The organism is Streptococcus cristatus (assembly GCF_008369405.1).
In the GTDB taxonomy this organism is placed as follows: domain Bacteria; phylum Bacillota; class Bacilli; order Lactobacillales; family Streptococcaceae; genus Streptococcus; species Streptococcus cristatus_G.
In genome coordinates this window covers 1-115,343 of record NZ_VSJJ01000005.1, presented here as the reverse complement: position 1 = coordinate 115,343, position 115,343 = coordinate 1, and the positions used below count along the sequence as shown (strand labels likewise).

Sequence of the window (115,343 nt, the reverse complement as noted above, 5' to 3'; positions counted from 1 at the left end):
AATGACCACACCGTCGTATTGGTCAGCATCAGCCTTGATCTTTTGGTAGAGGTCGAGCATGTGCTGGGGAGTGATGTGAGGACTGGGAACGTTGAAGAAATCAACCACTGTCACTTCAATACCCTCTAAGGGAACAGCCACATGGTTCATGGGATTGTCTTGGCTGCTATTGACGGCGCCACTTCCATCAGCCTGCATGGAAATGGTTCCACCAGTATGTAAAACTAAAATCTGCTTATTCATAGATGTGCTTCTCCGCGAATTGTGTTATAATTTATTGTATCATAAAAGGAAAGAATGAGAAAATCAATGGAAATAAAAGCCGTCTTTTTTGATATAGATGGAACCTTGATTAATGACAGTCGAACCGTCTTGAAATCGACAGAAGCTGCCATTAATAGTTTGCAAGAACAAGGGATTTTGGTCGGTTTAGCGACAGGCCGCGGCCCCTTCTTTGTCAAGCCTTTTATGGACAAGCTGGATTTAGACTTTGCTGTCACCTACAATGGTCAGTATATTTTTTCAAAGGACAGGGTTGTTTCTGCCACACCGATTGATAAGCAGAGCCTGCGTGATTTGATTGCCTATGCCAAGGAACACCGAAAAGAAATTTCCTTGGGGACAGAACAGGCCATGCAAGGTTCAAAAATCATGACCTTTGGTATGAGTTCTTTTTCACAGTGGGCTACCCAGTTTATTCCTAGGAAGATGACTCGGACGGTAAGCCATGGTTTTAACAAGATTGTAAGTAAGGCCCTTCCTCAGCATGAAGAAGATCTGCTGAAATTGATTCAAGAGCCTATCTATCAAGTTCTGATTTTGGCGGATCCAGCTGAGAGTGCAAAGATTGAAGCGGATTTCCCGCATTTAAAATTTACTCGTTCGAGTCCTTATGCAGCGGACATCATCAATCAAGGGATGTCCAAGCTGGAGGGGATTCGTCTAGTCGGTCAAGAATACGGCTTTGATATCCATCAGGTCATGGCCTTCGGAGATTCAGACAATGACTTGGAAATGCTGTCGGGAGTTGGCTTGTCTATTGCCATGGGAAATGGCACCAGCTCTGTCAAGGAAGTAGCCAAGCATACGACGAGCAGCAACAGTCAGGATGGGATTCATCGTGCGCTGGAACATTTCGGTATTTTGGCCAGTGAGAAAGTCTTTGTGTCTCGCGATCACCACTTCAATAAGGTCAAGACTTTCCATGGTGTCATGGATGAGTCTACGCAGGAAGAACCCATCGCTTGGACACCAGAAGAAGCACGGCACCGCGCTGACTTTAAGCTGGAAGAGGTAGTTGAATTTCTCAGAGCTGCCAGCTCTTCAGAGGAAGAATTTGATCAGTCGATGGCTAGAATGCACGAGGCTTTAGATAAGGCTGCTGCCAAGGTTCGTAGCAAGAGCAAGGCAGAAATTTCCTTAGTTGGGCAAGTCGATGCCCTGATCGACATGCTCTACTTTACTTATGGTAGCTTTGTCTTGATGGGAGTCGATCCCGAGCGGATTTTCGATATTGTCCATCAGGCTAATATGGGGAAAATTTTTCCAGATGGAAAAGCGCATTTTGATCCAGTGACCCATAAAATCCTCAAACCAGATGACTGGGAAGAGAAATATGCGCCAGAACCAGCGATCGAACGGGAGTTGGAGCGACAGATTCAGGCTTATCAGCGCAATGTGGAAAAGGCGCAAAAAGAAACAAAAGACGAAGAGTAACGACTCTTCATCAGCAGAATTTTTATTTTACGGAGGTACCTCATGTTATCAAGAGTTGAAAAATTTGAAGCTGCATTAGCTCAGACGGAATGTGATGCTGTTCTAGTGACAAATCTGAAGAATATTTACTATCTGACCGGCTTTAGCGGAACAGAAGCGACGGTTTTCATCAGTAAAAAGCGCCGAATTTTCCTGACGGATGCGCGCTATACCCTGATTGCTAAAGGAGTGGTTCAGGGCTTTGACATTGTGGAAACGCGCGATGCGATTGGGGAAATTGCCAAAATCGTTGCGGACGACAAGCTGGAAAAAATTGGCTTTGATGACGAGATTTCCTATGCTTACTTTAAAATGCTGGAAAGTGTTTTTGCTACTCATGAACTGGTGCCGATGACAGGTTTTATTGAAAAGCTGCGCATGATTAAGGATGAACAAGAAATCGCGACCATTCGCAAGGCCTGCCAGATTTCGGATCAAGCCTTCTTGGATGTGCTGGACTTTATCAAGCCTGGTGAGACGACGGAGTTGGCTGTCATGAACTTTTTGGACGCTTGCATGCGCCAGCTAGGTGCTTCAGGTGCCTCCTTTGACTTTATCATCGCTTCGGGCTACCGCTCTGCTATGCCACATGGCGTGGCTAGTGACAAGGTCATTCGAAATGGTGAAACCTTGACCATGGACTTTGGCTGCTACTACAATCACTATGTCAGCGATATGACGCGGACTGTTCATGTGGGGCAGGTGACAGATGAAGAGCGGGAAATTTATGATATTGTCCTGCGCAGCAATCAAGCCTTGATAGAAGCGGCTAAAGCTGGACTCAGCTGTATTGATTTTGACCGGATTCCTCGTCAAATTATCAACGATGCAGGCTACGGACCTTACTTCAGCCACGGGATTGGTCACGGAATTGGTCTGGATATCCATGAGATTCCTTACTTTGGCAAATCAGAAGAGCCAATCAAGGCTGGCATGGTCTTGACTGATGAGCCGGGCATCTATCTGGATGGCAAATACGGCGTTCGGATCGAAGATGATCTTCTGATTACAGAGACTGGTTGTGAGGTCTTGACCCTCGCTCCAAAAGAATTGATTGTGATTTGAGAATTATCAAGCTTTATGGTAGAATAAAGAGTAAATTATTTATTAAAGAGGTAAAAAACAAATGATTGAAGCAAGCAAGCTGAGAGCTGGAATGACTTTTGAAACTGCAGATGGTAAATTGATCCGCGTGTTGGAAGCAAGCCACCACAAACCAGGTAAGGGAAATACCATCATGCGTATGAAATTGCGTGATGTTCGTACTGGTTCTACATTTGAGACTAGCTACCGTCCAGAAGAAAAATTTGAACAAGCTATCATCGAAACAGTACCAGCACAATACTTGTACCAAATGGATGGCACTGCTTATTTCATGAATACTGAGACTTATGACCAATACGAAATCCCAGTAGTCAACGTAGAAGAAGAATTGAAATACATCCTTGAAAACTCAGACGTGAAAATCCAATTCTACGGATCAGAAGTGATCGGTGTGACAGTACCTACAACTGTTGAATTGGTGGTAACAGAAACACAACCATCTATCAAGGGTGCTACTGTAACAGGTTCTGGTAAGCCAGCAACTCTTGAAACAGGTCTTGTTGTCAACGTGCCAGACTTCATCGAAGTTGGACAAAAACTGGTCATCAATACAGCAGAAGGAACTTACGTTTCTCGTGCGTAGTTTCAATCTTTCATATAGAAAGGAATTCTTATGGCAAACGAACAATTAGGCGAAATCGTTATTGCGCCACGAGTCTTGGAAAAAATTATTGCCATTGCTACGGCTAAGGTAGAGGGCGTTCATTCTTTTGCAAATAAAAGCATGTCAGACAGCCTCTCTATGCGTACGCTTGGACGTGGTGTTGCGCTTCATACGGATGAAAGTGGCGACATAACAGTGGATATCTACCTATATCTGGAGTATGGTATCAGTGTACCAACAGTTGCAGTTGCAATCCAAAAAGCAGTCAAGAGTGCTGTAAGCGATATGGCTGAAGTAGAGCTGTCTGCTGTCAATATCCATGTGGCAGGCATTGTTCCAGAAAAATCACCAAAACCAGATTTGAAAGATCTATTTGATGAGGATTTCCTCAATGACTGATGTTTTGTTAGAATCTAGAAGAGAGCTACGTCAGCGGGCTTTTCAGGCTTTGATGAGTCTGGAGTATGAAGGGGATGCCATTGAATCTTGCCGCTTTGCCTATACCTACGATAAGGACGAAGAGGAGACAGATGCTGAGGTCAGTATCCCAGCCTTTCTACTCAACTTGGTCACAGGAGTACTCCAGTCCAAGGAAGAATTGGATAAAAAAATTGCCCAGCACTTAAAAGCAGGCTGGACAGTTGAGCGTCTGACCTTGGTAGAAAAGAATATCCTGCGATTAGGCATCTTTGAAATCACAGAGTTTGATACTCCTGAGCGAGTAGCTGTCAATGAAGCCATTGAACTCTCCAAGCAATTCTCAGATGAAAAATCAAGTAAGTTTATCAATGGTATTTTAAGCCAATTTATAACAGAAGAAAAAGACTGAGACGACTGTCTCAGTTTTTTTGTTTTTTGATAGTCGCAGTTGCTGATAATGCTTAAAAAGTTTCTATTATGGCAATCTAGACCTCGGTTGGTCACTTTTCCTATAGATTCATGGGAATCTAGGTTTTGGTCGATCACTTTTCCTATAGAATAATGGCAACCTAGGCCTCGGCTGTTCACTTTTCCTATAGAATCATGGTAATCTAGGCCTCGCCTGCTCACTTTTCCTATAGATTTATGGCAATCTAGGTCTCGGCTGTTCACTTTTCCTATAGATTCACGGTAACTTAGGTCTCGGCTGGTTACTTTTCCTATAGATTCATGGTAACTTAGGCCTCGGTCGTCTACTTTTCCTGTAGATTCATAGCAACCTAGACCTCGAACGCTCTTTTCATATCTGTTTATAGGCCAAATCGCTTTCGTTTCTTACGATTTTTACGAGGTCTTTTAGAGATGAGGAATGGTCTAGTCAGTCTAAGTAAGAAAAGAAAGAGATAATAGAACATCTCCTAAAGAGCAATTCTTTAGAAGAGAGTTTTTGAGGGGGATCTTTGGATTTAATAACTATTTGAATACGGCTATATGGGGAAATTTAAATTGCTAGTAAACTTGATAATGTTGAAAAAGTTTCTGTCTGTTTTTGTATAGTATTTCTACATAAAAACTTTGTGGACTAAATAATAATTGATATAATAGGAAACAGGAAGTATCTAATAGATTGTATTGTTAAAAGCTTTAAGGTACTTGAAAAATTTCAAGAAGAGAAAGAGCTTAGAGCAGGAGAATACATGGATTATTTGCAGATTACAGGAGGAATAAGTATGACGATTGTTTTGATTTCAGTTATTATTGCATTTCTATATCATAAAATCGCAGAACATTTTAAGAATAGTTATATTGATTGTATTCTATTTCTATTATTGATTTTGTCTCATTTTATATGGGATTACTATTTCTTACCAATTGACATAGTAATAGCCCTCAGTGGAGCACATTTACTATCAAATTTCTTTGAAAAGGTAAGAAGTAAACAATGAAACTGATTTAGAGAGAATCACAATAAAATGAAAGGTAAAAAGTTGGGTATTTAAAATGAAACATTTTTTTGCAGGTCTTGGTTCAATAAACTTTGCTAGTTATCTAATTGCTATAGGTGTAGGATTAGCACCTCTCTTTCACATTTTTATAATCGGTTCGGAAGTAGGTTTTGGGAAAATAGTATTGTCTATAATAGCTATATTTTTAATCATTGTTTTAACAATTGCTCGAATTTATAGAAGATTTTTCTGTATAGATTAGTTCGATTTTCTTTAAAGTTTGGGGAAATCTTATCTTTCTAAAAAACGGACAGTGCTATTGCAATGCAGGTGATAGCCCAAGGAAAGCGGTAGTGATTCTAACACCAAAAAGTAATCAGGGATTGAACTACATTAAAAAAACTTTAAAAGAAAAGCTTTATGAAAGAAAAGCTTTTTTTGATGAGTCTAAAGAAATATTTAGTTTCATTAACTTAAACAACAAAGAGAGAGCTGGTGAATTTCGTATGAAACTAATCTGAAATCATACATAAAGCTTTGGAATAAAAAATGATCTATGAAAACCTTTACATTTCGATAGATAATCTGTATAATAGGTACAGAAAACGTTTGCATACGTATTTTCTATAGGAAAAAATAAAGGAGTTTTTTTATTTATGAAAAGAAACTATCATCTACAGTCTAGGACCAGTGAAAAGCGTCATTATTTTGGGATTCGTCGCTTAAAAGTCGGAGTAGCATCTGTCGTGATTGCATCTGGCTTCCTCTTTGGAGGTGCCCAGTTAGCAAAAGCGGATGAGACAAAGGCTACGACTAGCCCAGCAACGGAAGCAGTATCAGTTGCTAATTCAGAAGCTTTGCCTAAGCCAGCAGATGAAGCAAAAACCGAGGAAGTGGATAGTCCAGCGCAAAAAGAAAGCGAACAAAAAGGAGAGATCGAGAAAAGCGCCCAGCCTGAAGCAGTAGTAAGTCAAGCTGCCCAACCGACAAAGGTGGCAGACTCTAGTGCGACTCCAGAAGCAGCTGGGAAAGAAGCAAAGGAAACAGCTGCTTCTGACGAGAAAGAAAAGCCAGCGTCAACTAGCCAGTCGGAGACATCGACAAAGGATGCTATCGCAGATGGCCATATGCGTTTCCATTTCAAAAATCTACCATCCGAGAATCTGGGTAGCTTAGGCTTATGGACTTGGGATGATGTTGAAACTCCTTCTGGTCAAAAGGGAGGTTGGCCGACTGGTGCGACTAGTTTTGCGACAGCTAAAAAAGATGATTATGGCTATTACCTTGATGTCAAGATGGCAGAGAAAAGAAGCAAGGTTAGTCTCTTAATCAACAATACGGCAGGTCAAAATATTACGGGAGACAAGACAGTTGAGTTACTGAGCCCTCAGATGAATGAAGTTTGGTTTGACAAAGACTACAATCCTCATACATCCGAGCCTTTGAAAGAAGGAATGCTTCGGATCAATTATTATCGTACAGATGGTCAGTATGATAAGAAATCCCTCTGGCTCTGGGGAGATGTGCAACATCCAGGTCAAAATTGGCCTGATGGCGTGGACTTTGAAAAGACTGGGAAATACGGTCGCTATGTAGATGTTCCTCTGAAAGAGGCTGCAAAGATGGTTGGTTTCCTGCTTTTAGATGAAAGCAAGTCAGGAGATGATGTGAAGATTCAAAAACAGGATTATAATTTCGCAAATTTGGGTAAAACTAGCCAGATTTTCTTGCGTGATGTGGATCCAACGGTTTATACCAACCCTTACTTTGTCAATGATATCCGCATGACAGGAGCCCAGCATGTTAGCCTGACAGAGATTGAGGCGACTTTCTCTACCTTGGAAAACGCTAAAAAAGAAGATATTCTGAAAAACCTAAAAATTACCAACAAAGATGGTGGAGAAGTCACTGTTAAAGATGTGGTTCTGGATTCTAAGAATAAAAGCGCAAAGTTAATCGGTGATTTTAACCAAGCTCAGTCACCTTACCTTATCAAATATGGCAATGACCAATTTAAAACTAGCATGAACTGGCAGTTGAAGGACAGCCTTTACAAGTATGATGGTGATTTGGGCGCGCGTGTTTCTCAAGCGGGCAAACAAGTGGATCTGACCTTCTGGTCACCAAGTGCGGACCAAGTCGATTTGGTGGTCTATGACAAGAAAGATCAGAACAAGGTCCTTGGGCGCATAGCTATGCAGAAGGGTGAGTCTGGTACATGGACTAGCAGCTTGACGCCTGAGAGCGGGCTAGGTCTTTCTGACTATCGTGGATATTTCTATCATTATGAAATTAGCCGTGGCGGCAAAAAAGTCCTTGTGCTGGATCCTTATGCTAAGTCTTTGGCAGCTTGGAATAGTGAAGATGCGGACAAGGGGGATGCTTACAAGATTGCTAAGGCGGCCTTTGTAGATCCAAGTGAATATGGACCGAAAGACTTAACCTATGCTACTATTCCAAACTTCAAGAAGCGGGAAGATGCCTTGATTTATGAGGCGCATGTTCGTGATTTCACTTCAGATCCAGCTATTTCAAAGGATTTAAAATCTCAATTTGGGACCTTCTCATCTTTCATTGAGAAATTGGATTATTTGAAAGACTTGGGAGTGACGCATGTTCAGCTCTTGCCAGTTCTGAGCTATTACTTTGTCAATGAGCTAAAAAATGCTGAGCGCATGGACAAGTACGCTTCCAGCAACAGCAACTATAACTGGGGCTATGACCCGCAAAACTACTTCTCGCTGACAGGTATGTACTCCAGTGCACCGACAGATCCAGCCAAGCGCATTGAGGAATTTAAAAATCTTGTTAACGAAATTCATAAGCATGGCATGGGCGTTATCATGGACGTGGTCTATAATCACACAGCCAAGACCTCTATCTTTGAGGACTTGGAGCCCAATTACTACCACTTTATGGATGCGGATGGCACACCGAGATCCAGCTTTGGTGGCGGCCGCTTGGGGACTACCCACTATATGAGCAGAAGGGTCTTGGTGGATTCGATCAAGTATCTGACAGAGCAGTACAAGGTAGATGGTTTCCGCTTTGATATGATGGGAGACCACGATGCAGAGTCCATCCAAAAAGCCTTTGAAGAAGCTAAAAAGCTCAATCCAAATCTCATTATGCTGGGTGAGGGCTGGAAGACTTATGCAGGTGATGAAAATAAAGCTGTCCAGCCTGCTGATCAGACTTGGATGAAGTCAACAGACACAGTAGCTGTCTTCTCAGATGACATTCGCAACACCTTGAAATCGGGTTATCCAAATGAGGGAACGCCAGCCTTTATCACTGGTGGTAAACGCAATGTAGAAGATGTCTTCAAGAATATCAAGGCACAACCAACCAATTTTGAGGCGGATAGCCCAGGGGATGTGATTCAATACATCGCAGCTCATGATAATCTGACCCTCTTTGATATTATTGCCCAGTCGATTAAGAAAGACCCAGCAGTCGCTGCCAATAATCAAGAGATTCATCGTCGTATGCGTCTAGGAAATCTGATGATGCTGACCTCGCAAGGGACCCCATTTATCCACTCTGGACAAGAATACGGTCGGACCAAGCAATTCCGTGATCCTGCCTATAAATATCCTGTTTCCGAAGACAAGGTTCCAAATAAAGCGCATTTGTTGACCAATGAGGACGGCACGCCGTTTGAATACCCATATTTCATTCATGATTCCTATGATTCAAGCGACGCGGTCAATCATTTTGACTGGACCAAGGCGACTGATGCGGAGAAATTCCCTGAAAATGCCAAGAGCCGTGCTTATATGAAGGGCTTGATTAGTCTGCGGAAATCAACGGACGCCTTCACTCGCAGTTCCAAAGCAGAAGTGGATCAAAATGTAACCCTCATTACCCAGCCTGGCAAGGATGGCGTTGAGAAAGAAGACCTGGTCCTTGGCTACCAAGTGGTTGCTTCGAATGGAGATATTTATGCAGTCTTTGTCAATGCGGATAAAAAGGAGCGAAACTTCAACTTTGGTGAAACCTACAAGCATCTAGCAGGTGCAGAGGTTGTGGCTGATGGCAATAGCGCAGGAGTTTCTGCTATTTCAAATCCAGCAGGTGTCACCAGAAACAGCAATGGCTTGACTCTAGCTCCGCTGACAGCTACAATTTTGCGGATTAAAAAGGCGAGTCCAGCTCAAGAAGAAAAACCTCAAAATGCAAGTAAAGATATCCAGCAAAATCCGTCTCAAGGCAGTGTTAAGGAGCTTCAAAAAGAACAAAGCCCTAGCTTGTCGAATAAGCTTGTTCAAGTTCCATCTACATCTCCATCGTCAGAGAGTCAAAAACCACTTGCTGCAGAGCCACAGCAGGACAAAGTAAGTCCTAGTGAGACTGTTTCGACAGAAAAAGTCTTGCCGAAAACTGGCACAGAAACTTCTCTGCTTGCACTTTTAGGTGCTTCTCTTGCCTTCTTTGCTGGCTTGATCGCTTTTAGAAAGAAGCAATAAAATAGAAGAGAATACTCTCCTCTAGCAGTTGTAGCAATCCATATTTCTCAGCCATGATAGATAAAAATGAGAGTGGGACAGAAATCGGTAATTCTTTAGAATTCGATTTCGTCGTCCCACCTCCGCACAGTTGAGTAGGGCTGTAAAAGCTGATAAAATCAGCCTAGTAGAGCCCACTCAACCACTGCGTCTTGCTCGACAATCCAAAGACAATTGAGGAGTCTGGGACAAAAGTCCGACCTCAAATATAAAAAGCGAACAAAACTAGTTTTCTGGTAATCAGAATTCTGCTTTGTTCGCTTTTCGCATTTAATTATAGATTTGAAGGGCTTAATAATTAAGATTTTTAAAAATTGAAATCTTTTTGTCCCAAACTCCATTTTCTTATTTAGTAGGGGTTGAATGAAAATTACACACTCTTGCCTGGCAAGAGGTTCACTGGCAGGAAGTAGCCAGTCGTTGTGACTTCTTGCTTGTCAATTTTTTGTAGCAGTAAATCGACCAGAAGTTTGGCAATTTCTTTCAGTGGCTGTTTAATAGTCGCTAGTTGAGGATAATAGTTCTCCACAAAGTAGGTGCCGTCGTAGCCGATGATTTTTAGATCTTCAGGAATCTGGATGTCTAGCTCCTGAGCGACCTTCATGACTAAAATGGCTGTCAAATCATCTGAAGCGAAGATGGCATCTGGCTTCTTGTGGGTCAAAATGTGCTTGATTTCCATTTCCTTTCGGACTGGAGAAAAGTCGCTAGACACATTGATAATAGGAGCGTCTGGTAGGACAGAGGCAAAGCCAGCATGGCGCAGGCCGGTCGGCGAGTTGGAATTGTCATTGCCAGTAATCATAATGATGTTTTGAGCGCCAGCCTTGACCAAGGTCTGAGCCGCCAGCACCCCGCCGCCATAGTTGTCTGAGGAGACAACAGGGATATCCGGCGAAAGATTGCGGTCAAAGGCAATGATTGGTGCGGTCACGCGATTGTAGTCCTCGATGCCTAGATTGTGGCTGCCAGAAATGATGCCGTCCACCTGATTGGCTTCCAGCATCTCAAGGTATTCACGCTCCTTGTCAGAGTCATGCTCACTATTACAGATGATGGTTTTATAGCCCTGTTTAAAGAGCTCATGCTCCAACTTGCCAATCAATTCTGCGTAAAAGACATTGCTGATATTAGGGAAAATAAGTCCAATTAGCTTGGCTGATTTTCCTTGGAGACTCCGCGCCAGATTGTTGGGTTTGTAGGCTAATTCCCGCATGGCTGCTTCAACTTTAGAAATCGTTTTGTCAGACAAGTAGCCTTTTCTGTTGATGACGCGGGAAACAGTTGTGGGGCTGACTCCTGCTAGTTTTGCTACATCAGTTAGCTTTGCGACCATATTCTAATTCATAGTAAGTACCGGTTGGATTGCCCTTGGTAATAGCAATGCCTGTCTGGTCTTCTCTCGGGAAGACACGGCCGGAAAATACTTTTTCTCCTTTATTGATGAAAATTTCAAAAATCGATTTATCGATGAAGATAGTAGCACTTGTTGCTTCTTTGTCAATATTGCAGCTTCGGCTGGTTCCGAAGTCCAGTGCGAATGGCTCGCCCGTCTGACTACGGTCAACAGTCACTTGTCCTGCCTTGAGGTCAAAGTTGATGTGTAGGCCCTTGCCATCCTTGTCTGCAAAGAGGACGATTTCGTGTTCGGTGTCTGCAGCGAGATTCAGCTCTAGTTCGTAGCTGTTCTTGCTTTCTGCCAAAGCAGTAAAAGGCTGAGCCTCTGCTCGCAAGTCCTTGATTGCTGGGACTGGGTATTGGTAGAGCTTACCGTCTTTCAGGGTTAATTCCTTGACGAGGGATAAGGCCCCTTGATGGTCGAAGCGATCAGATGGGTATTCCACATCAGGCAAGCCTAGCCAGCTGACAGCCAGTGCGCGACCGTCAGGTGCGTTGAAGGCTTGGGTGGCGTAGCAGTCGAAGCCGTAGTCCAGGTTTTGGATAGGGCTAGGATCAGTCATACCAGCTTTGTTTGTGTCAAACGATTGACCTATTTTATACATATTTGGATAAATGTTGCCATAATCCAGTACGTCCTTAGACAAGCCTTGAGGGCAATAGAGCAGGACTGGTTGGTCTTTGATAAAGACTAGATTAGGACACTCCATCATGTAGGCCGTCTTGTCATTAGCAAAGTCTAAATCACCGACGACTTCCCAGTTGGTATAGTCATTATTGATAGCCTTGTAAAGCTTGACATAGCCTTGCTTATCCAGATTTTGCCCGCCGACAATGGCATAGAATTGCCCTTTGTGGTTGAAAATCTGCGGATCACGAAAGTGGTCGGTCGCTTCAGCAGGCTGCTCAATCAAGACCTTGTCAATTTTTTCAAGATTGCCCGATTTATCCAACAGGGCACCGATTTGATAAGGATGGCGTACCCAATTCTCATCACGAACATTACCAGTGTAGAAGAGAAAGAGCTTGTCGTCAAACTGCATGGCAGAGCCAGAGTAGGCACCGTGGCTGTCCAGAGCAGTATCTGGCAGCACTCGAAGACCAGTTTCGGTGAAGTGGACTAAGTCATCGCTTTCCATCTGAACCCAGCACTTGAGACCGTGAGCTGCTCCGAAAGGAAAGTTTTGATAAAACACCACCCACTTGCCGTCAAAGTAAGAAAAGCCATTGGGGTCATTGAGCAGACCAGTTTGAGGCTCCACGTGATAGCTGGCCCGCCAAGGAGATTTAGCCATGTTTTCTTTGATCTGCTGCATCTCTTCCTGAGTCCAGTCTTCATAACGTTTGTAGCGTTTTTCAGTCGTCCAAGCCAATCTTTTGTCCTCCAAATCATATTATTTCTTATTACTATAGTAAACGTTTCCTGCTTAAAAATCAACCTTTAACTGTGAAAAAATATTTTTTCTGTAAAACGCTTGACATATTTTTGAATCATGGTAAAATAATATTCGTAAAGGTGATAAAATCGCTTTCAAAAAGTTTTACAATATTTTTATAAGGAGATTTTTGCAAATGAATAATACTGAAATTGCAAAAAAGGTCATCGAAGCCTTGGGTGGACGTGAGAACGTTAACAGTGTAGCCCACTGTGCGACTCGTCTGCGCGTCATGGTTAAAGATGAAGGTAAAATCGACAAAAATACTGTCGAGAACCTAGAAAAAGTTCAGGGAGCTTTCTTTAACTCAGGCCAATATCAAATCATTTTTGGTACTGGTACGGTTAATAAGATTTATGACGAAGTTGTAGCCTTAGGTTTACCAACTTCATCAAAAGATGACATGAAAGCTGAAGCTGCTAAGCAAGGGAACTGGTTCCAACGTGCCATCCGTACTTTCGGTGACGTATTTGTGCCAATTCTTCCAGCTATTGTTGCGACAGGTCTTTTCATGGGAGTTCGCGGAGCAATTGCTCAGGATCAAGTTTTATCTTTATTTGGTACCACAGCGGATGCTTTCAAATCGACTGACTTCTACACTTATACAGTAGTATTAACTGATACAGCCTTCGCTTTCTTCCCAGCTTTGATTTGCTGGTCAGCTTTTAGAGTCTTTGGCGGGAACCCAATCATTGGTTTGGTTCTTGGTCTAATGATGGTTAACTCAGCGCTTCCAAATGCTTGGGATGTAGCTGGTCAGGCTACTAAATTTGCTGTTGATCCTTCTAAGGATATTTTAGACAAAATTGCTAATATGGATGTTCTTGGAAGTTTGAAATTCACTAGCGAAGTTACAGCAACAAAAGCTCATCCAATTTACTTCTTTGGTTTTATTCCAGTAGTTGGCTACCAAAACTCTGTGCTTCCTGCCTTCTTTGTAGGTTTGTTTGGTGCGAAATTTGAAAAATGGCTGCACAAGAAAATTCCAGATGTCTTGGACCTTCTTCTTGTTCCATTCCTTACTTTCCTTGTAATGTCCATTTTGGGACTCTTTGTGATTGGTCCAGTCTTCCACATTGTTGAGTCATATGTTTTGAATGGTACAGAGTTCCTTCTTAGCCTTCCGTTTGGTCTTGCTGGTTTGATTATCGGTGCAGTTCATCAATTGATTGTCGTAACCGGTGTTCACCACATCTTCAACTTACTGGAATCTCAGTTGGTATCTCAAACTGGGAAAGATCCATTTAATGCGATTATCACTGCTGCTATGACAGCTCAGGCTGGTGCGACTTTGGCTGTAGCTGTGAAGACAAAATCTAAAAAACTCAAGGCTCTTGCATTCCCAGCAGCACTTTCTGCAGGATTGGGTATTACTGAGCCAGCTATCTTCGGTGTTAACTTGCGCTTTGTTAAACCGTTTGTGATTGGACTAGGTGCTGGTGCTGTTGGTGGTTGGTTAGCTTCTATTATGGGGCTTGCAGGTACAAGTTTCGGTATCACAATTATTCCAGGTACACTCCTTTACCTGAATGGTCAATTGTTGCAATATATCTTTATGGTTGTTCTGACAACTGGTTTGAGTTTTGTTCTGACTTATATGTTCGGATACAAAGACGAAGAAACTGCTGAAGAAAAAGCTGAAACTGAAAAATTAGTCGAAGAAGAAACAACTGGCAATGTTCCGGCAGCTCTTCAAGATGAAACTATTGTTGCTCCTATCGTTGGTCAAGCAGTTGCTTTAGCTGATGTTAATGATCCAGTCTTTGCAAGTGGTGCAATGGGTCAAGGGATTGCGATCAAACCAACTGAAGGTGTTGTTTACGCCCCAGCTGATGCAGAAGTGACGATTGCTTTTGCGACAGGCCATGCCTATGGTTTGAAGACAGCTAATGGTGCTGAAATCCTTATCCACGTTGGTATTGACACAGTGTCTATGAATGGCGAAGGCTTTGATCAAAAAGTTTCTCAAGGCTCTAAAGTTAAAGCTGGCGATGTTCTTGGAACTTTTGATTCAGCTAAAATCGCAGCAGCTGGTCTGGATGATACGACCATGATCATCGTGACCAATACAGCTGACTACGCTTCTGTAACGCCAGTTGCGACAGGTACAGTAGCCAAAGGCGATGCGATTATTGAAGTAAAAGCTTAATCATAGCTAGAGAAAGTCAACAAAGGAAAGAGGCTGGGACAAAAGTCCTAGCCTCTCAATTTTCTTTGGATTGTCGAGCAAGACGCAGTGGTTGAGTGGACTCTACTAGGCTGGTTTCATCAGCTTTTACAACCCTACTCAACTGTGCGGAGGTGGGACGACGAAATCGAATTCTAACGAATGACCGATTTCTGTCCCACTCTCTTTTTACTTGAGTGCTAAGATTTACAGAGGAAAATCTAAAATATAGAGCCATTTCCAATATGGAAATATGCTATAATGGAATACAAAGAATACAAGAGGTGTTTGAAATGACAAAATTGTACGGAAGTTTAGAAGCTGGTGGAACGAAATTTATCTGTGCTGTGGGCGATGAAAATTTTAATGTTGTAGAAAAGACACAATTTCCTACGACTACACCGATTGAGACACTGGATAAAACAATTGAGTTCTTCTCTCGTTTTGACAATCTAGCTGGTCTGGCAGTCGGCTCTTTCGGTCCTATTGATATTGATCCTAATTCAAAAACATATGGCTACATCACAACAACTCCAAAACCACATTGGGCAAATGTAGACATTGTGGGAGCGCTTCGTCGTGCTTTGAATGTGCCAATCTACTTTACGACAGATGTCAACAGTTCTGCCTATGGTGAAGTTGTAGCCCGTAACAATGCTGGTGGTCGCGTTGAAAATCTGGTTTATTATACGATTGGAACAGGGATTGGCGCTGGTGCTATCCAACGTGGTGAATTTGTCGGGGGGACAGGTCACCCAGAAATGGGTCACTACTATGTAGCTAAGCACCCGATGGATGAGGAAAAAGGCTTTAATGGCGTTTGTCCTTTCCACAAGGGCTGTTTGGAAGGTTTAGCGGCTGGTCCTAGCTTAGAGGCGCGGACAGGTGTGCGTGGTGAAAACATCGAACTCAATAGTACTGTCTGGGATATTCAGGCTTACTATATTGCGCAGGCAGCTATTCAAGCGACGGTGACTTTCCGTCCAGATGTCATTGTCTTCGGTGGTGGTGTGATGGCGCAGCAGCACATGTTGGACCGTGTTCGTGAGAAATTCACTGTCCTACTCAATGGTTATCTGCCAGTGCCAGATGTGCGTGACTACATTGTCACACCGGCTGTCGCAGGAAATGGCTCAGCCACACTAGGAAATTTTGTCCTCGCAAAAGATATTAGCGAACGCTATGCAAAATAAGTAAAGAAGGCGTTGAGAGTGTTCAAATAAACTAAGGAGGCTGAGATAGGGAATCCAGCCTCTTCCATTTGAGGTGAAAGATGCAAAAAGCAATTGTGAAAGATCCTTTCTTTTTACAGCAAAAGTCAGTCCCTGCCACGAAAGCTGATCTATTCTTGGCTCAGGATTTGCAGGATACTTTGTTGGCTCATAGAGAGTCTTGTGTCGGACTTGCAGCGAATATGATTGGTTCCCAAAAGCAAGTGATTATTTTTATGTATGGCATGCTGCCCATGGTCATGTTTAATCCGGTTCTCCTTCAAAAATCAGGGGCTTATGAAACGGAAGAAGGCTGTCTGTCCTTGACAGGCAGTCGGTCGACCATTCGTTATCAGAAAATCACGGTCGAATATCTGGATCAGAATTGGCTGAAAAGGACCATCACGTTAGAGGATTTTCCAGCGCAAATCTGCCAGCACGAATTGGACCATTTGGAAGGTATCCTCATATAGGAAATGTATCTGGAAAGGATGGGAATAGAATGAAAGTATACCAGCGCGATGGAGCAGGATTTTATGCCATGGGCTTTGTCTTACTCTTTGCTATCTTTTTTATCATGACTTCTGTATCTATGAATGATGCCTCTCCTGAGTCAACAGGTCAAAATAGTAGCAATCAACTGGTTCATAGGAGTCCTATCAGCAAGGAAGACCAAAGAAGCAGGCAAACTACTGAAGAAAGTAACAATATCTTAAATCCGCTTTATTGGGGGATGGGAATAGCCGCTATTGTTATGCTTGTTCTAGGCTATATTTCGAATCATAAACCACCGATTTTAGAGATGGATGAGATAGGAATAAGGCTGAGAGGCTTATCTGCTAAAAGAGAGAAGTATTTCTTGTGGCAGGAGATTGAGCAAATTGAATACGATACCTATCGATCTAGTCGAATTTTATATTTTTATCCTAAAAATCAAGAAGAGAGTGCTGTCCCTTTAGACTTGGCTGATGTGAAAAATACTAGCTTCAATGAACTTCATCAAGAAATTTCCCAACTTGCTCCGCATATCAAGTGGCTCTTTCCATAGAAATATTATTATGGAGTAGAGATTTGATCTGCTTGGTCATTCTAGCGATTGCAAAGATGTATTTATATATTGGTAATTTCGAACGCTATTTACCAGTTTAGCCAAGTATGATAAAATAGAAAAGTCACAGCATTAAGAAATTAAGGAGACAATGATGAAAAAAGTATTTAAATACACAGCCTTGCTTGTGGCAGGTCTGAGTTTAACAGCCTGTGCCTTGCTTCCAAGTCCAAATAAAAAACATTCTGGTAAGCCAAGTCAGGAGAAGACTGTCAAAAAATCAGCCAGCAATGGGCAGGTTGATATCCAGATTAAAGAAGGTCAGTTTATTATGCCAAGCAACGGATCAGCTGATGCAAAATACTTGGCCTTGTCTTTGGAAATTAAGAATAAAACAAATGATAAAATCATGATTTCCTCCTCAGATATTGCTTTTTATGATTCAGAGGGTGAAAAAATCCAGCCAGTCGGAGTCTATGATGACAAAGAAAACTTCAAAACACTGAGCTATGAAGATTTAGCGGAAGGAAAAACTCTTTCTGGTAATCTGGTCTTTAAGGTTGAAGATGGCAAGAAATATGAACTTCACTATGAGAAGAAAACCTATAGCTCGGATGAAAAAGTAGAAGCTATCAAACTAAAGGTTGATCCTGCGAAATATCCTAATCACGTTGACGAATCAAAGAAATTAGCTTCTGATTACCTCAATGCTGTTTTCTTGGGAGGAGAAGCAAAGACAAAATCTTCTAAAGACAAAGGCGATTTGGTCTTAGGTGGCGATTTGGAGCAAGATAAAAAAGATTATAGAGCAGCTTTTGCAGCAGATTTCACACGTAAATTGCATGATTATCCCTTTAGTGATGATGAAATCAATGCTTTCATTGATGCCTATGTGAAAAGTAATGCTAAACGCTCAGAAATTGATTACACAGTAGCCCAGTACATGCCAAATTCAATCGTTATCAAGATCAAACCGAGAACGGTCAGCCTAAATAAGACCATGTATACCTACCGTCAAGATTTTTATGATAAGCATCGTTCTGAATATGGAAGTCTGAGTGACGTCTACAAAGCTACCGATAAGAGCTATGCCAATGACATGATGGCTGGAATGGATTCACGTCCTCTTCTTACGCCAGAACGCGATTATCAGTTGAAATTCGTCAAAACAGATGGCAAATGGGTTCTAGAGCGTGATTATTCTTATGAATCCATCGTTAGAGCTTTTGAAGGCGATATATCCTAATAGCAAAATGAGAGGGCGGATGCTTCATTCTGCTCTCTATTTTTGTTTCCTAGTCTAGCTTTGTGCTATACTGGAGGATAGATATGTAGAGTAAAGGAGCCTGCCATGAAACAATTCTATGATAAATTAGTAAAAACGCGTCATTATCTCCATCAGCATCCAGAGCTGTCTGGCCAAGAGTATGAAACGACAGCCTTTCTAAGCCGTTATTTGCAAGACTTAGGAATTAAAATTTTGGCTTCTGGCTTAGAGACGGGCTTGATTGCTGAAATCGGTCAAGGAGAACCAGTTATCGCTTTAAGGGCAGATATTGATGCCCTGCCCATTTTAGAGAAGACAGGTCTGCCTTACGCTAGCCAAAATCCTGGTGTTATGCATGCCTGCGGTCATGATTTTCATCAGACTAGTCTTTTGGGAGCGGCGGAGTTGCTCAAGGCTATGGAAGAAGATTTACAGGGAAGTATTCGATTGATTTTTCAGCCAGCTGAGGAAACCTCTCAGGGGGCCAGTCAAGTTCTGACTACTGGCTTGCTGGATGATGTGGTTGCGATTATCGGTTTTCATAATATGCCCCAGTTAAAAGCTGGGCAAATAGCCTTGAAGCAGGGAGCCATGATGGCAGGCGTGGAAAAGTTTAGGGTGACTGTTGAGGGAGTCAGCAGCCATGCGGCTCGGCCAGATTTGGGAGTAGATACGGTGCTGACTCTGACCAGCATGATTCAAAATCTCCAAGCTCTGGTTTCTCGGACTGTCTCGCCCTTTGAGCCAGTTGTTTTGTCTGTGACCCACATTGAGGCTGGGGCGACTTGGAATGTCCTGCCACAAAATGGCTTTTTTGAAGGCACGATTCGTTGTTTTAGTCCTGAGTTGCAAAAGCGTTTGAAGGCAGATTTTATCCGTATTGTGGAGCATACGGCGGAGAATTTCGGTGCTAAGGTCACGATTGTCTGGGATCAGACTCCGCCAGTGACCTATAATGATCCAGAATTAGCCGAGCTTATTTTTGAAAACTCTCAGAATATCGGGGAGCTACTGCCTGCCCAGCCATCTTCAGCTGGCGAAGACTTTGCCTTTTATCAAGAAAGAATCCCTGGTGTCTTTGCTTTTATCGGCTCAAATGGTGCAGCAGATGCGCCTGACCTTCACCATGATAGCATGACGATTGACGATGCAGCCTTTCAGGTCTCTGTGCCTTACTATGTCGAAAACGCCCTCTTTCTCCTCAAGCACTATAAGAAATAACTATAGTCTTCCATAAAAAATAAGAACTAGGCAAGCTTCTCTTCTTTTGTTATCATAGAAAAACAAGATTTCGATATTTTCAAATAGTTTGAATAATCGAATCAGTGATAAAGAAAATCTATCACCTTGATAAAAAATATATAATGGTCAGAATTTTCGACTTTTGGTATGATAGAAACATGCTCTTTAGGAGGAGATAGAGATATGAATATTAAAAAGATATTGAAATACACTGCCACTGCTGTGGTAGGAAGTCTTGCAGTTGGGCTGCTTGTAGCCTGCTCGTCTTCTGCAAGTAAAGATAGTACTACAAAGAAAAAGACGATTGAAGTCGGAACGGTTGGAACAACTAAGCCTTTCTCTTATGAGGATAAAGATGGAAAACTAACCGGTTACGAAATTGAAGTGCTTCGTGAAATCTTTAAAGGTTCAGAAAAGTACGAAGTCAACTTCAACAAAACCAAATGGGCTTCTGTTTTCTCTGGCTTGGACAGCGACCGCTACCAAATCGGTGCCAATAACATCAGTTATTCAGAAGACCGTGCTGGTAAATACCTCTATACCAACCCTTACGCTAAAAACCCAACCGTCTTGGTGGTTCGTAAAGGAGTGAATATCAAGTCGCTGGACGATATCGGAGGCAAGTCTACTGAGGTTGTTCAAGGTACTTCAACAGCTAAGCAGTTGGAAAAGTACAATGAAGAGCACAGTTCAACCCCAACAACTATCAACTATACAGATGGTACAATCCAGCAAATCTTGGCTAATTTGAACGATGGCCGTTCAGACTACAAGATCTTTGAGCGTATCACGGTAGATACCATCATCAAAGACCAAGGTTTAGATAATGTCGAAGTGATTGAACTTCCAAGCGACCAACAACCGTATGTCTATCCGATTCTTGCTTCAGGACAAGAAGAACTTCAAAGCTTCATGAACAAGCGGATCAAGGAACTCTACGAGGATGGCACACTTGAAAAATTATCAAAAGAATTCTTTGGTGGCACTTATTTGCCAGATGCCAAGGATATCAAGTAAGTTCTGATTTTCTTTGCCCAAAACAATCGGAAATAACTTACAACCCTTTCACTAGAAAAAAATATATTTTATAAGGAGATTATCTCATGAAATTGAAAAAATGGTTTGGTGCAACAGCACTCTTAGCTGTAGCAGCATTTGGTTTGGCAGCTTGCTCGTCTTCAACATCTAAAGACGCTAAGTCAGCAGACAGTGCAACAGTCACTGTAAAAGTCGGCGTGATGAGCCTTAGCGATACAGAAGAAGCACGTTGGAACAAGGTTCAGGAAATTCTTGACAAGGAAAAAGCAGGTGTTAAATTGGACTTTACCCAATTTACAGACTACTCTCAGCCTAACCAAGCAGTTCGTGACGGAGATGTAGATATCAATGCCTTCCAGCACTACTACTACCTGGAAAACTGGAATAAAGAAAACAATGCTGATTTGGTTTCTGTAGCAGATACTTATATCGCACCAATCCGTCTTTACTCTGGTACTAAAGATGGCAAAAACAAATATACTGATGTAAAAGACATTCCAGAAAACGGAAGTATTGCCGTACCAAATGACCCAACAAACGAAAGTCGTGCTTTGAACCTTCTTCAAGCAGCTGGTTTGATTAAGTTGGACGTGGATTCAACTAAACTTGCGACTGTTGCCAACATCAAAGAAAACAAGAAAAACTTGAAAATTTCTGAATTGGATGCTTCTCAAACAGCAGCTTCTCTTACTTCTGTAGATGCAGCAGTTGTCAACAATACCTTCGTTCGTGAAGCTGGTATTGACTACAAGAGCGCTCTTTACAAAGAAAAGACAGATGAAAATTCTAAACTTTGGTACAACTTGATTGCTGCTAAGAAAGATTGGGAAAAATCTGACAAGGCAGATGCCATCAAGAAAATCATCAAGGCTTATCATACTGACGAAGTTAAAAAAGTCATCGAAGAGTCTTCAGATGGTATGGATCAACCAGTTTGGTAAGATTTTATAGAAAATAATTGAAGATAGAAAGGGCGGGGAATGGATTTCTCCAGCCCTTTATCTGCTATTAGTTAGAGTTTTTATCAGCGGAGATGACTTAGCAATATTAAAACGCAGAGTCACAGACTTACACGACAGCAAGTCTTTGTTCTTTTGTGAATCATAGCAGATCATCTTTAAACAGATGCGATTAGTAGGAGTTACACATGCCTTTCTCAACTGAGAGTGAACAAATTAAAAAGTTTGAAAATGATGAGGTGGCCCAACACTATTTTGAAGTGTTGCGGACCTTGATTTCTAAAAAATCTATCTTTGCCCAGCAAATTGGGCTCAAGGAGGTAGCTACATATCTGGGAGAAATTTTCACTGCTGCGGGTGCTAAAGTGATGATTGATGACAGCTACACGGCTCCCTTTGTATTGGCAGAGTTTCAGTCAGACAATCCTGAGGCCAAGACCATCATTTTCTACAACCACTATGATACGGTACCAGCCGACAATGACCAGCCTTGGACCAACGATCCCTTTACTCTGTCTGTCCACTACGGTGTTATGTATGGCCGCGGAGTCGATGATGACAAGGGACACATTACGGCGCGTTTGACAGCGGTGCGTAAGTATATCCGAGAGCACGGTTCGCTGCCAGTCAATATCATTTTCATGATGGAGGGAGCAGAGGAGTCGGCTTCAACAGACTTGGATAAATATCTGGCCAAGCATAAGAAACATTTGCGGGGAGCAGATTTGCTGGTCTGGGAGCAGGGCACGCGTAATAATCTAGGCCAGCTTGAAATTTCTGGTGGAAATAAGGGCATTGTCACCTTTGATATGTCTGTTCGTAGTGCAGAAGTCGATATCCATTCTAGCTATGGCGGTATCATTAATTCAGCTTCTTGGTACTTGATGGATGCCATTTCTAGCCTGCGTAGTGCTGACGGTCGGATTTTGGTGGAGGGCATCTATGAGCAAGTACAGGAGCCCAATGAGCGAGAGTTGGCTTTGATTGCCCAGTACGCTCTGAAGACACCAGAAGAGTTGAAGGAAATTTACGGCCTCCAGCTTCCAGTCTTGAAAGAGGACAGGCAGGAATTTCTACGTCGCTTCTATTTTGAGCCAGCCATTAACATTGAAGGCTTCGGTTCGGGCTATCAGGGGCAAGGAGTTAAAACCATCCTCCCAGCATATGCATCTGCCAAGATGGAAGTGCGCTTGGTGCCAGGCTTAGAGCCTCATGATGTCTTAGACAAGATTCGCAAGCAACTGGACAAAAATGGCTATGATAGGGTAGAATTAACTTATACATTGGGAGAAATGAGCTATCGTAGCGATATGAGTGCTCCTTCTATCCTGAATGTGATTGAACTGGCTAAGGATTTTTATCCAGAGGGCATCTCAGTGCTTCCGACATCGGCAGGAACAGGCCCCATGCATACAGTCTTTGAGGCTTTAGAAGTTCCGATGGCTGCCTTTGGCTTGGGAAATGCTAACAGTCGAGATCATGGTGGCGATGAAAATGTCAAGATTGCCGATTATTATACCCATATTGAATTAATCAAGGAGTTAATCAGAAGTTATGAGCAATGAAATTATCAAATTAGACCGTATTGATGTCACTTTCACGCAGAAAAATCGTGTCATCAAGGCGGTTGAAGATGTGACCATTCACATCAATCAGGGAGATATTTACGGTATCGTGGGTTATTCTGGTGCCGGAAAGTCAACTTTAGTGCGGGTTATTAACCTCCTGCAGAAGCCATCTGGTGGTCGCATCACTGTGGATGGGACAGTCCTATACGACAAGGGGACATTCCAGCTGAACGCGGCTCAACTGCGGGAAAAGCGCAAGGATATTGGCATGATTTTCCAGCATTTCAATCTGATGGCCCAGATGACGGCTAAGGAAAATGTCGCATTTGCCTTGAAGCACTCTTCCCTATCTGCTGCTGAAAAAGAGGAGAAGGTTCGCAAACTTTTAGAACTGGTTGGTCTGGAAGATCGAGCGGATAATTATCCGTCTCAGCTGTCTGGCGGTCAGAAACAACGTGTGGCGATTGCTAGAGCCTTGGCTAATGATCCGAAAATCTTGATTTCAGATGAAGCGACTTCGGCATTGGATCCTAAAACAACCAAGCAAATTTTGGCCTTGCTTCAGGATTTGAATCAAAAGTTGGGGCTGACGATTGTACTGATCACGCACGAAATGCAGATTGTCAAAGATATTGCTAATCGTGTAGCTGTTATGCAGAATGGGAAATTGATCGAGGAAGGCTCGGTTTTGGATATCTTTACCAATCCACAGAACGAATTGACCCAAGACTTTATCACAACGGCAACAGGTATCACTGAAGCGATGGTTAAAATCAATCAACAAAAGATTGTGCAAGATCTGCCAGCGGATTCTGTCTTGGCGCATTTGAAGTATGCTGGTACGGTGACAGATACAGCCATTATCAACGATATCTACAAGCAGTATCAAGTTTCAGCTAATATTTTACATGCCAACATTGAGATTTTAGACCATGTGCCAGTCGGGGAGATGGTGGTTATTTTGTCAGGAAATGCAGAAAATCTTGCGGCAGCTCAGAGCGATTTGCAAGCTGCTGGCGTAGAATTAAAGGTGCTTAAGGGAGGAATTTAGATTGGTAGACTTGATTAAAACATTTTTGCCCAATGTCTATAAGATGGGCTGGGCTGGTCAGGCTGGCTGGGGAACAGCGATTTATCTGACCCTTTATATGACGATTGTTTCTTTCCTGATCGGTGGCATTCTAGGCTTGATCGCTGGACTTTTCCTAGTATTGACAGCGCCAGGTGGTATTTTAGAAAATAAAACAGCCTTTTTCATCTTGGATAAGGTCACGTCCATCTTTCGGGCGATTCCCTTTATCATCCTCCTAGCTTTGATCAATCCCTTCACACGGATGATTGTGGGAACAGGAATTGGGCCAACAGCGGCTTTAGTACCGCTATCTTTGGCAGTCTTTCCTTTCTTTGCCCGTCAGGTGCAGGTAGTTCTATCAGAATTAGACCGTGGTGTGATTGAAGCAGCGCAGGCAGTTGGAGCTAACTCATGGGATATCATCGGTGTTTACTTGCGTGAAGGCTTACCAGACTTGATTCGGGTGACAACAGTGACCCTAATCTCGCTAGTTGGGGAAACAGCCATGGCAGGAGCGATCGGTGCAGGCGGCCTTGGAAACGTAGCAATTGCCTACGGTTATCAACGTTTCAACCAAGACGTGACCATTTTAGCGACTGTTTTGCTCTTGCTTCTTATCTTCTTTATCCAGTTTCTGGGAGATTTCCTAACTAGAAAGATCAGTCATCGCTAGACGAGAGTAGGACAGAAATCGGTAATTCGTTAGAATTCGATTTCGTTGTCCCACCTCCGCATAGTTGAGTAGGGCTGTAAAAGCTGATGAAATCAGCGTAATAGAGCCCACTCAACTACTGCGTCTTGCTCGACAAACCAAAGACAATTGAGAGGCTAGGACTTTTGTCCCAGCCTCCTTTTGTCGGCTATCATCCTTTGAAAAGTCTGAAAATTTAATTTACATTCTATTTTCATAATGCTATAATAAATAAAGATAAGTATGGAAAAATAGCATAATAAATTACTTCTTGCTAGCACTGGATTTTGCCTGTACTGAGGGAAGCAAGCATATCAAGGACGCTAGATCTGGAAACCTTGCTAAAATCTCATTTTGCAGGAAGGATGGCAAGGCATGAAATGAGCCTTTTCACTTATCAAGGATATAGCTATCAATAGTTTTATGAAGTTTTGACTTCAGAATTAGAAAGGAATCGATGATGACATCGTTAACACTTAAAGAGTTGAAATGGACGGGAGTCTTTGCTCTGCTCTACTTTCTCTGTGTCGGACTAGGAGTACTAGTAGGCCACTTTTTTGACAATGCTGGCAATATGCTTTATGCTCCAGTCTTTGCTGCAGTTTTTGGCGGAAGCGTTTATATGTTGCTGCAAAGTAAGATTAAGAAATTTGGAGCGATCAGCTTAGTAGGCCTAATAATGGGAGGTTTCTTCCTCCTGTCTGGTCATTTTATGATTGCTGGTTTGCCGGGGTTGGTGTTCGGTCTCTTGGCGGACACGATTGCAGGCTTGGGCAAATACGAAAATAAATTCTGGAATCTGCTTTCCTTTGTTTGTTTCTCTTTTGTCAATTCGGGGCCTATTATCCTCATGTGGCTAGCGCGTCAAGCTTATATTGATAGCTTGGTAGCGCGTGGTAAGACAGCAGAATACATCAATCGGATTTTGCTGCCGTTGGATTTTCCGACCATCGCTAGTTTTATCGTGATGGTAGTGGCAGGTGCTTTAATCGGTGGCCTGCTGGGTCAATATCTAGTAAAGAAACGCAGTGAAAAAGCTGATTTTCAGTCATAAAAAAGTTAAGCAAGATGAAAGCTGCCGGACTTTACTATCTTAGCTTACTCGAGGAATTGTTCTGGCATAAGTTTGATCCAGAAAAATACCCTAGCTTGCATGCTATATCTTTGAGAAATAGACAGTTATAAAAAAATCCTATGCCTCTAGCTCTAGCGGAAAGAGCCTAATTTTGGTAAGATTAGAAGACTTGGAGAATATCAGGTTCAAGGTCTGGGAGGAATAAGATGAACAACATATTAGTGCTGCAGTCGGACTTCGGTCTGGTAGATGGAGCAGTGTCGGCTATGATTGGAGTGGCTTTGGAGGAATCGCCAACGCTGAAAATCCATCATTTGACCCATGATATCACCCCTTACAATATCTTTGAGGGTAGTTATCGTCTCTTTCAAACGGTAGATTACTGGCCAGAGGGAACGACCTTTGTCTCGGTCGTGGATCCGGGAGTGGGTTCCAAGCGAAAAAGCGTAGTTGCTAAGACCAGCAAAAACCAATATATCGTAACTCCTGATAATGGAACGCTATCCTTTATCAAAAAGCATGTCGGCATCGTGGCCATTCGTGAAATTTCTGAGGTCAACAATCGCCGGAAGAATACCGAGCATTCTTATACTTTCCATGGCCGGGATGTCTATGCCTATACAGGTGCCAAGCTAGCTAGCGGCCATATCAGTTTTGAGGAAGTTGGCCCAGAACTGAGTGTCGAAGAAATTGTTGAAATCCCTGTTGTGGAAACAAGACTAGCGGATAATTTGGTCAGCGGAGCCATTGATATTTTGGATGTTCGCTTTGGCTCGCTTTGGACTTCGATTACGCGTGAGGAATTCTGCACCTTGGATCCCAATTTTGGCGACCGTTTTGAAGTCACCATTTACAACAATGACATGCTGGTTTATCAAAACCAAGTGACCTATGGCAAGTCTTTTGCGGATGTTCGTATTGGTCAGCCGATTTTATACATCAATTCCCTTTATCGGGTGGGCTTGGCTATTAACCAAGGTTCCTTTGCCAAAGCTTACAATGTCGGTGTTGGTGCTCAATGGCATATTGAGATTAAACGTATAGAAAATTAAAGGAGAACATTATGAAAAAGAAATTGTTAGATACAAAGTTTACCATTAAAGAAGTCGTTGCAACGGGGATTGGAGCTGCACTTTTTGTAGTTATCGGAATGATTAGCATTCCAACACCTGTCCCAAATACTAGTATTCAGTTGCAATATGCGGTTCAGGCTCTCTTTAGTGTCGTTTTCGGCCCTTTTGTCGGTTTCCTGATGGGCTTGATTGGTCACGTTATCAAAGATGCTATGGCTGGCTACGGTCTCTGGTGGTCATGGATTATCGCTAGTGCCTTCTTTGGTTTCATTCTTGGTTTGTTTAAAAATCGCATTCGTGCAGCAGAAGGCGTTTTTGAAGTGAAGGACATCGTCAACTTCAATATCTTCCAGCTGTTGGCTAATGCTTTTGTCTGGCTCTTGATCGCTCCGATTGGCGATATCTTGATTTATAGCGAGCCAGTTAATAAGGTCTTTGTGCAAGGATTTGTAGCAACTCTTTCCAATGGAGTGACAGTTGCCGTAGCAGGAACCTTGCTCTTACTAGCCTACGCCCGTACTCAGACTCGCTCAGGCAGCCTTAAGAAAGATTAATGGAACTAGATATTACAAGATTGGGAAAATCCCAATCTTTTTTTGTACAAAATAAAAAACAAAATGTAATTTATATATTGCATTATTTAAAATATATTGTATAATGTACTTATGAAAATGAAAGGAGCGTAGATATGAATAAAAAAGTGAATGATCTGCTTATACTGCTTATTTGTCTTGTATCAGTCACAATTTTACTAGTTGTGGGCATGATTCGGAAGAATCAAACCTTTATCATACTCGCTTGTGCTGATGTTGCCCTCGGCTGTACTTTCTACACCATAGGCGGGCAAAAAAATGACGATAAGGATGGTGACCATGGCAAAAAATCTTAAGCTCAAGATGGCACGGGTTGAGCATGACATGACCCAAGGTGACTTGGCTGATGCTATTGGCGTGACCCGTCAGACCATAGGCCTGATTGAGGCAGGCAAGTACAATCCCAGCCTTAGTCTATGCTTGGCCATTTGTAAATGCCTCAATAAAACGTTGGATCAATTGTTTTGGGAAGAATAGTAAGAAAGTGAGTAAGAAAATGAAAGACAAACCACAAAAAGTCTATACAGACGAGCGGACTCTACAACTTGAACGAAAATTAGGCAATGAAGTTGCATTTTTTGCGATCATTTTGCTCGTTATTTCTATTTTTATCAAAATCATGATTTGGCATGTGCCAGTAGAAGGCTACTTACCAGAAATCTTGATTATTTTAGGGATGGAGCTATATGCAGGAATTCGGAGCTGGCAGCTGGGTCTAGACATCAGACGCCATCATCCAACTAGTAGTGTTCGCACACTCAGAAGTCGTTTGGCTAACGGAGCTATCTTAGCGATTGTAATCGTGGCTGTTCAGATGTTAGGTGGAAATTCAGCTATTCGACCATTCTTTCGCCATCATCCATTTTTACAATTTATTTTTATTATTGCGCTGATACTGGTTCTCTCTAGTATTTTAGACAAGGGAGTCAATTATTTTTATCAGAAGAGACAGGTTTTATTAGACCAAGAACTAGAAAATGATGAGAATTAGAATCAATGAATCTTCAACTTATAAATAAGAAAGTGAGAAAGAAAATGAAGAAGCAGCCTGTTATAAAAGATGAACGAACAGAGAAATTGGACGGCAAAGTTGCGGGAGAACTAGTGCTAGGAATGTTTCTTTTCTTGGCTATCTCTGTGTTTTTCAAAGCCTATGTCCTCCATCTAAGCTTGCTGGCCTATCTGCCAGAAGGTATTCTGCTTACCCTGGTAGGTCTATATGCCTTGCTTCGTCGCTTAAGTCTAGGGATTGATGTTCGTGATATGGTGAGAGAGGAAAAATGGCCAGAGCGTTTTGGCGGTGGAGTCGTCTTTGCTTTCATCGTTATGGGTATTGATTTCTTGGGTCAGCGAGAAAGTCTGGCTAGCATGTTGAGCCTTTTGTATCTGCTCAAGCTGGCTCTTGCAATGGTACTGTTTATGCTTGGAAGCTTGACCATGGACAAGATCAGTCTTTACCTAAACGGCAAAGGTCAGGCAAAGCTCGATCAGGAATTGGAGGATGAAGAATGACTTGGTGGAAACGATTGATCTGGGTTGGCTGCGCTTTTTTAGCCTTGGCCTTGTATGTCCTCCCTATGCTGATTCAGCAGCTAGCAATAACTTATCAATTTCCCAAACAGTGGAGCCTTGGTCTTGGTATTTTGCTGATTTTCCTCACTTTGCTGGTCTTTGTCGTGGTAGCAAAGAAGGCTGGAATCTTATCTCAGTCTGGAAAAATCTTTCAACAAGGAGACGGGAAGCGAATTGCTCTAGGCCTCTTAAGCATGTTGCTCATATCTGTCCTTGGGACGGTATTACTCCGGTGGCTGCATGGAGAAGTGACAACGGCTAATCAGGCATCTTTGATGGAGGAGTTCCGAAGAGGAGATATGATTTCGTTGCCCATCATGCTTGGAGTTTTAGCGCCTATCGCAGAAGAAATTATTTTCCGTGGCATCATTCCTCTAAAAATCTTTAAAGGCTATGAAAGCTGGGGCTATATCATAGGCGGGCTGCTCTTTGCGCTTTTTCATGGCCCAACCAATATCATGTCTTTTGTAATTTATGGCGGTTCTTCTGTGATTTTGACCTTGCTGGCTTATCGAACTCGGCGTTTGGAAGTCAGTATTGCAGTTCACATGATAAATAACGGACTTCCTGCCATTCTGATGTTGTTAATCCCTATTTTTGGAGTAGAAGTATAGGAGCTTGGAATGAGAATAAAACTTATTAAACGTCAAATCTTAGACGAACGCGAAGAGCAACTGGTCAACAAGGCCGGTATGGAGAGTTTCAGTCTCATGCTATGTGGCAGTTTAGCATTATATATGGGCTCTGTAGCTATGAATGGGGGAGTCGTTCACTATCAGCCTTCTTGCTTTTGATTCTCATCACCAGTTTTTATTTCATGTGTCGAACTCAGTATCTGGGAGCTAATTATTACAATAGTTTCAGTCTGATTATCTGGGGTGTGCTGGCTGCGACAGGCTTCCTGACTCTTTCGATTGCCTGCCAGAATTTTCAGCTCAATCATGCTATTTATCATCATAGTGTTTTTCACCCCATGTTCCTATTTGTTATTTTCATTACTTTTGTCATTCACTTTCCTATTATACTGCTGGTCAATATTTTCTTGGAGTATATAAACAAGTGGCAGAAAAAGCGCTTTGAAAAGTATTTGGAAGACTTGGAGAACGAGGGCTAACCTTCTTTTCTGCATAGAGATTCCCGCTCTGCTATTTTCCAAACAAATTTTTTGCCCAGTTTTTTCAATCAGGTTATAATAAATAGATGAATTAAAAAATTCAGAAAATTTATAGAGAAATGAGAGTTGAAATCTTATGGCAAAAGATATTCGCGTATTACTTTATTACAAATATGTTCCGATTGAGAATGCTGAGAAATTTGCAGCTGATCATCTGGCCTTCTGTAAATCCATCGGTCTGAAAGGCCGTATCTTGGTGGCTGATGAGGGAATCAACGGAACGGTTTCTGGTGATTATGAAACCACTCAAAAATACATGGATTATGTGCACAGCCTTCCAGGCATGGAAGATCTTTGGTTCAAGATTGACGAAGAAAATGAGCAAGCCTTCAAGAAAATGTTTGTTCGCTACAAGAAAGAAATCGTCCACTTGGGCTTGGAAGACAATGACTTTGACAATGATATCAACCCGCTGGAGACGACAGGTGCTTACCTGTCACCTAAGGAATTTAAGGAAGCCCTCTTGGACGAAGATACAGTTGTCCTAGACACTCGTAACGACTACGAGTACGATCTGGGCCACTTCCGTGGGGCCATTCGTCCAGACATCCGCAACTTCCGCGAGCTTCCGCAATGGGTTCGTGATAACAAAGAGAAGTTTATGGACAAGCGCGTGGTTGTTTACTGTACTGGTGGTGTTCGCTGTGAGAAATTCTCAGGCTGGATGGTACGTGAAGGCTACAAGGATGTCGGTCAATTGCACGGAGGAATTGCGACTTACGGCAAGGATCCAGAAGTTCAAGGTGAGCTTTGGGACGGCAAGATGTATGTCTTTGATGAGCGTATCTCGGTTGATATCAACCATGTTGATCCAGTTGTGATTGGGAAAGACTGGTTTGACGGTACTCCTTGCGAGCGCTATGTCAACTGTGGCAATCCAGAGTGTAACCGCCGCATCTTGACTTCAGAAGAAAATGAAGACAAGTACCTCCGTGGCTGTTCTCATGAATGCCGTGTTCACCCTCGCAACCGCTATGTGACTGAAAACGGCTTGAGCCAAGCAGAAGTGATGGAACGTTTGGCTGCGATTGGAGAAAGCTTGGAAACAGTGGTAGCTCAGTAATTTAATCGTGAAGATAAAAAACTTTAGACGATTCAAACGTCTAAAGTTTTTATTTTGTGTTCATCTAGGAAAGGCGTAACAGTTAAACATATAAAGTGAAAAATCTTTATGTTATAATTATTCTAATACTGTGACTACTAAAGAGTATTTTGAATAGAAGATTTTCTCTAGGACTAAAAATGGTATCCAATCTCTTTCTGTAAAGGAGACTGTCACAGTGAAGCAGGACTTGGCTACATTGACAGTTACTGATGAAATCGGACAGAGGAATGTTGATCATATGTGAAATGCACTTGTGTGGGTGGCAGAGAATCCAATCAAGACTGCATTTGCTGTAGGTGCTGTCGTTGTTGGAATAGTTGCCGCTCCTGCGATAGGTGCTGTGCTCGGTACTTTTGGATTCGTTAAAGCTATAGGTGCGGTATTCAGTATCTTTATCGGAGTATCTATTTTTAATGATAAAGGAAAGTAATATATGAAATTGGTAAAGAAAATAGTTGGTTCAGCGACTGAGAACATCTTGATTCAAATAGAGGCAATCAGTCAAATGTTTTCTTATTATGATGCGCTTAATGCGCAATTGAAAGGTGACAAAGTTCGCACACGCGCCCTATTTGAGAGTATTAGCAATGAAAATCCTGAGCTCTTCTATGTTCAGGAAGCTAAGAAGTATTTAGAAGGAGTAAATTAATGTCAAAACGTACTGCTTTACCGATTGGGAGTAAGGTAGAAATCCCGAGAGTTTTCTCTTGGGATCTTTTTGTTCTCTAATGAGTGAGCTAGAAAAAATGCTTCTTTTAGGTTATAATGATGAAAATAAATATTAATTTATATGGACTACAAGCTCAGAAATCGGCCTTGAGTGCATCGGTAGGTAGTATCAAGGGCGAGCTAACAAAAGCCAGAAGCTGTTTGTCTCAAGTTGTCTCTACAGATGGTCTTAAAAAAGGAGTTAATGGCCTGATTAAAGGCATGAGAGGATGGTTTAAATGACTATTGAAAGAATCAAAAAATTTTTTGAGTTTCAAAGAAGGAGTGTCCATGGACCAGTTCCACTTTGGGGCGTATTAAATGGGATTTTTATTTTATATCCTATATCCTTTTTGGCGTTTTTTGCAGGAGGATTAGAGGTACTCAACAATCCCTCTTTGTATCAAGGGTTGATTATGACAGGAATTGTTGTTTGGGTTTTAAATCTAGTATTTTTACTAGATCTTAAGCGAGGGATTTTAACGAGTTTTGGGACCTATCTAATGTATCTGACTGGTCATGTTTATGCCATTGTTGGCTTTAGTGCTATGAGCGGTGACTATAGTTTTATTAGCTTAAAACTTTTACTCCCCCTTATTTATGCCCTTGTTATTATTATCGTCATGAGTTGTTTGGTTGATTTGGATTCTGAAGAGATTATATCTGCCAAGGCCATCAGAAATGTCTATAATTTTGTAATGGGGCCACCCTTAATTTTATCTCTTTGCTGTGTTTTTTTAGGTATGTTAGGGCATGAGTATTTTTGGGGATGGGGAATGTCATTTCTCTTTATGACTATGGGTCCTTACTTATATCGAACATGGTTTTATATTATCTATGCTTACCAACACCATAATGATGTCGAAGAAACAACTCCCATCAGGCGTATAGAAGTGTCCTCAGATATGATCCAAGATAAGGAGTTTGATAGAGATAGATTTAGAAAGGAAGAGAAACATGATTAAAGAAACCCAGATTCATATGACCCATTTGATGACAGATCAAGTTCAGATCCATCCAGATGAACTACTAGAACTATTTGCACATACAGAGCTTCTTCCATATACTGAAGGGATTTATAAGGATGGACCAACGATCTTTGAGATGATTCCAACTCAGTTTGATGAGGAACGACAAGATGTGACGGTGTATATTCCGGTTATTTCCGAAACGGCCTCCACTAGCCAATTAACTTATCTTCCGAGCTTGAGCATAGATGGTATTAGTCAGCGCGTACTATTCGCAGAAGGCTTAGATGAGAGACTTTATGAGATGAAAAACTATATCCGTGAGAAGGGCTGGGAGTTGCAAGATAAGTTGTATCTCGTTTTAATCCCTGTTTACGATGATTTGTTTGTGGATTTGATTATCCCAGTGGAGAAGTAAGATGGCAGATATTACATACGGTACCAATCAATTTTTAATGTTAAGTAATGTCTTAAGTGTAGATTACAATATTGTTGGTGATGAAATTTCAGTTGCCTTTCAAGATATGATTAATACAGCCGTAGCTGCGGGTTACACTCCTAAGAGCAATCCCTTTTATTCTTGTCCCCATGTAGGAGAATTAGAAGATGGTACTTACAACATTACAGTTTATCTTCCAGTTTATGAGGATTATCTAGGAGACGATGAATTACTAGAGGGGACTGCCCATAACAGTTATTTTCTAGTTCCACGAATGGTGGGAGCACGAGTGACTGGTGAGGAAGCTGTTGATTTTGATAAGGCGCTCTATGGTTTAACCAATTTATTAATTGACAATGATCTAGAAGAATGTACACCAATTTTTTATATTTCGAGTAAGATCAATGGGGTCTTGTATACTGATATACTAGTAGGTGTTCGAGCTAGCTGATGAAAATTTCAAATCTCTTCTATGTTCAGGAAGCTAAGAAGTATTCAGAAGAAGCAAACTAATGTCAAAACGTACTTGTTTACTGATTGGGTTTTATCCCAATCTTTTTGTTTTAAAATACATTTGACCCCGTTCTTGCTATAGAGTCTGCCTATATCCTTGGCTAGCTAGAAAATATGCTGGCGATAGTCAGTAGACTGCCTTTTTATGATACAATAGTAAGATAGAGTCAGTGGACGCTAGCTGGCTATTTCATGCTAAAGAAAGGGACAAAACAAGTCGATGATTCTTGAAGAGTTTGACCAAAACCGTAAGGCCATCATCAATCCAGAGGATTTGATAGAGCCTATTGAAGGCTTTCCGCAGACGGCAGTGTCCTGCTTTGCCCGGGAGACCTTTGCCCGAATGCTGGCGGATTTTGACCATGAGTTGATTACGACGACGTCTATGGCCAATATTGAAATTCCTATCTATCGGGTCGTTGCGGATGGACAGGAGCTAGCTCTTTTTAATGCTCCAGTTGGGGCTTCTGCTTGTGTGGCTATTCTGGAGGATTTGATTGCTTTTGGCATGAGAAAGCTGGTTCTCTTTGGGACTTGTGGTGTGCTGGACGAGGATATCAAAGAAACATCCATCATTATTCCGACGGCGGCTTTGCGCGATGAGGGGACTAGCTATCATTACCAGCCGGCTAGTTCGGAGATAGCAGTCAATGTCGGCTCGCAGGATTTTCTCTTGAATTTCCTTGAACAGCGAGGGATTTCTCATAGTTTGGGCAAGGTTTGGACAACCGACGGTATTTTCCGCGAGACTGCGGACAAGCTGCGCAGGCGAAAAGAGGCGGGAGCTATCTGTGTGGACATGGAGTGCTCGGCTGTAGCAGCTCTGGCGGCCTTTCGTGGCATTCGAATTTGCCAGTTCTTTTATGCTGCGGATCATCTGTCTGAGGAGGCTTGGGATATGCGCAATCTGGCTAATCATGCGGACTTAGACGAGAAAGACAAGGTGGCCAATCTGGCGATTCAGATCGCTTTGGCCTTATAGAAAAAACATGAAAAAACCAATTATTCAATTTGAAGATTTTAGTTTTCAATATCAGGCTCAGTCAGAGCCGACTTTGAAGCATATCAATCTGACCATTTATGAAGGGGAAAAGGTGCTGCTGATTGGGCCGTCTGGCTCTGGTAAGTCAACCTTGGGCCAGTGTTTAAACGGCATTATTCCCAATATTTACAAGGGTCAGGCCAGTGGGCAACTCTTGATTAAGGGGCAGACAGCCTTTGATAGTAGTATTTATGACAAGTCAAATCTTGTCAGCACGGTTTTGCAGGACACGGATGGTCAGTTTATCGGACTCAGTGTAGCAGAGGATCTGGCCTTTGCTCTGGAAAATGATATGGTGGCCTTGCCTTTGATGCGGGAGAAAGTCCTGCGTTGGGCAAAGCAGTTAGACCTAGAGCAGCTTTTGGATCATCGTCCTCAAGACTTGTCTGGCGGACAGAAGCAGCGGGTCAGTCTGGCGGGTGTCTTGATCGATGAGAGTCCAATTTTGCTGTTTGATGAGCCTTTGGCCAATCTCGATCCCAAGTCTGGTCAAGATACGATTGACTTGATTGATCAGATTCATAGAGAAGCTGCAACCACGACCATCATCATCGAGCACCGCTTGGAAGATGTTCTTTATCGACCTGTTGACCGAGTTGTCCTCGTCAATGATGGTCAAATCCTCTTTAACGGCGCGCCAGATGATCTGCTCAAGACGGAGCTCTTAGCAGAAAATGGGATTCGAGAACCTCTCTATATTACAGCCTTGCGGCAGCTTGGTTTTGATGTGGCAAGCGCGACTCATCTGGCTGATTTAACAAAGCTGGAACTTACAGGACTTTCTCAGAATCTGACCGAGCAAAAAGCAGAGCAGGTTGACAGTCATCACGAAGCTCTTTTAGAACTCGACCATGTTTCTTTTGCCTATCAGAGCGACAAACCTATTTTGCGGGATATCAGTCTGAAGATTTTCAAGGGTGAGCGGATCGCGATTGTTGGGAAAAATGGTGCTGGCAAGTCTACGCTAGCTAAGGCTCTCTGTCGTTTTATTGATACAGAAGGGGAGTATCATTGGCAGGGACAGGATATCAAGGGCGACTCTATCAAGGAGCGAGCGGAGCGGATTGGCTATGTCCTGCAAAATCCCAATCAGATGATTTCGACCACAATGATCTTTGATGAAGTAGCGCTGGGACTGCGGTTGCGTGGTTTGGCAGAAGCAGAGATTGAAGAAAGGGTTCATGCTGTTCTCAAAACTTGCGGTCTCTATGAATTCCGCAGTTGGCCGATTTCAGCCCTGTCTTTTGGTCAGAAGAAGCGGGTAACCATTGCTTCTATCTTGGTGCTAAATCCAGAGATTATCCTTTTGGATGAGCCAACAGCTGGTCAGGATCAGCGCCATTATACAGAGATGATGGACTTTCTAGATGAGCTAAACCAGCAGGGACACACGATTATCATGATTACCCATGATATGCAGCTCATGCTGGATTATTCAGATCGGGCCATCGTGGTGGTGGACGGCCAGATTTTAGCAGACCAGTCGCCTGCTCAGGTTTTGTCTAATCATGAGTTGATTGCAGCGGCCAATCTAAAGGAGACTTCGATTTTTAGCTTGGCTGAGAAGCTGGGAGTGGATCCGCTAGCTCTGACTCAATTTTACATGCAAAAAAAGGAGGAAAGTCATGTTTAATCAACAAAAATTGATTGGCTACCATGCCGGAAAGACTTTTCTCCATGGTCTGTCTGGTGCCAGCAAGCTTATCTTTTTTATCCTGGTTTCGGTGGCAGCCATGATGAGCTACGATACGCGTTTCCTCCTTCTTGTGGCTCTGGCTTCCCTGATTTTATTTCGAGTGTCTGAGATTCGGCTGAAAGACATTTCTTTTGTTTTGGCTTTTGCGGGAACTTTTGCAGCGCTGAATATTCTCATGGTCTATCTCTTTGCCCCTCAGTATGGAGTGGAGATTTACGGAGCCAAGAATCTGCTCTGGACAGGATGGGGAGCTTATAATCTCACGCTTCAGGAACTCTTTTATCTCTTGAATCTTTTGCTCAAGTATTTCTCAACGATTCCTCTAGCGGTGATTTTTCTCATGACCACCCATCCCAGTCAATTTGCTTCCAGTCTGAATCAAATCGGTCTTTCTTATAAGATTGCCTATGCGGTCAGTCTGACCCTGCGTTATATTCCAGATTTACAGGAGGAATTTTACCTCATCAAGATGTCTCAAGAGGCGCGTGGACAAGAATTATCCAAAAAGGCTCCCCTCAGCAAACGGGTCAAGGGCAATCTGCAAATCGTCATTCCCCTGATTTTCAGCTCGCTCGAGCGAATCAATACGATCGCGACGGCCATGGAGCTACGCCGCTTTGGGAAAAATAAAAAGCGGACCTGGTACACCCAGCAAGCCTTCGGAAAACTAGACAAACTTGTAATCCTGGTGTCCGTCCTTTTACTAGCCCTCAGCCTTCTTCTTTTCCTTGTCAATCAAGGACGCTTTTATAATCCTTGGGCATAGACTAAAGGTGGAAAACTAGCTATGTTTGGATTGAGAGGATCAATTGGTGCAAGAAAAAATAAATGTTGAATTTTATAAGGACTTACTTTTTCCTGTTTTTTGTGGTCTAGGAGCTTTCGTTATACTCTTGGCTTTGCCACAGACAGATGAAGTCGGGAGTGGATGGGCTCTGATTCCAATCATCCTGCTAATGGCGATGAGTGGCCTCTTTACTTGCCTTGCTTTGGTCAATAAAGAAAAGAGTCTGCGACGCTGTCAAGAACTTTATTCTCACTTTCCAGAGCTTGAAAAGGATTTTCAACTGATTTATAGCGACTCTCGTTATGCGCGTGAAAGCTTATCTCTTTATCTTTACAAGGATGCCATCATACGGGTGGATGCTTATTTCCAATTTCTCATTCTTTCTGATTTAATTGATGTGACCATTAAGATTGAGGAAGTGGAACAAACGAACCATGTAAAAGTTCATTACCTGTATCTGTATTACAATCCAATGAGTTCTAACAAAGATGTTCGTCTGACTTTTGGGCCTTATACAGATCAAAAATATATTGACTTATTGCAGTTTTTAGATGTGATGAATCAAGTTGCTCCTCGGATTAGAATCTATAATGAAGCTGCGGAAAAATAGTATGGTCTAACAAACATAAAGAGGCTGGGACAAAAGTCCTAGTCTCTCAATTGTCTTTGGATTGTCGAGCAAGACGCAGTGGTTGAGTGGGCTCTACTACGCTGATTTCATCAGCTTTTACAGCCCTACTCAACTGTGCGGAGGTGGGACGACAAAATCGAATTCTAACGAATTACCGATTTCTGTCCCACTCTCTTCTTCTTATAATGGTCTTTTGTTTGGCATGCCTGCCTTGCGGGGGTATTTGTTGGGGGTTTCTTTCTTCTTTTCCACCACTGTGATAAAGCGGGGGTCGCCGTTTGGTAGGGCATAGCTGAGATTGTCTTGGACCTTGCTAAATAGTAGGTTCAAGGCATTTTTGGCTTCGTCCAGTTCTTCTGGAGCATTGGAAGCCTTGAGCGCTAGGAGTTTGCCGCCCACTTTTAGATAGGGAATGGTCAGTTCAGATAGAATCTGCATCCGAGCAACTGCACGAGCAGTGACCAGGTCAAACTGCGCTCGAAAAGCCTTATCCTGAGCGAAGTCTTCTGCGCGGCCGTGGTAGAAGTGAACCTTGTCTAGCTCGAGCTCCTCTGCCAGCAGTTTGAGGAAGTTGATCCGTTTGTTGAGGGAGTCAATGATAGTTACATCCAGCTGAGGGCAGATGATTTTCATGGGGAGGCTGGGAAAGCCTGCACCTGCTCCGATATCCAGTAGCCTAAGCTCTTGATTGTCAATCAGACCTTGCAAAACAGGCGCAATTGAATCATAGAAATGCTTGAGATAGACTTCGTTTTTCTCTGTGATAGCTGTCAGATTGATTTTTTCATTCCATTCGACCAAAAGTTCAAAATAACGTTCAAACTGGTCTTTCTGGCGGTCGGTCAGCTCGATTCCTTGCTTGCTTAGTAGCTGGTAAAATTCTTGCGGTGTCATAGTTTCATCCTTGTTTGTCAGTATTCATTCTATTATAACATAAAAAGGGGACCCCGGCATTCTGCCAAAGGGCTTCTTTTTTATATGCCAATCTGATTGAGCTCCGCCAAAAGCAGCCGGCGACGCTCATTTTGATGGGCAGTTGGGTCAAAGAGAACTTCTTTTTTTATCTTGCCATCTAAAATGAGCAGGACCTTGTCAGCATAGGTAGCCACACTGACATCGTGCGTCACTAGGAGAATGCTTGCACCCTGCTGGTGGAAGTGCTGCATGAGTTCCATAGCTTGACGGCCAGCCTGAGAGTTGAGCGCTCCTGTCGGCTCGTCAGCAAAAATGATTCGAGGCTGGTTCATGAGAGCCCGACAGATACCAGCTCGCTGGAGTTGACCGCCCGATACCTGATGGATAGAGCGCTGGGCAATGTCCTTAATCCCGGTCAGAGCCATTAACTCCTTGGCTCGCTCATAGGCTGCCTTTCGCTCGCTGCCTTTCTTTCCAATAATACTCGGTAGGCAGATATTGTCTAGGATATTGAGATTTTTCAGGAAGGTTGCCTGTTGGAAGACAAAGCCGAAAGCCTCTCTACGAAGGCGGTCTAAGTCTTTGTCTTTCATGGTCAGCAAATCCTGTCCCTGGTAAAGAATCTGGCCATGGTCAGGTCTATCAATGGTGGACAGAAGATTGAGAAGAGTGGATTTCCCGCATCCAGAAGGCCCCATGATGGCGATGAATTGGCCGCTTTCAATCTCCAGCGACAAATCACGGAGAATGGGCTCCTGAGTCGTTCACTGCCAAATCCCATCATCCGATAAAGTGCCAAGTCAGCTTGGTCCTTGGTGAAAATCATATAGACAAAGAGAGTCATTAGAATGAAGACAATGATGAGTCCTGTCAAGAAAACGCTGGTCTGAATCAGGCGGAGCATGGCTAGAGTGTCATCAAAAGTCTGATGGAAAAAGTCTTCTATGTCGGTTAATTTATAGTTGGAATAGTATTTTTTCCATTCGTTGATTTTTTTAGCTTTGTTGCTAGCATCTTTAAGGCGGATGGTCGTCAGACTATTGAGCGTTTGCGCTTGCTTTGTCACAAAGACAGCCTTGGCAGTCTTGCCGCCGTAGGTCAGGTCTGAGTAGATACCGACTACTTTTAGTTTTTTTGCTTGACCGTCTACAGTCAAGGTCAGGCTGTCTCCTACTTTTAGCTTGAGCTCTTCTGCCTGCAGCTTGGAGAGGGCAATTTCATGCTCGTTTTTAGGATAGTGGCCTTGGCTGTATTTGACTGGAAATCCTGCATGGTTTCCCAGAGTTACCCGCAACTGCTGGGTCTGACCTTGCTGGTCTTGATAGGAGAAATTCTGGCTCTGGTACTGATTGATTTCTGCGATATCCTTGTCTGCCTGCAGTTCTTTCAGAAGCAGGGTAGCCTTGGTATCAATATCTTCAGTCTGAGAAATATCAACCAGCACATCTGCCTGACCAGCTCCCAGATACTGGATGAAGTTTTTGTCCATCACAGTGCTATAGAGACTGGCTGGCAGCAGGATAAGCAGGCTAATCAAACTGACAATGACCAACATAGTCAAATATAGTTTCTTATGATTGAGAATTGTTTTTAGGGCGAAATAGGGTCTGTCTAAGAAGGGGATAGTCGGTAAGCCCATTTTCGGAGTAGAACGAGTCTCGGTCAGACTGTTGGAAGAAGCTAATCTTAAAGCTTGACCGGGCGTCAGTTTCTTAAAGGAGCTAAGAGGCCGGGCAGTCAGCCAGAAGACCAAGAGACAGAGTAGCAGAGCTGCTAGCATTTCCAAAAGATAGCTATAGGATGGCGTCGGGTTTTGCCCCATAGACAGTGCCATCTGCTTTTTAAAAGGAGTACTCAGGAGAAAGGATAGTCCCCATCCTATGATGGTTGCCAGAGCCAGACAGAAATAATACTTGGTCAGGTGGACCCTGCTGATAAAGCCTTGGGGAAGTCCCATGATCTTCATAACAGCAATCTGCTTCAGGTCTTCTTGAATCTTGGTCAAGAGGGCAAAGCGCATGCAGAGAAAGGTGATGCCAATGATAGCCACAATCAGCAGCCCCATGACTAGGATGACTAGAGCATCATTGAAGCCGTTAATCATCTTGATGGTCGGATAGGTAATCATAGGCGGTCCATTGGACTCAAGCTCTGCGTTTTTATAGGCTTGCTCGATGGTAGAAATCTGGCTAAGCTTATGCACTCGAAAGGCAATCAGTTTCTCATTAGATGCAAATGCTTCTTTTTTCAGAGTCTGCAAATCAGCCTGCGAGACTAGAAAGCGCTTGGAGGAGACCAGACCGGCGTTCATCTGGGCATCTCGAATAAAGCCCTGAACAGTTAGCTGTAGCTTGCCGACCCTTATTTGGTCACCGATTTTGATTTTTCCACTGTTGTAGTAGTAGAGGGGAATGTAGACTTGCCCCGGCTGAGGCTGAGCAGGCCGGTTATATTGATCCAGCAGAAAGTCAAAGTTTTGGTTCTGATTGGAAAAGCCATTATCCTGCGAGCTGTCCTGAAGCGAGTCCTGCCCATTGATGCGGATGGCTGACCCTTCCACGTTAACAAAGTCTGTCAGCTGCCAAGAGGCAATTTCCGGATGCTGCTGGACAAAGTTTTGCAGCCGTTTTCGGTCGACGCTTCCGCTGTGCATTTGTAAGAGATGAGGGCTTTTGGCTGTCTCCACAAAGCGCTCAATCGAGTTGGTAAGACTGACGGTCAAGCGCGTGGCTGCAAAGCTCAGGGTCAGAGTCAGAAGAAGGAAAAGCCCGATGACTAGCATGCTGACTTTGTTTTCTTTTAAATCATTTCTTATCAAGCGTTGAAACATATTCCAGCTCCTTTACTGAACGTGCTCGGGAGAGCAGGTAAGCACCGATGCTGATAGAGATACCGGATAGGATAAAGAGCAGACCGTAGCCTCGGCCATTACCAGTTCCAAGGATTTTTCCTAGGCTTGTTGCCAGACTCCCTGTTGGAGTGAGCAAGGGCTTGAAAATATGATCTGCAATCCAGCCCATAGAGGCATAGGAGATGACATAGCCCAATTGGGAAATAATTCCAATGGTTCCCCAAGCCTTACCCTGATCGGCTTTGTTAATATTGATGCGGACCAGATAGTCAATGGCGGTATTGGCGAAGGGCAGGGCAGCAAAGAGAAAAAAGCCAAAGGAGCAGATCCAGATGATATTTTCCTGTAGCCCCATCCCAGCCATAAAGATACCCAGCGCAAATAGAGCCAAACAGAGCATACGGTGAAAGCCTTTTTTGATAGCAAGAGCCCCTAAGGCTAAGCCTCCGACTAGCATGCCACTGCTAGAGACGGTCATACTCCAACCGACAGTTTCGGCATCAGCAAAACTTAAAATTAGAGGAGAGAGCAGGATTTGCACTGTTCCCAGAAAGAAGGAGAAGGCCGTCCCAGTCAGGACAAGAATCCAGATGCCTTTTTTCTCATGGATAATACGAAAACCAGTGAAAAATTCATCCCAAAAGTGGCTCTTGCTACTATAGATAGGAGCCTGCATGGACTGGCGAGCGATCAAGGTTGTCGCGACTGTGACAAAAATTGTCGAGATATCCAGCAACAAAATAGTGGAGATGGAGCTCTTGGTCAAAATGAGTCCAGCTAGGAGAGGGGAGATTAGATAGCGGGCCACACCGTTTATCTGGGTTAGGCCTGTGGCCTGAGCCAGTTGCTCTTCTGGCAAGAGGTCGGAAATCGTAGCTCGAAAGGCTGGCTCCACCAGAGCAGAGAAAAGAGAGGAGATACAAGCCCCCAAGCAAATCAAGGCAAGAGTAGGTTGGGGATTTTTCAAAATAAAGTAGATCCAAGCAACTCCTAGGCCAGACAGGCCATCACCTAGAGCCATGAGGAGTCGGCGGTCATGCCGATCGGCTAGAGTGCCGGCTAGGGGACTGGCTAAGAGACCCGGTAGGAAAGCCGACAGAGTGACCAGAGCTGAAGCTGTAACCTGACCAGTCAGCTGATAGGTGTAAATGCCCAAAGCAAAAGAGGTCATGCCAGAACCTATTTGGGAAATAAAGCTACCCAGCCAAATTAGTAAAAATAGCTGAAAACCTTTGTTTTTCATGGTTGACTCCTTTTAAAAGAGTTGCAGAAGCTGATCAAAGTAGCCCGACTGGGTTTGGAAAATTCGTTCCAAGAGATAAAGGAATGCTTGTAGTTTCGCCTCTTGTTCTTGCTTTGTCAGTTGCTGGAAGGCTTGGCCGAATACCTGCAGAGAATAAGCGAGTAGCATTTCCAGACTTTCCAGAGGAAAATCGGTCTTCATCTCTCCTTTTGCAAGTGCATCTTCGATAATGGGGAGGAGGATCTGAGGCCCGCGTTCCAGCAGGATTTGATTTGTCTTTTCATGGAGCAGGGCATTTTGTGGTTGGTGTAAGTGTGCCAAAATTTCCTGTCCTTGCTCTTGGTGGAGGTTAAGTGCGAGCAGGGCACCCATCAGCCTCTCTAGAATGGAGCCTTCCTTTTTACTGGCCAGCAGTTCGGCCTTACTGAAAGCCTGAGCCACAGAGCGTTCAATAATGGCGTCCATGATTTCTTCCTTGGAAGAAAAATAATAGTAGAGCGTCCCGCGAGCAATCTGAGTGACTTCTAAAAGCTGAGCAATAGAAGTTTGGTCAAAGCCTTGCTCTATAAAGAGCTTTTGAGCGCTATCTAAGATAAAGTCCTTTTTACTGACCACGATGGCCTCCTTTTTCGTCAAAATTTATTCGACCGACAGTCGGTTTATCTCTAAGTAAAGAATACTCCTTTTAGGATGAATTGTCAAGAAAGACAGGTTGAGCTTTTTTTGTTATAATAGGTGCAATCAAATCATAAGGAGTATCTTTATTATGTCCATGTTTTTTATTATTCTTGCGGTTGTGGCAGTTGTAGCTATTTTCGTGATTTCTGTTTACAATGGGCTTGTTAAGAGCCGCATGCAGACTCAGGAAGCTTGGAGTCAGATTGATGTCCAGCTCAAGCGCCGAAATGACCTGATTCCCAACCTTTTGGAGACGGTTAAAGGTTATGGAAAATATGAGAAATCAACCTTGGAAAATGTTACTCGACTGCGTAACCAAGTAGCTGCTGCCTCATCACCTGCCCAAGCTATGGAGGCTAGTGACGCCCTGACTCGTTCGATTTCTGGTATCTTTGCGGTTGCTGAAAATTACCCAGACCTTAAGGCAAATACAAACTACTTGAAACTTCAGGAAGAGTTGACAAATACAGAAAATAAGATTGCTTATTCTCGTCAGCTTTACAATTCAGTAACCAGCAACTACAATGTCAAAATGGAAACTTTCCCAAGCAATGTCATTGCAGGTATGTTTGGCTTTAAAGCAGCAGACTTCTTGGAGACACCAGAGGAAGAAAAGGCTGTTCCTAAAGTGGATTTTAGCGATTTGGGGTAGGTGGCCACTATGTTGTTTGACCAAATTGCCAGCAATAAAAGGCGTACTTGGGTTCTCCTCGTCGCCTTCTTTGCTCTTTTAGCTTTGATTGGGGCAGCTGTCGGCTATCTTTGGCTCGATTCTCCCTTTGGTGGGATGGCCATCGCCTTTATCATCGGTGGTATTTATGCTGTCAGTATGATTTTTCAGTCCACAGAGATTGTCATGTCGATGAATGGTGCGAGGGAAGTGTCCGAGCAAGAAGCGCCTGAACTCTATCACGTTGTGCAGGATATGGCCATGGTGGCACAGATTCCTATGCCTCGGGTCTACATCGTAGAAGATGCCTCGCCCAATGCCTTTGCGACTGGCTCAAAGCCTGAGAATGCGGCCGTGGCTGCGACAACTGGATTGCTTGCTCTCATGAATCGTGAAGAGCTTGAAGGTGTAATGGGACATGAAGTCAGTCACATTCGTAATTATGATATTCGCATTTCGACGATTGCAGTGGCGCTTACAAGTGCTGTCACAATGCTGTCTAGCATGGCTGGGCGCATGATGTGGTTTGGCGGTGGTGGCCGTCGAAGAAACGATAGGGACAATGACAATGGCTTAGGGATTGTTTTGATGATTGTCTCTCTGCTAGCTCTTCTCTTGGCGCCGCTTGCTGCAACATTGGTGCAGTTGGCTATTTCCCGTCAACGTGAGTATCTGGCAGACGCTTCAAGTGTTGAGCTGACCCGCAATCCTAAGGGCATGATCAATGCCCTGCTGAAGTTAGACAATAGCCAGCCCATGGAGCACCATGTAGATGACGCCAGCGCAGCCCTCTATATCAATGATCCTAAGAAGAAGGGTGGCTTGCAAAAGCTCTTTTATACTCACCCACCAATTTCTGATCGGATAGAAAGATTGAAAAATATGTAAGAAGGAAGCCTAGGCTTCCTTCTTTTTTGTATGAAATTGTGACGATTTTTAACTCTAGTTATTTTTGAGGCTGAGTAGAAGGCAGACACCACCAAGCAGAGAGAAGACCAACCAAGCGCTTCCCATATTCCAAAGACCGAGACTAGTGAAAAGCATGCTTCCTAGCGGAATGGAAAAGGTAAAGAGCATAGTGAGAAAGTTGGAGGTTTGGGCTAATACTTCTGGAGGAAGTTTACTCAGCAGCATGCTGTTGATTTTAGGATTGATTTTTCCAGAGATGTACATGAGAAAGGTAAGAAAGAAAATTCCCAAGAGAGCAGGAGCTTGGAGTAAATTGCTGATGCCTAAGAGGAGGAGAGCTAGCGAGCACCAAACGACGAGTCGAATCAGGGAGAGCTTGGAAAAATAATCATTTGAGAAGGCACTGGCAGAGATAATCCCAACCACTGTGCAGGACTCGATAATGAGCAGAGACTGGCTCAGGTTTAGTCCCCAAAATGGGTGATCCAATAAATAGAGATTGTAGAGTCCCATGATAGAGCCAGCCAGTGCGTTTAAGAGGAGGACTTGAAGCAGCACTAGCAGGAAGTTTCCGATTTTTTCTTGTTCAAAAATCATTTGGACATTCTGGTAAAGGTCTTTCATCTGAGCCTTGAAAGGAAGCTTTTTCTCTGCAACAGCAGGAGCATCATGGGTGAGTTTTTGGCGAATCAGATAGAGAGTGCTTGAGGAGAGTAGGAAGCAGAGGGCGTTGATGAGGGCGACCATAGCGAAATTCTGCTGGCTGATACTAAGTAACCAGACGCCCAAGGCTTGCCCAGCAAAATTTCCCAAAAAAGTGAGAAGTTGAGTGAAAGAGTAAGCTTCCATCAAATCTTTCTCTTCTATATTTTTTTGTAAGATAGGCATCTGTAGGCCACTGCGATAGTCGCTGATAATGTCAGAAAAGATATTGAGGAAGCAGACGGTAGCAAAGGCGAGGTAGGAGGCGGACTTGGTTAGGAGGGCGACCAAAATGAAGAGGAAGGCCTGCAAATAACCTAGATGAATAAGCCAGCGAGCCTTTCGATGGGTTTTGTCAGCTTTCATCCCGACAAAGACTGTGAAAAAGGTAGGAACAAGAACGATAAAATTAGCAATACCGACTGCAAACTTGGGCTGGGGCATGCTAGAAGCAAATACGATAAAGACGATATTATAGATAGAAGAGCCTAGGATATTAAATATCCGTGACAGACTGATAAAGGCAAATAGTCTATTTCTTAAAGCAAGTTTCATAATAAATCTCCTTTGGGGACGAATCAATTTCGGAATGGTAAGAAATTCCAACTCGCAATGCATTGGTAGTTATGATTATAGCAGAATATGGCATGCCCGCAAGGGCTTTTCGCTGACTGGTAGAAGCTCGTAGGCCAAGTGGTAAATATCTGAAAGTGACTTGCAAAAGCTATAAGTCAACCTATCAAAAACTGACATATTCTTTTAAATTTTTTTTTATACATGAATGTGATATAATAGATAGGATATGACAAAAGAATTTCATCACATTACCGTACTTCTTCATGAAACGATTGACCAGCTTGATGTTCAGCCAGATGGCATCTATGTTGATGCAACCTTGGGCGGAGCTGGTCACAGCGAGTATCTTTTGAGCAAGCTGGGAGACAAGGGGCATTTGTATGCTTTTGACCAGGATCAGACTGCGATTGATAATGCCAAAAAACGTCTGGCTCCCTATATTGAGCGGGGCATGGTGACCTTTATCAAGGATAATTTCCGCAATCTCAAGACTCGTTTGAATGAAGTAGGGGTCGAGAAGATTGATGGAATTTGTTATGACTTGGGCGTATCTAGTCCGCAGCTGGATGAGCGGGAGCGCGGTTTTTCTTATAAGCAGGATGCACCGTTGGATATGCGGATGAATCAAGAAGCTGCCTTGACAGCTTACCAAGTTGTGAATCACTATCCTTACAAGGACCTAGTCCGTATTTTTTTCAAATATGGCGAAGATAGGTTTTCCAAGCAGATTGCCCGTAAGATCGAGCAGGCAAGAGAAATCAAGCCTATCGAAACGACGACAGAACTGGCGGAGATTATCAAATCAGCTAAACCTGCTAAGGAATTGAAGAAAAAAGGTCATCCAGCCAAACAGATTTTTCAGGCTATTCGAATTGAAGTCAATGACGAGTTGGGAGCGGCCGATGAATCCATTCAGCAGGCTATTGACTTATTGGCAGTGGGGGGGCGCATTTCAGTGATTACCTTTCATTCGCTGGAGGATCGGCTGACCAAGCAACTGTTTAAAGAAGCCTCAACCGTAGATGTTCCCAAAGGTCTGCCTTTCATTCCAGATGATTTGCAGCCCAAGCTGGAGTTAGTTTCACGCAAACCTATTTTACCAAGTAAAGAAGAATTAGAAGCCAATAATCGCGCCCATTCTGCGAAGTTGCGCGTGGCTAGGAAGGTGCATGAGTAAGTTTCATGGCAGAAAGAGAACAACACCCTATTCAAAAACGGATTCGGAAATTTTCCCGAGTCGAAAAAGCCTTCTATGGCTCCATTATTTTAACAGCGATTATCCTTGCGGTCAGTATTGTGTTTATGCAGACCAAGCTGCTGCAGGTCAATCATGATTTGACTGAAGTTAATGCTCAGATTGAGTCAGAGCAGGCTGAATTGGATAATATTAAGCAAGAAGTGAATGAATTGACACGTTATGAAAGGCTGTCCCAGTTGGCCAGCTCTCAGGATATGAAACTCCAAAAGGGAAATCGTAAGACAGTGAGTACAACCAATGAGTAATAGATTTTTAAAAAACATTCAGCGATATGCTTTAAAAAACAGACAGACACCCGAATACAATCGAAGAAGAGTGGGAAAAAGCATGAGTGCTTTAGCTGTCTTTCTTTTTTTCATTTTCTTAATTAATTTTGCGACGATTATCGGGACAGATCAGAAATTTGGTGTTAATTTATCAAAAGGCGCTAAGCAAGTGCACCAAAAGACAGTCGTGGTCGCTGCCAAGCGAGGAACTATCTATGACCGCAACGGTGTCCCGATCGCTGAAGATGCAACGACTTATAACATTTATGCTGTTATTGATAAAAATTACAAATCTGCCGCTGGCAAGATCCTCTATGTAGAGGAATCCCAGTATGAAAAGGTTGCTGAGATTCTTAATCAACATCTAGGAATGGATAAGGACTATGTTAAGCAGCAGCTTGCGCAAAAGGATTTAAAGCAGGTTTCTTTTGGTTCTCAAGGAAATGGGATCACCTATAGTACTATGAGCTCTATCCGACAAGCGATGGAAAAGGAAAAGATAGAGGGGATTGATTTCACAACTAGCCCTAACCGCAGTTATAGTAATGGTATCTTTGCTTCGCAATTTATCGGTCAGGCTCAGATGCAAGAGGATAAGGACGGCAATAAGACGCTTGTAGGGAAATCCGGGATGGAGCAGTCGCTAGACCGTATCTTAGGTGGTCAGAATGGTCTGGTTACCTATGAAAAAGACAGTAAAGGGAACATCATCCCAGGTTCAGAGGAAGTTTCTGTTAAGACAGAAGACGGAAAAGATGTGTATACAACCCTCTCTGCCCAGCTACAGACATACTTGGAAACGCGGATGGATGCCTTCCAAGAAACAGCTAAAGGAAAATTTGTCAGTGCGACTTTGGTCAGTGCTAAGACAGGCGAGATTCTAGCAACAACTCAGCGTCCGACTTATAATGCGGATACCAAAGAGGGCCTGAATGTAGATCATTTGAAAACTTGGAATAGCTTCCTTTACCAGACGCAGTATGAGCCTGGATCAACGATGAAAGTTATGACTCTAGCCTCAGCGATTGATAATGGATCCTTTAATCCAACCGGAACATTCGATAGCTCGGAATATAAGATTGCAGATGCTACCATCCGCGACTGGGATGTAAACATGGGGTTATCAACAGGACAAGTCCTGACCTATGCTCAAGGTTTTACTTACTCTAGTAATGTTGGGATGACACGCATTGAGCAAGACATGGGAGATGCCAAGTGGATAGACTATCTATCAAAATTCAAATTTGGCTTACCGACTCGTTTTGGTATGGGCTATGAAGAATATGGTGCCTTGCCTACAGACAATGCTGTAACCATTGCTATGAGTTCCTTTGGACAAGGAATTGGGGTGACCCAAGTGCAGATGTTACGTGCCTTTTCGGCTATTTCAAATGATGGTGTCATGTTAGAGCCGAAATTTATCTCTGCCATTTATGATTCACGAACAGGTAGTGCCCGTAAATCCCAGCCAGAAATCGTTGGTCATCCAGTTTCAGGAAAAGCAGCGAAAACGACTCGGGACTATATGATTCAGGTCGGAACAGTCCCTTATTATGGAACACTGAATATCGGCGGAGAACCAGTTATCAAGGTTTCTGGGCAAGATGTGGCCGTAAAATCCGGAACAGCCCAAATTGCGACAGATAAGGGCTATTTGGAAGGGGAGAATAATAACATTTTCTCCGTAGTAGCCATGACGCCGGCAGAAAGTCCAGATTTCATTATGTATGTCACTGTTCAGCAGCCCGAAGAGAAATTCTCCCCTCTTTTCTGGCAGGAAGTTGTCAATCCAGTCTTGGAAGAGGCTGTGGCGCTTAAAGACAGTTTAAATCTGACTGGAGATAGTCCTGCTTTGGAATTGGTTGAAAAAGAAACAACCTATAAAATGCCATCTATCGATGGTTTGACCAAGCAACTGAAGCTGAAAAATCAAATCAGCCCAGGAGGCTTGGCTGACGAGCTTCGCCGCAATCTGGTACAGCCAGTCATCTTAGGAACAGGCAGTGAAATCAAGAAGGTTTCTGTAAAAGAAGGCCAAGAACTGAAAGCCAATCAACAGATTTTGATTTTAAGTGATAACTTTGAAGATTTGCCGGATATGTATGGCTGGACCAAGGAAAATGTGGAGCAATTTGCTGAATGGCAAGGGCTGGAAGTCAATTTTAAAGGCAAAGGCTCAAAAGTTGTCAAGCAGAAGGAGAAGGTCAATACAGACCTGAAAAAATTGAAAAAAATAACCGTTACATTGGGAGACTAGCATGTTAACAGCAATTATTGCAGGAATTCTGACCTTTATCCTAACGCTTGTTGGGATTCCTGCCTTTATCCGTTTTTATCACAAGGCTCATATATCAGGTCAGCAGATGCATGAGGATGTCAAGCAGCATCAGGCTAAGGCTGGAACGCCGACGATGGGGGGCACCGTCTTTCTGGTTGCTTCTGTTTTGGCTAGTTTCGTGACAGCCTTGTTTTCCCAACAACTGTCCAACGGCTTGATTATGATTCTCTTTATCTTGGTTCTCTACGGAATCGTTGGCTTTTTGGATGATTTTCTCAAGATCTTCCGTAAGATCAACGAAGGCCTGAATCCTAAGCAGAAACTAGCTCTGCAGCTGGTAGGGGGAGTTATCTTTTACTTCTTCTACAATCAGCACGGGGCAGGTGACTCTCTCAATGTCTTTACGATTCCAGTGCAGTTAGGCTTCCTCTATATTTTCTTCGTCCTCTTTTGGCTGGTTGGTTTCTCCAACGCTGTCAATCTGACTGATGGAATTGATGGCTTGGCTAGTATCTCCGTTGCAATCAGCTTGGTGGCTTACGGAGTCATTGCTCTAGAGCAGAAGCGCTTTGACCTTCTGATTGTCATTATCAGCATGATTGGTGGTTTGCTAGGCTTCTTTGTCTTTAACCATAAACCAGCTAAAATCTTTATGGGGGATGTGGGAAGTCTTGCCTTGGGTGGTATGCTTGCAGCCCTCTCCATTGCCTTGCACCAAGAGTGGACCTTGCTTCTCATCGGAATCGTCTATGTATTTGAAACGACTTCTGTTATGATGCAGGTGACTTATTTCAAGCTGACGGGTGGCAAGCGGATTTTCCGTATGACGCCACTCCATCACCACTTTGAACTGGGTGGTCTTTCTGGGCATGGCCAACCTTGGAGCGAATGGAAGGTTGACTTCTTCTTTTGGGGCGTAGGCCTCTTAGCTAGCTTGCTGACTTTGGCCATTCTATATTTGTGATATGAAGGTGGGTGTAAGCCCGCCTTTTCCTGTCCTGAGCCGAGCAGAAAAGATATTTTTCTGGTATAATAGATAAGATTAATAGTAAACAGAGGAAAAAATGAAATTTACAGAATTTAACTTTAAAGATTATATTCAAGAAGCCCTCAAAGACCTAAACTTTGTGGAGGCGACAGAGGTTCAGGAAAAGCTGATTCCGGTGGTGTTATCTGGCCGAGACTTGGTCGGGGAGTCCAAAACAGGATCAGGCAAGACGCATACCTTCTTGCTGCCCATCTTCCAAGAGCTGGACGAAGAGGCTGACAGTGTCCAAGCAGTGATTACAGCACCCAGCCGAGAATTAGCAACTCAGATCTATCAGGCGGCGCGTCAGCTAGCTAGCTTTTCAGAGCAAGAGATTCGGGTGGCCAACTATGTCGGCGGAACTGACAAGGCTCGTCAGATTGGCAAGCTAGAGTCCAGCCAGCCCCATATCGTCATTGGAACGCCGGGGCGGATTTATGACTTGGTTGAGTCAGGTGATTTGGCTATCCACAAGGCTCATACCTTTGTCGTGGACGAGGCTGATATGACGCTTGATATGGGCTTTTTGGAGACGGTAGACCGGATTGCGGCTCGCTTGCCTAAAGACTTGCAGTTTTTAGTCTTCTCGGCTACCATTCCGCAGAAGCTCCAGCCTTTCTTGAAAAAATACTTGTCTAATCCAGTCATGGAGCAGATTAAGACCAAGACAGTGATTGCTGATACCATTGATAATTGGCTCCTGTCAACCAAGGGGCGGGATAGGAATGCCCAGATTTATGAGATTAGTCAGCTCCTCCAGCCTTATCTGGCGATGATTTTTGTCAATACCAAAACTCGTGCGGATGAATTGCAGGCCTATCTGACTGCGCAGGGTCTAAAAGTGGCCAAGATTCATGGTGATATTCCGCCGCGGGAGCGCAAGCGTATCATGAATCAGGTCAAGAATCTGGATTTTGAATACATTGTAGCGACGGACTTGGCGGCTCGGGGGATTGACATCGAGGGCGTCAGCCATGTCATCAATGATGCCATTCCGCAGGATTTGTCTTTCTTTGTCCATCGAGTTGGGCGGACCGGACGAAATGGTCTTCCCGGCACAGCCATTACCCTTTATCAACCGAGTGACGATTCAGATATTCGTGAGTTGGAAAAACTGGGCATCAAGTTTACTCCTAAGATGATCAAAAATGGCGAATTTCAAGATACCTACGACCGAGATCGCCGTGCTAATCGGGAGAAGACCAAGGAAAAGCTGGACACAGAAATGATTGGTCTGGTCAAGAAGAAAAAGAAAAAAATTAAACCAGGCTATAAGAAGAAAATCCAATGGGCGGTTAATGAGAAGCGCCGCAAGACCAAGCGAGCTGAAAATCGTGCACGTGGCCGAGCAGAACGCAAGGCTAAGCGCCAGACATTCTAGCCATAAATTCTTTCTATGGACGATATAGAAAAATTATATTTTAAAGACCAGTGAAACTATGATAGACTAGGATTACTGGTCTATTTTATTGTCATTTTCCAGTTACCTACCAGAGGTTTAGAGATTGGCTATTCTTGATGCCAAATAGTTTTCATCTGGGCCAAATTATGATAGAATAATGCATTATCGAGAAAGAGAAGTAATTGAAATGTTTACAACATATATCCTAGCTGCAAACTGGTACGAAGAGCTTTTGAAGCTCCTTCCAGATGGCAAACTATTTAGTCTACGGGCTGTTTTTGATGCCATTCCAGCGATTCTGAAAACCTTGCCTGTCACACTTTTGTTGACACTGGGGGGGGCATTTTTCGGCATCATCTTGGCCATGATTTTCGCAGTGGTCAAGATTAACCGCACGAGAATTCTGTATCCGATTCAGTCTCTCTTTGTGAGCTTCCTTCGTGGGACACCCCTTTTGGTTCAGCTCATGCTGACTTATTTTGGGATTCCGCTCCTGTTGAAAGCTATCAATCAAAAATATGGGACGGCTTTTAATATCAATGCCATTCCTGCCTCAGTCTTTGCCATTATCGCCTTTGCCTTTAATGAAGCGGCCTATGCCAGCGAGACGATTCGGGCAGCCATTCTTTCGGTAGATGCGGGTGAGATTGAAGCAGCTCGCAGTCTGGGAATGACTAATCGCCAAGTCTATCTGCGGGTCATCATTCCTAATGCAGCAGTTGTGGCAACACCGACTCTGATCAACTCCCTCATCGGCTTGACCAAGGGAACTTCCCTGGCCTTTAGTGCGGGCGTTGTAGAAGTCTTTGCCAAAGCTCAGGCTATCGGTGGCTCGGATTATCGTTATTTTGAGCGCTTTATTTCCGTTTCGATTATTTACTGGATTGTCAATATCGTGATTGAGCAAATCGGTCGTGCGATTGAAAAGGCTATGGATATCAAGGCGCCAGCCAATCTGGACAAAATGGAGCAAGCGCAAGGAGGTAGGATTTGATGATTAAAATTTCCCAGTTAAGTAAGGAATTTTCTGGACAAAAGGTCTTGGATAATCTGAGTTTGGAAATTCAAAAAGGCGAAGTCATTGCTTTAATAGGCTCCTCAGGTGCTGGTAAATCAACCTTCCTGCGTAGCCTTAACTATCTGGAGCAGCCAGACAGCGGAAGGATTGAAATTGATAACTTTAAGGTGGATTTTTCAACTATTTCACCAGATGAGATTTTGACTCTGCGTCGAAAATTGGCCATGGTTTTCCAACAGTTTAATTTATTTTCCCGTCGAACGGCTCTGGAAAATGTCAAGGAAGGTCTACTGGTAGTCAAGAATTTGTCTGACCAAGAAGCGACTAAAATTGCCAAGGAAGAGTTAGCAAAGGTGGGTCTGTCTGATCGTGAGAATCATTATCCCAAGCATTTATCAGGCGGTCAAAAACAGCGGGTTGCTTTAGCGCGAGCCTTGGCCATGAAGCCAGATGTTCTCTTGCTGGATGAGCCGACCTCAGCCCTTGATCCAGAGCTAGTCGGTGAGGTAGAGAAGTCCATTGCCGACGCTGCAAAAGCAGGACAAACCATGATTCTGGTCAGCCATGATATATCTTTTGTTTCCCAAGTGGCAGATCGGGTGCTTTTCTTGGATAAGGGTCATATTATTGAGTCAGGCAGTCCAGAGGAGATCATCAATTATTCCAAGGAAGCTAGAACCAAAGAATTCTTTGCTAGTTACAAACGGACTTATATTTGATATAATAGAAAAAGTGAAAGCTCAGTTGGCTAGACCAGCTGGGTTTGTTTTCGACTAAAACCTTTTTAAGGCAACTGATTATTGAGGAGCTGACATGTTAATTAAGATTTTTTCTCTCTATATCCAAAGTCTCATCTATACGACGATTCTGGTAGGACTTGCCGATGGCTTGTGGCTTCTATTGCAGAGACTCGGTCGCAAGAATCGAACTCTTGCGGTAGGTCAAAGCCAAATTTACGATCTTCTTTTGATTACAATTATGACGATTCCAATCTTGTCTTTTGCGATTTTTGGCTTACTGGTTGTTCTTAAAGCTTAAATACTTGTAAAAGATTAGTTAGTTTGTTAGAATAACTGTAGTTACAACAAAGAGAAAGGAAAAAGATGATGTACGATACAATGATTATTGGAGCTGGTCCTGCGGGAATGACAGCAGCCCTCTATGCAGCTAGAAGTAACTTAAAAGTGTCCTTGCTTGAACGAGGTATTTACGGCGGCCAGATGAATAATACAGCGGAGATTGAGAACTATCCTGGTTATGCTCGTATCAGCGGACCAGAGTTGGCTGAAAAGATGTTTGAACCCTTAGAAAATCTAGGTGTAGAGCATCTATTTGGTCAGGTTGAAAAGATTGAAGACCATGGCGACTTTAAGAAAATCATTACTGAGGATGAAGCCTTTGAAACCAAGACAGTGATTTTGGCTCCTGGTGCCAACCATCGTCATCTAGGAGTTCCTGGCGAGGAAGAATACAATAGCCGCGGTGTTTCCTACTGTGCGGTCTGCGATGGTGCTTTTTTCCGTGATGAGGATCTCTTAGTGGTCGGAGGCGGCGATTCTGCTGTTGAAGAAGCAATTTTCCTCACGCGCTTTGCAAAGTCTGTGACCATTGTTCACCGTCGTGATCAACTGCGGGCGCAAAAGCTCTTGCAGGAGCGGGCCTTTGCCAATGAAAAAATCAGCTTTATCTGGGATTCCGTCGTAAAAGAGATCAAAGGAGACGACCGCAGGGTAACCAGTGTGGTTTTTGAAAATGTTAAAACGGGACAAAGCAGCGAGTCAGACTTTGGTGGCGTCTTTGTTTATGTAGGCCTAGATCCTGTTAGCGACTTTGTCAAAGATCTGGGTATTTGCGATGAAGCTGGCTGGATTGTCACAGATCAACATATGAAAACAGCTATTGATGGCATTTATGCCATTGGTGATGTCCGTCAGAAAGACCTTCGCCAAATCACCACAGCCGTTGGAGACGGAGCAGTCGCAGGCCAAGAAGTTTATAAATACATCACTGAGCATTAAAGAGGAAGAAGTTGGGAATAAGACCAAAAAATGAATCATTTTTTGGTCTGTCCTAGCTCTTTTTTATTTTTGTTTACGAATTACATAATAGAAAGAATAGGTTTCAAATCAGCTTCGGATTAAGCGAAACAAATTTGTTACCAATTTGTAATAATTGTCCTATTATGCTACAATAAAGGTGTGCAACTCTAAAAAGGATGGAGAAAGCGTATGAAAACAAAAGGATTAGTTTATCTAGCTAGTACAGCTATTTTATTAGCAGCCAGTGCTAATAGCGTTTTTGCTGACGAAACAAATCAAGTGGCAAATGATAGGCAGCAAACGGAGCCTTCAGTTGCTGTGACCAATCGAGATGCTTCTAAACAGGCAGAACTAGCTGACAAGGCTTCAGAAGTAGATTCTGAAACAAAGAAAGATAGTGGTGCATCTGAAGCTTCTTTAGGTAAAGATGAAAAAGTCGCTTCAGCTCCCTCTGAAAAGGATAGCAACTCGTCGCTTGAACAGCCTAAAGACAATTTAGCATCACTTTCTTCTGAAAATATTTCTTTAGGGAGAGCTTCATTTAGATCTGTGACAGCTTCTTCTGATAAGCCACAAGAGGCAGAAACAAAGCCAGAATCTGAGCCAAAAGTGAGAGTTTCTCGTGCAGTTGATGACAAGCCTCAAGGCACTATCAATATTACAAATGTTGATCCAAATGCTGGTACCTTCGATGTGCATGTAACCAACATTGCATCCCCTAAGCCCATCAAAAAAGTCGCCCTACCAACTTGGTCCAGCGTGAATGGTCAGGATGATATTATCTGGTACGATGCTAAACGACAAGTAGATGGTACTTATAAAATCAGCATTTCAGCTCGTGACCATAAGTATTCCACAGGTGAGTACAATATCCACCTCTATTATCTCTTGGAAGATAATCAGTTGGTCGGTGTAGGCGGTACAAAAACAACTGTTACCATCGGCAAACCACAAGGAAAAATTGATATTGTCAATAATAATCCAGACACAGGCAGTTTCGATGTTGTTGTCTCAGGAGTTTCTAATCCTTATGGTGTGAAAAAAGTTGTTGTTCCTGTTTGGTCTAGTGTCAATGGACAAGACGATCTAGTTTGGTATGAGGCGCAGCGCCAGACCAATGGCAACTACACTGTCACAGTCAAAGCTTCCCACCACAAGAACTCTCTAGGAGAGTACAATATCCACCTCTATTATGTTCAGGATAATGGCCAGTTGGTCGGTGTAGGTGGTACAAGTACTGTGGTTTCTAAGGCTCAGCCTAAAGGGACGATAAAAATTGAAAACAACAATCCAGATACAGGTAGTTTCGATGTTGTTGTTTCTGGTGTTTCCAGTCCTTATGGCGTCAAGGAAGTCAAGTTACCGACCTGGTCCAGTGATAAAGGCCAAGATGATCTGATCTGGTACACAGCAGTCAAGCAGGCTGATGGTACTTATCGGGCAACCGTCAAAGCAGTAAATCATAAGAAATCAACAGGCGAATACAATGTTCATCTCTATTATATTCAAGATGACGGTCAGCTGGTTGGTGTAGGTGGCACTCGAACAACAGTTAGTGTATCTCAACCTAAAGGAACCTTGAAAATTGAAAACAACGATCCAGCTACTGGTAGCTTTGATGTCGTTGTCTCTAACGTTTCCAATCCTTTTGGTGTCAAGGAAGTGAAACTGCCGACTTGGTCTAACGATAAAGGTCAAGATGACTTAGTCTGGCATACAGCAATCAAACAGGCCGATGGTACCTATCGGGCTCGCATCCAGGCTCGGGATCACAAATATTCTTTGGGAGACTACACTGTTCACCTTTACTATATCCAAGATGACGGTCAATTAGTCGGTGTAGCAGGCACCCAGTTCAGCCTAGCAGCCAAGCCTAAAGGAAGCTTGAAAATTGAAAACAACAACCCGGATACGGGCAGCTTCGATGTTGTTGTGTCTGATGTTGTCAGTCCTTTTGGTGTCAAGAGCGTACATCTTCCGATTTGGTCTAGTGATAAAGGCCAAGATGATATTGTTTGGTACACAGCGACCAAGCAGTCCGATGGCACCTACAGGGCTAGCATTCAAGCCCGCAACCATAAGATGTCCACAGGTGAGTATCATATCCACCTCTACTATCTTCAAGATAATGGACAGATGATTGGGGTTAGTGGCACAACAACCACTGTTTCTATCGCTAAACCAAAGGGAACTCTTACGATTGCCAATAACAATTCAACAACAGGTAGTTTTGATGTTGTCGTGAGCGGAGTGAGCAGTCCAGAGGGAGTTCGTGAAGTGCTTCTGCCAACTTGGTCTAGCACCAATGGTCAGGACGATATTATCTGGTATCGAGCAGTCAAGCAGTCTGATGGTACCTACAAGATGAATATTAAGGCGAGTGACCATAAATATTCTACAGGTGAGTACAATGTCCATCTCTATTATGTAGGAAATAATGGCCAGTTGGTCGGAGTTGGAGGAACCAAGACGACCGTATCTCTAGGAACTCCCAAAGGTAAGTTGACTATCCAGAATAATAATCAACAGACAGGCACCTTTGAGGTGGTGGTTTCTGAAGTTGAGAATGCTTATGGTGTCAAGGAAGTCAAATTGCCAACATGGTCAAGTGCTAACGGTCAGGACGACATTATTTGGTACACAGCAGTCAAGCAAGCTGATGGTACCTATAAGGCACAGGTCAATCTACGTGACCACAAGTATTCTACAGGCGAATACAATATCCACCTCTACTATGTTCAGAATGATGGCCGTATGGTTGGGGTCGGAGGCACGAAGACAACAGCGAATGTAGCTTCAGAGCACATTAAGCCAACGGGTCAAATCACCATTAAAAACAATAATCCTCGATTAGGCACGTTCGAAGTTGTAGTAACCAATGTTTATAGTCCAAAAGGAGTCAAGGAAGTTAGCCTGCCGACTTGGTCAAGTGTTAATGGTCAGGATGACATTGTTTGGTATCGGGCTCAAAGGCAAGCGGATGGTAGTTATAAGGCCCTAGTACGCACCTCTAGCCATAAATATTCTACGGGAGAATACAATATTCACCTCTACTATGTTCAAAATGATGGTAGTTTGGTAGGCGTTGGTGGAACGACTACAACGGTCAACAGAGGAGTTTATGATACGCCTTATTATTCACAACGTGATCCTAGATGGGCTGGTTTATATTATGGGAAATATAATTTAGCAGCTACTGGCTGTGTTCCTACTACATTAGCAATGACTATTTCTGGTATTACAGGTCAAACTGTTTTACCAACAACCGTAGCGGACTTCCTTTATCATCATACGGACTCCTTTAACAAAAATGGTCTATTTGGAACGTCAAGTAAGGGGATTGTCCAAGGGGCACAAAACTGGGGACTGACCACAGACGTCTTGCATTCATCATCAGCCCTTAAAGAAGCTTTGGCAGCAGGCCATCATGTCATGGCGGCTGTTGGTAATAGCGTCTTTGCTAGCTATCCTGTTACCCATGAGATAGTCTTAAGAGGCTATCAAAATGGTCAAACCCAGGTCTATGATCCTTATAATGCTAATAATAACGGTTGGTATTCAGTGGATTATATCTTTGGTTCAAAGAGCGGAGCGCCTGAAGATAATACAGAAGGTTCACCATTTATCTCTGTGAGAGCTTAGATTACAGCTGGTTACAAAACAATTTATATGGGATTTTTGCACATTTTAATGAGCTAACAGTACCTATATTCAGGAGGTTGGGACAAAAGAGTCCCAGCCTCTTTTTTATGGATAGATTGTAAATATCATGCAGGAAAAAAACTCACAGAGCCTCAACTAGTGTGAACTGTAAGTCGCTAGACTAACAACTCTACTAAGAGATTCTATGAGTTTTTATCGTCTTATCATATTGGAAGATGATTTGCGTATTCATCTTGAATGCTTTCAAAAGTGCCAGTTGCAACTTATGCCCTAACGACACTTCCCCAATAATATTTCCATCTTGTTTTTTCAAGGTATTTTTTGAATGCGATTAATTCATTAGACTTATTCTTCAGCACCTCGTCACATACAAAAGGATACAACTTAAATGCCAAATAACTAATTTGGTCCCCCTTCTGTAGGCCTTTGGCACTACTTAGGAGCTCTTCCCGTAACTTTGAGCTAATGATGATACTATCGTTATTATAGATCCTGTCAATCTGTTGGTAGTATTCATCTCTCTTCTTGCGATTTTTAGTAAATATCATAACCAAGGTCTCCTTACAATTTTAAATTATAAATTGGTTAGTTAAAAACAATAAAACTAGAAAATGGAGCTCACAATTCTTGGATTGTATCATCCCAAAGTGGATCACCTAATAATAGTATTGTCCTAGTAGCTTTATAGAGTTTTCTGTACTTCATAAGGTAGGAGTAAACATTCATTCTTAGGTCATTATAGCAAATATTTTTTTGAATATCAATTTTAAGTGTATAATCGTTGTCAAAATTTTGACAATAGGAGCAATAGACCTACAGTGTTTAAGGAGAACAATTTGCTGGTTATTCGCTGCTATCAAAAGCTGGTATAAACGAAGGAAAAAATGTATTTAGCCCCGCTAAAAGAACTTTAAAGAATTGGACTGGATGGAGTAGATTGAGAATTGAGCAGAGTGATTTGGTCCATAAACCTTTTTCTCTATGTTCGATTCCCTGCTTCTGCAATTTGCATTTTAAAAAATTCTCGTTTAGTGGTATAATAAGGGTAATATCTTAGAGAAAAGAGTTCATTTATGACAAATTATGCCGTTATTTTGGCTGCGGGTAAGGGTACTCGCATGAAATCAGATTTACCAAAAGTCTTGCACAAGGTGGCAGGAATTTCCATGCTAGAGCACGTTTTCCGTAGTGTCAGTGCGATTGAGCCTGAGAAGACTGTCACTGTTATCGGGCACAAGGCAGAGCTGGTCGAGCAAGTCTTGGCAGGTCAGACAGAGTTTGTCCGTCAGACCGAGCAGCTGGGAACTGGTCATGCGGTCATGATGGCTGAGCCTGTTTTGGAAAATCTAACTGGTCAAACCTTAGTTATTGCTGGCGACACTCCCTTGATTACAGGAGAAAGCCTGAAAAATCTGATTGATTTTCATATCAATCACAAGAATGTTGCGACAATTCTGACTGCTGAAGCGGACAATCCTTTTGGCTATGGACGAATCGTGCGCAACCAGCACGGAGAAGTGCTCAAAATCGTTGAGCAAAAAGATGCTTCTGACTTTGAGCAGCAAATCAAGGAAATCAATACGGGCACTTATGTCTTTGACAATGCCCGTCTCTTTGAGGCCCTCAAAAATATCAATACCAACAATGCGCAGGGAGAATACTATATCACAGATGTGATTGGAATTTTCCGTGAAAATGGGGAAAAAGTCGGTGCTTATACGCTGAAAGACTTTGACGAAAGTCTCGGTGTCAACGACCGTGTGGCTTTGGCAACAGCTGAAAGCATTATGCGCCGCCGGATTAACCAGCAGCATATGCTTAACGGTGTCAGCTTTGTCAATCCAGATGCGACTTATATCGATATTGATGTAGAAATCGCTCCTGAAGTTCAAATCGAAGCCAATGTGACTCTGAAAGGTCAAACCAAGATTGGAGCAGAGACTATCCTGACCAATGGGACTTATATTGTAGACTCAGAAATTGGTCAGCGAGCGGTCATTACAAACTCGATGATTGAAGAGTCTAGCTTGGCAGATGGAGTAACGGTCGGGCCATATGCCCATATCCGTCCAGGTTCTAGTCTGGCTAAGGATGTCCATGTCGGTAATTTCGTTGAAGTCAAGGCGTCTGCACTCGGTGAAAACACTAAAGCTGGCCATTTAGCCTATCTGGGAAATGCTGAGCTGGGAGCCAATGTCAATATTGGGGCTGGTACAATTACGGCCAATTACGATGGGCAGAATAAGTATAAGACGCTAATTGGGAATAATGTTTTTGTCGGCTCTAATTCAACTATCGTTGCTCCAGTAGAGTTGGGTGATAATTCATTGGTTGGTGCAGGTTCGACTATTACAAAGAGTGTTCCAGCAGATGCTATCGCTCTAGGACGTGGTCGCCAGACCAACATGGCCGAATACGCCAAGCGCCTCCCTCATCACCCTCAAAATAAGTAGGTGTAGTCATGGAATTTGAAGAAAAAACCGTTCAACGGACGGAGATTTATCAAGGACCGATTTTCAAAGTGGTTCAGGATCAGGTGGTATTGCCAGAGGGAAAAGGTCAAGCCCAACGGGATTTGATTTTCCATAATGGGGCGGTGGCTGTAATTGCTATCACTCCGGAAAATAAGATGATTTTGGTCAAGCAGTACCGCAAGGCGATTGAAGCGACTTCTTATGAGATTCCAGCTGGGAAGTTGGAGCTAGGAGAGAATGCAGATCCTCAAGCGGCTGCCCTCCGAGAATTAGAAGAAGAGACGGGCTACACAGGACAGCTGGAGTTAGTCTATGATTTCTACTCTGCCATCGGTTTTTGCAATGAAAAAATCAAGCTCTACAGCGCCAGCCATTTAACAAAGGTCGAAAACCCTCGTCCCCAAGACGAGGATGAAACATTGGAACTTTTTGAAGTCAGTCTGGAGGAGGCACATCAGTTGCTGCAAAACGGTGACATCTGCGATGCCAAAACCATCATGGCCCTTCAGTACTGGGAACAAAAAAATCTGAATAAATAGGAACGTAGATCAATGGGAAAAGCTTTATTAACAGATGAAATCATTGAGCGGGCCAATCGTGGAGAACATATTGATGGTCCCTTGCTGATGGACGATGAAGAAACTAAGGTCATTTCTATTGCTAGAAAAGGAACTTTCGGTTATGCTGCTCCACGGCAAGCTGTCAATCAGGATACTCTGCAGATTGAAGTTGAACCGACAGTTATCAAAAGTCGTCGAATCGAAAATCAAAAACGAAGTATTTTTCAGGCTAAATTAAACAAAATCCTATTCTGGATTGTGCTTCTCTTGATTGGATTAATTGCGGCTATTATCTGGCTATGATAAAGAGGGGAGTGACGGAAACGAGAAAATGAAACTCTGCTTCCTCTCCCTCTTTTTAATGTAAAGAAGGAAAGAATGAATCATGAAAATCGGAATTATCGCGGCTATGCCTGAGGAGTTGAAGCTGCTGGTAGAGCATCTGGAGATGGCAAAGAAACACCAGCGCCTAGGGCATGTCTACCATACTGGTCGGATTGGCCATCATGAGGTTGTCCTAGTGGAAAGTGGAATCGGCAAAGTCATGTCAGCCATGAGTGTGGCTATGTTAGCCAATGACTTTGAGGTGACGGCGGTCATCAATACAGGTTCCGCTGGAGCAGTGGCTCCAGGTCTAGAAATTGGAGATGTAGTGGTGGCGGATCGTTTGGTCTACCATGATGTGGATGTGACAGCTTTTGGCTATGACTACGGTCAAATGGCACGGCAACCCCTCTACTATGAAGCCAGTCGTTACTTGGTTGAGGAGATGAAAGCAGTGCTGGAAAAGAACCAGCAGACGAGCCGAGTTGGCTTGATTGCGACGGGAGATAGCTTTATCGCTGGGCAGGACAAGATTGACCAAATTAAACAACATTTTCCTGATGTTTTGGCAGTCGAGATGGAGGGAGCAGCCATTGCTCAAGCCGCTCATTCTCTTGGTTTGCCTTTTATGGTCATTCGTGCGATGAGCGACACAGCCAGCCATGATGCCAATGTTACTTTTGATGAATTCATCCTAGAAGCAGGCAAGCGCTCAGCTAAAACTCTGATTCAATTATTGAATAACTTAGAGTAAAAAAAGACTTCAGAATGATTATTCATTCTGAAGTCTTTTTGTCTAGGATTAATTTATTTGACGATAGGCTGTTTATTAGAGTCTAGAGTAAAGCCTTCTCCTAAGATTTCATGGGCTTCTGTAATAGTTGTAAAGGCAAATGGATCGATGTCATTGATGAGTTTCTTCATTTGCTGCATTTCGTTACGAGAGACAACGCAATAAACGATTTGCAAATCTTGCTTGCTATAGAAGCCCTGTCCTTGCAGGTAAGTAACTCCTCGTCCAAGCTTATCATTGATAGCTTGAGCCAGTTCTATTGGTTTGCTGGTGACAATCAAGAAGCCTTTGCCCGCGAAGCCACCCTCAGCAATCAAGTCAATAACACGAGAGGTGATAAAGACAAACATAAGCGTATAAGAAACCATGCGCAGATCTTTGAAGACTAAAAGAACCAGAGAAATCACGATAAAGTCCACTGTCAGCATGAGTCGTCCCATGGAGATGCTGGTATATTTATTGAAAATACGAGCTACAATATCAGTACCACCAGTCGTCCCTCCAGCATTGAAAATAATGCCTAGGCCAACTCCAAGAATAATTCCCGTTCCAAGGCAGGCCAGTAAGACGTCACCATCCAAGGAAGAAAAGAAATAGTCTTGCAAATGTTTGGAAGCAGGTAGCAACTCGAATAGTTTAAGCCAAGCTGATACAGAGAAAGTCCCTAAAATACTAAGGTAAAGGGTGCGATTTCCCAGTAATTTCCAAGCGAGAATAAAGAGTGGAATATTGATGACCAAATTGGTGGTTGATACAGGAATCTTGAAGAGGTAGTAGACAATCAAGGTTATCCCCGTTGCTCCGCCCTCATATAAGTGAAAAGGAATTACCAAATAATGAATCCCAAAAGAAAAAATTCCAGCCCCCAGAATGATGGCCAGTATATTTTTAAATTTAAACATCAGACTCTCCTAAGAATTTTCTGACTCTATTTTATCAAAAGTTTTCATTTTTGAAAATAATATGAAATATTTTTCGAGAAATTCTTCTATGGGCTTTTGGGATAATTTTTGGTACAATAAAGCATAGACTAAAATAGGAATTTCTGCAGCCATTGGCAGAATGAATGTAAAAGGAAAACGATGAAAAAAGGTGTTTTTATATCGCTAGAAGGCCCAGAAGGTGCTGGGAAGACCAGTGTATTAGAGGCTTTGCTTCCTCAGCTGAAAGAGATGGGCTATGAGTTGCTGAAGACTAGAGAGCCTGGCGGTGTGGCTATTTCTGAGAAAATCCGCGAGGTGATTTTGGATAAGGGGCACACAGCCATGGATGCTAAGACGGAGCTGCTGCTTTATATTGCCAGCCGACGTCAGCATTTGGCGGAGAAGGTTCTGCCCGCCTTGGAGCAAGGGACATGGGTCTTGCAAGATCGTTTTATTGATAGCTCGGTAGCCTACCAAGGCTACGGCCGGGGCTTGGCAGTTGACGATGTGGAATGGCTCAACCAGTTTGCGACTGATGGACTCAAGCCAGATTTGACCCTCTATTTCGATATTGATGTCAAAGAAGGTCTGGCTCGCATTGCTCGAAATAAGGAGCGTGAAGTCAATCGTTTGGATCTGGAAGGTCTCGACCTGCATGAGCGCGTGCGTCAAGGCTATCTGACTATTTTAGAAAAGGAACCAGAACGTGTCGTCAAGATAGATGCTAGTCAGCCGCTGGAGCAAGTAGTGGCCGACAGTTTGGCAGTTATTAAAGAACGTTTTATCAAAGAAAAATGACAGTAGAAGAATTACGTCAGGCCCAGCCTCAGCTTACAGAAACTTTTCAGCAAATCTTAGAATCAGGGCGGCTCAATCATGCTTATTTATTCTCGGGAAATTTTTCTAGTTTTACCATGGCTTTGACCTTGTCCCAGAGTCTCTTTTGTGAGAATCGTCAGGGAGTTTGGCCCTGCGGTACTTGTCGGGCCTGTTGCTTGATTGAGAGTGAGGATTTCTCAGATGTGACGATTGTGCGGCCGGTGAATGGCATTATCAAAACGGAGCGCATTCGTGAGCTGGTGAGAAGTTTCTCCCAGAGCGGTATGGAGGGCAACAGACAGGTCTTTATCATTTGTGATGCGGATAAGATGCATATCAATGCCGCTAATTCTCTCCTCAAGGTCATCGAAGAGCCCCAGAGTGAGATTTACATCTTTCTTTTGACAGCCGATGAGCATCTGATTTTGCCCACCATCAAGAGCCGAACACAGATCTTTCACTTTCGGAAGAATCGGGCTGCTCTCCAGCACCAGCTGGAAGAGGCTGGCTTAATCAAAAGTCAGGCTGAGTTACTGGCTGCTTATAGCCAGACCCAGGAAGAGGCCGATCAGCTGGTGTCCAATAAGCCTTTCTTTGAGCTGGTCAGTGAGAGCCAGCGATTTGTTAAAGCTGCCTTGACCAATGAGAATCAGGCTTATCTTCAAGTGGCCAAGCTAGCTAAACTGGCTGAGGACAAGGATAAACAGGAGCAGGCCCTTAAAATCTTGGAGGTCTTGCTGGCCAAGGAACTCGGAAGCGAGGCAGGTCGCAAGAAACTGGAAGGTCTCTTAGAAGCAAAGAAGATGTGGCGCGCCAATGTGTCTTTTCAAAATGCTCTGGAATACATGATTTTAAAAGCCAGTGCCCAAGCGAGATAGGAGCAGATAATGAATAAAAAAGAACTATTTGATGCCTTAGATGATTTTTCTCAGACGCTTTTAGTGACCCTTGCCGAGGTAGAAGCCATCAAGAAAAATCTTAAGAGTGTCGTGGAGGAAAATATCGTCCTCCAGCTAGAAAATGACAAGCTGAGAGAGCGACTAGGTGAGGTAGAGCAAGCAGCACCGGTTAAAATCAATAAAAATCGGGACAATCTCCGCAAATTGTACTACGATGGCTTTCATGTGTGTACAGATTTCTATGGTCAACGCCGAGAAAACGATGCGGAGTGCATGTTCTGCGACGAGTTGTTATTCAGGGAGTAGAGATGCAGATTCAAAAGAGTTTTAAGGGACAGTCGCCCTACGGCAAGCTGTATTTGGTGGCGACTCCCATTGGAAATATGGACGACATGAGCATTCGCATGGTCAATACCCTCAAGGAAGTGGATGTCATTGCAGCCGAAGATACCAGAAATACGGGTCTTCTGCTCAAACACTTTGGAATTGAGACGCGACAAATCAGCTTTCATGAGCACAATGCTCAGGAAAAGATACCGGTCTTGCTGGACTTGCTCAAGTCAGGGCAAAATCTAGCCCAGGTATCCGATGCAGGCTTGCCTAGCATTTCGGATCCGGGGCATGATTTGGTTAAGGCTGCTATTGCTGAGGACATTTCTGTGGTGACGATTCCGGGGCCCAGCGCAGGGATTTCCGCTCTGATTGCCAGTGGTTTAGAGCCTCAGCCTCATATTTTTTATGGTTTCTTGCCTCGCAAGTCTGGACAGCAGAAGGAATTTTTCGAGAGTAAAAAATCTTATCCAGAGACACAGATCTTTTACGAATCTCCTCATAGGGTCAAGGCTACGCTGGAAAATATGCTGGAAGTCTATGGCGATCGCTCAGTGGTCTTGGTTCGTGAGCTCACCAAAATCTACGAAGAATACCAAAGAGGAAGGATTTCTGAGTTGATAGACTATCTGGCAGAGAATGCCCTCAAGGGCGAGTGTCTCCTGATTGTGGCTGGTGCAAGTCTGGAGAAGGAAGATAAAGCGGATGCGGATCTCTTGGCTGAAATTGACAGCTTGGTCCAATCCGGTAGCAAGAAAAATCAGGCTATCAAGGAAGTAGCTAAAAAATACGGGCGCAATAAGAGTCAGCTCTATGCTCTTTATCATGAAGAAGACAGAAACTAGTCCTATTCGACTAGTTTTTTTGTTAAAAACCCTCCTTTTGTTCGGGAATTCCCCACAAGGTAAAATATATTTGAAAGAATTATAGAAATTTTCTGAACATTGTGATATGATAGACAAAATACATTTTTGGAGGTAGGATATGACCATTTACAATTTTTCTGCTGGACCGGCAGTATTGCCCAAGGAAGTCTTGAAAAAAGCTCAGGCTGAGTTTTTAGACTATGCCCAAAGCGGCATGAGCGTGATGGAGCTATCCCACCGATCCAAGGAGTTTGACGATATTATCAAAGAAGCTGAGAGCTTGCTGTGTGAGCTCATGGCTATTCCGGACAATTACCGCGTGCTCTTCCTGCAGGGGGGAGCTTCTACCCAGTTTAGTATGATTCCGCTCAATCTCGCTAAGGGGGGCAAGGCCTACTACCTAGTAGCTGGATCTTGGGGCAAGAAAGCCTACACAGAAGCAGTTAAGCTGTCTAAGACCGTGCCTTTTGAACCTATTCTCTTGGCTTCGTCAGAGGACTTGAACTATGCGGAAATTCCTTCTTTTGATGAAAAGGAGATTGATCCGCAGGCGGCTTATGTGCATTTGACAAGCAATAATACTATCGAAGGAACGTCTATCTACGACCTGCCAGCGACCAATGGCGTGCCGATTGTGGCGGATATGTCTTCTAATATCCTGGCTGCTCAATACCGAGTAGAGGATTTCGGTTTGATTTATGCTGGGGCTCAGAAGAATATCGGACCTGCCGGTGTGACAGTGGTCATCATTCGTGAGGATTTGCTCAATGAAGAGCCAGTTCTATCTAGTATGCTGGACTACCGTATTCAGGAGGACAATGACTCTCTTTACAATACACCACCGACTTTCGCTATCTATATGGCCAAGCTGGTCTTTGAATGGGTCAAGAAGCTGGGTGGCGTAGCAGAAATGGAAAAGCGCAATCGCGAAAAATCAGGTCTCTTGTACGACTTCATTGAGCAGTCAGACTTTTACCGCAGTCCAGTCCGTTACAAGGAGCAACGCTCAGTCGCCAATATTCCCTTTGTATCTCCTAGCCCAGAGTTGGATGCCAAGTTTAACAAAGAGGCTGCAGCAGCGGGATTCAAGAATATTAAGGGGCACCGCAGCGTAGGCGGCATGAGAGCTAGTCTCTACAATGCCTTTCCGCTCCAAGGTGTCAAGGACTTGATTGCCTTTATGCAGAAATTTGAAGAAGAAAATTCTTAAGAGAGGGAAGCTATGGTCTTTAGTGTCAAAACATTTAACAATATCAATCAAATCGGGCTTAAGGAGCTGGGCAATGCTTTTCAGATTGACGGAGACAAGTCTGATAATCCAGATGCTTATATCCTGCGTAGCCAAAACCTGCATGGCCAGGAATTTCCAAGCAAGCTCAAAGCCATTGCGCGGGCAGGTGCAGGAACCAATAATATTCCTGTTGACCAAGCAACAGCTCAGGGAATCGTGGTTTTCAACACGCCTGGAGCTAATGCCAACGCGGTGAAAGAAGCTGTCTTGGCTTCCATTCTTCTGTCTGCGCGTGACTATATCGCAGCTAACAGCTGGGCTAATGGTCTTTCTGGTGATGGTGTTCCCAAGCAAGTGGAAGCTGGCAAAAAGCAGTTTGCGGGTACAGAAATTGCCAATAAAACCTTGGGTGTCATCGGTCTGGGAGCTATTGGTGGACGCATTGCTAATGATGCCTACCGTCTGGGAATGAATGTCCTAGGCTATGATCCTTATGTATCCATTGAGACGGCTTGGAATATCTCTAGTCATGTCAAGCGGGTAGCAGACATCAAGGAAATTTTTGAAAAAAGCGACTACATCACTATCCATGTGCCTCTAACTGAGGATACTCGTGCGACCTTTAATCAAGCGGCTTTTGAAGCCATGCAAAAAGGTACCACAATTATCAATTTCGCTCGGGGTGAGCTGGTGGACAATGCAGCCCTCTTTGAGGCCTTGGAAGCTGGTGTTGTCAAACGATATATCACAGACTTCGGCGTGGAGGAATTGCTCAACCATCCTCAGATTACCGTCTTTCCGCATCTGGGTGGCTCGACCGAAGAAGCTGAGCTCAACTGTGCTATCATGGCCGGCAAGACTATTCGTCGCTTCATGAAAACGGGCGAGATTATCAACTCAGTCAATTTCCCTAATGTCCGTCAGGCGCTCTCAGCTCCTTATCGGATTACTCTGATTAACAAAAATGTGCCGAATATTGTGGCTCGGATTTCAACAGCGGTCAGTGATTTGAATATCAATATTGATAATATCATCAACCGTTCTAAAGGCGACTATGCCTATACTTTGCTGGATCTGGATGAGTCGGACGAAAGCAAGATTCAGGAGCTGGTTGATAAATTTGAGAATAGCGACAATATTGTGCGCGTGCGTTTGATTAAAAAATAATCGAAAAATAGAGGTGTTTCTTTATGGAATGCGTCTATGCTTGCCGATGAGTGTTCAGCTTGTCGGCTTTTTTCAAATGAGTCTCAGCTTGACAAGTAGGAGCTAGCTGGGCTATCATAAGGACGGAGGAAAAACAATGTTACAATTTATCGAATACCCAAAATGCTCTACCTGCCGCAAGGCCAAGGCTGAGCTCAATCAATTAGGACTGGACTTTGAAGCGGTGGATATTGTCAAGGAAACGCCTAGCCAAGAGCAACTTTTGCAATGGATGACTCATTCAGATTTGGAGATTAAGTCTTTCTTTAATACCAGTGGTATCAAGTATCGAGAATTGGGGCTCAAGGATAAGGTGCCTCAGTTTTCTGCTGAGGAGGCAGCCGCACTTTTGGCGACCGACGGCATGCTGATTAAGCGACCACTGCTAGTCCAAGATGATCGGATTGTACAAGTTGGTTACCGAACGGAATACAAAGAACTAAATCTTTAGTCAAAGATGGGAAATTTCCCGTCTTTTTATTTTTAATGGAGCAGAAAAAATGTAGTTGTTGATTTTGCTTTGTTTAAGTCAGGATGTGTATGATGAAGCTAAGTCTGCCAAAGAGAACCACTAGCACTGATGGAGAATAGGGTAGAAGTAGGGAAACTACAGACAGCTATGCTATAATGAAAAAAGGAAAAATGAGGAGAGAACCATGCACGAGCAAGCTATTTATGGCAAATACGGTGACTATTTGCCCAAAATACTAGAAGATATCAGTCAGCGTATCAAAGCTGAAAATAAAAAAATAAAGCAGGAAACAGGACATAAGCTGTTTGAGCATTTTAATGCTCGTGTCAAGGATGAGGCCAGCATGCTGGAAAAATGTACTCGTAAAAATCTGCCCCAGACTCCTGAGTCTGCCCTCAAGAAAATTCGTGATGCAATAGGAATTCGGATTGTTTGCGGCTTTATTGACGATATTTACCAGACGATTGATGTTATTCGGGGGCTGGAGGGCTGCAAGATTATCCTTGAGAAGGACTACATCCTGTCGGCCAAGCCAAATGGCTACCGCTCCTATCATTTGATTTTAGAAGTGGAAACGCCCTACGAAGACTGTTTGGGCAATCAGCCAGGCTCTTATTTTGTGGAAGTCCAGCTGCGGACCATTGCCATGGATTCTTGGGCTAGTCTGGAGCATCAGATGAAATACAAGCATGAAATAAAAGATACCAAGCGGATTGTCCGAGAGCTGAAACGCTGTGCGGATGAGCTGGCTTCCTGTGATGTGACCATGCAGACCATTCGCAATCTGATCCGAGAAAGTGAGTAGAAAAGATGAAAATTTTGTTAGCAGAAGATGAGGAGCAGCTCTCCCGTGTTCTACAAACAGCCATGCTCCACGAAGGTTACGAGGTGGATGTGGCTTTTGATGGACAAAAAGCTGTTGACTTAGCTTTGGAAAATGCCTATGATTTGATGATTTTAGATATTATGATGCCGAAGAAAACGGGTCTGGAAGCCTTAAGAGAAATCCGTCAATCAGGAAATACGAGTCAGGTCATCATGTTGACGGCTATGTCAGAAATTGACGACAAGGTCACAGGTCTGGATGCGGGTGCAGATGATTATCTGACCAAGCCTTTCTCCCTCAAGGAACTCTTAGCCCGTCTGCGCTCCATGTCCCGTCGTTTGGAGGCTTTCACTCCCAATCTGTTGCAGGTTGGTCGGACCAGTCTGGATGTCGGTGAGCACGAATTAGCCAGCTCCAATTCCATCCGCCTGGCTAGTAAGGAATCCAAAATGATGGAATTTTTGATGCTAAATAGTGGCAAAAAGCTGACAACAAAAGAAATTTTCCAGCATGTTTGGAAGGGGGAGCAAAGCGAGGACTTGGATGAAGGCTTTGTCTGGATCTATATCTCTTATCTCCGCCAGAAGCTCAAGGCCATCAATGCAGACCTGACTATTTTAGGTGAGGAAAATGGCAGTTTTTGCCTAGTGTCAGTAGAAGGAGACAAGCATGTTTCGGAAACTTAGAATTCGCTTTATCCTCATCGCATCACTAGCTGTCACAGGCATTCTATTTTTTCTAGTTGGGGCGCTCAACTCAGTCCGCTTTCTTCAAACAACTGGAGAAATCCAAGCTGTATTGAATATCCTGTCAGACAATCGGGGGGAATTTCCCAGCGTTCAGGCCACGGCTCAGGCTTTAGATAATGACCATATCTCGATTGATACTATTTATCAATACCGCTATTATAGCGCTGTATTTAATGAAGATGGGACGGTCTACTCATCCAATCTGAACAATATTTCTAACCTGTCTAAAGAGCAAGCCTTAAAATCGGCCAAATCAGTCATCAAGCAGCAACGCAAGAATGGGATTTTCACTATCGGCAGCCAGTATTATTCCTATCAGGTAACGCGGGATGCAAAGACCAAGCGTTACTTGGTTGTCGTGCTGGATTCGACCAAATACCTTGAGGATCACAATGACTTTTTGTGGGTTTCCATTCGTTCGGCCCTTTATAGCGTCATTTTCTTTATTGTCATCATTTCCATCGTGTCTAGCTGGGCCATTCGCCCCTATGTCAGGAATTATGAGAAGCAGAAGCGCTTCATCACCAATGCCGGTCATGAATTGAAAACGCCTCTGGCAATCATTTCGGCCAATACAGAATTGCAAGAATTGATGACGGGAGAGAATGAGTGGACGGAAAGCACCAAGGATCAGGTCAGTCGCCTCAGCAATCTCATCAATCAAATGGTCAGCCTGGCTCGTTTGGAGGAGCAGCCGGATATTGCCTTGGTAGATGTGGATTTTTCCAGTCTAGTCCAAAAGGTAGCCCAAGATTTCAAATCCGTGGCTGAAAAAGCTGGGAAGGGTTATCAGATTAAGGTTCAGGAAGGCATCCATGTCAAGGCCAGTCAGGATGAACTCTATGAATTGGTCAGTATTTTGATTGACAATGCTTGTAAATACTGCGATGAGGACGGTCAGATTTTTGTGACTCTGACCAAGGCCAAGCGTAGAAAACGGGCACGCTTGATTGTTTCCAATAGCTATGCTGATGGGGAAAATGTTGACTATAGCCGCTTCTTTGACCGCTTCTACCGCGAAGATGAGTCCCATAACCACAAGCGGGCAGGCTACGGAATCGGCCTCTCTATGGCCGAAAGTCTGGTCAATCTTTTTAAAGGGAAAATCGCAGTCAGCTATAAAAAAGGCTTGATTGTATTCACCGTTCTCATTTAGTCAGACCGAGCTTTAAAAATCGAGAGTTTCCAAAAGAGAAGCTTTCGATTTTTATCTTTTTGAAAGCATTGATTTTGTCTAGGATGGGAAGAGCAATATTTCGTATGATTTCTAAGAAAGTACCAATCAAAATCCTATAAAAGTTTCCCTTTTTATGAGAAAATAGAGGAAAAGATTGGAGGGATGTTTATGGCAGAAATTTATCTAGCAGGCGGTTGTTTCTGGGGCTTGGAGGAATATTTTTCTCGAATTGCAGGCGTTGAGAAAACGACAGTAGGCTATGCCAATGGGCAAGTGGAGTACACCAACTACCAGCTCATTCACCAAACCGACCACGCGGAGACGGTGCACTTGATTTATGACGAAGAAAAAATCAGCCTGCGGGAAATTTTGCTCTATTATTTCCGAGTCATTGATCCCCTGTCCATCAACAAACAGGGCAATGATATAGGCCGTCAGTATCGGACAGGTGTTTACTATGTCCGTGAGGCGGATCGTTCGACTATCGAGCAGGTTTTTGCTGAGCAGGAGGAGCAGCTTGGGCAAAAGTTAGCAGTAGAGCTTGAGCCCCTGCGCCATTATATCTTGGCCGAGGATTATCATCAGGACTATCTCAAGAAAAATCCGACGGGTTATTGCCATATCAATGTCAAGGATGCTGAGCAGCCCTTGGTCGATGCGGGTCATTATCCTAAGCCGAACCAGCAGCAGCTTAAGGCTGTGTTGACTGAGGAGCAATATCAGGTGACCCAGCAGAGCGCAACGGAGCGCCCTTTCCATAATGCTTACAATAGCACTTTTGAGGCAGGGATTTATGTTGATGTGACGACTGGGGAGCCACTCTTTTTTGCGGCTGACAAGTTTGAATCTGGCTGTGGCTGGCCTAGCTTTGCTCGTCCTATCGCTCGCGAGGTTATCAAGTATTACCAAGATTTGAGCCATGGCATGGAGCGAATCGAAGTGCGAAGTCGCTCAGGAAATGCCCATCTGGGTCATGTTTTTACCGACGGACCTCAAGAATTAGGCGGCCTGCGCTACTGCATCAACTCAGCAGCTCTGCGATTTATCCCGAGAGAGCAAATGGAAGAGGAAGGCTACGGCTACCTGCTATCCTATATGGACTAATACTCGCATTTATCGCTTGTCAACCTTTTCGAAATCTAGCTAAACTAGCTAGAAATAATCGACCATTTGCTCCTTTTCCAACCTTTCAAGCATTTATATATGTAAATACCATAGAAAAGTGTATAATAGATAGAAAAAATAAAATGTTATGGAAGGAATGTAAAATGGAGAAATTGGATATTACTACAATGTCTGATTATAAAAAGGTAGAAGCTGTTATTCAATTATTAATCGATGGAGTTTTGACAAGTTATCGTGTGGCGACGGATGCCAATATCAGTAAAATGAGCATTTTGACACTTGTCAAAGGTAGCAGCAAGATTAAAAATATTACTTATCAAACGGCCATTGCTCTGATTAACTGGTACGAAGAAAACCATGAAAAATACGGCATTACCATTCAATAAGCTGCCGAATATTATAGAGAAAAATATCAAAACATAGAATTCTACGAGTGCTTGCTTGTGGGGTTCTTTTTTGAAGAAAAGAATGACCTTTCTATTATTGCAGTAAAGACAAAAATTTCATATAATGGAAATAAGAAAAATGAGCGTCGGAATGTCTGCTGGTTGTAGCAGCCCGCTAAATTTTTTATAAGGAGAATTCAATGTCACAATTATCTGTTAATGCCATTCGCTTTTTAGGAATTGACGCAATTGAAAAGTCTAAGTCAGGCCACCCTGGTGTCGTTATGGGCGCTGCGCCGATGGCTTATGATCTGTTTACTAAACAATTGCGTATCAATCCAGAAGAGCCAAATTGGATTAACCGCGATCGCTTCGTTCTGTCTGCAGGACACGGCTCTATGTTGCTTTATGCCTTGCTCCATCTGTCTGGCTTTAAAGATGTCAGCATGGAAGAAATCAAAAACTTCCGTCAATGGGGCTCTAAGACACCAGGTCACCCAGAGTTTGGTCATACTGCTGGAGTTGATGCGACGACTGGACCATTGGGACAAGGGATTTCTACAGCGACTGGATTTGCTCAGGCAGAGCGTTTCTTGGCTGCCAAGTACAACCGTGATGGCTATCCAATTTTCGACCATTACACTTACGTCATCTGTGGTGATGGTGATTTGATGGAGGGGGTTTCAGCTGAGGCGGCTTCTTACGCTGGATTGCAAAAGCTGGACAAGCTGGTTGTTCTCTATGATTCAAATGATATCAACTTGGACGGGGAAACCAAGGATTCCTTTACAGAAAATGTTCGTGCCCGCTATGAAGCCTACGGTTGGCATACTGCCTTGGTAGAAGACGGCACAGATCTTGCAGCTATTGATGCAGCTATCAATGAAGCGAAAGCTTCTGGCAAGCCATCTTTGATTGAAGTTAAGACGGTTATCGGTTACGGTTCTCCAAACAAGCAAGGAACTAATGCAGTTCACGGTGCGCCTCTGGGAGCAGAAGAAGCAGAAGCTACTCGTAAAGCCTTGGGCTGGGATTATGCGCCATTTGAGATTCCTGAGGAAGTCTATGCAGACTACCGTACAAATGTAGCAGAGCGTGGTGCAGCGGCTTACGATGCATGGAAACAGTTAGTAGAGGACTACAAGCAAGCCCATCCAGAATTGGCAGCAGAAGTAACAGCTATCATTGCTGGTCAGGATCCAGTAGAGATTAAGCCAGAAGATTTCCCAGTACTTGAAAATGGCTTCTCTCAAGCAACCCGTAATTCTAGTCAGGATGCCCTCAATGCAGCAGCTAAGGTCCTTCCAACTTTCCTCGGCGGTTCTGCTGACTTGGCTCATTCCAATATGACCTACATCAAGGAAGACGGCTTGCAGGATGATGCCCACCGTCTCAACCGCAACATCCAATTTGGTGTGCGCGAGTTTGCTATGGGAACAATTCTCAACGGTATGGCGCTTCATGGTGGCCTTCGCGTTTACGGTGGTACCTTCTTCGTCTTCTCAGACTATGTCAAGGCAGCTGTCCGTTTATCTGCCCTGCAAGGTTTGCCAGTGACTTATGTCTTCACACATGACTCAATTGCAGTTGGTGAAGACGGCCCAACTCACGAACCAATTGAGCATTTGGCTGGTCTGCGTGCCATTCCAAACCTGACTGTCCTTCGCCCAGCAGATGCGCGTGAAACTCAGGCAGCTTGGTACCTGGCCCTTAAGAGCCAATCCACTCCGACTGCTCTGGTCTTGACCCGCCAAAATCTGACAGTTGAAGAAGGCACAGACTTTGACAAGGTCGCTAAAGGTGCTTATGTGGTCTATGAAACAGGAGCAGATTTCGACACCATCTTGCTGGCTTCTGGTTCTGAGGTTAATTTGGCTGTTGCAGCTGCTAAAGCACTGGCAGCAGAAGGCGCTAAAATCCGCGTGGTCAGCGTGCCATCGACAGAACTTTTTGATGCTCAAGATGTAGCCTACAAAGAAGAAATTTTGCCAAATGTAGTTCGTCGCCGCGTAGCAATCGAAATGGCAGCTAGCCAGCCTTGGTACAAGTATGTCGGTTTGGACGGCGCAGTTATTGGAATCGACCAGTTCGGTGCATCTGCTCCAGCAGGCAAGGTTCTGGAAGAATACGGCTTTACAGTTGAGCATGTAGCAGAAGTTGTTAAAAATCTTAAATAAAAAGACATAGAGAGAGTGGGACAGAAATCGGTAATTCGTTAGAATTCGATTTCGTCGTCCCACCTCCGCACAGTTGAGTAGGGCTGTAAAAGCTGATGAAATCAGCGTAATAGAGCCCACTCAACCACTGCGTCTTGCTCGAGAATCCAAAGACAATTGAGAGGCTAGGACTTTTGTCCCAGCCTCTTTTTTTTGGAAATCATTTTCTACCTTGTCAAAATGGGCAAAATCTGCTATAGTAGTTACGATATGAATTCCAAAGGAGAAGAGAAATGGATCTAAAAGTGCTGCTTATTTTTTTGGTTGTGATGGCTGGAATGATGTATTTCCAAGTAAGGACACAGAAAAAGCAAGCTGAAAAACGTATGGAAAGCCTCAACAAACTGCAAAAAGGCTATGAGGTCATTACCATTGGTGGTCTTTACGGAACTGTTGATGAAGTTGATTCAGAGCGCAAGACAGTTGTCTTGGACGTGGACGGTGTTTTCTTGACATTTGAATTGACAGCTATCAGAACTGTTCTGCCACTGACAGAGGGTATCCCAGCTGCCGCAGGAGTAGAGGGTGATATCGCTGTTTCTGATGAAGACTCTGCGATTGAAGAATAGAATAATGGAAAGTGGGACAGAAATCGGTCATTAGTTAGAATTCGATTTCGTCGTCCCACCTCCGCACAGTTGAGTAGGGCTGTAAAAGCTGATGAAATCATCGTAGTAGAGCCCACTCAACCACTGCGTCTTGCTCGACAATCCAAAGACAATTGAGAGGCTAGGACTTTTGTCCCAGCCTCTTTTCTTTTTTAGGCATGAGTAAGCTTATATTTTGCAATATTATACTTGCAAAATGCTATTGAAACTTGTTCGTGGGCACTGCTATCTTTTCATTATCAGTTCTGACAGATGAAAAATCAGCTCTCCTGCCCACATTTAAGGGATTTATGATATAATAAAATGATAAAACTTTAAATAGGATAAAAAATATGTTTAGTTTTAAGAAAAAAGAAAAGCTCGATGAGGCCTTGCTTGTTCCCAAGCATATAGGGATTATTATGGATGGCAATGGTCGTTGGGCAAAAAAACGCATGCAGCCACGTGTCTTCGGTCATAAGGCAGGTATGGAAGCTTTGCAAGAGGTAACGATTGCAGCCAAGGAGATGGGCGTGCAGGTCTTGACAGTCTATGCCTTTTCAACGGAAAATTGGACGCGACCAGAAAAAGAAGTATCCTTCATTATGAATTTGCCGGTTGAGTTTTATGATCGCTATGTGCCAGAATTGCACAGAAACAATGTGAAAATTCAAATGATTGGCGACACGAAGCGACTTCCTAAAGCTACCTTTGAGGCCTTGGAGAAGGCTGAGGAGCTGACTCGTTTGAATACGGGGTTGATTTTGAATTTCGCCCTAAACTATGGCGGACGAGCTGAAATCAATCAGGCAGTTCAGAAGCTTGCCCAAGATGTTTTAGATGAGAAAGTCCAACCAGCTGATATTACAGAAGAAATGCTTGGAGATTATCTCTATACCAGCAGTCTGCCTGCAAGTTTGCGGGATCCTGACTTGGTCATTCGGACGAGTGGTGAGCTGCGCCTCAGTAATTTCCTGCCTTGGCAGACAGCATATAGCGAGTTGTATTTTACAGATATTCTTTGGCCAGATTTCGATGAGAAGGCTTTGAAGGATGCGGTTTTAGAGTATAATCGTCGCAATAGACGCTTTGGCGGTGTATAAAGGAGGGAGGAAAAGATGAGTTTAGATTTACAAAGACGTCTTCTTTTTGGAGGAATTGCTCTAGCTATTTTTATTCCTTTAGTGAAGATGGGAGGGATTCCCTTCCAGATCAGCGTTGGTCTTCTAGCCATGCTGGCAGTACATGAATTGCTTAAGATGAAGGGGCTTCCGACAGCGACCTTAGAGGGTGGATTGGCTATGCTGGCAGCTTTTGTCTTAACCCTGCCACTTGAGAACTACCTGAAATTTTTACCTGTGGACGGCAATGTGATGGCTTATGGCTTGGTCGTTTTCGTCTTGCTAGGAGCGACTGTTTTAGGTTCCTCTTATAGCTTTGAAGATGCGGCTTATCCGATTGCTTCTAGTTTTTATGTTGGTCTAGGTTTTAATGCTTTGATCGATGCCCGTTTGGTGAATGTAGACAAGGTTTTGCTGGCTCTCTTTATCGTCTGGGCTACAGACAGTGGGGCCTATCTGGTTGGTACCCGCTACGGGCGGAGAAAATTATTGCCAAAGGTATCGCCAAATAAAACCATTGAAGGCAGTATTGGAGGAATTCTATCAGCCGTGCTGGTTTCTGCAATTTTTATGTTTATTCGTCCGCAAGTTGCCACTCCGTATAGCTTTGTGACCATGCTGCTCTTGACAGTTGTCTTTAGTATTGCTGGCCAATTCGGCGACTTGGTAGAGAGCGCCATCAAGCGTCACTTTGGTGTCAAAGACTCAGGGAAGTTTATTCCTGGTCACGGCGGCGTTTTGGATCGCTTTGATAGCTTGCTTTTTGTCTTTCCGCTGATGCACTTCTTCGGCTTGTTCTAAGAAACTTGAGTGCCATCAAACGAAGCGTTTTTAGCTTAGTTGAACAATCTTAAGAGAAAGATTACACTTATGCAGATTATTACATTTATTATTATTTTTGGGATCATCGTGGTGGTTCATGAGTTTGGACATTTCTACTTTGCCAAAAAATCAGGCATTCTAGTCCGTGAGTTTGCCATTGGGATGGGCCCGAAAATCTTTGCTCATATTGGCAAGGATGGAACAGCCTACACGATTCGGATTCTGCCGCTAGGTGGCTATGTCCGCATGGCTGGCTGGGGCGAGGATTCGACAGAAATCAAAACAGGTACGCCAGCAAGTTTAACTCTTAATGAAGAGGGGAAAGTCGTCCGGATCAATCTGTCTGGCAAGAAAATCGATCAGACGGCTCTGCCTATGAATGTGACCAGTTTTGATTTTGAAGAAAAGCTGGAGATTACAGGGCTGGTCTTAGATGAAAGCAAGACTTATTCTGTCGATCATGATGCGACTATTGTTGAGGAAGATGGAACGGAAGTTCGGATTGCTCCGCTGGATGTCCAGTATCAAAATGCGACTATCTGGGGACGCCTTATCACAAATTTTGCTGGTCCCATGAACAATTTCATTTTGAGTATTCTAGTTTTCATGTTCTTGGCCTTTCTGCAAGGCGGTGTCCAAGATGAAAACAGCAATCATTTTCAGGTGCTGGAAGGTGGCGCCGTTGCCCAGGCAGGGGTGAAAAGCGATGACCAGATTCTGAAAGTCAACAATTATGAGATTGCAAACTGGGATGACCTAACCAAAGCCGTGTCAGAAGCGACCAAAGATAAGGCAGATGTACCAAAATTGACCATCACTTATAAGAGCGAGGGTCAGACTCACAAGGTGGACATTGAACCCAAAAAAGAGGGGGATCGCTATCTATTGGGCGTTTCACCTGCTATCAAGACTGGTTTTTGGGACAAGGTGATCGGAGGCTTTACCGCTACTTGGACGACCACAGGTCGGATTTTGACAGCCTTGAAAGATTTGATTTTTAACTTTAATTTAAATAAATTAGGTGGTCCAGTTGCTATTTATAATGTCAGCAGTCAGGCGGCTCAGCAAGGTCTGTCGGCTATTCTGAGTCTCTTAGCTATGCTATCCCTTAATATCGGGATCTTTAATCTAATTCCGATTCCAGCCTTGGACGGAGGAAAAATTGTCCTCAATATCCTTGAGGCTATCCGTCGTAAACCCTTGAAACGGGAAACAGAAAGCTATGTTACCCTTGCAGGGGTAGCTGTCATGGTTGTCCTTATGATTGCTGTGACTTGGAATGATATTATGAAATTGTTCTTCTAACATTTTAAAAGATTGAAAAATATTCTATGAAGGAGTTTTGTTTTTATGAAACAAAGTAAAATGCTAATCCCAACGCTGCGCGAAATGCCAAGCGATGCTCAGGTTATCAGCCATGCCCTTATGTTGCGGGCTGGCTATGTTCGCCAAGTTTCTGCGGGAGTTTACTCTTATCTGCCACTGGCTAACCGTGTCATTGAAAAAGCTAAAAAAATCATGCGGGAAGAGTTTGATAAAATTGGTGCGGTTGAAATGCTGGCGCCTGCTCTGCTCAGTGCAGATCTCTGGCGCGAGTCAGGTCGTTACGAGACCTATGGTGAAGACCTCTACAAGCTGAAAAATCGCGAAAAATCAGATTTTATCCTAGGTCCTACACACGAAGAGACCTTCACTTCCATTGTCCGTGACTCTGTTAAGTCTTACAAGCAATTACCACTCAATCTCTATCAAATCCAGCCTAAGTACCGTGATGAAAAGCGTCCGCGTAACGGCCTTCTTCGTACCCGTGAGTTTATCATGAAAGACGGTTATAGTTTCCATGCCAACTATGATAGTTTGGATGTGACTTATGATGAGTACAAATCTGCTTATGAGAAAATCTTCACTCGCAGCGAGCTGGATTTCAAAGCCATTATCGGTGACGGTGGTGCCATGGGCGGTAAGGATAGTCAGGAATTTATGGCAATCACGCCTGCTCGTACAGACCTTGACCGTTGGGTCGTTTTGGACAAGTCAGTTGCCTCATTTGATGAGATTCCTTCAGAAGTGCAAGAAGAAATCAAGGCAGAATTGCTTAAATGGATGGTTTCTGGTGAGGACACCATTGCCTACTCTAGCGAATCTAGCTATGCAGCTAACTTAGAAATGGCAACCAATGCTTACAAACCAAACAAAAAGGTAGTGACGGAAGCAGAGTTGGTGCGTGTAGAAACTCCTGACTGCAAGACCATTGATGAGGTAGCAGCTTTCCTACAAATTGATACAGAAGAAACAATCAAGACCTTGGTTTACATGGCTGATGAAAAGCCTGTCGTAGCCCTCCTTGTCGGCAATGACCAACTCAACGAAGTCAAGCTGAAAAACCACTTGGGTGCAGATTTCTTTGATGTGGCGAGTGAAGATCAAGTTCGTCAACTCTTGGGCGCAGGCTTTGGCTCGTTAGGTCCAGTCAATCTGCCTGAAGGCGTAAGAATCATCGCTGACCGCAAGGTGCAAGACCTAGCTAACGCTGTGGTTGGCGCTAACGAAGATGGTTACCACCTGACTGGTGTTAATCCAGGCCGTGACTTTAACCCTGAGTATGTGGATATCCGCGAAGTTCGTGAAGGTGAAGTGTCTCCGGACGGTCAAGGTATCCTCAAGTTTGCCCGTGGGATTGAGATTGGGCATATCTTCAAGCTGGGAACTCGCTACTCTGACAGCATGAATGCCAATGTCTTGGATGAAAATGGCCGAGCAGTACCGATGATTATGGGTTGCTACGGTATCGGTGTCAGCCGTCTCCTCTCCGCTGTTATGGAGCAACACGCTCGCCTCTTTGTCAATAAAACTCCTAAGGGTGAATTCCGCTATGCTTGGGGCATCAACTTCCCGAAAGAGCTAGCACCATTTGATGTGCACTTGATTCCGGTCAATGTCAAGGATGAGGAAGCCTTGGGTCTAACAGACCAAATTGAGGCTAACTTGCTAAATGCTGGTTATGAGGTCTTGGTGGATGATCGCAATGAGCGTGCGGGTGTTAAGTTCAGCGACAGCGATTTGATTGGTCTTCCAATCCGCGTGACAGTTGGTAAAAAAGCCGCAGAAGGCATCGTCGAAGTCAAGATTAAGGCTACGGGCGATACCATCGAAGTCCACGCCGATAATCTGCTAGAAACCTTGTCTATTTTGACAAAATAAAAGCAGAGAGTGGGACAGAAATCGGTAATTCGTTAGAATTCGATTTCGTCGTCCCACCTCCGCACAGTTGAGTAGGGCTGTAAAAGCTGATGAAATCAGCGTAATAGAGCCCACTCAACCACTGCGTCTTGCTCGACAATCCAAAGACAATTGAGAGGCTAGGACTTTTGTCCCAGCCTCTTTCTTTTGCTTATTGGCCTTGAAAATGCTATAGTAGGGAAAATGAATTGGAGGATCGAAACATGGGATTATTCAGCGGTTTATTGGGCAATGCTTCTCAGAAAGATATTGAAAAAACAGAAAGAGAATTGGAGAACATTCTGACGCCAGCAGAAGATGTGGAGTTGGCTTTCAGTCTGATTCGCGACTTGATTGTCTTTACAGATAAGCGTTTGATTTTGGTGGACAAGCAGGGAGTGACAGGCAAGAAAACGGCTTATAAGTCCTATCCTTATCGCTCCATTTCTCGCTTTTCAGTGGAAACGGCTGGCCACTTTGACCTAGACGCTGAGCTGAAAATCTGGGTTTCCAGCGCTGAGGAACCAGCCGAAACCCTAACTTTCCGAAGTGATAAAAGCGTCATTGCCATTCAAAAAGCGTTGGCAGAAGCAGTATTAAGATAAAAAGCGGTTTCAACCGCTTTTTTTGCAAACAAAAACTAACCATAGCTTATTAGCTCGGTTAGTTCATAAATAAAGATTGACGACCTGGAATACTTTCTATCTAGTTGTCTTCACTAGGGAAAGATTCACCAAAATGTAGCTCAGAGTATGGAGTTTCAAAATGACCTCCGTCATAAGTTACCTTGACTGAAGTTGTTCCAAAGTCAACGATTATTGGTTTTGCAGCTGTTATGAAGACATAGCGATTAGCGTTTTGTTTTATATCATAGATTTTTACTGCTCCGTAAATGGAATCGGAAGAATAGATATCTCCATTTTTAGTCGATTTGCTTATCTCAATGGTCTTCTTAGCAGGAGAGTAGGATAAATTATAGGCTTCTTTTTTTCCGATGCCTTGAGTAATAAAAGTTTCGTTGTCATCACTTTTAGCTTGAAAGTGAATAAAATTTTTATCAAAACTTTTCTGAGCGTTGTTCATAACGAGAAATAAATTTACTCCCCATGAAGCTAAGCCCAAAATAAGAAGAGAAGCGATACCAATAAAAACAGTTTTTTTAGTTAAGCGCATAAAAACTCCTTGAAAATCATGCTATTGGAGAAGTGAATGCCAATAGCTTGCTCTAAAAAAATATTTTCTAAGTTTTTTCTTGCTGGCGAACTAAGGACTTGGCTAGCAAGACAGGATAGTTTCTAAAGTTAAAGAAATCAGTCAGAAAAGATTTCATTCTTCTGTGAATCCTTGAGATAGCAGAAAAGCAAAGAAATCTTCGGGCTTTTCCTTAAGCTTTTTGAATAGGTTATCTTTAGTTGTTTCCCCTAAAGCAGCCATGACTTGTTTTTCTTTTGCTTTGCTGAGATCAAAGTGGGCAACTTGTGCAACGGTTTTCTTGTCCTCTGAAACTTTGATTTCAAGTGTGACTCCATCTAACTTGCTGAATTTATCATAAAAGTCACTGGCTTTCAATTCTTCCTGATAAATGTTACTGATTTCTTCAGGACTCTTGTTTTGCTCGTCCTCTTGAGTCGGTTTCGTAGCCATAAAATCGAAGGCTAGAATCTTATCTTTTTGATAATAAGCGACAATTTTATTATTGTATCCGTTAGGCATGTTGTAAGCAAAAGTCTTGGTTTTTACTTTCTCTTCTTTTTTTGGCTTGCTTTGGCTCTGACTTTGGTTGGGTTTGTTTTCGTGCTTAGTTTGCTTAGGCATGCTGCAGGCAGTTAAAGTCAGCAGACAGGCACTAGCTAAGAGAATTTTTTTCATGATTCAGACTCCTTTGGATAGATGTTCTGTTCTATTATAGCATAACTTAATTTTAAGACAAGAAAATATATAAATATATAGGCATCAACAACTTTACTCCGCTCTTTTTCTATCGAAAAAAGTGCTGATTTATGGTAAAATAGGGTCACTACTGTACGAGGAAATATCATGTCAAACAAGTTTGAAATTTTAATGCATCAACTGGATATGCCACTGGAAATGAGAAATTCAGAGGCCTTTTTGAATGCAGAAATCGAGAAGGTTCTGGTCCACAAGGTCAGTCGGGTCTGGGAGTTTCATTTTTCTTTTGCGAATATTCTGCCCATAGAGATTTTTAGGGAATTACAGAAGCGCTTAGCTCAAGAGTTTTCGAAGACAGGCAATCAAGCGATCTTTGAAATTCACTGTTCAGCTCCGCAAGTGACCGATGAGCTCTTGCAGGCTTATTACCAGCTGGCCTTTGAAGAGGGACCTTGTGCCAGTCATGGCTTCAAGAGTCTGTATCAGGATTTGCAGGTTCATTTGGATGGGGATAAGTTGCTGATTGAGGGGGCTTCGACCATTGACACGGAGCATTTTCGCAAGAATCATCTGCCCAATCTCAGCCAGCAGCTGGTCAAGTACGGCTTTCCTCATCTGACCTGTCAGGTCCAGCACAGCGATGAGTTGACCCAGCAGCAAGCGGAGAATTTCCAAGCGGAGAATGACAAGATTATTCAGGCGGCCAATGAAGATGCGCTCAAGGCCATGGAATCTCTCCAGCAGATGGCACCGCCGCCAGAGGAAAAACCAGCCTACGATTTTCAAGCTCGCAAGGCTGCAGCAAAGCCAAACTTAGATAAAGCAGAGATTACCCCTATGATTGAAGTTCAGACTGAGGAAAACCGTTTGGTCTTCGAGGGAATGGTCTTTGACCTAGAGCAGAAAGTTACTCGGACCGGCCGGGTCTTGCTCAATTTCAAGATGACAGACTATACTTCTAGCTTTTCCTTGCAGAAATGGATGAAAAACGAAGAAGAAGCCAAGAAGTTTGACATGATTAAGAAAGGCGCCTGGCTACGCGTGCGCGGAAATGTGGAGATGAACAACTTCACCCGCGACCTGACCATGAATGTGCAGGATGTGCAGGAAGTTACCCACTATGAGCGCAAGGACTTGATGCCTGAGGGGCAGAAACGGGTTGAGTTTCATGCCCATACCAATATGTCTACTATGGATGCCCTGCCTGAGGTCGAGGAAATCGTTGCAACAGCAGCTAAGTGGGGCCACAAGGCTGTCGCCATTACCGACCATGGCAATGTGCAGAGCTTTCCCCATGGCTACAAGGCTGCCAAGAAGGCTGGTATCCAGCTGATTTACGGCATGGAGGCCAATATTGTCGAAGACCGGGTGCCCATCGTCTACAATGAAGTAGACATGGAGCTGAGCAATGCGACCTATGTAGTTTTTGACGTGGAAACGACGGGACTTTCAGCTGTTTACAATGACCTGATTCAGGTCGCTGCTAGCAAGATGCACAAGGGCAATATCATCGCTGAGTTTGATGAATTTATCAATCCTGGGCATCCTCTGTCGGCCTTTACGACGGATCTGACCGGGATTACAGATGAGCATGTCCGCAATGCTAAGCCGCTGGAGCAAGTGTTGAAAGAATTTCAGGAATTTTGCCAGGACAGTGTCCTTGTTGCCCATAATGCTACCTTTGACGTGGGCTTTATGAATGTCAATTATGAGCGGCATGGCCTGCCGAAAATCACTCAGCCAGTTATTGATACGTTGGAATTTGCCCGCAATCTCTATCCAGAATACAAGCGCCATGGTTTGGGGCCTTTGACCAAGCGTTTCCAGATTGCTCTGGAGCATCATCACATGGCCAACTATGACGCGGAAGCGACGGGCCGCCTCCTCTTTATCTTTATCAAGGATGTGGCTGAAAAGCATGGTGTGACCAATCTCAAGGATTTGAATACGGATCTGGTTGATGAGAATTCTTATAAGAAGGCTCGGGTCAAGCATGCGACCATCTATGTGAAAAATCAGACGGGGCTCAAGAATATTTTCAAGCTAGTCAGCCTGTCCAATACTAAGTATTTTGAAGGTGTCCCTCGGATTCCACGGACCGTGCTGGATGCCCATCGTGAAGGCCTGATTCTAGGCTCAGCCTGCTCAGAAGGCGAAGTCTATGATGCTGTTGTCTCTCAGGGGGTGGATGCGGCTGTCGAAGTAGCCAAGTATTATGACTTTATCGAGGTCATGCCGCCAGCTATCTATGAGCCGCTGATTGCCAAGGAGCAGATTAAAGACCAGGAAGAACTGCAGACCATTATTCGCAATCTGATTGAGGTCGGCGATCGCTTGGGCAAGCCTGTTCTTGCGACGGGGAACGTCCACTATATCGAGCCGGAAGAAGAGATTTACCGTGAGATTATCGTCCGGAGTCTCGGCCAGGGAGCCATGATTAACCGGACCATTGGTCACGGTGAAAATGCCCAGCCGGCTCCGCTTCCTAAGGCTCACTTCCGGACCACTAATGAGATGCTGGACGAATTTGCCTTCCTAGGCGAGGACTTAGCTAAGAAGTTGGTCATCACCAATCCAAATCAGCTGGCGGAGATCTTTGAGCCGGTAGAGGTGGTCAAGGGCGACCTCTATACGCCTTTCATTGACAAGGCTGAGGAGACAGTTGCCGAGCTGACCTATCAAAAAGCCTTTGAGATTTATGGCAATCCGCTGCCAGATATCGTGGACTTGCGGATCGAAAAAGAGCTGACCTCTATCTTGGGGAATGGTTTCGCCGTGATTTATCTGGCTTCGCAGATGTTGGTGCAACGCTCCAACGAGCGGGGCTATCTGGTAGGTTCACGGGGGTCTGTTGGATCCAGCTTTGTCGCGACTATGATTGGAATTACCGAGGTTAATCCCTTGTCGCCCCACTATGTCTGTGGCAAATGCCAATACAGCGAGTTCATCACGGATGGATCCTATGGTTCTGGCTTTGATATGCTTGATAAGGACTGTCCAGAGTGCGGTCACAAGCTGAGTAAAAATGGTCAGGATATTCCATTTGAGACCTTCCTTGGATTTGACGGGGACAAGGTACCCGATATTGATTTGAACTTCTCTGGAGAAGATCAGCCGAGCGCCCACTTGGACGTGCGGGACATCTTTGGTGAGGAGTATGCCTTTCGGGCTGGAACTGTTGGTACCGTTGCGGCTAAGACGGCCTATGGATTTGTCAAGGGCTATGAGCGCGACTACGGGAAGTTCTACCGGGATGCAGAAGTTGAGCGTCTGGCGCAGGGAGCTGCCGGAGTCAAGCGGACGACTGGACAACACCCGGGTGGAATCGTTGTTATCCCCAACTACATGGATGTTTATGACTTTACACCGGTTCAATATCCAGCTGACGATGTGACGGCCGAGTGGCAGACTACCCACTTCAACTTCCACGATATCGATGAAAATGTTCTCAAGCTAGACGTTCTGGGACACGATGATCCGACCATGATTCGGAAGCTTCAGGACTTGTCTGGCATTGATCCAAATGACATTCCTATGGATGACGCTGGCGTCATGGCCCTCTTTTCTGGGACAGACATTCTGGGTGTGACTGAGGAGCAAATTGGCACGCCGACTGGTATGCTGGGAATTCCGGAGTTTGGAACCAATTTTGTACGGGGCATGGTTGATGAGACCCATCCGACGACCTTTGCAGAGCTCTTACAGCTATCTGGTCTCTCTCATGGTACGGACGTTTGGCTGGGCAATGCCCAGGACTTGATTAAGCAAGGAATTGCCGACCTGTCCACCGTTATCGGTTGTCGGGACGACATCATGGTTTACCTCATGCACAAGGGCTTGGATCCTAAGATGGCCTTTACGATCATGGAGCGCGTGCGGAAGGGTCTATGGCTGAAAATTTCTGAAGAAGAGCGCAATGGCTACATCGCAGCCATGAAGGAAAACAATGTGCCAGAGTGGTACATCGAGTCATGTGGAAAAATCAAGTACATGTTCCCCAAGGCCCATGCGGCAGCCTACGTTATGATGGCCCTGCGAGTGGCCTACTTCAAGGTGCATCATCCGATTTATTACTACTGTGCCTACTTCTCTATCCGGGCTAAAGCATTTGATATCAAGACCATGAGTGGAGGCCTTGATGCCGTCAAACGCCGGATGAACGAAATCGCTGAAAAGCGCAAGAACAACGAAGCCTCCAATGTAGAAATTGACCTTTATACGACCTTGGAAATCGTCAATGAAATGCTAGAGCGGGGCTTCAAATTCGGAAAGCTGGATCTCTACAAGAGCCACGCGACCGAATTTCTCATCGAAGGAGACACCCTTATCCCTCCTTTCTCTACCATGGATGGTCTGGGTGATAACGTTGCCCGCCAAGTGGTCAGAGCGCGGGAAGAAGGGGAATTTCTCTCTAAGACAGAGCTCCGCAAACGTGGCGGCCTCTCTAGCACCCTAGTCGAAAAAATGGACGACATGGGTATTCTGGGCAATATGCCTGAAGATAACCAGTTGAGTTTGTTTGATGAGTTTTTCTAAAATATAGAAAGAGGTTTTTATGAAATTGACCATTTCCGCTCAGGATAAGCCTGCGCAAAAGGTGTTTGATTACCAGCTGGACCTAGATCCAGATACAATTTTGAAAATGACCGCTTTGATTTGCGGCACTGTGGCAGCGGTTAGCCTGCTGTCCCTGTTTAAAGAGAAATAAAAAGAGAAAAGGAGAAGCAGCATGGTTCTGCCAAATTTTAAAGAAAACTTAGAAAAATATGCTAAACTATTGGTTGCCAATGGTATCAATGTGCAACCTGGTCACACGGTAGCACTCAATATTGATGTGGAGCAGCGTGAGCTGGCTCACTTGATTGTCAAGGAGGCCTATGCTCTGGGGGCTCACGAGGTCATCGTCCAGTGGGCAGATGATTTGAGTACGCGGGAGAAATTCCTCCATGCACCGATGGACCGCTTGGACAATGTCCCAGAATACAAGATTGCTGAGATGAACTATCTCTTGGAGAATAAGGCTAGCCGTCTCGGTGTCCGTTCTTCTGATCCAGGTGCCTTAAACGGAGTGGACGCTGACAAGCTTTCAGCTTCTGCAAAAGCTATGGGACTTGCTATGAAGCCAATGCGTATCGCAACCCAATCCAATAAAGTCAGCTGGACAGTCGCTGCTGCAGCCGGTACAGAGTGGGCTAAGAAGGTCTTCCCAAATGCAGCAAGCGACGAAGAAGCAGTGGACCTCCTTTGGGACCAAATCTTCAAAACTTGCCGTGTCTACGAAGAAGATCCCGTGAAGGCTTGGGAAGAGCATGCTGCTATCCTTAAGAGTAAGGCAGAAATGCTCAATAAAGAACAATTCTCAGCCCTTCACTATACTGCACCAGGAACAGATTTGATACTTGGTTTGCCAAAGAACCACGTTTGGGAATCAGCTGGTGCTATCAATGCACAGGGAGAAGGATTCTTACCCAATATGCCAACAGAAGAAGTCTTCACTGCCCCTGACTTCCGTCATGCAGATGGCTATGTCACTTCTACAAAACCACTTAGCTATAACGGAAATATCATCGAAGGTATTAAGGTAACCTTTAAGAATGGACAAATCGTGGATATTTCAGCCGAGAAGGGTGATCAGGTCATGAAAGATCTTGTCTTTGAAAATGCTGGTGCGCGTGCCTTGGGTGAATGTGCCTTGGTACCAGATCCAAGCCCGATTTCTCAGTCAGGCATTACCTTCTTTAACACCCTTTTCGATGAAAATGCTTCAAACCACTTGGCTATCGGTGCAGCCTATGCGACCAGCGTTGTTGGTGGAGCAGAGATGAGCGAAGAAGAACTTGAAGCTGCGGGCCTCAACCGTTCAGATGTTCACGTGGACTTTATGATTGGCTCTAACCAGATGAATATTGACGGTATTCGTGAAGATGGTAGCCGTGTGCCAATCTTCCGCAATGGAGACTGGGCAATCTAAGATTTTAAGTTGTTTTGACGGGCACTTTTAATCTGACAGCTCCCACCTGCTTCTTGAAAAGTATTCTTAGAAACATAGAAAGAAGGATCCTATATGATTGGTAGTATGTTTGTCGGTTTTATTATTGGTCTCATGGCTGGGGCTATTACCAGCCGTGGAGAGCGTATGGGCTGTATCGGAAAAATCCTCTTGGGCTGGTTTGGTTCATGGCTTGGGCAATTGCTTTTTGGCCACTGGGGACCGATGTTAGCGGACACAGCCATTCTTCCCTCAGTCTTGGGCGCTGTGATCCTCTTGGCTCTTTTCTGGGATCGAGGTACTTAGAATAATGTAAAAGAAATACCTAGACGTGAGAACGTCTAGGTATTTTTGCTTGATATATGTGAGTTCTTTATTCCAGCACCAGCATGCCATCTTGCACTGCAAATGGGTTTTTTTCGTTGATGCGGTCGTAGAACATAATGCCGTTGATATGATCAATCTCGTGTTGAACCACGATTGAGTTGTAGCCTTTGAGTTTGATGCGGTGTTTTTGACCGTCCTTATCAAAGTAATCCACGGTCACTCGCGCATGACGCACAACATATCCCGGCACTTCTCGGTCGACGGAAAGGCAACCCTCGCCGTCAGCCAGAGCTGCATCCTGCACAGAGTGGGCCACAACTTTAGGATTGTACATGACCTGAGCTAGTGAGTAGGCTTCTTTAGGTGGATTTCCTTCTTCGTCCTCCAGATTTGGCACCAGTACAGCGATGATTCGCTTAGAAATATCCAGCTGGGGAGCTGCTAGCCCGACTCCGCCACGGAGCCCCATTTTTTCCGCCATGACAGGATCTTGAGAATGTTTCAAAAACTGCATCATTTTCTCACCTAAAATGATTTCCTGATCAGATAAGGGAAAGCTGACTTCCTCAGCTACAGCACGCAAGGTAGGATTTCCCTCGCGAATAATATCGCTCATATCAATCAAATGAGCTGCCTTGGTTAATTTATCCATAACCGATTTTTTTTCAATAACAGACATGATTCTCTCCTTTTTCCTCCCTTCATCATAACACAAATCCCGCCAGAAATAAAGAAAGGGCTTGTCCTTTTGTCAGAGGAGAAATTTTTCGAAAGAATAATCTTTTTAATGGTCGAATTTTTAAGAAAAGATGATTGCGTCTTTTTCTAAAAAGCTGTATGATAGAATGAGTGTGATTTTTAAAGGAAAATAGAATGAAAAAGTTTATGGAAAAAGTGAGTATTCTCTCACTTTCTTTAGTGTTGACGACATCCTTCTCGATTTCCAGCGCCCAATCGGCTATGTTTGCTTTTTATAAGGATCTGCCAGAAAGCTGGGTAGAATTGCTGGTTTCTTTGCCATCGGCTGGAATTATGCTCATGCTAGTTTTAAATGGCCTAGTGGAGAAATATTTATCGGAGCGAAAGATGATTGTGACGGGGCTCTTGATTTTCGCTCTCTGTGGCTTTGTTCCTCTCGTGAATAAGGCGTATTGGGTGATTTTTGCCTCGCGGCTGATCTTTGGTATGGGAGTTGGTTTGCTCAATGCCAAGGCTATTTCGATTATCAGTGAGCGCTATGAGGGTAAGGAACGGATTCAGACCCTCGGTCTACGTGGGTCGGCTGAAGTTGTCGGGACGGCCCTCTTGACACTTGGAGTGAGCCAGTTGCTTCGCTTTGGTTGGGAAATTTCTTTCTTGGTCTATGCTTCGGGTTTGATTGTTCTGGCTCTCTATCTGCTCTTTGTTCCTTATGGCAAGGAGGAGAAGCATCATAAGGAGCATCATGGAGGCAAAGGACTGACAGCTGCACAGTGGTCTTTGACAATCGGTCTAGCTCTGGTAGCAGCGGTCATTGTCTTGACGAATGTGGTTATCAACGTGCGCGTGCCCGGACTAGTTGAAAAATCTGGTATGGGCAGTGTTCAGACGGCAGGCTTGATCCTTTCGACCATGCAGTTGATTGGGATTGCCGCAGGCTTGTCCTTTGCTCCTCTTCTTCATTATTTTAAGGAAAATTTATTGACGGTTGCAGGAGTGGTCTTTGGTCTTACTGCGATCATGATTGGTTTGGCATCAAATCTCTTGCTCTTGAGTGTGGTGACCATCGCTTCTGGCTTTGTTTATAGTGTTAGTCTGACATCGATTTTCCATATTCTTTCCGAGAGAATCCCTAGCAAATCCCTCAATCAAGCAACTTCGATTGTGATTTTAGGCTGCAGTGCTGGAGCTACAGCTACAACCTTTTTCTTGTCTTTGATTGGTCAATTCTCAAGCCAAGCTTCCTTTATCTTTGGCGTTTTGGGAAGCCTGATGGTTTTGATGGCAGTGCTGGCTTTTGGCATTCTCAAGAAAAAGTCTGCTTAGGAGAAGAATATGCGTCTGGATAAATTTCTAGTGGAAAGTGGACTTGGCTCGCGCAGTCAAGTCAAGCAACTATTGAAAAAAGGTCAAGTCTGGGTCAACGGGACAACAGTCACATCAGCCAAGACACAGATTGATGAACGGTCGGATCAGATTGTGGTAGATGGTCAGACCCTGGTTTATGAAAAATTTGTCTACTACCTCTTGAACAAACCCAAGGGTGTCATTTCCGCCACTGAAGATGACCGCCATAAAACTGTTTTAGATTTGTTGGATGATACTGCCCGTCAAAAAGAAGCCTTCCCTGTGGGGCGGTTAGATGTGGATACGCATGGGCTTCTGCTTTTGACCAATAATGGTCAGCTATCGCACGCTATGCTATCTCCCAAGCGCCATGTGGCTAAGGTTTATCAAGCTCAGGTTGCTGGTCTGATGGATCAGGCAGATGTTGAGCGTTTTGCCCAAGGAATCGAACTCAAAGACTTCACTTGTCAGCCTGCTCAGCTCGAGATTCTCGAAAGAGATGAGGGGACGAAGACCAGTCTGGTCCGTATCACCCTCTCAGAAGGTAAGTTTCATCAGGTGAAGCGGATGGTTTTAGCATGTGGAAAGGAAGTCACCGACCTTCAGCGTTTGTCTATGGGACCTCTGCAGCTAGATCCAAGTCTGGAACTGGGGCAATGGCGACGCTTGACTAAAGAAGAAATGCAGAGCTTGGGAATTTTTCAAGTTGAACTATAGAAAAGCTAGGAAAGTGGAGCAATAGATTGCTTCACTTTTTTGCTCTATTTGACAGTTAGGCCTTGATATGATAAGATTTAGGTAACTATATCTAGAAAAAGTTTCAGAGGAAATTATGGCAATTGAAAAGACAGTCAGCGAGCTGGCCGAGATTTTAGGAGTCAGCCGTCAGGCAATCAATAATCGTGTCAAGGCCTTGCCGCCAGAAGATACAGAAAAAAATGAAAAAGGTGTCACAGTCGTGACCCGCAGTGGCCTGATTAAGCTAGAAGAAATTTACAAAAAAACCATTTTTGAAGATGAGCCTGTCAGTGAGGAAGTCAAGCAGCGCGAGTTAATGGAAATCTTAGTGGATGAAAAAAATGCCGAGATTTTGCGCCTTTATGAGCAACTAAAAGCTAAAGATAGCCAGTTGGCTAAAAAAGACGAGCAACTTCGTATCAAAGATGTGCAAATTGCCGAAAAAGACAAGCAGCTAGACCAGCAGCAGCAGTTGACAGCCAAGGCTATGAGTGAGCGGGAGACTCTCCTTTTGGAGCTGGATGAAGCCAAGGAGAAGGTACAAAAGCAGGAAAACAAAGGCTTTTTTGCTCGTTTGTTTGGTAAATAAGAAAGAGGCTGGGACAAAAGTCCTAGCCTCTCAATTGTCTTTGGATTGTCGAGCAAGACGCAGTGGTTGAGTGGGCTCTACTAGGCTGATTTCATCAGCTTTTACAGCCCTACTCAACTGTGAGGAGGTGGGACGACGAAATCGAATTCTAACGAATGACCGATTTCTGTCCCACTCTCTTATTTGTCAAGGAAGGAGTGGAGCCAAGACGGCAATAACAGGAGCGGATTCATTGGAGCAATTTTGTATCCGATGTAACTTTCCTCCCCCCTGTTTCGCACGAATTGCTGAAAGGAGAGTGAAATGAGACCAGAAAAACTTAGTTTTAAGCGCCTTTATCATAATTTAGATAAAATCCTAGTTCTCTTTTTCATGGTCTTTATGATGATGGAGTACGCTTGGATTCCCTTTAATTCCTATGCAGCAGAGTATCTGCTCAAACAGACAGGTTACCTCTTTTTGTCCTACAATAATGTTTGGGCAGTACTCAGTTCCAATTGGCTGGTCGGTCTAGCCTTTCTAGTCCTTGTTGTGGTCAATCTTTTTGTCGCCTATTTCCAAAGTGGCATGATTTTTATGGGAATTCGCAATCTTTTGGACCAAGAAAATCGGCCAGTCTTTGCTTTTCTTGGAAAAACATTCAAGGATAGCTTTGCGCTTGTCAAGAAGGCTGGTCCAGGGAAAATGCTCTTTATCGTCCTTTATATGGGTTTTCTTTTTCCCTTCTTGCGCCAAATTTTGAAGATTTACTATCTCAATAAAATTTTGATCCCAGATTTTATCATTACCTATCTTGTAAATAATATCCTGTTTGCTATTCTCATGGGAGCCCTTGTTATAGGCATGCTGTTAATCGCAGTTCGGCTGATGTTCGCTCTTCCTCAGCTCTTTTTTGAGCATGCAACTGTTCCTCAGGCTATTCGTTTTAGTCTGGCTAAGACCAAAAATCGTCTTTTCTTTTACACCAGACATCTTCTCTGGATTATTATCAAAAGCTTTTTGATTTATACCTTCCTTTTAGTTCCAGCTATACTAGGCCAGCAATATGCACATACCCGACCAAATGAGATTGCCCTCCTTGGTGGCATTGCTGGCTTTGTCCTAATCAAGTTGTCCTACTATATTATGCTGTCCTATTTCCTCCTCAAATTTGTCTCCTTCTTGACGGACCAAACTTTGACTGACTATCCTACTAAAAGAGGTTTGTCTCCCATGCGATGGTTCGTTCTGACTATTGCCATTCTGAGTTTTGCTTTAGAAGGCTTTGTTTATCTAAGCCTCCCTCTGAAAAACGTTCCGATTACGATTTCCCATAGAGGTGTTTCGAGGGAAAATGGAATTCAGAACACCGTAGAAGCGCTGGAAGAAACAGCTCTACTCAAGCCTGACTTAGTCGAAATGGATGTGCAGGAAACCAAGGATGGTCAGTTCGTCATGATGCATGACGCAAATCTGAAGCAGTTGGCAGGTATCAATGCCCAACCTCAAGACTTAACCTTGGCAGAATTGACTTCGCTTGAGATTTCAGAAAATGGCTATCGGACAAAGATTTCCAGTTTTGATGATTACTTTACCCGCGCCAATCAACTCGGCCAGCGCCTCTTGATAGAAATCAAGACGAGCAAGAAAGATTCCAAGGACATGATGGAACGATTTTTGAGCAAGTATGGTGCCAAGATCAAGGTTTATCAACACCAGATTCAGTCTTTGGACTACCAAGTCATCGATCAGGTTGTCAAATATGACTCCTCTATCCCCAGTTTCTTTATCCTACCTTATAATACAATCTTTCCACGAACCAAGGCTTCTGGCTATACCATGGAATATTCAACCTTGGATGATAACTTTGTCAACAAGCTCTGGGAATCTGACAAACGCCTCTATGACTGGACTATCAATGATGAGGACAGTATCATCAAATCCTTTCGATTGGGAGTAGACGGGATGATTACAGATGATTTAGAGCTGGTTCAGACTTCCATCAAAGAACTCAAGGATGATCCAGACTATACTACCCTCTTGCTGAATAAATTTTTAGACTTACTAAATTTTTCCTAGGATAGTATCAGAAAAATTAATAAAAGCGATTGGATAGAGTAATTGCTTGACTACTGCAATATTCAGAAAATTTAGTTTACTTTTTTCCTTTCTTGTGCTATAATCCTAAGTAAACCTAAAAAACAAAATTGGAGAATTCGTATGAAAAAAAGCAAAGTATTAGCTTTAGCTGGGGTAAGCCTTCTTTCAGTAGGCGTTTTAGCTGCTTGTTCTGGTTCATCAAAAGGAAACAGCGCATCTAAAGCTTATAACTATGTCTATGTCGCTGATCCAGAAACATTGGACTATGTGACATCTGGTAAAGCTTCAACAGCTGACCTCGTGACAAACGGTGTGGACGGTTTGTTGGAAAATGACCAATATGGTAATTTTGTACCGTCTATTGCAGAGTCTTGGACTGTTTCTAAAGATGGTTTGACTTATACCTATAAAATCCGTAAAGATGCCAAATGGTATACTTCAGAAGGTGAAGAATATGGCGATGTGACAGCTCAGGACTTTGTGACTGGTCTCAAGCATGCTGCCGACAAGAAATCTGAAGCCCTATACCTTGTTCAACAATCTGTAAAAGGCTTGGATGACTATGTGACTGGTAAGACAACTGACTTCTCTACTGTCGGTGTCAAAGCAGTTGATGACCACACTCTCCAATATACTCTGAACCAACCTGAACCACAGTGGAATTCAAAAACAACTTCACAAGTTCTTTGGCCAGTTAACGCAGATTTCCTTAAGAAACAAGGGGACAAATTCGGTCAATCTACTGACCCATCTTCTATCCTTTACAATGGACCATTCTTGATGAAGTCTATCACTGCTAAGTCTGCTGTTGAGTATCAAAAGAATGAAAACTACTGGGATAAGGAAAATGTCCATGTCGATACTATCAAGTTGTCTTACTTTGATGGACAAGACCAAGATGCCCTTGCTCGTAACTTTAAAGACGGCGCCTACACAGTAGCTCGTCTCTACCCTACCAGCTCAAACTATGCTGGAGTAGAAAAAGACTTTAAGGACAACATCTACTTTACTGCACCAGCTGCTACTGTAAATGTGATGAGTATCAACCTTGACCGCCAAGGTTACAATCACACAAGTAAAACAACGGATGCTCAGAAGTCTGCTACTAAGAAAGCCATTCTTAACAAAGACTTCCGTCAAGCTTTGAACTTTGCTATCGACCGTAAGTCTTATTCAGCACAGGTCAATGGTGAAGAAGGTGCTCCTTACGCTGTTCGCAATACTTTTGTACCGCCAACTTTTGTTCAAGCCGGTGATAAATCTTTTGGTGATCTAGTCGAAGAAAAAGTTGCAGCCTTGGGTGACGAATGGAAAGGTGTTCAACTTGAGGACGGTCAAGACGGACTCTATAATGCTGAGAAGGCAAAAACAGAGTTTGCAAAAGCAAAAGCTGCCTTGCAAGCAGAGGGAGTTGAATTCCCAATCCATCTAGATCTTCCAGTTTCTCAAACATCGAAACCATTGATCAACCGTGCTCAATCCCTTAAGCAATCTGTTGAAAAGGCTTTGGGATCTGAAAATGTGGTGGTAGATATCCAACAAATGTCAGAAGATGACCTCTTCAATATTACTTACTACGCACCAAATGCTGCCGCTGAAGATTGGGATATCTCAATCCTCGTTAGCTGGGGTCCTGACTATCAAGATCCATCAACTTACACAGACATTCTGAAAACTTCAGCAGCTGAAACGACAAAAACCTACCTTGGCTTTGAAGGAGCAGATAATGCTGCAGCTAAGCAAGTTGGTTTAGATGAATATGATCGCTTGGTAGATGAAGCGGGTAAAGAAACTTCAGATATTGTTACTCGCTACGAAAAATATGCAGCGGCTCAAGCTTGGTTAACAGATAACTCTATTATTGTTCCATTGATGGCAAACCAAGGAGCGGCACCATTTATCTCACGTATCGAGCCATTCTCAGGCGCTTATGCCCAAACTGGTAATAAGACAAGTTCTACTTACTTCAAACGTCTTAAAGTTCAAAATGAAGTAGTAACGAAGAAAGACTACGAAGCAGCTCGTAAGAAATGGCTGAAAGAAAAAGAAGAGTCAAATGCGAAAGCACAAAAAGATCTCGAAAGTCATGTAGAATAAATCGTTCACTAGAACTTTCTCTAATAACGAGAGAAAGTTCTTTTGAAATTTAAAGGAAACGATAAATGAAAAAATACATTTTTATGCGTATTTTACGCTCACTTGTGTCGATTTTCTTGGTAACGACCTTGACCTATACCATTATTTATACAATGGTTCCGAGAAGATTGATTTTCAAACAAGATCCAAACTATAATAAAATAGCCACAACCGAAGATAAAAAGACAAACTATGAAAATACAGTCTATGAGCGAATGGGCTATGTTGACTACTATGATACAAAAGAGTTGCAGGAAAAAGCCAAGAAAGAAAATAAATCTGTAACGACCGAGCCGACCGAAGAGAACAAGAAGATCTATGAAGCCTATATTGAGAAACTTGGCAAAGGTTGGAAATTGTATCAATTCAAAGAAAGCAAGGAATTCTATGCTGTTCGTGAGGTTCCAGTTTACGAGCGTGTATTTGAGTTTTACACAAATCTGATTCAGATTGACCATCCAAATGTGATTCAAGATGAGGAAAATCCAAATCTTGAGCGCTATATTCGAATCGAAAATGACCCTGCAATTGGTTGGTCTGTCGTCGGATCTGGTACTCGTCATAAATACCTTCTGTATTTCAATGGTCAGTTCCCATTTGTTCACCAAAACTTTGTTAGCTTGAACCTAGGAAACTCTTACCCTACTTATGCTAATACACCTGTACTTCAGGTTATCTCGCAAGGGCAAGGTCAGACTAAATCATCAGAAGTTCAATTCCCAACTGGTAAGAAAACTTCTTCCGTCAATATTTACTCTCGGACTTACAAGACACCAAGTAAGGCTGACTCTCAGGATATTGCCAAGTATGGTAAGGGAGATGCCTATACTGCAACTAAGAACAACTATCAAAATCCATCAATGATCACCAGTTCAGCTATTATCGGTCTGATTGGTGTAGCTCTTTCTTATTTGATTGCGGTTCCGCTTGGTTCATATATGGCTCGTTTGAAAAATACTTGGTTTGATAGTATTTCAACAGCTGCCTTGACCTTTATGATGTCCCTACCAACGATTGCCCTTGTCTACATCGTTCGTCTGGCTGGTTCTACTTTAGGTCTTCCAGACTCCTTCCCAATTTTGGGAGCAAGTGATTGGCGTTCTTATGTTCTGCCATCTCTTATCCTTGGTCTTTTAAGCGCGCCATGGACAGCTGTCTGGATCCGTCGTTATATGATAGACTTGCAATCTCAAGACTTTGTCCGCTTTGCCCGTGCTAAAGGTCTTTCTGAGAAAGAAATTTCTAACAAACATATTTTCAAAAATGCCATGGTACCATTGGTATCTAGTATTCCAGCGTCTATCGTTGGTGTTATTGCCGGTGCGACTCTGACAGAAACAGTCTTTGCCTTCCCTGGTATGGGTAAAATGTTAATCGACTCTGTTAAGGCATCTAACAATTCAATGGTGGTTGGCCTTGTGTTTATTTTCACCTGTCTTTCAATCTTTGCCCTCTTAATTGGTGATGTTTTGATGACAATGCTTGATCCACGTATTAAATTAACATCTAAAGGAGGTAAATAATGGCTACAATTGATAAAAGTAAATTCCAATTTGTCAAACGTGACGATTTTGCCTCTGAAACGATTGATGCTCCAGCCTATTCATACTGGCGCTCCGTTATGCGTCAATTCTTGAAAAAGAAATCAACGACGATCATGTTAGGGATTCTAATTGCCATTGTGTTGATGAGTTTCATTTATCCCATGTTCTCGAAATTCGATTTCAATGATGTCAGCAAGGTAAATGACTTTAGCATGCGTTATATCAAACCCAATGCTGAGCACTGGTTTGGTACAGATAGCAATGGTAAATCTTTGTTTGACGGTGTGTGGTTTGGTGCGCGGAATTCTATCCTGATTTCCATTATTGCAACAGTCATTAACTTGATTATCGGAATTATTGTCGGTGCTATCTGGGGAATTTCCAAAGCAGTTGATCGTGTCATGATGGAAGTCTATAATATCATTTCAAATATTCCATCCCTCTTGATTGTCATTGTCTTGACCTACTCTATCGGTGCAGGTTTCTGGAACTTGATCTTTGCCATGACCATCACTGGATGGGTAGGGATTGCTTATACAATTCGTATTCAGATTATGCGTTACCGTGATTTGGAGTATAATTTGGCTTCTCGTACTTTGGGAACACCAACTCTTAAAATTGTTACCAAGAATATCATGCCACAGTTGGTGTCTGTTATCGTGACCACGACTTCTCAAATGCTTCCAAGCTTTATCTCTTACGAGGCCTTCCTGTCCTTCTTTGGGCTTGGCCTTCCTGTAACAGTACCAAGTTTGGGACGCTTGATTTCTGACTATTCACAAAACGTAACCACCAACGCTTACCTTTTCTGGATTCCATTGACAACCTTAATTTTGGTATCCCTGTCCTTCTTCGTAGTTGGTCAAAACTTAGCCGATGCAAGTGATCCACGGACACATAGATAGGAGTAGATATGACAAAAAATAAAAATGTAATATTGACTGCTCGCGATATTGTCGTGGAATTTGACGTTCGTGACAGAGTATTGACCGCCATTCGCGGTGTTTCCCTTGATTTAGTTGAGGGCGAAGTTCTAGCTTTGGTTGGAGAATCTGGCTCTGGTAAATCTGTTTTGACAAAAACCTTTACTGGAATGTTGGAAGAAAATGGCCGTGTAGCTCAAGGAACGATTGATTACCGAGGAACTGATTTGACTGCTCTAAAGAGCAACAAGGACTGGGAACCCATTCGTGGTGCTAAAATTGCGACTATTTTCCAAGATCCGATGACTAGTCTGGATCCGATTAATACCATCGGAAGTCAAATTACCGAAGTTATCATAAAACACCAAGGAAAAACAAGCAAAGAAGCCAAAGAAATGGCAATCGACTACATGACCAAAGTCGGAATTCCTGACGCTGAGAAGCGTTTTGAAGAATATCCATTTCAATATTCAGGCGGGATGCGTCAACGGATTGTTATCGCGATTGCCTTGGCTTGCCGTCCAGATATTCTGATCTGTGATGAGCCTACAACGGCCCTTGATGTGACGATTCAGGCGCAGATTATTGACTTGCTCAAATCATTGCAGGCAGAATACCATTTCACGACTGTCTTTATCACCCATGACCTTGGTGTTGTGGCAAGTATTGCTGATAAAGTGGCGGTTATGTATGCTGGCGAGATCGTTGAATATGGAACAGTTGAGGAGGTCTTCTACGATCCAAAACATCCATATACATGGAGTTTGCTGTCTAGCTTGCCACAGTTAGCTGAGGCAAATGGTGAACTTTACTCGATTCCAGGTACACCACCTTCACTGTACACTAGCATTAAAGGGGATGCTTTTGCACTTCGTTCTGATTATGCAATGGCCATTGATTTCGAAGAAAAAGCTCCTGCCTTTCAGGTTTCCGATACGCACTGGGCTAAGACTTGGCTCTTGCACGAAGATGCGCCAAAGGTTGAGAAACCAGCCATTATCGAAAACCTTCATGATAAAATTCGTTCAAAAATGGGCTTCAATCACTTAGAAGCTTAGGAGGAAGGAAATGACTGAAAAATTAGTTGAAATTAAAGATTTAGAAATTTCCTTCGGCGAAGGAAGTAAGAAGTTTGTAGCTGTAAAAAATGCGAATTTCTTTATCAATAAAGGAGAAACTTTTTCCCTTGTAGGTGAGTCTGGTTCTGGTAAAACAACCATCGGCCGTGCTATCATCGGCTTGAATGATACCAGTGCAGGTGACATCTTATACGAAGGCAAAAAAATCAACGGGAAGCAATCTAAAGCTGATGAGGCTGAATTGATTCGCAAGATTCAGATGATTTTCCAAGACCCAGCAGCCAGCTTGAATGAGCGTGCTACGGTTGACTATATCATTTCAGAAGGTCTTTATAACTATCATCTTTTTGAAAATGAAGAAGATCGTCAAGAAAAAGTTAAGAATATCATTCGTGAAGTTGGTCTTTTGGCTGAACATTTGACACGCTATCCTCACGAATTTTCTGGTGGTCAACGCCAGCGGATTGGGATTGCTCGTGCCTTAGTCATGGAGCCAGATTTCGTCATTGCGGATGAGCCAATCTCTGCCTTGGATGTTTCAGTCCGTGCGCAAGTCTTGAACCTTTTGAAAAAATTCCAAAAGGAACTTGGCTTGACCTATCTCTTTATCGCCCATGACCTATCGGTAGTTCGTTTTATTTCAGATCGAATCGCTGTTATCTATAAAGGGGTTATCGTCGAGGTTGCAGAGACAGAAGAGTTGTTTAACAACCCGATCCACCCTTATACGCAGTCGCTATTGTCTGCTGTGCCGATTCCAGACCCAATTCTGGAACGCAAAAAGGTCTTAAAGGTTTACGATCCGGAGCAGCATGACTACTCAGTGGATCAACCTAGTATGGTTGAGATTCGTCCAGGCCACTATGTCTGGGCTAATAAGGCAGAAGCGGACCGTTATAAAAAAGAATATAAATAAAAAAGAAGCTGTAGAAACATGGAATTGAATGTTTCTCGGCTTTTTTTATTGTTTTTTCAAGAAATTTACGGAAAGATAGCGCAATCGATTGCACATAGAAAAATCACTCTTTTCTAGCTATTATTCTACAAAATATAGGAAAAATGCAAAAATATTTTCTATAAAAGCCTTTACAAAATAAAAAATAGTGGTATAATAATACTATACAATGCAAACGATTTCATCAAGGGGTGGTTTGTGTAAAATATAAGGAGGTCTGGATGATGAAAGATTCATTCAAAAACATTTTTAGCTTTGAATTTTGGCAAAAATTCGGTAAAGCTTTGATGGTGGTTATTGCGGTTATGCCCGCAGCAGGTTTGATGATCAGTATTGGTAAGTCAATTCCGATGATCAACCCTGAACTAGGTTTTCTAGTGACTACTGGTGGCGTTTTAGAACAAATTGGTTGGGGGATTATCGGAAACCTGCATATCCTCTTTGCTCTCGCTATTGGAGGTAGCTGGGCGAAAGAACGTGCTGGTGGTGCCTTTGCGGCAGGTTTATCCTTCATTTTGATTAACCGTATCACTGGGGTTATGTTCGGTGTATCAAGCGATATGCTGAAAGATTCTAAAGCAGTGGTTAGCACTCTCTTAGGAGGAAGCATCAAGGTTTCTGATTACTTTATCAGTGTCCTTGAGTCTCCTGCTTTGAATATGGGGGTTTTCGTCGGAATTATCGCTGGTTTTGTCGGAGCAACAGCTTATAACAAATACTACAACTTCCGTAAATTGCCAGATGCTTTGTCATTCTTCAATGGTAAGCGTTTTGTACCGTTCGTTGTTATCTTGCGTTCAGTAATCGTAGCAATTGTTTTGTCATTTGTATGGCCAGTTGTTCAAACAGGTATCAACAACTTTGGTATTTGGATTGCTAACTCACAAGATACTGCTCCAATCTTGGCACCGTTCTTGTACGGTACTTTGGAACGTCTCTTGCTTCCATTCGGTTTGCACCACATGTTGACGATCCCAATGAACTACACACAACTTGGTGGTACTTATGAAGTATTGACTGGTGCTGCTAAAGGTACTCAAGTATTTGGTCAAGATCCACTCTGGTTGGCTTGGGTAAATGACTTGGTTGGTACTAAGACAGCTGATCCTACTGCTTACCAAAACTTGCTTGATACAGTTCACCCAGCTCGTTTCAAAGTTGGACAAATGATCGGTTCATTTGGTATCCTTATGGGTGTTGCCGCAGCTATTTACCGCAATGTTGATGCTGACAAGAAACATCAATACAAAGGTATGATGATTGCGACTGCTTTGGCAACCTTCTTGACAGGGGTTACTGAACCAATCGAATACATGTTCATGTTCGTGGCAACTCCACTTTACTTGATTTACTCATTTGTACAAGGTGCTGCCTTTGCTATGGCGGACATTGTTAACCTTCGTGTGCACTCATTCGGGTCTATCGAATTCTTGACTCGTACTCCAATGGCTATCAATGCTGGTTTGGGTATGGATATCATTAACTTTATCTGGGTAACAGTTCTCTTTGCAGTAATCATGTACTTCATTGCGAACTTCATGATTCAAAAATTCAATTATGCAACTCCAGGACGTAACGGTAACTATGAAACAGCTGAAGGTTCAGAAGCTGCTTCATCAGAACAAGGTGGTGCAAAAGTAGCTGCTTCTTCTCAAGCAGTGAATGTCATTAACTTGCTAGGTGGCCGTGCTAATATCGTTGATGTTGATGCATGTATGACTCGTCTCCGTGTGACTGTTAAGGACGCAACAAAAGTTGGTTCTGAAGAAGAATGGAAAGCTGAAGGCGCTATGGGCTTGGTTATGAAAGGTCAAGGCGTTCAAGCAATCTACGGACCAAAAGCTGACGTTCTTAAATCTGATATTCAAGACTTGTTGGATTCAGGAGAAGTGATCCCTGAAACTTTGCCAAGTCAAAAAGCTGAGTCTGCAGCTGCAGCAGTTAGCTACAAAGGCGTAACAGAAGCAATTGAAACAGTTGCTGAAGGTGAAGTTATTAAGTTGGAAGATGTGAAAGATCCAGTTTTCTCACAAAAAATGATGGGTGACGGATTTGCAGTTGAACCAGCAAATGGCAAAATCTATTCTCCAGTAGCTGGTAAAGTGACAAGCGTCTTCCCTACAAAACATGCTCTTGGTCTCTTGACTGAAGCTGGTCTTGAAGTGCTTGTTCATATCGGTCTTGATACTGTTAGCCTTGAAGGCAAACCATTTGAAGTACATGTAGCAGAAGGACAAACAGTCGCTGCAGGTGATCTTTTGGTAACAGCAGATTTGGCAGCTATTAAAGAAGCAGGTCGTGAAACAGCAACTGTTGTTGTCTTCACAAATGCTCCAGCTATCAAATCAGTAGCAGTTGAGAAATTCGGTAAAGTCGCTCCTAAGACAGTTGTGGCTAAAGTAGAATTGTAAGATAGAAAAGAGAAATCATGGCAAAATTCCTGACTTTAAATACTCATAGTTGGATGGAAGAAGAGCAAGAAAGCAAGCTAAATCAGCTAGCTGAGCGGATTCTTCAAGAAAAATATGACGTCATTTGCCTGCAGGAAGTCAATCAATTAGTGGAGTCTGAACAGGTTGTTCAGGCTCCATTTTATTATGCGGTAGATGGCGCCATTCCGATTCACCAGGACCACTATGCCCTACGTCTGGTTGAAAAGCTAGCTGAGGCAGGTCTGGACTATTACTGGTCTTGGGCTTATAACCATATTGGATTTGATATTTATAATGAAGGGGTTGCAATTCTGTCCAGAAAGCCCCTGAAGGCAAGAGAGCTCTTGGTATCTGATGTCAATGATCCAAGTGACTATCATACGCGTAAAGTCTTGCTGGCAGAAACAGAGCTCGATGGTCAGCTCATCACAGTTGCTTCTTGTCACCTATCTTGGTGGGATAAAGGTTTCCAAGGAGAGTGGGCTAAGTTTGAATCTGAGCTCTTGCAAGTTGAGACTCCGCTGGTTCTCATGGGAGATTTTAACAATCCTGTCGATTATGAAGGTTATCAGCACATTATCCAAAGTCCACTTGCTCTCCAGGACAGCCATAAGGTGGCTGACCAAACAATTGGTACAGCGACGGTTGAAGGCGATATCGCTGGCTGGGCAGGAAACAAAGATGCTCTAAAAATTGACTATATCTTCACAAGTAAAGATTTCAATATTGAAAGATCTGCTGTTGTTTTTGATGGGCAAAGTGGTCCAGTAGTTAGTGACCATTTTGGCTTGGAAGCTCAAGTTCATTTCTAAGCTTATCTGAACAATAGAAATAAACTTAAGAATCGCTTTAAATGTTTGTTTTGCTTAAACAGCATTTGAAGTGATTTTTTGCTTTTTAGAGGAAAAGTGTAAAGAAGTCTAGAGCCAAGAAGTTCTGCTGGTTAAGATAGGATAATCTTGCTATTTCATGCCTCAGACGGAGGTTTTTTTGCTTAATTTTGTTACAATAGACATGTAAGGAAGGGAATAGCTATGTGGAAAGTTCAATTATTCATCTTTGTTGAAGCGATTCTATTATCAATGGCCTTGGTTACCATGCTGGCCGCCGATTTTTCGCGTGTTGTTCTCATCATGCTGCTCTTTCTCTTGTTTCTATATTATTATTTCGGCAAGCAGAGAGGCAATTCGCTATTGGTTGCGACCATGATTGTCTTCTTTTTCATTGTCATGCTCAATCCTTATGTTATTGCTGCTGTCCTTTTTGCCTTGATTTATGGCATGATTGTGGCCTATCCTTATCTTTACAAAGAAAATCAAGAGACCCACCTTTTCTTTGAAGATGCGACCGAAGTTCGAGCTGAAAAAAATCGTTGGTTGGGGGATTTGCAGCATTTTTCAAAGGATGATTGCCAGTTTCATGATATTAATCTCTTGAGAATGATGGGAAAGGACACCATTCACTTAGAGGATGTCATTGTGGTCAATCATGATAATGTGATTGTGATTCGTAAGGGCTTTGGGGATACCAAGATTGTCATCCCTTTAGATGTAGAAATCCAGCTTCAGATTAACACTTTGTATGGAGATTTGAATTTTTTAAATCATCCGACACGCAAGCTGCGCAATGAAACGATTTCTCTGACGACGCCTGACTATAAGCGGGCCAGCAAAACTGTAAAAATTGTCTTGGTCAGCTTTTTAGGAAATGTGGAGGTTGTTAGAAAGTGAAAAAAACAAGTTATTTGGTCATCTTTCTCTATACTTTCTTCGTTTTAGGGATTATCTTTCATTACATTTTTAATCTTTTTAATTTAGAATGGCAAAAGCTTCTGAATAATCTGGAACTGCTCCAGTCCTTTGCCTTTTTTGTTCTGGTTTTGGGCTTAGCGCTGACTATTTTCTTGGCTGCTGCTGCGCGCTTTCTTCAGCATCTGTCCCTTTCTCAAGTTAAAAAGAATTTAAAAGCTATTTTAGAAGGCAGGAGCATACAAGAAACCGGTCAGGTAGAATTGGACGATTCTTTCGTCCACTTGAAAGAAAAGTTGGATAGTTTAACCGAAAATTTGCAGAAATCTGAGAATCAGGCCTTGCAGGCCGAAGAGAAGATTATTGAAAAAGAACGCAGGCGGATTGCTCGCGACTTGCATGATACGGTCAGTCAGGAGTTATTTGCTGCTAATATGATTCTCTCAGGCGTTGCTGGAAATGTGGATCGTCTGGATAAAGACAATCTCCAGCAGCAGTTAAAGGGAATCGCTGACATTCTGGATACTGCGCAAAAAGACTTACGGATCTTGCTCTTGCACTTAAGGCCGACAGAGTTGGAAAATCGGACCTTGGTAGAGGGCATGAATGTCTTAATCAAAGAGTTGACTGATAAGTCGGACTTGACTGTCCAGTTTAAGCATGAGGTGGTCAGCCTGCCCAAGCAGATAGAGGAGCATATTTTTAGGATTATCCAAGAAATAATCAATAATACCTTGCGTCATGCTCAGGCCAGTCGTCTGGACATTTATCTCTATCAGACGCCAAATAGGCTTAAACTAAAGGTTTCTGATGACGGAATCGGCTTTGATCCAGCTAGCTTGGCTGACATGAGTTATGGTTTGAAAAATATTGAAGATCGAGTGCATGATATGGCTGGCACTTTGAAGATTCTGACGGCTCCCAAAAAAGGAGTTTCTATCGAAATCAGTGTTCCATTGTTAGAAGGGGAAAAGGATGAGAATATTACTAGTGGATGACCATCAAATGGTCAGATTGGGCTTGAAAAGCTTTTTTGAATTACAGGACGATATTGAAGAAGTGACAGAAGCTACCAATGGTAGAGAAGGTGTCGAAAAGGCTCTGGAAAGCCGTCCAGATGTGATTATGATGGACATTGTCATGCCGGAGATGAGCGGCATTGATGCCACCTTGGCTATATTGAAAGAATGGCCAGAGGCAAAGATTTTAATTTTGACTTCCTATCTGGACAATGAAAAAATCTATCCTGTCTTGGATGCGGGTGCCCGTGGCTATATGTTGAAGACTTCTAGTGCGGATGAAATTCTCCACGCAGTCAGAAAGGTTGCAAAGGGTGAATTTGCCATTGAAACAGAAGTCAGCAAGAAGGTTGAATACCATCGAAATCATATAGAGCTTCACGAGGATTTAACAGCTCGGGAGAGGGATATTTTGGGGCTTCTAGCCAAGGGCTATGAAAACCAGCGGATCGCTGATGAGCTCTTTATTTCTTTAAAAACGGTCAAGACGCATGTGTCCAATATTTTGTCTAAGCTGGAAGTGAGCGATCGCACCCAAGCAGTCGTCTACGCTTTTCAGCATCATCTTGTTCCGCAAGACGATTTTTAATGATATAATAGAAAAGATTAAATTGAAAGAGGAAAATATGAAGGCAAAATTAAAATATAAGGCGAAAAAAATTAAGCTTGTTTTCTTTGATATCGATGATACCTTGCGGGTCGAGGAAACGGGCTTCATCCCAGAGTCGATCAAAGATGTATTTAAGCAGCTGAGAGAAAAGGGAATTCTGACAGGAATTGCTTCTGGTCGTGGTATTTTTGGAGTCGTTCCAGAAATTCGTGCCTTGGATCCTGATTTTTTTGTTACCTTGAATGGGGCTTATGTTGAAAATCGAAAGGGCGAAGTCATTGCGAAAACTGTCATTCCGCAAGAGTGTGTGGAATCCTACATTGTCTGGACCAAGGAAGTGGGTATTGAGTACGGTTTGGTAGGCAGTCACGAAGCGGCTTTGTCTGTTCGCAATCCGATGATTTCGTCAGCAATTGATATCATTTATCCAGATCTGCCTGTCAATCCTGATTTTTACCAAGATCATGAAATCTACCAAATGTGGACTTTTGAGGATGTAGGCGACAGTTTGCAGTTGCCAGAGGATTTAGCTAAGCCCCTCCGTATAGTCCGCTGGCATGAGCATTCATCGGATGTCGTACCGAAAGAAGGTTCAAAGGCAGCTGGTGTTGCCAAGGTAGTGGAACACCTGGGCTTCAAACCAGAAAATGTTTTAGTTTTTGGCGATGGACTTAATGATTTAGAGTTGTTTGACTATGCTGGGCTCAGCATTGCTATGGGAGTTTCCGATGAAGAGCTACAGAAAAAAGCTGATTTTGTCACAAAAAGGGTCGAAGAAGACGGCATTTTTGATGCTTTGGAGCAATTGGGCATGGTGGAGAAAGAATTGACCTTCCCACAGCTTCATCTTGACGAGCTTGCAGGGCCAGTGGCAAAGATCAAGACAAACCATGGTGAGTTGAAGATTCAACTCTTCCCAGAGCAAGCGCCCAAAACAGTTGCTAACTTTATCGCCTTATCTAAGGATGGCTACTATGACGGAGTGATTTTCCACCGAGTTATCAAAGATTTTATGATTCAGGGGGGCGATCCGACAGGTACTGGCATGGGCGGAGAGTCGATCTATGGTGAACGCTTTGAAGACGAGTTTTCACCCGAACTTTATAATATCCGTGGCGCTCTATCAATGGCGAATGCCGGACCAAATACCAATGGCAGTCAGTTCTTTATTGTCCAAAATAGCAGTCTTCCTTATTCAACCAAGGAATTGACTCGGGGAGGATGGCCAAAGCCAATCGCTGAAGTTTATGCTAGCCAGGGCGGGACACCGCATTTGGACCGTCGACATACTGTGTTTGGACAGCTAATAGATGAGGCTTCTTATGAAGTTCTGGACAAGATCGCAGCAGTTGAGACAGCTTTAATGGATAAACCGCTTGAGGATGTTGTTATTGAGACGATTGAGGTTATAGACTAATGAAAATCGGAGATAAGTTAAAGGGCAAAATTACAGGGATTCAGCCCTACGGTGCCTTTGTTGAACTAGAAAGCGGTCTGATCGGGCTCATTCATATTTCTGAGATTCGAACGGGCTATATCGACAATATTCACGATATTTTGAAAATCGGGGATCAGGTTCTTGTGCAGGTAGTAGATTATGATGAGTTTTCTGGTAAGGCCAGCTTATCGATGCGAACTTTAGAAGAGGAAAAACATCGTTTACCGAGACGGCATCGCTTTTCAAATGATCGTTGTAAAATTGGATTTGCGCCCTTAGGTAAGCAATTGCCAATATGGATCAAGGAAGCTAAAGCTTTTCTGAAAGAACAAAAAGAGTAAAAAATTCCTACCCAAGCGGGTAGGAATTTTGTTAACTCTTTTCACGATTAAGCATCAAATTCATAGAGAGCGGTAGATAGGTAACGTTCACCATTATCAGGTGCTAGGGCAAGGACTTTCTTACCAGCTCCTAGTTTTTTAGCGACTTCAATGGCTGCAAAAATAGCCGCAGCGGATGAAATTCCGACTAGGAAACCTTCCTGACCGCCAATATAACGTCCGAACTCCAGTGCTTGATCAGAAGTCACGCGGACAATACCATCATAGGCTGCTGTATCCAAGGTTTCTGGAATGAATCCAGCTGAAAGTCCTTGGATCTTGTGAGGACCTGGTTTCTCACCAGAAAGGATAGCAGATTCGTCTGCTTCAACCGCATAGATTTGGACATTTGGATTCGCTTTTTTAAGAGCATGAGAGACACCAGAGATAGTCCCACCAGTTCCGACACCACCGACAAAAGCATCCAGTCCAGTTTCACCGAAAGCAGCGATAACTTCTGCTCCTGTTGTTCGTTCGTGAACTTCTGGATTGGCTGGGTTGTTAAATTGTAGCGGCAACCAGCCTTTGCGCTCTTGGGCGATTTCTTCTGCTTTGGCAATAGCTCCTTTCATTCCTTCGCTTCCTGGAGTCAAAACTAGTTCTGCTCCATAGGCTTGGATAATCTTGCGGCGCTCCACACTCATAGTTTCTGGCATCACAATGACAACCTTGTAGCCTTTGGCTGCTCCAACCCATGAAAGGCCAATACCAGTATTTCCGCTGGTTGCTTCCACGATAGTGTCGCCGGGCTTGATAAGGCCATCGCGTTCAGCCGCCTCAATCATGCTGAGAGCAATCCGGTCTTTGACAGAAGAGCCAGGATTGAATGCTTCTAACTTGACATAAACCTCAGCTGCTCCTTCAGGAACGATATTATTTAGTTTAACAATTGGCGTTTTTCCAACTAATTCTGTGATATTTTGATAAACGTTTGCCATTTTTCATACCTCAATACTTTAATGAAACTAGTATAAGACGAAAGCGGCACTTTGTAAAATATAAAAAAGCTATGGCCACGATAAAAATTCTTTATCACTAAGCTTAGCTTTTTAAATTATTCAACTGTTAAGGGAATTTCAACCTCGCGCAAACCTTGATCGTCAATTTGGATTTTGCCATTGAAAAATTCGACTAATTTCTGAACTAGTGTTTCTTTTTCCTGCTTGTCGATATAGATGGTTGTGGCAACTATATCTGTGAATTCTGTGTCGAATTCGATCAGATCTTCAGCTTTTAAAAAGTTATCGAAGCTTTGGTACTGGCTGTAAGACATTTTGAGGCGCAGGCCTGCCTGTTCTTTGATTTCAATCAGGCCAATTTCTTTAATTGCCAAAGCGACGCTGCCTGCATAAGCCCGAATGAGTCCGCCAGCTCCTAGTTTGATCCCGCCAAAATAGCGCGTGACTACAAAGCAGACATTGGTCAGTTGGTGATTTTCCATGACACCGAGCATGGGAACGCCCGCTGTACCACTGGGCTCGCCGTCGTCACTGCTTCGTTTGATTTCACTTTTCTCCCCTACAATAAAAGCAGAGCAATTATGAGTGGCTTTATAGTGCTCTTTTTTGATGGCAGCAATAAAATCTCTAGCTTCCTCTTCTGAGTAAACGCGTTTGGCATGGCAAATAAAACGAGATTTCTTAATTTCTTCCTGGGCTTGACCGTCTTGTCTAATTGTTCTATATTCCATAGTTTTATTGTACACAAAAAAATGGATTTTTCCAAAAGTTTTACGAATAAAAAAGTATGTTAGAGAGAAAAGATTGCCTAGGTAGGATATTTACAAAGGATCAGCTCAGCCCTGAGCTGCGCTCGCAGGCCCAGCAGCTGCCCAGTATGCGAGAGGAAAGGCGAAGATTGTTTTGCGGCCGCTGTGGCACTCAAGTGGACAAAGAGCATCATCAGCTGCCAGTTAATGCCTACTATTGTAGGGAGTGCTTGATTTTGGGGCGAGTTCGGAGTGACCAGCAGCTCTATTATTTTCCGCAGGAAGACTTTCCAGAAAATCAGGTACTCAAGTGGCGGGGACAATTGACAGCCTTTCAAGCGAAAGTTTCTCAGGGACTCTTAGACTCAGTTGCTAAAAAGCAGAATAGCCTAGTCCATGCAGTGACTGGGGCGGGCAAAACGGAGATGATTTATCAGGTGATTGCAGAAGTGATTGATCATGGAGGTGCCGTTTGCCTAGCCAGCCCTCGGATCGATGTCTGTTTAGAGCTTTATCGCCGTCTCAAGCTGGATTTTGTCTGCCCGAATTCGCTTTTGCATGGCGAATCTGAGCCCTATTTTCGCAGTCCCTTGGTCATTGCTACTACCCACCAGCTTCTTAAATTTTATCGAGCCTTTGATTTGTTGATCGTGGACGAGGTAGATGCTTTTCCTTATGTGGACAATCCTGTGCTCTACCATGCCGTGGAGCAGTCAGTCAAGGAGGAGGGAACGACGATTTTCTTAACTGCCACTTCGACGGATGAGCTGGATAAAAAAGTCCAAAAAGGAGAATTAAAACGACTCAGACTTCCTCGCCGCTTCCATGGCAATCCTTTGATTGTGCCCCAAAAAGTTTGGCTGGCAGATTTTCAAAAGTATCTAGCGAAAAAGAAAGTGCCGCCTAAACTGAAAAAATATATCGAGAGACAGAGAAAAACAGGCTTTCCTTTGCTGATCTTTGCCTCGGAAATTAAAAGAGGTCAGGAATTTGCGCAAGTTTTAGAGGAGAATTTTCCAGCGGAAAGAGTCGGTTTTGTAGCTTCAACAACTGAAAATCGTTTAGAAATCGTTGAAGAGTTTCGCAAGCGAGAAATTACCATTTTGGTCACAACTACCATCTTAGAGCGTGGTGTGACCTTTCCCTGTGTAGATGTCTTTGTTCTGGAAGCCAACCATCGTCTCTTTAGCCGTAGTGCCTTGGTGCAGATTTCTGGTCGGGTGGGACGTAGTATGGATAGACCGACGGGAGATTTATTCTTCTTTCACGACGGCACCACACAATCAATCGAAAAGGCAATCCGTGAAATCAAACTGATGAACAAGGAGGCTGGCCTGTGAAAAATTGCCTGTTATGCAGTCAAGCTGTTGAAGAAAATAGGACTTTTTCTTCCTTGATTTTATTGCAAAAAGAACAAAATACAATTTGTAAACATTGTCGAGCAGGATTTGAAGCGATTTCTTCTATCCATTGCCCGCGCTGCTGGAAGGATGGGGAAGAGGAAGTTTGCTCGGATTGTCAAACCTGGGAAGCGCAAAGCTATGTAGTTCAGCATCAGGCTTGCTTTCTTTATAATGATTTGATGAAGGATTTCTTTAGCAAATACAAATTTCAAGGGGATTATCTTCTGAGATTTGTGTTTGCGGAAGTTTTCAAAAAAAGTCTCAGAAACTTCAAAAAATATACTTTGGTTCCTATTCCAGTCAGTCCTGAAAAATACCAAAGTCGAGGTTTTAATCAGGTAGAAGGCTTCTTGCGAGCTGCTAGTTTGCCTTATAAACATTTGCTTGAAAAGCAGGAAGTGCATGCTCAATCCAGCAAAAATCGTCAAGAACGTTTAAAAAGCCAGCAATGTTTTACATTGGCAAAAGATGTCTTACTGCCAGAAAAAATTCTACTGATAGACGATGTGTATACGACTGGAAAAACCTTACAATTGGCTCGAGAAGTATTGCTGGAAGCAGGTGTGAAAGAAGTTTTGACATTTTCACTCGCAAGATAAGAAAATATTTGCAAAAAAGGAATGAAAGCGTTATAATGATATTGTAAATAAAACATTTATGTTTAGAAAGAAGGTACTTATATGCTTAAATATAGTATCCGTGGTGAAAACCTAGAAGTAACTGATGCTCTCCGTGACTACGTAGTTTCTAAACTTGAGAAGATTGAGAAGTATTTCCAAGCGGAGCAAGAACTTGATGCACGGGTCAATTTGAAAGTATACCGGGAGAAGACGGCGAAGGTCGAAGTAACAATTCCTCTTGGCTCAATTACCCTTCGGGCAGAAGATGTTTCACAAGACATGTACGGATCTATTGACTTAGTTGTCGATAAAATTGAACGTCAGATTCGTAAGAATAAGACAAAGATTGAAAAGAAAAATCGGAACAAAGTTGCAACTAGCCAGTTGTTCACTGATGCTTTAGTAGAAGACGCTAATACAGCATCTTCAAAAGTAGTACGTTCTAAGCATATTGATTTGAAACCAATGGATCTAGATGAAGCTATTTTGCAAATGGATTTGTTGGGACATGACTTCTTCATCTACACAGATGTTGAAGATAATACAACGAATGTTATCTATCGTCGTGAAGATGGAGATATCGGTTTGTTAGAAGTAAAATAACTCATTAAAGCCGTCCGATTTGGATGGCTTTTTGTTGTAGGGAAAGCTCTCGCTCATTCTACTTCAAAGAATGTTTACAAATAAAGAAATTTGTACCTTTGTCAATGATGTGAGACCTAAAATGTTATTTTGAAGCAATCCATTTGTTAAGCTTTACT

General features: G+C 43.3%; 108 protein-coding genes and 4 pseudogenes (1 of these 112 running past the window's edge). 97 read left to right on the top strand and 15 right to left on the bottom strand.

The genetic code is table 11. The annotated features are described in order from the left end of the window. Nucleotides 1-243: the beginning of an asparaginase gene (locus tag FXF62_RS06030; protein ID WP_149518055.1), read on the bottom strand. The gene continues 720 nt to the left of window position 1, outside the view; the window shows 243 of its 963 coding nt (coding positions 1-243); its start codon is at nucleotides 241-243; the stop codon falls past the left edge of the window. 66 nt (nucleotides 244-309) lie between these two features. Between FXF62_RS06030 and FXF62_RS06025 the strand changes: the two genes are divergently transcribed. The 9 genes from FXF62_RS06025 (at nucleotide 310) to FXF62_RS05990 (ending at nucleotide 9,797) form a co-directional block, all read left to right on the top strand. Continuing rightward, a complete protein-coding gene (locus FXF62_RS06025; RefSeq protein ID WP_149518088.1) occupies nucleotides 310-1,716 on the top strand; it encodes a Cof-type HAD-IIB family hydrolase in 1,407 nt (468 codons plus the stop codon). A 42-nt stretch (nucleotides 1,717-1,758) separates the two neighbouring features. Continuing rightward, nucleotides 1,759-2,820: a M24 family metallopeptidase gene (locus FXF62_RS06020; protein ID WP_149518054.1), complete on the top strand. Its 1,062-nt coding sequence runs from the start codon at nucleotides 1,759-1,761 to the stop codon at nucleotides 2,818-2,820. 61 nt (nucleotides 2,821-2,881) lie between these two features. Beyond that, the gene (gene efp / locus FXF62_RS06015) at nucleotides 2,882-3,442 is read left to right on the top strand and encodes an elongation factor P (protein ID WP_149518052.1); all 561 of its coding nucleotides are present in this window, start codon (nucleotides 2,882-2,884) and stop codon (nucleotides 3,440-3,442) included. A gap of 30 nt (nucleotides 3,443-3,472) precedes the next feature. After that, on the top strand, nucleotides 3,473-3,862 hold the full coding sequence (locus FXF62_RS06010; RefSeq protein ID WP_015605684.1) for an Asp23/Gls24 family envelope stress response protein: 390 nt from the start codon (nucleotides 3,473-3,475) through the stop codon (nucleotides 3,860-3,862). Continuing rightward, nucleotides 3,855-4,292: a transcription antitermination factor NusB gene (nusB, locus tag FXF62_RS06005; RefSeq protein ID WP_187984247.1), complete on the top strand. Its 438-nt coding sequence runs from the start codon at nucleotides 3,855-3,857 to the stop codon at nucleotides 4,290-4,292. The genes FXF62_RS06010 and nusB overlap by 8 nt, the downstream gene beginning before the upstream one ends. Nucleotides 4,293-5,112: 820 nt before the next feature. Beyond that, a complete protein-coding gene (locus tag FXF62_RS06000) occupies nucleotides 5,113-5,328 on the top strand; it encodes a hypothetical protein (RefSeq protein ID WP_149518087.1) in 216 nt (71 codons plus the stop codon). Nucleotides 5,329-5,383: 55 nt separating this feature from the next. After that, nucleotides 5,384-5,590, top strand: coding sequence for a hypothetical protein (locus tag FXF62_RS05995; protein WP_149518050.1), 207 nt, complete (start codon nucleotides 5,384-5,386; stop codon nucleotides 5,588-5,590). Nucleotides 5,591-5,681: 91 nt separating this feature from the next. Beyond that, entirely contained in the window at nucleotides 5,682-5,849 is a 168-nt protein-coding gene (locus tag FXF62_RS10750; RefSeq protein WP_187984246.1) for a hypothetical protein, read from the top strand. A 135-nt stretch (nucleotides 5,850-5,984) separates the two neighbouring features. Beyond that, nucleotides 5,985-9,797 carry a pullulanase gene (locus tag FXF62_RS05990; RefSeq protein WP_149518048.1) on the top strand — a complete coding sequence of 1,271 codons (3,813 nt, stop codon included), beginning with the start codon at nucleotides 5,985-5,987 and terminating at the stop codon, nucleotides 9,795-9,797. Nucleotides 9,798-10,206: 409 nt separating this feature from the next. On the opposite strand, the gene FXF62_RS05980 is transcribed toward FXF62_RS05990, so the two are convergent. Both FXF62_RS05980 and FXF62_RS05975 read right to left on the bottom strand, forming a co-directional pair. Next, nucleotides 10,207-11,172: a LacI family DNA-binding transcriptional regulator gene (locus FXF62_RS05980; protein ID WP_149518047.1), complete on the bottom strand. Its 966-nt coding sequence runs from the start codon at nucleotides 11,170-11,172 to the stop codon at nucleotides 10,207-10,209. Continuing rightward, nucleotides 11,153-12,607, bottom strand: a complete 1,455-nt coding sequence (locus tag FXF62_RS05975; RefSeq protein WP_149518046.1) for a sucrose-6-phosphate hydrolase — start codon at nucleotides 12,605-12,607, stop codon at nucleotides 11,153-11,155. The genes FXF62_RS05980 and FXF62_RS05975 overlap by 20 nt, the downstream gene beginning before the upstream one ends. A gap of 199 nt (nucleotides 12,608-12,806) precedes the next feature. Here FXF62_RS05975 and FXF62_RS05965 point away from each other — a divergent pair, with 199 nt between their 5' ends. The 30 genes and pseudogenes from FXF62_RS05965 (at nucleotide 12,807) to FXF62_RS05815 (ending at nucleotide 38,288) form a co-directional block, all read left to right on the top strand. Further along, a complete protein-coding gene (locus tag FXF62_RS05965) occupies nucleotides 12,807-14,819 on the top strand; it encodes a sucrose-specific PTS transporter subunit IIBC (RefSeq protein ID WP_149518045.1) in 2,013 nt (670 codons plus the stop codon). Nucleotides 14,820-15,130: 311 nt separating this feature from the next. Further along, entirely contained in the window at nucleotides 15,131-16,030 is a 900-nt protein-coding gene (gene scrK, locus FXF62_RS05955) for a fructokinase ScrK (protein WP_149518044.1), read from the top strand. Nucleotides 16,031-16,110: 80 nt separating this feature from the next. Further along, entirely contained in the window at nucleotides 16,111-16,521 is a 411-nt protein-coding gene (locus FXF62_RS05950; protein ID WP_149518043.1) for a peptide deformylase, read from the top strand. A 29-nt stretch (nucleotides 16,522-16,550) separates the two neighbouring features. Next, nucleotides 16,551-17,096, top strand: coding sequence for a hypothetical protein (locus FXF62_RS05945; protein WP_149518042.1), 546 nt, complete (start codon nucleotides 16,551-16,553; stop codon nucleotides 17,094-17,096). Nucleotides 17,097-17,247: 151 nt separating this feature from the next. After that, entirely contained in the window at nucleotides 17,248-18,342 is a 1,095-nt protein-coding gene (locus FXF62_RS05940; RefSeq protein ID WP_187984245.1) for a DUF4352 domain-containing protein, read from the top strand. Nucleotides 18,343-18,447: 105 nt separating this feature from the next. Beyond that, nucleotides 18,448-19,584 (top strand): amidohydrolase, encoded by a 1,137-nt coding sequence (locus FXF62_RS05935; RefSeq protein ID WP_149518041.1) that lies wholly within the window; start codon nucleotides 18,448-18,450, stop codon nucleotides 19,582-19,584. A 204-nt stretch (nucleotides 19,585-19,788) separates the two neighbouring features. Next, entirely contained in the window at nucleotides 19,789-20,622 is an 834-nt protein-coding gene (locus tag FXF62_RS05930; RefSeq protein ID WP_149518040.1) for a transporter substrate-binding domain-containing protein, read from the top strand. An 86-nt stretch (nucleotides 20,623-20,708) separates the two neighbouring features. Beyond that, on the top strand, nucleotides 20,709-21,584 hold the full coding sequence (locus tag FXF62_RS05925; RefSeq protein ID WP_149518039.1) for a MetQ/NlpA family ABC transporter substrate-binding protein: 876 nt from the start codon (nucleotides 20,709-20,711) through the stop codon (nucleotides 21,582-21,584). A gap of 206 nt (nucleotides 21,585-21,790) precedes the next feature. Then, nucleotides 21,791-23,167 carry a M20/M25/M40 family metallo-hydrolase gene (locus FXF62_RS05920; RefSeq protein WP_149518038.1) on the top strand — a complete coding sequence of 459 codons (1,377 nt, stop codon included), beginning with the start codon at nucleotides 21,791-21,793 and terminating at the stop codon, nucleotides 23,165-23,167. Beyond that, nucleotides 23,157-24,221 (top strand): methionine ABC transporter ATP-binding protein, encoded by a 1,065-nt coding sequence (locus FXF62_RS05915; RefSeq protein ID WP_149518037.1) that lies wholly within the window; start codon nucleotides 23,157-23,159, stop codon nucleotides 24,219-24,221. Before FXF62_RS05920 ends, FXF62_RS05915 begins: the two co-directional genes overlap by 11 nt. A 1-nt stretch (nucleotide 24,222) precedes the next feature. Next, nucleotides 24,223-24,915 (top strand): methionine ABC transporter permease, encoded by a 693-nt coding sequence (locus FXF62_RS05910; RefSeq protein WP_149518036.1) that lies wholly within the window; start codon nucleotides 24,223-24,225, stop codon nucleotides 24,913-24,915. A 478-nt stretch (nucleotides 24,916-25,393) separates the two neighbouring features. After that, complete coding sequence (locus tag FXF62_RS05900; RefSeq protein ID WP_149518085.1) at nucleotides 25,394-25,987, top strand: MptD family putative ECF transporter S component; 594 nt, start codon at nucleotides 25,394-25,396, stop codon at nucleotides 25,985-25,987. A gap of 227 nt (nucleotides 25,988-26,214) precedes the next feature. Continuing rightward, nucleotides 26,215-27,060 (top strand): SAM hydrolase/SAM-dependent halogenase family protein, encoded by an 846-nt coding sequence (locus tag FXF62_RS05895; RefSeq protein WP_149518035.1) that lies wholly within the window; start codon nucleotides 26,215-26,217, stop codon nucleotides 27,058-27,060. Between the two features lie 11 nt (nucleotides 27,061-27,071). Further along, the gene (locus FXF62_RS05890) at nucleotides 27,072-27,635 is read left to right on the top strand and encodes an ECF-type riboflavin transporter substrate-binding protein (protein ID WP_125378885.1); all 564 of its coding nucleotides are present in this window, start codon (nucleotides 27,072-27,074) and stop codon (nucleotides 27,633-27,635) included. Between the two features lie 134 nt (nucleotides 27,636-27,769). Further along, nucleotides 27,770-27,970 (top strand): potassium transporter, encoded by a 201-nt coding sequence (locus FXF62_RS05885; RefSeq protein WP_149518034.1) that lies wholly within the window; start codon nucleotides 27,770-27,772, stop codon nucleotides 27,968-27,970. Beyond that, nucleotides 27,954-28,151: a helix-turn-helix transcriptional regulator gene (locus FXF62_RS05880; RefSeq protein ID WP_015605663.1), complete on the top strand. Its 198-nt coding sequence runs from the start codon at nucleotides 27,954-27,956 to the stop codon at nucleotides 28,149-28,151. The genes FXF62_RS05885 and FXF62_RS05880 overlap by 17 nt, the downstream gene beginning before the upstream one ends. Before the next feature lie 19 nt (nucleotides 28,152-28,170). Further along, on the top strand, nucleotides 28,171-28,665 hold the full coding sequence (locus FXF62_RS05875) for a DUF6773 family protein (protein ID WP_149518033.1): 495 nt from the start codon (nucleotides 28,171-28,173) through the stop codon (nucleotides 28,663-28,665). A 44-nt stretch (nucleotides 28,666-28,709) separates the two neighbouring features. Then, a complete protein-coding gene (locus FXF62_RS05870; RefSeq protein WP_149518032.1) occupies nucleotides 28,710-29,186 on the top strand; it encodes a DUF6773 family protein in 477 nt (158 codons plus the stop codon). Further along, complete coding sequence (locus FXF62_RS05865; protein WP_149518031.1) at nucleotides 29,183-29,860, top strand: CPBP family intramembrane glutamic endopeptidase; 678 nt, start codon at nucleotides 29,183-29,185, stop codon at nucleotides 29,858-29,860. The genes FXF62_RS05870 and FXF62_RS05865 overlap by 4 nt, the downstream gene beginning before the upstream one ends. Nucleotides 29,861-29,869: 9 nt before the next feature. Then, nucleotides 29,870-30,360: pseudogene (locus FXF62_RS05860) on the top strand (DUF6773 family protein). Between the two features lie 136 nt (nucleotides 30,361-30,496). Then, nucleotides 30,497-31,483, top strand: a complete 987-nt coding sequence (gene trhO / locus FXF62_RS05855; RefSeq protein ID WP_149518030.1) for an oxygen-dependent tRNA uridine(34) hydroxylase TrhO — start codon at nucleotides 30,497-30,499, stop codon at nucleotides 31,481-31,483. Nucleotides 31,484-31,958: 475 nt separating this feature from the next. Next, nucleotides 31,959-32,174, top strand: a complete 216-nt coding sequence (locus tag FXF62_RS05850; protein WP_149518029.1) for a hypothetical protein — start codon at nucleotides 31,959-31,961, stop codon at nucleotides 32,172-32,174. A gap of 298 nt (nucleotides 32,175-32,472) precedes the next feature. After that, complete coding sequence (locus FXF62_RS05845) at nucleotides 32,473-33,198, top strand: hypothetical protein (RefSeq protein ID WP_149518028.1); 726 nt, start codon at nucleotides 32,473-32,475, stop codon at nucleotides 33,196-33,198. Beyond that, entirely contained in the window at nucleotides 33,191-33,619 is a 429-nt protein-coding gene (locus FXF62_RS05840) for a hypothetical protein (RefSeq protein WP_149518027.1), read from the top strand. The genes FXF62_RS05845 and FXF62_RS05840 overlap by 8 nt, the downstream gene beginning before the upstream one ends. Before the next feature lies 1 nt (nucleotide 33,620). Next, nucleotides 33,621-34,091, top strand: coding sequence for a DUF5085 family protein (locus tag FXF62_RS05835; RefSeq protein ID WP_149518026.1), 471 nt, complete (start codon nucleotides 33,621-33,623; stop codon nucleotides 34,089-34,091). Nucleotides 34,092-34,373: 282 nt separating this feature from the next. Continuing rightward, nucleotides 34,374-35,135: a nucleoside phosphorylase gene (locus tag FXF62_RS05830; RefSeq protein ID WP_149518025.1), complete on the top strand. Its 762-nt coding sequence runs from the start codon at nucleotides 34,374-34,376 to the stop codon at nucleotides 35,133-35,135. 7 nt (nucleotides 35,136-35,142) lie between these two features. Further along, nucleotides 35,143-35,997: pseudogene (locus FXF62_RS11010) on the top strand (DUF3744 domain-containing protein); the annotation flags it as partial. Nucleotides 35,998-36,021: 24 nt separating this feature from the next. Beyond that, nucleotides 36,022-36,828: pseudogene (locus FXF62_RS11005) on the top strand (energy-coupling factor ABC transporter ATP-binding protein); the annotation flags it as partial. Further along, on the top strand, nucleotides 36,821-37,657 hold the full coding sequence (locus FXF62_RS05820; RefSeq protein ID WP_149518023.1) for an energy-coupling factor transporter transmembrane component T family protein: 837 nt from the start codon (nucleotides 36,821-36,823) through the stop codon (nucleotides 37,655-37,657). The pseudogene FXF62_RS11005 and the gene FXF62_RS05820, both read left to right, overlap by 8 nt. Before the next feature lie 46 nt (nucleotides 37,658-37,703). After that, on the top strand, nucleotides 37,704-38,288 hold the full coding sequence (locus FXF62_RS05815; protein ID WP_149518022.1) for a hypothetical protein: 585 nt from the start codon (nucleotides 37,704-37,706) through the stop codon (nucleotides 38,286-38,288). Nucleotides 38,289-38,489: 201 nt separating this feature from the next. Here the strand turns inward: FXF62_RS05815 and rsmG are convergent, their stop codons facing one another. The 5 genes and pseudogenes from rsmG to FXF62_RS05785 form a co-directional block, all read right to left on the bottom strand. Further along, nucleotides 38,490-39,203: a 16S rRNA (guanine(527)-N(7))-methyltransferase RsmG gene (gene rsmG / locus FXF62_RS05805; protein WP_149518020.1), complete on the bottom strand. Its 714-nt coding sequence runs from the start codon at nucleotides 39,201-39,203 to the stop codon at nucleotides 38,490-38,492. 80 nt (nucleotides 39,204-39,283) lie between these two features. Then, nucleotides 39,284-39,973 (bottom strand): ABC transporter ATP-binding protein, encoded by a 690-nt coding sequence (locus FXF62_RS05800; RefSeq protein ID WP_149518019.1) that lies wholly within the window; start codon nucleotides 39,971-39,973, stop codon nucleotides 39,284-39,286. Then, nucleotides 39,972-42,054 (bottom strand): annotated as a pseudogene (locus FXF62_RS05795) (FtsX-like permease family protein); the annotation flags it as partial. The gene FXF62_RS05800 and the pseudogene FXF62_RS05795, both read right to left, overlap by 2 nt. After that, complete coding sequence (locus FXF62_RS05790; RefSeq protein ID WP_149518018.1) at nucleotides 42,029-43,318, bottom strand: MFS transporter; 1,290 nt, start codon at nucleotides 43,316-43,318, stop codon at nucleotides 42,029-42,031. The gene FXF62_RS05790 and the pseudogene FXF62_RS05795, both read right to left, overlap by 26 nt. 12 nt (nucleotides 43,319-43,330) lie before the next feature. After that, on the bottom strand, nucleotides 43,331-43,933 hold the full coding sequence (locus FXF62_RS05785) for a TetR/AcrR family transcriptional regulator (RefSeq protein ID WP_149518017.1): 603 nt from the start codon (nucleotides 43,931-43,933) through the stop codon (nucleotides 43,331-43,333). Nucleotides 43,934-44,090: 157 nt separating this feature from the next. Between FXF62_RS05785 and FXF62_RS05780 the strand changes: the two genes are divergently transcribed. Further along, a complete protein-coding gene (locus FXF62_RS05780; RefSeq protein WP_015605318.1) occupies nucleotides 44,091-44,648 on the top strand; it encodes a LemA family protein in 558 nt (185 codons plus the stop codon). 9 nt (nucleotides 44,649-44,657) lie between these two features. Next, nucleotides 44,658-45,554 carry a zinc metalloprotease HtpX gene (gene htpX / locus FXF62_RS05775; RefSeq protein ID WP_149518016.1) on the top strand — a complete coding sequence of 299 codons (897 nt, stop codon included), beginning with the start codon at nucleotides 44,658-44,660 and terminating at the stop codon, nucleotides 45,552-45,554. Nucleotides 45,555-45,608: 54 nt separating this feature from the next. Here htpX and FXF62_RS05770 read toward each other — a convergent pair whose 3' ends face one another. Then, nucleotides 45,609-46,832 carry an MFS transporter gene (locus FXF62_RS05770; protein WP_149518015.1) on the bottom strand — a complete coding sequence of 408 codons (1,224 nt, stop codon included), beginning with the start codon at nucleotides 46,830-46,832 and terminating at the stop codon, nucleotides 45,609-45,611. A gap of 247 nt (nucleotides 46,833-47,079) precedes the next feature. Here FXF62_RS05770 and rsmH point away from each other — a divergent pair, with 247 nt between their 5' ends. The 14 genes from rsmH (at nucleotide 47,080) to FXF62_RS05695 (ending at nucleotide 63,916) form a co-directional block, all read left to right on the top strand. Beyond that, entirely contained in the window at nucleotides 47,080-48,030 is a 951-nt protein-coding gene (gene rsmH / locus FXF62_RS05765; protein WP_149518014.1) for a 16S rRNA (cytosine(1402)-N(4))-methyltransferase RsmH, read from the top strand. Nucleotides 48,031-48,035: 5 nt separating this feature from the next. Next, nucleotides 48,036-48,356, top strand: coding sequence for a cell division protein FtsL (gene ftsL / locus FXF62_RS05760; RefSeq protein WP_149518013.1), 321 nt, complete (start codon nucleotides 48,036-48,038; stop codon nucleotides 48,354-48,356). Further along, the gene (gene pbp2x, locus FXF62_RS05755; RefSeq protein ID WP_149518012.1) at nucleotides 48,349-50,634 is read left to right on the top strand and encodes a penicillin-binding protein PBP2X; all 2,286 of its coding nucleotides are present in this window, start codon (nucleotides 48,349-48,351) and stop codon (nucleotides 50,632-50,634) included. Before ftsL ends, pbp2x begins: the two co-directional genes overlap by 8 nt. A 1-nt stretch (nucleotide 50,635) precedes the next feature. Beyond that, nucleotides 50,636-51,619 carry a phospho-N-acetylmuramoyl-pentapeptide-transferase gene (mraY, locus tag FXF62_RS05750; protein ID WP_149518011.1) on the top strand — a complete coding sequence of 328 codons (984 nt, stop codon included), beginning with the start codon at nucleotides 50,636-50,638 and terminating at the stop codon, nucleotides 51,617-51,619. A 100-nt stretch (nucleotides 51,620-51,719) separates the two neighbouring features. Continuing rightward, entirely contained in the window at nucleotides 51,720-53,063 is a 1,344-nt protein-coding gene (locus FXF62_RS05745; RefSeq protein ID WP_149518010.1) for a DEAD/DEAH box helicase, read from the top strand. Between the two features lie 208 nt (nucleotides 53,064-53,271). Further along, nucleotides 53,272-54,078 carry an amino acid ABC transporter permease gene (locus FXF62_RS05740; RefSeq protein ID WP_149518009.1) on the top strand — a complete coding sequence of 269 codons (807 nt, stop codon included), beginning with the start codon at nucleotides 53,272-53,274 and terminating at the stop codon, nucleotides 54,076-54,078. After that, the gene (locus FXF62_RS05735) at nucleotides 54,078-54,821 is read left to right on the top strand and encodes an amino acid ABC transporter ATP-binding protein (RefSeq protein WP_149518084.1); all 744 of its coding nucleotides are present in this window, start codon (nucleotides 54,078-54,080) and stop codon (nucleotides 54,819-54,821) included. The genes FXF62_RS05740 and FXF62_RS05735 overlap by 1 nt, the downstream gene beginning before the upstream one ends. Nucleotides 54,822-54,915: 94 nt before the next feature. Further along, nucleotides 54,916-55,140 (top strand): DUF4059 family protein, encoded by a 225-nt coding sequence (locus FXF62_RS05730; RefSeq protein WP_149518008.1) that lies wholly within the window; start codon nucleotides 54,916-54,918, stop codon nucleotides 55,138-55,140. A 68-nt stretch (nucleotides 55,141-55,208) separates the two neighbouring features. Beyond that, nucleotides 55,209-56,120 (top strand): thioredoxin-disulfide reductase, encoded by a 912-nt coding sequence (gene trxB, locus FXF62_RS05725; protein WP_149518083.1) that lies wholly within the window; start codon nucleotides 55,209-55,211, stop codon nucleotides 56,118-56,120. 210 nt (nucleotides 56,121-56,330) lie between these two features. Continuing rightward, nucleotides 56,331-59,783 (top strand): GBS Bsp-like repeat-containing protein, encoded by a 3,453-nt coding sequence (locus FXF62_RS05720; RefSeq protein ID WP_149518007.1) that lies wholly within the window; start codon nucleotides 56,331-56,333, stop codon nucleotides 59,781-59,783. A gap of 1,094 nt (nucleotides 59,784-60,877) precedes the next feature. Beyond that, nucleotides 60,878-62,257, top strand: coding sequence for a bifunctional UDP-N-acetylglucosamine diphosphorylase/glucosamine-1-phosphate N-acetyltransferase GlmU (gene glmU, locus FXF62_RS05710; RefSeq protein WP_149518005.1), 1,380 nt, complete (start codon nucleotides 60,878-60,880; stop codon nucleotides 62,255-62,257). 8 nt (nucleotides 62,258-62,265) lie between these two features. Then, complete coding sequence (locus FXF62_RS05705; protein ID WP_149518004.1) at nucleotides 62,266-62,817, top strand: NUDIX hydrolase; 552 nt, start codon at nucleotides 62,266-62,268, stop codon at nucleotides 62,815-62,817. 12 nt (nucleotides 62,818-62,829) lie between these two features. Further along, nucleotides 62,830-63,141: a cell wall synthase accessory phosphoprotein MacP gene (gene macP, locus FXF62_RS05700; RefSeq protein WP_045500835.1), complete on the top strand. Its 312-nt coding sequence runs from the start codon at nucleotides 62,830-62,832 to the stop codon at nucleotides 63,139-63,141. An 82-nt stretch (nucleotides 63,142-63,223) separates the two neighbouring features. Next, the gene (locus FXF62_RS05695) at nucleotides 63,224-63,916 is read left to right on the top strand and encodes a 5'-methylthioadenosine/adenosylhomocysteine nucleosidase (RefSeq protein WP_149518003.1); all 693 of its coding nucleotides are present in this window, start codon (nucleotides 63,224-63,226) and stop codon (nucleotides 63,914-63,916) included. Between the two features lie 53 nt (nucleotides 63,917-63,969). Here FXF62_RS05695 and FXF62_RS05690 read toward each other — a convergent pair whose 3' ends face one another. Further along, nucleotides 63,970-64,857: a YitT family protein gene (locus FXF62_RS05690; protein ID WP_149518002.1), complete on the bottom strand. Its 888-nt coding sequence runs from the start codon at nucleotides 64,855-64,857 to the stop codon at nucleotides 63,970-63,972. A 180-nt stretch (nucleotides 64,858-65,037) separates the two neighbouring features. Here FXF62_RS05690 and tmk point away from each other — a divergent pair, with 180 nt between their 5' ends. The 19 genes from tmk to FXF62_RS05585 all read left to right on the top strand — a co-directional run bounded on the left by tmk (nucleotide 65,038) and on the right by FXF62_RS05585 (nucleotide 83,534). After that, nucleotides 65,038-65,676, top strand: coding sequence for a dTMP kinase (gene tmk, locus FXF62_RS05685; RefSeq protein ID WP_149518001.1), 639 nt, complete (start codon nucleotides 65,038-65,040; stop codon nucleotides 65,674-65,676). Next, nucleotides 65,673-66,575: a DNA polymerase III subunit delta' gene (locus FXF62_RS05680; RefSeq protein WP_149518000.1), complete on the top strand. Its 903-nt coding sequence runs from the start codon at nucleotides 65,673-65,675 to the stop codon at nucleotides 66,573-66,575. The genes tmk and FXF62_RS05680 overlap by 4 nt, the downstream gene beginning before the upstream one ends. Before the next feature lie 9 nt (nucleotides 66,576-66,584). Continuing rightward, nucleotides 66,585-66,902 carry a DNA replication initiation control protein YabA gene (yabA, locus tag FXF62_RS05675; RefSeq protein ID WP_005591852.1) on the top strand — a complete coding sequence of 106 codons (318 nt, stop codon included), beginning with the start codon at nucleotides 66,585-66,587 and terminating at the stop codon, nucleotides 66,900-66,902. Nucleotides 66,903-66,904: 2 nt separating this feature from the next. Then, nucleotides 66,905-67,771, top strand: a complete 867-nt coding sequence (rsmI, locus tag FXF62_RS05670; RefSeq protein WP_149517999.1) for a 16S rRNA (cytidine(1402)-2'-O)-methyltransferase — start codon at nucleotides 66,905-66,907, stop codon at nucleotides 67,769-67,771. 139 nt (nucleotides 67,772-67,910) lie between these two features. Beyond that, nucleotides 67,911-69,002 (top strand): 3-phosphoserine/phosphohydroxythreonine transaminase, encoded by a 1,092-nt coding sequence (gene serC, locus FXF62_RS05665; RefSeq protein ID WP_149517998.1) that lies wholly within the window; start codon nucleotides 67,911-67,913, stop codon nucleotides 69,000-69,002. Nucleotides 69,003-69,014: 12 nt separating this feature from the next. Next, the gene (locus tag FXF62_RS05660; RefSeq protein ID WP_149517997.1) at nucleotides 69,015-70,190 is read left to right on the top strand and encodes a 3-phosphoglycerate dehydrogenase family protein; all 1,176 of its coding nucleotides are present in this window, start codon (nucleotides 69,015-69,017) and stop codon (nucleotides 70,188-70,190) included. 136 nt (nucleotides 70,191-70,326) lie between these two features. Continuing rightward, on the top strand, nucleotides 70,327-70,680 hold the full coding sequence (locus FXF62_RS05655) for an arsenate reductase family protein (protein ID WP_149517996.1): 354 nt from the start codon (nucleotides 70,327-70,329) through the stop codon (nucleotides 70,678-70,680). Nucleotides 70,681-70,885: 205 nt separating this feature from the next. Continuing rightward, complete coding sequence (locus tag FXF62_RS05650) at nucleotides 70,886-71,506, top strand: GTP pyrophosphokinase (RefSeq protein ID WP_149517995.1); 621 nt, start codon at nucleotides 70,886-70,888, stop codon at nucleotides 71,504-71,506. 5 nt (nucleotides 71,507-71,511) lie between these two features. Next, nucleotides 71,512-72,213 (top strand): response regulator transcription factor, encoded by a 702-nt coding sequence (locus FXF62_RS05645; protein WP_149517994.1) that lies wholly within the window; start codon nucleotides 71,512-71,514, stop codon nucleotides 72,211-72,213. Continuing rightward, complete coding sequence (locus FXF62_RS05640; protein WP_149517993.1) at nucleotides 72,197-73,432, top strand: sensor histidine kinase; 1,236 nt, start codon at nucleotides 72,197-72,199, stop codon at nucleotides 73,430-73,432. Before FXF62_RS05645 ends, FXF62_RS05640 begins: the two co-directional genes overlap by 17 nt. A 189-nt stretch (nucleotides 73,433-73,621) precedes the next feature. Continuing rightward, nucleotides 73,622-74,557, top strand: coding sequence for a peptide-methionine (R)-S-oxide reductase MsrB (msrB, locus tag FXF62_RS05635; protein WP_149517992.1), 936 nt, complete (start codon nucleotides 73,622-73,624; stop codon nucleotides 74,555-74,557). A 164-nt stretch (nucleotides 74,558-74,721) separates the two neighbouring features. Further along, the gene (locus FXF62_RS05630; RefSeq protein WP_005592291.1) at nucleotides 74,722-74,964 is read left to right on the top strand and encodes a hypothetical protein; all 243 of its coding nucleotides are present in this window, start codon (nucleotides 74,722-74,724) and stop codon (nucleotides 74,962-74,964) included. 200 nt (nucleotides 74,965-75,164) lie between these two features. Further along, nucleotides 75,165-77,141 carry a transketolase gene (gene tkt / locus FXF62_RS05625; RefSeq protein ID WP_149517991.1) on the top strand — a complete coding sequence of 659 codons (1,977 nt, stop codon included), beginning with the start codon at nucleotides 75,165-75,167 and terminating at the stop codon, nucleotides 77,139-77,141. 272 nt (nucleotides 77,142-77,413) lie between these two features. Beyond that, on the top strand, nucleotides 77,414-77,749 hold the full coding sequence (gene yajC, locus FXF62_RS05615) for a preprotein translocase subunit YajC (RefSeq protein WP_149517990.1): 336 nt from the start codon (nucleotides 77,414-77,416) through the stop codon (nucleotides 77,747-77,749). Nucleotides 77,750-78,120: 371 nt separating this feature from the next. Then, nucleotides 78,121-78,870: an isoprenyl transferase gene (locus FXF62_RS05610; RefSeq protein ID WP_149517989.1), complete on the top strand. Its 750-nt coding sequence runs from the start codon at nucleotides 78,121-78,123 to the stop codon at nucleotides 78,868-78,870. A gap of 15 nt (nucleotides 78,871-78,885) precedes the next feature. After that, a complete protein-coding gene (locus FXF62_RS05605) occupies nucleotides 78,886-79,689 on the top strand; it encodes a phosphatidate cytidylyltransferase (protein WP_149517988.1) in 804 nt (267 codons plus the stop codon). A gap of 69 nt (nucleotides 79,690-79,758) precedes the next feature. After that, the gene (gene rseP, locus FXF62_RS05600) at nucleotides 79,759-81,015 is read left to right on the top strand and encodes an RIP metalloprotease RseP (RefSeq protein ID WP_149517987.1); all 1,257 of its coding nucleotides are present in this window, start codon (nucleotides 79,759-79,761) and stop codon (nucleotides 81,013-81,015) included. Nucleotides 81,016-81,060: 45 nt separating this feature from the next. Continuing rightward, on the top strand, nucleotides 81,061-82,911 hold the full coding sequence (locus tag FXF62_RS05595; RefSeq protein ID WP_149517986.1) for a proline--tRNA ligase: 1,851 nt from the start codon (nucleotides 81,061-81,063) through the stop codon (nucleotides 82,909-82,911). A gap of 242 nt (nucleotides 82,912-83,153) precedes the next feature. Further along, nucleotides 83,154-83,534 carry a PH domain-containing protein gene (locus tag FXF62_RS05585; protein ID WP_149517985.1) on the top strand — a complete coding sequence of 127 codons (381 nt, stop codon included), beginning with the start codon at nucleotides 83,154-83,156 and terminating at the stop codon, nucleotides 83,532-83,534. A 100-nt stretch (nucleotides 83,535-83,634) separates the two neighbouring features. Here FXF62_RS05585 and FXF62_RS05580 read toward each other — a convergent pair whose 3' ends face one another. Further along, nucleotides 83,635-84,102, bottom strand: a complete 468-nt coding sequence (locus FXF62_RS05580) for a hypothetical protein (protein WP_149517984.1) — start codon at nucleotides 84,100-84,102, stop codon at nucleotides 83,635-83,637. Between the two features lie 153 nt (nucleotides 84,103-84,255). After that, nucleotides 84,256-84,798: a DUF1307 domain-containing protein gene (locus FXF62_RS05575; RefSeq protein WP_149517983.1), complete on the bottom strand. Its 543-nt coding sequence runs from the start codon at nucleotides 84,796-84,798 to the stop codon at nucleotides 84,256-84,258. 168 nt (nucleotides 84,799-84,966) lie between these two features. On the opposite strand from FXF62_RS05575, the gene FXF62_RS05570 reads away from it, so the two are divergent. The 4 genes from FXF62_RS05570 (at nucleotide 84,967) to FXF62_RS05560 (ending at nucleotide 91,114) form a co-directional block, all read left to right on the top strand. After that, entirely contained in the window at nucleotides 84,967-89,355 is a 4,389-nt protein-coding gene (locus FXF62_RS05570; protein WP_149517982.1) for a PolC-type DNA polymerase III, read from the top strand. A 19-nt stretch (nucleotides 89,356-89,374) separates the two neighbouring features. Further along, nucleotides 89,375-89,527, top strand: a complete 153-nt coding sequence (locus FXF62_RS10745; RefSeq protein ID WP_000778898.1) for a hypothetical protein — start codon at nucleotides 89,375-89,377, stop codon at nucleotides 89,525-89,527. A 21-nt stretch (nucleotides 89,528-89,548) separates the two neighbouring features. Beyond that, a complete protein-coding gene (locus tag FXF62_RS05565; protein ID WP_149517981.1) occupies nucleotides 89,549-90,790 on the top strand; it encodes an aminopeptidase in 1,242 nt (413 codons plus the stop codon). A 93-nt stretch (nucleotides 90,791-90,883) separates the two neighbouring features. Next, nucleotides 90,884-91,114: a GlsB/YeaQ/YmgE family stress response membrane protein gene (locus FXF62_RS05560; RefSeq protein ID WP_005591872.1), complete on the top strand. Its 231-nt coding sequence runs from the start codon at nucleotides 90,884-90,886 to the stop codon at nucleotides 91,112-91,114. A 67-nt stretch (nucleotides 91,115-91,181) separates the two neighbouring features. On the opposite strand, the gene def is transcribed toward FXF62_RS05560, so the two are convergent. Next, a complete protein-coding gene (gene def / locus FXF62_RS05555) occupies nucleotides 91,182-91,814 on the bottom strand; it encodes a peptide deformylase (protein WP_149517980.1) in 633 nt (210 codons plus the stop codon). 194 nt (nucleotides 91,815-92,008) lie between these two features. On the opposite strand from def, the gene FXF62_RS05550 reads away from it, so the two are divergent. From FXF62_RS05550 to FXF62_RS05470, 16 genes are all read left to right on the top strand, one after another. Next, nucleotides 92,009-93,160 (top strand): MFS transporter, encoded by a 1,152-nt coding sequence (locus FXF62_RS05550; RefSeq protein ID WP_149517979.1) that lies wholly within the window; start codon nucleotides 92,009-92,011, stop codon nucleotides 93,158-93,160. A gap of 9 nt (nucleotides 93,161-93,169) precedes the next feature. Further along, nucleotides 93,170-93,898, top strand: a complete 729-nt coding sequence (locus FXF62_RS05545; RefSeq protein ID WP_149517978.1) for a pseudouridine synthase — start codon at nucleotides 93,170-93,172, stop codon at nucleotides 93,896-93,898. Nucleotides 93,899-94,013: 115 nt separating this feature from the next. Then, the gene (locus FXF62_RS05540) at nucleotides 94,014-94,508 is read left to right on the top strand and encodes a DUF536 domain-containing protein (protein WP_015605274.1); all 495 of its coding nucleotides are present in this window, start codon (nucleotides 94,014-94,016) and stop codon (nucleotides 94,506-94,508) included. A gap of 303 nt (nucleotides 94,509-94,811) precedes the next feature. Further along, a complete protein-coding gene (locus FXF62_RS05530; RefSeq protein ID WP_149517977.1) occupies nucleotides 94,812-96,566 on the top strand; it encodes a glycerophosphoryl diester phosphodiesterase membrane domain-containing protein in 1,755 nt (584 codons plus the stop codon). Between the two features lie 141 nt (nucleotides 96,567-96,707). After that, nucleotides 96,708-98,684: a peptide ABC transporter substrate-binding protein gene (locus FXF62_RS05525; RefSeq protein WP_149517976.1), complete on the top strand. Its 1,977-nt coding sequence runs from the start codon at nucleotides 96,708-96,710 to the stop codon at nucleotides 98,682-98,684. Between the two features lie 65 nt (nucleotides 98,685-98,749). After that, a complete protein-coding gene (locus FXF62_RS05520) occupies nucleotides 98,750-100,246 on the top strand; it encodes an ABC transporter permease (RefSeq protein ID WP_149517975.1) in 1,497 nt (498 codons plus the stop codon). Further along, nucleotides 100,246-101,172, top strand: a complete 927-nt coding sequence (gene oppC, locus FXF62_RS05515) for an oligopeptide ABC transporter permease OppC (protein WP_149517974.1) — start codon at nucleotides 100,246-100,248, stop codon at nucleotides 101,170-101,172. The genes FXF62_RS05520 and oppC overlap by 1 nt, the downstream gene beginning before the upstream one ends. Before the next feature lie 8 nt (nucleotides 101,173-101,180). Further along, a complete protein-coding gene (locus FXF62_RS05510; protein ID WP_149517973.1) occupies nucleotides 101,181-102,248 on the top strand; it encodes an ABC transporter ATP-binding protein in 1,068 nt (355 codons plus the stop codon). A 10-nt stretch (nucleotides 102,249-102,258) separates the two neighbouring features. Further along, entirely contained in the window at nucleotides 102,259-103,185 is a 927-nt protein-coding gene (locus tag FXF62_RS05505) for an ATP-binding cassette domain-containing protein (RefSeq protein WP_149517972.1), read from the top strand. A 260-nt stretch (nucleotides 103,186-103,445) separates the two neighbouring features. Then, nucleotides 103,446-105,635: a PTS transporter subunit IIBC gene (locus tag FXF62_RS05500; RefSeq protein WP_149517971.1), complete on the top strand. Its 2,190-nt coding sequence runs from the start codon at nucleotides 103,446-103,448 to the stop codon at nucleotides 105,633-105,635. A gap of 17 nt (nucleotides 105,636-105,652) precedes the next feature. Next, nucleotides 105,653-106,468, top strand: a complete 816-nt coding sequence (locus FXF62_RS05495) for an endonuclease/exonuclease/phosphatase family protein (protein WP_149517970.1) — start codon at nucleotides 105,653-105,655, stop codon at nucleotides 106,466-106,468. A 222-nt stretch (nucleotides 106,469-106,690) separates the two neighbouring features. After that, nucleotides 106,691-107,386 (top strand): cell wall-active antibiotics response protein LiaF, encoded by a 696-nt coding sequence (gene liaF, locus FXF62_RS05490; protein WP_149517969.1) that lies wholly within the window; start codon nucleotides 106,691-106,693, stop codon nucleotides 107,384-107,386. Beyond that, on the top strand, nucleotides 107,383-108,402 hold the full coding sequence (locus FXF62_RS05485) for a sensor histidine kinase (RefSeq protein ID WP_149517968.1): 1,020 nt from the start codon (nucleotides 107,383-107,385) through the stop codon (nucleotides 108,400-108,402). The genes liaF and FXF62_RS05485 overlap by 4 nt, the downstream gene beginning before the upstream one ends. Continuing rightward, nucleotides 108,380-109,012, top strand: a complete 633-nt coding sequence (locus tag FXF62_RS05480) for a response regulator transcription factor (RefSeq protein WP_045500904.1) — start codon at nucleotides 108,380-108,382, stop codon at nucleotides 109,010-109,012. The genes FXF62_RS05485 and FXF62_RS05480 overlap by 23 nt, the downstream gene beginning before the upstream one ends. 37 nt (nucleotides 109,013-109,049) lie before the next feature. Beyond that, a complete protein-coding gene (locus FXF62_RS05475; protein WP_149517967.1) occupies nucleotides 109,050-110,450 on the top strand; it encodes a bifunctional Cof-type HAD-IIB family hydrolase/peptidylprolyl isomerase in 1,401 nt (466 codons plus the stop codon). Beyond that, nucleotides 110,450-110,812, top strand: a complete 363-nt coding sequence (locus FXF62_RS05470) for a S1 RNA-binding domain-containing protein (RefSeq protein ID WP_061910473.1) — start codon at nucleotides 110,450-110,452, stop codon at nucleotides 110,810-110,812. Before FXF62_RS05475 ends, FXF62_RS05470 begins: the two co-directional genes overlap by 1 nt. Before the next feature lie 47 nt (nucleotides 110,813-110,859). Here FXF62_RS05470 and cysK read toward each other — a convergent pair whose 3' ends face one another. Together cysK and FXF62_RS05460 are read right to left on the bottom strand one after the other, a co-directional pair. Continuing rightward, nucleotides 110,860-111,789 carry a cysteine synthase A gene (gene cysK, locus FXF62_RS05465; protein ID WP_149517966.1) on the bottom strand — a complete coding sequence of 310 codons (930 nt, stop codon included), beginning with the start codon at nucleotides 111,787-111,789 and terminating at the stop codon, nucleotides 110,860-110,862. 116 nt (nucleotides 111,790-111,905) lie between these two features. After that, the gene (locus FXF62_RS05460) at nucleotides 111,906-112,541 is read right to left on the bottom strand and encodes a YigZ family protein (RefSeq protein WP_149517965.1); all 636 of its coding nucleotides are present in this window, start codon (nucleotides 112,539-112,541) and stop codon (nucleotides 111,906-111,908) included. Nucleotides 112,542-112,597: 56 nt separating this feature from the next. Here FXF62_RS05460 and FXF62_RS05455 point away from each other — a divergent pair, with 56 nt between their 5' ends. The 3 genes from FXF62_RS05455 (at nucleotide 112,598) to hpf (ending at nucleotide 115,185) form a co-directional block, all read left to right on the top strand. Beyond that, entirely contained in the window at nucleotides 112,598-113,899 is a 1,302-nt protein-coding gene (locus FXF62_RS05455) for a DEAD/DEAH box helicase (RefSeq protein WP_149517964.1), read from the top strand. Then, the gene (locus FXF62_RS05450; RefSeq protein WP_149517963.1) at nucleotides 113,896-114,561 is read left to right on the top strand and encodes a ComF family protein; all 666 of its coding nucleotides are present in this window, start codon (nucleotides 113,896-113,898) and stop codon (nucleotides 114,559-114,561) included. Before FXF62_RS05455 ends, FXF62_RS05450 begins: the two co-directional genes overlap by 4 nt. Nucleotides 114,562-114,642: 81 nt before the next feature. Next, on the top strand, nucleotides 114,643-115,185 hold the full coding sequence (gene hpf / locus FXF62_RS05445) for a ribosome hibernation-promoting factor, HPF/YfiA family (RefSeq protein ID WP_149517962.1): 543 nt from the start codon (nucleotides 114,643-114,645) through the stop codon (nucleotides 115,183-115,185). Nucleotides 115,186-115,343: the final 158 nt, after the last annotated feature.

Coding starts and splice junctions, on each gene's coding strand:
- FXF62_RS06025 (WP_149518088.1), top strand. CDS start 310: ATGGAAATAAAAGCCGTCTTTTTTGATATAGATGGAACCTTGATTAAT.
- FXF62_RS06020 (WP_149518054.1), top strand. CDS start 1,759: ATGTTATCAAGAGTTGAAAAATTTGAAGCTGCATTAGCTCAGACGGAA.
- efp (WP_149518052.1), top strand. CDS start 2,882: ATGATTGAAGCAAGCAAGCTGAGAGCTGGAATGACTTTTGAAACTGCA.
- FXF62_RS06010 (WP_015605684.1), top strand. CDS start 3,473: ATGGCAAACGAACAATTAGGCGAAATCGTTATTGCGCCACGAGTCTTG.
- nusB (WP_187984247.1), top strand. CDS start 3,855: ATGACTGATGTTTTGTTAGAATCTAGAAGAGAGCTACGTCAGCGGGCT.
- FXF62_RS06000 (WP_149518087.1), top strand. CDS start 5,113: ATGACGATTGTTTTGATTTCAGTTATTATTGCATTTCTATATCATAAA.
- FXF62_RS05995 (WP_149518050.1), top strand. CDS start 5,384: ATGAAACATTTTTTTGCAGGTCTTGGTTCAATAAACTTTGCTAGTTAT.
- FXF62_RS05990 (WP_149518048.1), top strand. CDS start 5,985: ATGAAAAGAAACTATCATCTACAGTCTAGGACCAGTGAAAAGCGTCAT.
- FXF62_RS05980 (WP_149518047.1), bottom strand. CDS start 11,172: ATGGTCGCAAAGCTAACTGATGTAGCAAAACTAGCAGGAGTCAGCCCC.
- FXF62_RS05965 (WP_149518045.1), top strand. CDS start 12,807: ATGAATAATACTGAAATTGCAAAAAAGGTCATCGAAGCCTTGGGTGGA.
- scrK (WP_149518044.1), top strand. CDS start 15,131: ATGACAAAATTGTACGGAAGTTTAGAAGCTGGTGGAACGAAATTTATC.
- FXF62_RS05950 (WP_149518043.1), top strand. CDS start 16,111: ATGCAAAAAGCAATTGTGAAAGATCCTTTCTTTTTACAGCAAAAGTCA.
- FXF62_RS05945 (WP_149518042.1), top strand. CDS start 16,551: ATGAAAGTATACCAGCGCGATGGAGCAGGATTTTATGCCATGGGCTTT.
- FXF62_RS05940 (WP_187984245.1), top strand. CDS start 17,248: ATGATGAAAAAAGTATTTAAATACACAGCCTTGCTTGTGGCAGGTCTG.
- FXF62_RS05935 (WP_149518041.1), top strand. CDS start 18,448: ATGAAACAATTCTATGATAAATTAGTAAAAACGCGTCATTATCTCCAT.
- FXF62_RS05930 (WP_149518040.1), top strand. CDS start 19,789: ATGAATATTAAAAAGATATTGAAATACACTGCCACTGCTGTGGTAGGA.
- FXF62_RS05925 (WP_149518039.1), top strand. CDS start 20,709: ATGAAATTGAAAAAATGGTTTGGTGCAACAGCACTCTTAGCTGTAGCA.
- FXF62_RS05920 (WP_149518038.1), top strand. CDS start 21,791: ATGCCTTTCTCAACTGAGAGTGAACAAATTAAAAAGTTTGAAAATGAT.
- FXF62_RS05915 (WP_149518037.1), top strand. CDS start 23,157: ATGAGCAATGAAATTATCAAATTAGACCGTATTGATGTCACTTTCACG.
- FXF62_RS05900 (WP_149518085.1), top strand. CDS start 25,394: ATGACATCGTTAACACTTAAAGAGTTGAAATGGACGGGAGTCTTTGCT.
- FXF62_RS05895 (WP_149518035.1), top strand. CDS start 26,215: ATGAACAACATATTAGTGCTGCAGTCGGACTTCGGTCTGGTAGATGGA.
- FXF62_RS05890 (WP_125378885.1), top strand. CDS start 27,072: ATGAAAAAGAAATTGTTAGATACAAAGTTTACCATTAAAGAAGTCGTT.
- FXF62_RS05885 (WP_149518034.1), top strand. CDS start 27,770: ATGAATAAAAAAGTGAATGATCTGCTTATACTGCTTATTTGTCTTGTA.
- FXF62_RS05880 (WP_015605663.1), top strand. CDS start 27,954: ATGGCAAAAAATCTTAAGCTCAAGATGGCACGGGTTGAGCATGACATG.
- FXF62_RS05875 (WP_149518033.1), top strand. CDS start 28,171: ATGAAAGACAAACCACAAAAAGTCTATACAGACGAGCGGACTCTACAA.
- FXF62_RS05870 (WP_149518032.1), top strand. CDS start 28,710: ATGAAGAAGCAGCCTGTTATAAAAGATGAACGAACAGAGAAATTGGAC.
- FXF62_RS05865 (WP_149518031.1), top strand. CDS start 29,183: ATGACTTGGTGGAAACGATTGATCTGGGTTGGCTGCGCTTTTTTAGCC.
- trhO (WP_149518030.1), top strand. CDS start 30,497: ATGGCAAAAGATATTCGCGTATTACTTTATTACAAATATGTTCCGATT.
- FXF62_RS05850 (WP_149518029.1), top strand. CDS start 31,959: ATGAAATTGGTAAAGAAAATAGTTGGTTCAGCGACTGAGAACATCTTG.
- FXF62_RS05845 (WP_149518028.1), top strand. CDS start 32,473: ATGACTATTGAAAGAATCAAAAAATTTTTTGAGTTTCAAAGAAGGAGT.
- FXF62_RS05840 (WP_149518027.1), top strand. CDS start 33,191: ATGATTAAAGAAACCCAGATTCATATGACCCATTTGATGACAGATCAA.
- FXF62_RS05835 (WP_149518026.1), top strand. CDS start 33,621: ATGGCAGATATTACATACGGTACCAATCAATTTTTAATGTTAAGTAAT.
- FXF62_RS05830 (WP_149518025.1), top strand. CDS start 34,374: ATGATTCTTGAAGAGTTTGACCAAAACCGTAAGGCCATCATCAATCCA.
- FXF62_RS05820 (WP_149518023.1), top strand. CDS start 36,821: ATGTTTAATCAACAAAAATTGATTGGCTACCATGCCGGAAAGACTTTT.
- rsmG (WP_149518020.1), bottom strand. CDS start 39,203: ATGACACCGCAAGAATTTTACCAGCTACTAAGCAAGCAAGGAATCGAG.
- FXF62_RS05790 (WP_149518018.1), bottom strand. CDS start 43,318: ATGAAAAACAAAGGTTTTCAGCTATTTTTACTAATTTGGCTGGGTAGC.
- FXF62_RS05780 (WP_015605318.1), top strand. CDS start 44,091: ATGTTTTTTATTATTCTTGCGGTTGTGGCAGTTGTAGCTATTTTCGTG.
- htpX (WP_149518016.1), top strand. CDS start 44,658: ATGTTGTTTGACCAAATTGCCAGCAATAAAAGGCGTACTTGGGTTCTC.
- FXF62_RS05770 (WP_149518015.1), bottom strand. CDS start 46,832: ATGAAACTTGCTTTAAGAAATAGACTATTTGCCTTTATCAGTCTGTCA.
- rsmH (WP_149518014.1), top strand. CDS start 47,080: ATGACAAAAGAATTTCATCACATTACCGTACTTCTTCATGAAACGATT.
- ftsL (WP_149518013.1), top strand. CDS start 48,036: ATGGCAGAAAGAGAACAACACCCTATTCAAAAACGGATTCGGAAATTT.
- pbp2x (WP_149518012.1), top strand. CDS start 48,349: ATGAGTAATAGATTTTTAAAAAACATTCAGCGATATGCTTTAAAAAAC.
- mraY (WP_149518011.1), top strand. CDS start 50,636: ATGTTAACAGCAATTATTGCAGGAATTCTGACCTTTATCCTAACGCTT.
- FXF62_RS05745 (WP_149518010.1), top strand. CDS start 51,720: ATGAAATTTACAGAATTTAACTTTAAAGATTATATTCAAGAAGCCCTC.
- FXF62_RS05740 (WP_149518009.1), top strand. CDS start 53,272: ATGTTTACAACATATATCCTAGCTGCAAACTGGTACGAAGAGCTTTTG.
- FXF62_RS05735 (WP_149518084.1), top strand. CDS start 54,078: ATGATTAAAATTTCCCAGTTAAGTAAGGAATTTTCTGGACAAAAGGTC.
- FXF62_RS05730 (WP_149518008.1), top strand. CDS start 54,916: ATGTTAATTAAGATTTTTTCTCTCTATATCCAAAGTCTCATCTATACG.
- trxB (WP_149518083.1), top strand. CDS start 55,209: ATGTACGATACAATGATTATTGGAGCTGGTCCTGCGGGAATGACAGCA.
- FXF62_RS05720 (WP_149518007.1), top strand. CDS start 56,331: ATGAAAACAAAAGGATTAGTTTATCTAGCTAGTACAGCTATTTTATTA.
- glmU (WP_149518005.1), top strand. CDS start 60,878: ATGACAAATTATGCCGTTATTTTGGCTGCGGGTAAGGGTACTCGCATG.
- FXF62_RS05705 (WP_149518004.1), top strand. CDS start 62,266: ATGGAATTTGAAGAAAAAACCGTTCAACGGACGGAGATTTATCAAGGA.
- macP (WP_045500835.1), top strand. CDS start 62,830: ATGGGAAAAGCTTTATTAACAGATGAAATCATTGAGCGGGCCAATCGT.
- FXF62_RS05695 (WP_149518003.1), top strand. CDS start 63,224: ATGAAAATCGGAATTATCGCGGCTATGCCTGAGGAGTTGAAGCTGCTG.
- FXF62_RS05690 (WP_149518002.1), bottom strand. CDS start 64,857: ATGTTTAAATTTAAAAATATACTGGCCATCATTCTGGGGGCTGGAATT.
- tmk (WP_149518001.1), top strand. CDS start 65,038: ATGAAAAAAGGTGTTTTTATATCGCTAGAAGGCCCAGAAGGTGCTGGG.
- FXF62_RS05680 (WP_149518000.1), top strand. CDS start 65,673: ATGACAGTAGAAGAATTACGTCAGGCCCAGCCTCAGCTTACAGAAACT.
- yabA (WP_005591852.1), top strand. CDS start 66,585: ATGAATAAAAAAGAACTATTTGATGCCTTAGATGATTTTTCTCAGACG.
- rsmI (WP_149517999.1), top strand. CDS start 66,905: ATGCAGATTCAAAAGAGTTTTAAGGGACAGTCGCCCTACGGCAAGCTG.
- serC (WP_149517998.1), top strand. CDS start 67,911: ATGACCATTTACAATTTTTCTGCTGGACCGGCAGTATTGCCCAAGGAA.
- FXF62_RS05660 (WP_149517997.1), top strand. CDS start 69,015: ATGGTCTTTAGTGTCAAAACATTTAACAATATCAATCAAATCGGGCTT.
- FXF62_RS05655 (WP_149517996.1), top strand. CDS start 70,327: ATGTTACAATTTATCGAATACCCAAAATGCTCTACCTGCCGCAAGGCC.
- FXF62_RS05650 (WP_149517995.1), top strand. CDS start 70,886: ATGCACGAGCAAGCTATTTATGGCAAATACGGTGACTATTTGCCCAAA.
- FXF62_RS05645 (WP_149517994.1), top strand. CDS start 71,512: ATGAAAATTTTGTTAGCAGAAGATGAGGAGCAGCTCTCCCGTGTTCTA.
- FXF62_RS05640 (WP_149517993.1), top strand. CDS start 72,197: ATGTTTCGGAAACTTAGAATTCGCTTTATCCTCATCGCATCACTAGCT.
- msrB (WP_149517992.1), top strand. CDS start 73,622: ATGGCAGAAATTTATCTAGCAGGCGGTTGTTTCTGGGGCTTGGAGGAA.
- FXF62_RS05630 (WP_005592291.1), top strand. CDS start 74,722: ATGGAGAAATTGGATATTACTACAATGTCTGATTATAAAAAGGTAGAA.
- tkt (WP_149517991.1), top strand. CDS start 75,165: ATGTCACAATTATCTGTTAATGCCATTCGCTTTTTAGGAATTGACGCA.
- yajC (WP_149517990.1), top strand. CDS start 77,414: ATGGATCTAAAAGTGCTGCTTATTTTTTTGGTTGTGATGGCTGGAATG.
- FXF62_RS05610 (WP_149517989.1), top strand. CDS start 78,121: ATGTTTAGTTTTAAGAAAAAAGAAAAGCTCGATGAGGCCTTGCTTGTT.
- FXF62_RS05605 (WP_149517988.1), top strand. CDS start 78,886: ATGAGTTTAGATTTACAAAGACGTCTTCTTTTTGGAGGAATTGCTCTA.
- rseP (WP_149517987.1), top strand. CDS start 79,759: ATGCAGATTATTACATTTATTATTATTTTTGGGATCATCGTGGTGGTT.
- FXF62_RS05595 (WP_149517986.1), top strand. CDS start 81,061: ATGAAACAAAGTAAAATGCTAATCCCAACGCTGCGCGAAATGCCAAGC.
- FXF62_RS05585 (WP_149517985.1), top strand. CDS start 83,154: ATGGGATTATTCAGCGGTTTATTGGGCAATGCTTCTCAGAAAGATATT.
- FXF62_RS05580 (WP_149517984.1), bottom strand. CDS start 84,102: ATGCGCTTAACTAAAAAAACTGTTTTTATTGGTATCGCTTCTCTTCTT.
- FXF62_RS05575 (WP_149517983.1), bottom strand. CDS start 84,798: ATGAAAAAAATTCTCTTAGCTAGTGCCTGTCTGCTGACTTTAACTGCC.
- FXF62_RS05570 (WP_149517982.1), top strand. CDS start 84,967: ATGTCAAACAAGTTTGAAATTTTAATGCATCAACTGGATATGCCACTG.
- FXF62_RS10745 (WP_000778898.1), top strand. CDS start 89,375: ATGAAATTGACCATTTCCGCTCAGGATAAGCCTGCGCAAAAGGTGTTT.
- FXF62_RS05565 (WP_149517981.1), top strand. CDS start 89,549: ATGGTTCTGCCAAATTTTAAAGAAAACTTAGAAAAATATGCTAAACTA.
- FXF62_RS05560 (WP_005591872.1), top strand. CDS start 90,884: ATGATTGGTAGTATGTTTGTCGGTTTTATTATTGGTCTCATGGCTGGG.
- def (WP_149517980.1), bottom strand. CDS start 91,814: ATGTCTGTTATTGAAAAAAAATCGGTTATGGATAAATTAACCAAGGCA.
- FXF62_RS05550 (WP_149517979.1), top strand. CDS start 92,009: ATGAAAAAGTTTATGGAAAAAGTGAGTATTCTCTCACTTTCTTTAGTG.
- FXF62_RS05545 (WP_149517978.1), top strand. CDS start 93,170: ATGCGTCTGGATAAATTTCTAGTGGAAAGTGGACTTGGCTCGCGCAGT.
- FXF62_RS05540 (WP_015605274.1), top strand. CDS start 94,014: ATGGCAATTGAAAAGACAGTCAGCGAGCTGGCCGAGATTTTAGGAGTC.
- FXF62_RS05530 (WP_149517977.1), top strand. CDS start 94,812: ATGAGACCAGAAAAACTTAGTTTTAAGCGCCTTTATCATAATTTAGAT.
- FXF62_RS05525 (WP_149517976.1), top strand. CDS start 96,708: ATGAAAAAAAGCAAAGTATTAGCTTTAGCTGGGGTAAGCCTTCTTTCA.
- FXF62_RS05520 (WP_149517975.1), top strand. CDS start 98,750: ATGAAAAAATACATTTTTATGCGTATTTTACGCTCACTTGTGTCGATT.
- oppC (WP_149517974.1), top strand. CDS start 100,246: ATGGCTACAATTGATAAAAGTAAATTCCAATTTGTCAAACGTGACGAT.
- FXF62_RS05510 (WP_149517973.1), top strand. CDS start 101,181: ATGACAAAAAATAAAAATGTAATATTGACTGCTCGCGATATTGTCGTG.
- FXF62_RS05505 (WP_149517972.1), top strand. CDS start 102,259: ATGACTGAAAAATTAGTTGAAATTAAAGATTTAGAAATTTCCTTCGGC.
- FXF62_RS05500 (WP_149517971.1), top strand. CDS start 103,446: ATGATGAAAGATTCATTCAAAAACATTTTTAGCTTTGAATTTTGGCAA.
- FXF62_RS05495 (WP_149517970.1), top strand. CDS start 105,653: ATGGCAAAATTCCTGACTTTAAATACTCATAGTTGGATGGAAGAAGAG.
- liaF (WP_149517969.1), top strand. CDS start 106,691: ATGTGGAAAGTTCAATTATTCATCTTTGTTGAAGCGATTCTATTATCA.
- FXF62_RS05480 (WP_045500904.1), top strand. CDS start 108,380: ATGAGAATATTACTAGTGGATGACCATCAAATGGTCAGATTGGGCTTG.
- FXF62_RS05475 (WP_149517967.1), top strand. CDS start 109,050: ATGAAGGCAAAATTAAAATATAAGGCGAAAAAAATTAAGCTTGTTTTC.
- FXF62_RS05470 (WP_061910473.1), top strand. CDS start 110,450: ATGAAAATCGGAGATAAGTTAAAGGGCAAAATTACAGGGATTCAGCCC.
- cysK (WP_149517966.1), bottom strand. CDS start 111,789: ATGGCAAACGTTTATCAAAATATCACAGAATTAGTTGGAAAAACGCCA.
- FXF62_RS05460 (WP_149517965.1), bottom strand. CDS start 112,541: ATGGAATATAGAACAATTAGACAAGACGGTCAAGCCCAGGAAGAAATT.
- FXF62_RS05455 (WP_149517964.1), top strand. CDS start 112,598: ATGTTAGAGAGAAAAGATTGCCTAGGTAGGATATTTACAAAGGATCAG.
- hpf (WP_149517962.1), top strand. CDS start 114,643: ATGCTTAAATATAGTATCCGTGGTGAAAACCTAGAAGTAACTGATGCT.